This window comes from Burkholderia seminalis DSM 23518 (assembly GCF_902832885.1).
Taxonomy (GTDB): Bacteria; Pseudomonadota; Gammaproteobacteria; order Burkholderiales; family Burkholderiaceae; genus Burkholderia; species Burkholderia seminalis.
Window position 1 is genome coordinate 1 of record NZ_CADFDK010000005.1, and the last position, 111,335, is coordinate 111,335.

The 111,335-nt window shown below is 67.9% G+C and carries 107 protein-coding genes, 7 tRNA genes, 2 pseudogenes and 1 riboswitch (1 of these 117 running past the window's edge); of the genes and pseudogenes, 69 read left to right on the plus strand and 47 right to left on the minus strand.

Annotated features, from left to right (window positions below; all coding sequences use genetic code 11):
• Positions 1–139 precede the first annotated feature (139 nt).
• A complete protein-coding gene (locus tag HWX00_RS16995) occupies positions 140–1,981 on the plus strand; it encodes a tetratricopeptide repeat protein (RefSeq protein ID WP_175029322.1) in 1,842 nt (613 codons plus the stop codon).
• A gap of 84 nt (positions 1,982–2,065) precedes the next feature.
• Here HWX00_RS16995 and tcuC read toward each other — a convergent pair whose 3' ends face one another.
• Entirely contained in the window at positions 2,066–3,361 is a 1,296-nt protein-coding gene (tcuC, locus tag HWX00_RS17000; RefSeq protein WP_124669193.1) for an MFS transporter, read from the minus strand.
• 316 nt (positions 3,362–3,677) lie between these two features.
• On the opposite strand from tcuC, the gene HWX00_RS17005 reads away from it, so the two are divergent.
• Positions 3,678–4,619 (plus strand): RAD23 family protein, encoded by a 942-nt coding sequence (locus tag HWX00_RS17005; RefSeq protein WP_175029323.1) that lies wholly within the window; start codon positions 3,678–3,680, stop codon positions 4,617–4,619.
• A gap of 91 nt (positions 4,620–4,710) precedes the next feature.
• Here HWX00_RS17005 and HWX00_RS17010 read toward each other — a convergent pair whose 3' ends face one another.
• Positions 4,711–5,400, minus strand: coding sequence for a DUF2968 domain-containing protein (locus HWX00_RS17010; RefSeq protein WP_034187409.1), 690 nt, complete (start codon positions 5,398–5,400; stop codon positions 4,711–4,713).
• A gap of 115 nt (positions 5,401–5,515) precedes the next feature.
• Positions 5,516–6,688 (minus strand): gamma-glutamyl-gamma-aminobutyrate hydrolase family protein, encoded by a 1,173-nt coding sequence (locus HWX00_RS17015; protein ID WP_034187408.1) that lies wholly within the window; start codon positions 6,686–6,688, stop codon positions 5,516–5,518.
• 280 nt (positions 6,689–6,968) lie between these two features.
• Here HWX00_RS17015 and HWX00_RS17020 point away from each other — a divergent pair, with 280 nt between their 5' ends.
• The 7 genes from HWX00_RS17020 to HWX00_RS17050 all read left to right on the plus strand — a co-directional run bounded on the left by HWX00_RS17020 (position 6,969) and on the right by HWX00_RS17050 (position 14,955).
• Positions 6,969–7,649 carry a GntR family transcriptional regulator gene (locus HWX00_RS17020; RefSeq protein ID WP_034187407.1) on the plus strand — a complete coding sequence of 227 codons (681 nt, stop codon included), beginning with the start codon at positions 6,969–6,971 and terminating at the stop codon, positions 7,647–7,649.
• 7 nt (positions 7,650–7,656) lie between these two features.
• Positions 7,657–9,033 (plus strand): amidase, encoded by a 1,377-nt coding sequence (locus HWX00_RS17025; protein ID WP_034187406.1) that lies wholly within the window; start codon positions 7,657–7,659, stop codon positions 9,031–9,033.
• Between the two features lie 137 nt (positions 9,034–9,170).
• Positions 9,171–9,683, plus strand: a complete 513-nt coding sequence (locus HWX00_RS17030) for a disulfide bond formation protein B (RefSeq protein ID WP_034187405.1) — start codon at positions 9,171–9,173, stop codon at positions 9,681–9,683.
• Between the two features lie 601 nt (positions 9,684–10,284).
• The gene (xdhC, locus tag HWX00_RS17035) at positions 10,285–11,289 is read left to right on the plus strand and encodes a xanthine dehydrogenase accessory protein XdhC (protein ID WP_175029324.1); all 1,005 of its coding nucleotides are present in this window, start codon (positions 10,285–10,287) and stop codon (positions 11,287–11,289) included.
• 18 nt (positions 11,290–11,307) lie between these two features.
• Complete coding sequence (locus tag HWX00_RS17040; protein ID WP_034187403.1) at positions 11,308–12,333, plus strand: adenosine deaminase; 1,026 nt, start codon at positions 11,308–11,310, stop codon at positions 12,331–12,333.
• Between the two features lie 371 nt (positions 12,334–12,704).
• Positions 12,705–14,024, plus strand: a complete 1,320-nt coding sequence (gene guaD, locus HWX00_RS17045) for a guanine deaminase (protein ID WP_124669198.1) — start codon at positions 12,705–12,707, stop codon at positions 14,022–14,024.
• A gap of 142 nt (positions 14,025–14,166) precedes the next feature.
• Positions 14,167–14,288: riboswitch (yybP-ykoY riboswitch) on the plus strand.
• Positions 14,289–14,382: 94 nt separating this feature from the next.
• On the plus strand, positions 14,383–14,955 hold the full coding sequence (locus HWX00_RS17050; protein WP_049036560.1) for a TMEM165/GDT1 family protein: 573 nt from the start codon (positions 14,383–14,385) through the stop codon (positions 14,953–14,955).
• A gap of 52 nt (positions 14,956–15,007) precedes the next feature.
• Here the strand turns inward: HWX00_RS17050 and HWX00_RS17055 are convergent, their stop codons facing one another.
• A complete protein-coding gene (locus tag HWX00_RS17055) occupies positions 15,008–15,706 on the minus strand; it encodes a DUF4136 domain-containing protein (protein ID WP_049036562.1) in 699 nt (232 codons plus the stop codon).
• A 187-nt stretch (positions 15,707–15,893) separates the two neighbouring features.
• Here HWX00_RS17055 and pepN point away from each other — a divergent pair, with 187 nt between their 5' ends.
• The 7 genes from pepN to HWX00_RS17090 all read left to right on the plus strand — a co-directional run bounded on the left by pepN (position 15,894) and on the right by HWX00_RS17090 (position 23,746).
• Positions 15,894–18,587, plus strand: coding sequence for an aminopeptidase N (pepN, locus tag HWX00_RS17060; protein ID WP_175029303.1), 2,694 nt, complete (start codon positions 15,894–15,896; stop codon positions 18,585–18,587).
• Between the two features lie 279 nt (positions 18,588–18,866).
• Positions 18,867–19,880, plus strand: a complete 1,014-nt coding sequence (locus HWX00_RS17065; RefSeq protein WP_006485729.1) for a class 1 fructose-bisphosphatase — start codon at positions 18,867–18,869, stop codon at positions 19,878–19,880.
• Positions 19,881–20,086: 206 nt separating this feature from the next.
• Positions 20,087–20,162, plus strand: a tRNA-Thr gene (locus tag HWX00_RS17070).
• Positions 20,163–20,332: 170 nt separating this feature from the next.
• The gene (locus HWX00_RS17075; protein WP_175029302.1) at positions 20,333–21,142 is read left to right on the plus strand and encodes a helix-turn-helix transcriptional regulator; all 810 of its coding nucleotides are present in this window, start codon (positions 20,333–20,335) and stop codon (positions 21,140–21,142) included.
• A 155-nt stretch (positions 21,143–21,297) separates the two neighbouring features.
• Positions 21,298–23,037, plus strand: a complete 1,740-nt coding sequence (locus HWX00_RS17080) for an FAD-dependent oxidoreductase (protein WP_175029301.1) — start codon at positions 21,298–21,300, stop codon at positions 23,035–23,037.
• Positions 23,034–23,255, plus strand: a complete 222-nt coding sequence (locus HWX00_RS17085; protein ID WP_175029300.1) for a hypothetical protein — start codon at positions 23,034–23,036, stop codon at positions 23,253–23,255. The genes HWX00_RS17080 and HWX00_RS17085 overlap by 4 nt, the downstream gene beginning before the upstream one ends.
• Positions 23,256–23,491: 236 nt before the next feature.
• Positions 23,492–23,746 carry a GlsB/YeaQ/YmgE family stress response membrane protein gene (locus tag HWX00_RS17090; protein WP_034187394.1) on the plus strand — a complete coding sequence of 85 codons (255 nt, stop codon included), beginning with the start codon at positions 23,492–23,494 and terminating at the stop codon, positions 23,744–23,746.
• Positions 23,747–23,825: 79 nt separating this feature from the next.
• Here the strand turns inward: HWX00_RS17090 and HWX00_RS17095 are convergent.
• The 3 genes and pseudogenes from HWX00_RS17095 to HWX00_RS17105 form a co-directional block, all read right to left on the minus strand.
• Positions 23,826–24,085, minus strand: a pseudogene (locus tag HWX00_RS17095) (TlpA family protein disulfide reductase); the annotation flags it as partial.
• Between the two features lie 63 nt (positions 24,086–24,148).
• Complete coding sequence (locus HWX00_RS17100) at positions 24,149–26,488, minus strand: TonB-dependent receptor (protein WP_175868129.1); 2,340 nt, start codon at positions 26,486–26,488, stop codon at positions 24,149–24,151.
• Between the two features lie 124 nt (positions 26,489–26,612).
• A complete protein-coding gene (locus HWX00_RS17105) occupies positions 26,613–27,002 on the minus strand; it encodes a DUF2946 domain-containing protein (RefSeq protein ID WP_034187392.1) in 390 nt (129 codons plus the stop codon).
• Between the two features lie 240 nt (positions 27,003–27,242).
• On the opposite strand from HWX00_RS17105, the gene HWX00_RS17110 reads away from it, so the two are divergent.
• Together HWX00_RS17110 and HWX00_RS17115 are read left to right on the plus strand one after the other, a co-directional pair.
• Positions 27,243–27,347, plus strand: a complete 105-nt coding sequence (locus tag HWX00_RS17110; RefSeq protein ID WP_162484450.1) for a chorismate mutase — start codon at positions 27,243–27,245, stop codon at positions 27,345–27,347.
• A 223-nt stretch (positions 27,348–27,570) separates the two neighbouring features.
• Positions 27,571–28,164 (plus strand): chorismate mutase, encoded by a 594-nt coding sequence (locus HWX00_RS17115; RefSeq protein ID WP_034187391.1) that lies wholly within the window; start codon positions 27,571–27,573, stop codon positions 28,162–28,164.
• 25 nt (positions 28,165–28,189) lie between these two features.
• On the opposite strand, the gene HWX00_RS17120 is transcribed toward HWX00_RS17115, so the two are convergent.
• Positions 28,190–29,317: an exonuclease domain-containing protein gene (locus HWX00_RS17120; RefSeq protein WP_034187390.1), complete on the minus strand. Its 1,128-nt coding sequence runs from the start codon at positions 29,315–29,317 to the stop codon at positions 28,190–28,192.
• A 141-nt stretch (positions 29,318–29,458) separates the two neighbouring features.
• On the minus strand, positions 29,459–29,662 hold the full coding sequence (locus tag HWX00_RS17125; RefSeq protein ID WP_006476615.1) for a cold-shock protein: 204 nt from the start codon (positions 29,660–29,662) through the stop codon (positions 29,459–29,461).
• 393 nt (positions 29,663–30,055) lie between these two features.
• Between HWX00_RS17125 and HWX00_RS17130 the strand changes: the two genes are divergently transcribed.
• Together HWX00_RS17130 and HWX00_RS17135 are read left to right on the plus strand one after the other, a co-directional pair.
• The gene (locus tag HWX00_RS17130; RefSeq protein WP_034187389.1) at positions 30,056–30,322 is read left to right on the plus strand and encodes a hypothetical protein; all 267 of its coding nucleotides are present in this window, start codon (positions 30,056–30,058) and stop codon (positions 30,320–30,322) included.
• Between the two features lie 497 nt (positions 30,323–30,819).
• A complete protein-coding gene (locus HWX00_RS17135; protein ID WP_034187388.1) occupies positions 30,820–31,965 on the plus strand; it encodes a porin in 1,146 nt (381 codons plus the stop codon).
• An 82-nt stretch (positions 31,966–32,047) separates the two neighbouring features.
• Here HWX00_RS17135 and greB read toward each other — a convergent pair whose 3' ends face one another.
• On the minus strand, positions 32,048–32,611 hold the full coding sequence (gene greB, locus HWX00_RS17140) for a transcription elongation factor GreB (RefSeq protein ID WP_034187387.1): 564 nt from the start codon (positions 32,609–32,611) through the stop codon (positions 32,048–32,050).
• A 128-nt stretch (positions 32,612–32,739) separates the two neighbouring features.
• On the opposite strand from greB, the gene HWX00_RS17145 reads away from it, so the two are divergent.
• The 3 genes from HWX00_RS17145 to HWX00_RS17155 all read left to right on the plus strand — a co-directional run bounded on the left by HWX00_RS17145 (position 32,740) and on the right by HWX00_RS17155 (position 33,097).
• A tRNA-Arg gene (locus HWX00_RS17145) sits at positions 32,740–32,816 on the plus strand.
• Positions 32,817–32,882: 66 nt separating this feature from the next.
• Positions 32,883–32,959: transfer RNA gene (locus HWX00_RS17150), tRNA-Arg, on the plus strand.
• Between the two features lie 61 nt (positions 32,960–33,020).
• A tRNA-Arg gene (locus HWX00_RS17155) sits at positions 33,021–33,097 on the plus strand.
• 152 nt (positions 33,098–33,249) lie between these two features.
• Here the strand turns inward: HWX00_RS17155 and HWX00_RS17160 are convergent.
• The 4 genes from HWX00_RS17160 to HWX00_RS17175 form a co-directional block, all read right to left on the minus strand.
• On the minus strand, positions 33,250–35,616 hold the full coding sequence (locus HWX00_RS17160; RefSeq protein WP_049032098.1) for a RelA/SpoT family protein: 2,367 nt from the start codon (positions 35,614–35,616) through the stop codon (positions 33,250–33,252).
• A 63-nt stretch (positions 35,617–35,679) separates the two neighbouring features.
• Entirely contained in the window at positions 35,680–35,883 is a 204-nt protein-coding gene (gene rpoZ / locus HWX00_RS17165; protein ID WP_006025620.1) for a DNA-directed RNA polymerase subunit omega, read from the minus strand.
• A gap of 58 nt (positions 35,884–35,941) precedes the next feature.
• Complete coding sequence (gmk, locus tag HWX00_RS17170; RefSeq protein ID WP_034187385.1) at positions 35,942–36,616, minus strand: guanylate kinase; 675 nt, start codon at positions 36,614–36,616, stop codon at positions 35,942–35,944.
• A gap of 6 nt (positions 36,617–36,622) precedes the next feature.
• Entirely contained in the window at positions 36,623–37,546 is a 924-nt protein-coding gene (locus HWX00_RS17175; protein ID WP_034187384.1) for a YicC/YloC family endoribonuclease, read from the minus strand.
• Between the two features lie 173 nt (positions 37,547–37,719).
• On the opposite strand from HWX00_RS17175, the gene rph reads away from it, so the two are divergent.
• The 9 genes from rph to HWX00_RS17220 all read left to right on the plus strand — a co-directional run bounded on the left by rph (position 37,720) and on the right by HWX00_RS17220 (position 44,154).
• A complete protein-coding gene (rph, locus tag HWX00_RS17180) occupies positions 37,720–38,460 on the plus strand; it encodes a ribonuclease PH (protein ID WP_175027377.1) in 741 nt (246 codons plus the stop codon).
• On the plus strand, positions 38,435–39,079 hold the full coding sequence (gene rdgB / locus HWX00_RS17185) for an RdgB/HAM1 family non-canonical purine NTP pyrophosphatase (protein ID WP_175027376.1): 645 nt from the start codon (positions 38,435–38,437) through the stop codon (positions 39,077–39,079). Before rph ends, rdgB begins: the two co-directional genes overlap by 26 nt.
• A gap of 34 nt (positions 39,080–39,113) precedes the next feature.
• Positions 39,114–40,328, plus strand: coding sequence for a radical SAM family heme chaperone HemW (hemW, locus tag HWX00_RS17190; protein ID WP_034187382.1), 1,215 nt, complete (start codon positions 39,114–39,116; stop codon positions 40,326–40,328).
• Between the two features lie 44 nt (positions 40,329–40,372).
• Positions 40,373–40,460, plus strand: a tRNA-Ser gene (locus tag HWX00_RS17195).
• A 149-nt stretch (positions 40,461–40,609) separates the two neighbouring features.
• Positions 40,610–41,005: a hypothetical protein gene (locus tag HWX00_RS17200; RefSeq protein ID WP_175027375.1), complete on the plus strand. Its 396-nt coding sequence runs from the start codon at positions 40,610–40,612 to the stop codon at positions 41,003–41,005.
• A 173-nt stretch (positions 41,006–41,178) separates the two neighbouring features.
• Positions 41,179–41,472 carry a hypothetical protein gene (locus HWX00_RS17205; RefSeq protein WP_034187362.1) on the plus strand — a complete coding sequence of 98 codons (294 nt, stop codon included), beginning with the start codon at positions 41,179–41,181 and terminating at the stop codon, positions 41,470–41,472.
• A 317-nt stretch (positions 41,473–41,789) separates the two neighbouring features.
• The gene (locus HWX00_RS17210; RefSeq protein ID WP_175027378.1) at positions 41,790–42,248 is read left to right on the plus strand and encodes an energy transducer TonB family protein; all 459 of its coding nucleotides are present in this window, start codon (positions 41,790–41,792) and stop codon (positions 42,246–42,248) included.
• 311 nt (positions 42,249–42,559) lie between these two features.
• Entirely contained in the window at positions 42,560–43,870 is a 1,311-nt protein-coding gene (locus HWX00_RS17215; protein ID WP_059557142.1) for an MFS transporter, read from the plus strand.
• A 104-nt stretch (positions 43,871–43,974) separates the two neighbouring features.
• Positions 43,975–44,154, plus strand: coding sequence for a hypothetical protein (locus HWX00_RS17220; protein WP_034187359.1), 180 nt, complete (start codon positions 43,975–43,977; stop codon positions 44,152–44,154).
• Between the two features lie 20 nt (positions 44,155–44,174).
• On the opposite strand, the gene waaC is transcribed toward HWX00_RS17220, so the two are convergent.
• Positions 44,175–45,173, minus strand: coding sequence for a lipopolysaccharide heptosyltransferase I (gene waaC / locus HWX00_RS17225; RefSeq protein WP_034187358.1), 999 nt, complete (start codon positions 45,171–45,173; stop codon positions 44,175–44,177).
• Between the two features lie 170 nt (positions 45,174–45,343).
• Here waaC and HWX00_RS17230 point away from each other — a divergent pair, with 170 nt between their 5' ends.
• On the plus strand, positions 45,344–46,894 hold the full coding sequence (locus tag HWX00_RS17230; RefSeq protein WP_069706149.1) for a chloride channel protein: 1,551 nt from the start codon (positions 45,344–45,346) through the stop codon (positions 46,892–46,894).
• 116 nt (positions 46,895–47,010) lie between these two features.
• On the opposite strand, the gene HWX00_RS17235 is transcribed toward HWX00_RS17230, so the two are convergent.
• The 5 genes from HWX00_RS17235 to HWX00_RS17255 form a co-directional block, all read right to left on the minus strand.
• On the minus strand, positions 47,011–47,412 hold the full coding sequence (locus HWX00_RS17235) for a YXWGXW repeat-containing protein (RefSeq protein ID WP_034187356.1): 402 nt from the start codon (positions 47,410–47,412) through the stop codon (positions 47,011–47,013).
• Positions 47,413–47,572: 160 nt separating this feature from the next.
• The gene (minE, locus tag HWX00_RS17240) at positions 47,573–47,827 is read right to left on the minus strand and encodes a cell division topological specificity factor MinE (protein ID WP_006486661.1); all 255 of its coding nucleotides are present in this window, start codon (positions 47,825–47,827) and stop codon (positions 47,573–47,575) included.
• Positions 47,828–47,839: 12 nt separating this feature from the next.
• Complete coding sequence (minD, locus tag HWX00_RS17245) at positions 47,840–48,655, minus strand: septum site-determining protein MinD (protein WP_006486674.1); 816 nt, start codon at positions 48,653–48,655, stop codon at positions 47,840–47,842.
• Positions 48,656–48,715: 60 nt separating this feature from the next.
• The gene (minC, locus tag HWX00_RS17250) at positions 48,716–49,495 is read right to left on the minus strand and encodes a septum site-determining protein MinC (protein WP_175027374.1); all 780 of its coding nucleotides are present in this window, start codon (positions 49,493–49,495) and stop codon (positions 48,716–48,718) included.
• 169 nt (positions 49,496–49,664) lie between these two features.
• A complete protein-coding gene (locus HWX00_RS17255; RefSeq protein ID WP_226103946.1) occupies positions 49,665–50,300 on the minus strand; it encodes a GNAT family N-acetyltransferase in 636 nt (211 codons plus the stop codon).
• Between the two features lie 545 nt (positions 50,301–50,845).
• Here HWX00_RS17255 and HWX00_RS17260 point away from each other — a divergent pair.
• The gene (locus HWX00_RS17260) at positions 50,846–52,006 is read left to right on the plus strand and encodes an alkane 1-monooxygenase (protein ID WP_069706115.1); all 1,161 of its coding nucleotides are present in this window, start codon (positions 50,846–50,848) and stop codon (positions 52,004–52,006) included.
• Positions 52,007–52,101: 95 nt separating this feature from the next.
• Here HWX00_RS17260 and HWX00_RS17265 read toward each other — a convergent pair.
• Positions 52,102–52,192, minus strand: a tRNA-Ser gene (locus HWX00_RS17265).
• A gap of 117 nt (positions 52,193–52,309) precedes the next feature.
• Positions 52,310–53,611 (minus strand): serine--tRNA ligase, encoded by a 1,302-nt coding sequence (gene serS, locus HWX00_RS17270; RefSeq protein WP_175027373.1) that lies wholly within the window; start codon positions 53,609–53,611, stop codon positions 52,310–52,312.
• Between the two features lie 250 nt (positions 53,612–53,861).
• Here serS and HWX00_RS17275 point away from each other — a divergent pair, with 250 nt between their 5' ends.
• Positions 53,862–54,131: a DUF2164 domain-containing protein gene (locus tag HWX00_RS17275; protein ID WP_034187351.1), complete on the plus strand. Its 270-nt coding sequence runs from the start codon at positions 53,862–53,864 to the stop codon at positions 54,129–54,131.
• 42 nt (positions 54,132–54,173) lie between these two features.
• On the opposite strand, the gene HWX00_RS17280 is transcribed toward HWX00_RS17275, so the two are convergent.
• The 3 genes from HWX00_RS17280 to HWX00_RS17290 form a co-directional block, all read right to left on the minus strand.
• Positions 54,174–55,484 carry a replication-associated recombination protein A gene (locus tag HWX00_RS17280; protein WP_034187350.1) on the minus strand — a complete coding sequence of 437 codons (1,311 nt, stop codon included), beginning with the start codon at positions 55,482–55,484 and terminating at the stop codon, positions 54,174–54,176.
• Positions 55,485–55,660: 176 nt separating this feature from the next.
• Complete coding sequence (gene lolA / locus HWX00_RS17285; RefSeq protein WP_034187349.1) at positions 55,661–56,350, minus strand: outer membrane lipoprotein chaperone LolA; 690 nt, start codon at positions 56,348–56,350, stop codon at positions 55,661–55,663.
• Positions 56,351–56,396: 46 nt separating this feature from the next.
• Positions 56,397–58,706: a DNA translocase FtsK gene (locus tag HWX00_RS17290; RefSeq protein WP_034187348.1), complete on the minus strand. Its 2,310-nt coding sequence runs from the start codon at positions 58,704–58,706 to the stop codon at positions 56,397–56,399.
• Positions 58,707–59,044: 338 nt separating this feature from the next.
• Between HWX00_RS17290 and trxB the strand changes: the two genes are divergently transcribed.
• From trxB to HWX00_RS17305, 3 genes are all read left to right on the plus strand, one after another.
• Positions 59,045–60,007 carry a thioredoxin-disulfide reductase gene (gene trxB / locus HWX00_RS17295; RefSeq protein WP_034187347.1) on the plus strand — a complete coding sequence of 321 codons (963 nt, stop codon included), beginning with the start codon at positions 59,045–59,047 and terminating at the stop codon, positions 60,005–60,007.
• Between the two features lie 135 nt (positions 60,008–60,142).
• On the plus strand, positions 60,143–60,922 hold the full coding sequence (locus HWX00_RS17300) for a Smr/MutS family protein (RefSeq protein WP_049030588.1): 780 nt from the start codon (positions 60,143–60,145) through the stop codon (positions 60,920–60,922).
• The gene (locus HWX00_RS17305; RefSeq protein WP_049030589.1) at positions 60,882–61,532 is read left to right on the plus strand and encodes a trimeric intracellular cation channel family protein; all 651 of its coding nucleotides are present in this window, start codon (positions 60,882–60,884) and stop codon (positions 61,530–61,532) included. The genes HWX00_RS17300 and HWX00_RS17305 overlap by 41 nt, the downstream gene beginning before the upstream one ends.
• 93 nt (positions 61,533–61,625) lie before the next feature.
• Here HWX00_RS17305 and HWX00_RS17310 read toward each other — a convergent pair whose 3' ends face one another.
• The 4 genes from HWX00_RS17310 to HWX00_RS17325 form a co-directional block, all read right to left on the minus strand.
• Positions 61,626–62,744 (minus strand): ABC transporter ATP-binding protein, encoded by a 1,119-nt coding sequence (locus tag HWX00_RS17310; protein WP_034187345.1) that lies wholly within the window; start codon positions 62,742–62,744, stop codon positions 61,626–61,628.
• Between the two features lie 112 nt (positions 62,745–62,856).
• Entirely contained in the window at positions 62,857–63,714 is an 858-nt protein-coding gene (locus HWX00_RS17315) for a carbohydrate ABC transporter permease (protein ID WP_011544828.1), read from the minus strand.
• Positions 63,704–64,642, minus strand: coding sequence for a carbohydrate ABC transporter permease (locus HWX00_RS17320; protein WP_034187344.1), 939 nt, complete (start codon positions 64,640–64,642; stop codon positions 63,704–63,706). Before HWX00_RS17320 ends, HWX00_RS17315 begins: the two co-directional genes overlap by 11 nt.
• Before the next feature lie 138 nt (positions 64,643–64,780).
• Complete coding sequence (locus HWX00_RS17325) at positions 64,781–66,028, minus strand: ABC transporter substrate-binding protein (protein ID WP_175027372.1); 1,248 nt, start codon at positions 66,026–66,028, stop codon at positions 64,781–64,783.
• 431 nt (positions 66,029–66,459) lie between these two features.
• Between HWX00_RS17325 and zwf the strand changes: the two genes are divergently transcribed.
• The 3 genes from zwf to HWX00_RS17340 all read left to right on the plus strand — a co-directional run bounded on the left by zwf (position 66,460) and on the right by HWX00_RS17340 (position 70,602).
• Positions 66,460–67,929 carry a glucose-6-phosphate dehydrogenase gene (gene zwf / locus HWX00_RS17330; RefSeq protein WP_034187342.1) on the plus strand — a complete coding sequence of 490 codons (1,470 nt, stop codon included), beginning with the start codon at positions 66,460–66,462 and terminating at the stop codon, positions 67,927–67,929.
• An 86-nt stretch (positions 67,930–68,015) separates the two neighbouring features.
• Positions 68,016–68,696, plus strand: a complete 681-nt coding sequence (gene pgl, locus HWX00_RS17335; protein ID WP_175027371.1) for a 6-phosphogluconolactonase — start codon at positions 68,016–68,018, stop codon at positions 68,694–68,696.
• On the plus strand, positions 68,674–70,602 hold the full coding sequence (locus tag HWX00_RS17340; protein WP_034187340.1) for a bifunctional transcriptional regulator/glucokinase: 1,929 nt from the start codon (positions 68,674–68,676) through the stop codon (positions 70,600–70,602). The genes pgl and HWX00_RS17340 overlap by 23 nt, the downstream gene beginning before the upstream one ends.
• A gap of 99 nt (positions 70,603–70,701) precedes the next feature.
• On the opposite strand, the gene HWX00_RS17345 is transcribed toward HWX00_RS17340, so the two are convergent.
• Positions 70,702–71,919: a Bcr/CflA family multidrug efflux MFS transporter gene (locus HWX00_RS17345; RefSeq protein WP_175027370.1), complete on the minus strand. Its 1,218-nt coding sequence runs from the start codon at positions 71,917–71,919 to the stop codon at positions 70,702–70,704.
• Between the two features lie 202 nt (positions 71,920–72,121).
• On the opposite strand from HWX00_RS17345, the gene HWX00_RS17350 reads away from it, so the two are divergent.
• The 4 genes from HWX00_RS17350 (at position 72,122) to HWX00_RS17365 (ending at position 75,823) form a co-directional block, all read left to right on the plus strand.
• Entirely contained in the window at positions 72,122–72,574 is a 453-nt protein-coding gene (locus HWX00_RS17350; RefSeq protein WP_049034495.1) for a hypothetical protein, read from the plus strand.
• Positions 72,575–72,758: 184 nt separating this feature from the next.
• Positions 72,759–74,042 carry a glutamate-1-semialdehyde 2,1-aminomutase gene (hemL, locus tag HWX00_RS17355; protein ID WP_034187335.1) on the plus strand — a complete coding sequence of 428 codons (1,284 nt, stop codon included), beginning with the start codon at positions 72,759–72,761 and terminating at the stop codon, positions 74,040–74,042.
• 15 nt (positions 74,043–74,057) lie between these two features.
• Entirely contained in the window at positions 74,058–75,179 is a 1,122-nt protein-coding gene (gene ribD, locus HWX00_RS17360) for a bifunctional diaminohydroxyphosphoribosylaminopyrimidine deaminase/5-amino-6-(5-phosphoribosylamino)uracil reductase RibD (protein WP_175027369.1), read from the plus strand.
• A 14-nt stretch (positions 75,180–75,193) separates the two neighbouring features.
• On the plus strand, positions 75,194–75,823 hold the full coding sequence (locus HWX00_RS17365) for a riboflavin synthase (RefSeq protein WP_034187333.1): 630 nt from the start codon (positions 75,194–75,196) through the stop codon (positions 75,821–75,823).
• Between the two features lie 110 nt (positions 75,824–75,933).
• Here the strand turns inward: HWX00_RS17365 and HWX00_RS17370 are convergent, their stop codons facing one another.
• Positions 75,934–76,617 carry a GntR family transcriptional regulator gene (locus tag HWX00_RS17370; protein WP_124607799.1) on the minus strand — a complete coding sequence of 228 codons (684 nt, stop codon included), beginning with the start codon at positions 76,615–76,617 and terminating at the stop codon, positions 75,934–75,936.
• A complete protein-coding gene (locus HWX00_RS17375) occupies positions 76,614–77,216 on the minus strand; it encodes an O-methyltransferase (protein WP_175027368.1) in 603 nt (200 codons plus the stop codon). The genes HWX00_RS17370 and HWX00_RS17375 overlap by 4 nt, the downstream gene beginning before the upstream one ends.
• Before the next feature lie 272 nt (positions 77,217–77,488).
• Between HWX00_RS17375 and HWX00_RS17380 the strand changes: the two genes are divergently transcribed.
• The 5 genes from HWX00_RS17380 (at position 77,489) to HWX00_RS17400 (ending at position 81,612) form a co-directional block, all read left to right on the plus strand.
• Positions 77,489–78,007, plus strand: a complete 519-nt coding sequence (locus HWX00_RS17380) for a DUF1993 domain-containing protein (protein WP_034187331.1) — start codon at positions 77,489–77,491, stop codon at positions 78,005–78,007.
• A gap of 192 nt (positions 78,008–78,199) precedes the next feature.
• The gene (ribBA, locus tag HWX00_RS17385; protein WP_034187330.1) at positions 78,200–79,342 is read left to right on the plus strand and encodes a bifunctional 3,4-dihydroxy-2-butanone-4-phosphate synthase/GTP cyclohydrolase II; all 1,143 of its coding nucleotides are present in this window, start codon (positions 78,200–78,202) and stop codon (positions 79,340–79,342) included.
• A 53-nt stretch (positions 79,343–79,395) separates the two neighbouring features.
• A complete protein-coding gene (ribH, locus tag HWX00_RS17390) occupies positions 79,396–79,911 on the plus strand; it encodes a 6,7-dimethyl-8-ribityllumazine synthase (protein ID WP_006476661.1) in 516 nt (171 codons plus the stop codon).
• Complete coding sequence (gene nusB, locus HWX00_RS17395) at positions 79,908–80,345, plus strand: transcription antitermination factor NusB (protein ID WP_034187329.1); 438 nt, start codon at positions 79,908–79,910, stop codon at positions 80,343–80,345. The genes ribH and nusB overlap by 4 nt, the downstream gene beginning before the upstream one ends.
• 70 nt (positions 80,346–80,415) lie before the next feature.
• A complete protein-coding gene (locus HWX00_RS17400; protein WP_059557162.1) occupies positions 80,416–81,612 on the plus strand; it encodes a pyridoxal phosphate-dependent aminotransferase in 1,197 nt (398 codons plus the stop codon).
• A gap of 107 nt (positions 81,613–81,719) precedes the next feature.
• Here the strand turns inward: HWX00_RS17400 and HWX00_RS17405 are convergent, their stop codons facing one another.
• Positions 81,720–82,844: a lytic transglycosylase domain-containing protein gene (locus HWX00_RS17405; RefSeq protein ID WP_034187327.1), complete on the minus strand. Its 1,125-nt coding sequence runs from the start codon at positions 82,842–82,844 to the stop codon at positions 81,720–81,722.
• 597 nt (positions 82,845–83,441) lie between these two features.
• On the opposite strand from HWX00_RS17405, the gene HWX00_RS17410 reads away from it, so the two are divergent.
• Positions 83,442–84,998 (plus strand): UbiD family decarboxylase, encoded by a 1,557-nt coding sequence (locus HWX00_RS17410; RefSeq protein WP_034187326.1) that lies wholly within the window; start codon positions 83,442–83,444, stop codon positions 84,996–84,998.
• Between the two features lie 58 nt (positions 84,999–85,056).
• The gene (locus tag HWX00_RS17415; protein ID WP_059557164.1) at positions 85,057–85,725 is read left to right on the plus strand and encodes a LysE family translocator; all 669 of its coding nucleotides are present in this window, start codon (positions 85,057–85,059) and stop codon (positions 85,723–85,725) included.
• Between the two features lie 117 nt (positions 85,726–85,842).
• Here the strand turns inward: HWX00_RS17415 and HWX00_RS17420 are convergent, their stop codons facing one another.
• Positions 85,843–86,139, minus strand: coding sequence for a hypothetical protein (locus HWX00_RS17420; RefSeq protein ID WP_006488565.1), 297 nt, complete (start codon positions 86,137–86,139; stop codon positions 85,843–85,845).
• A 515-nt stretch (positions 86,140–86,654) separates the two neighbouring features.
• On the opposite strand from HWX00_RS17420, the pseudogene HWX00_RS17425 reads away from it, so the two are divergent.
• Positions 86,655–87,583 (plus strand): annotated as a pseudogene (locus HWX00_RS17425) (Rossmann-like and DUF2520 domain-containing protein).
• 75 nt (positions 87,584–87,658) lie between these two features.
• A complete protein-coding gene (locus HWX00_RS17430; protein ID WP_006488584.1) occupies positions 87,659–88,222 on the plus strand; it encodes a YggT family protein in 564 nt (187 codons plus the stop codon).
• 12 nt (positions 88,223–88,234) lie between these two features.
• On the opposite strand, the gene HWX00_RS17435 is transcribed toward HWX00_RS17430, so the two are convergent.
• Entirely contained in the window at positions 88,235–88,585 is a 351-nt protein-coding gene (locus HWX00_RS17435) for a DUF190 domain-containing protein (RefSeq protein WP_034187323.1), read from the minus strand.
• A 23-nt stretch (positions 88,586–88,608) separates the two neighbouring features.
• The gene (gene crcB, locus HWX00_RS17440) at positions 88,609–88,995 is read right to left on the minus strand and encodes a fluoride efflux transporter CrcB (protein ID WP_034187322.1); all 387 of its coding nucleotides are present in this window, start codon (positions 88,993–88,995) and stop codon (positions 88,609–88,611) included.
• A gap of 409 nt (positions 88,996–89,404) precedes the next feature.
• On the opposite strand from crcB, the gene HWX00_RS17445 reads away from it, so the two are divergent.
• Positions 89,405–90,616: a S53 family peptidase gene (locus HWX00_RS17445; protein ID WP_175027367.1), complete on the plus strand. Its 1,212-nt coding sequence runs from the start codon at positions 89,405–89,407 to the stop codon at positions 90,614–90,616.
• 37 nt (positions 90,617–90,653) lie between these two features.
• Here HWX00_RS17445 and HWX00_RS17450 read toward each other — a convergent pair whose 3' ends face one another.
• From HWX00_RS17450 to HWX00_RS17460, 3 genes are all read right to left on the minus strand, one after another.
• Entirely contained in the window at positions 90,654–91,514 is an 861-nt protein-coding gene (locus HWX00_RS17450) for an SIR2 family NAD-dependent protein deacylase (RefSeq protein ID WP_049031360.1), read from the minus strand.
• 183 nt (positions 91,515–91,697) lie between these two features.
• On the minus strand, positions 91,698–92,078 hold the full coding sequence (locus tag HWX00_RS17455; RefSeq protein WP_059557169.1) for a TIR domain-containing protein: 381 nt from the start codon (positions 92,076–92,078) through the stop codon (positions 91,698–91,700).
• Positions 92,075–92,674: an NUDIX domain-containing protein gene (locus HWX00_RS17460; RefSeq protein ID WP_175027366.1), complete on the minus strand. Its 600-nt coding sequence runs from the start codon at positions 92,672–92,674 to the stop codon at positions 92,075–92,077. The genes HWX00_RS17455 and HWX00_RS17460 overlap by 4 nt, the downstream gene beginning before the upstream one ends.
• An 81-nt stretch (positions 92,675–92,755) precedes the next feature.
• Here HWX00_RS17460 and HWX00_RS17465 point away from each other — a divergent pair, with 81 nt between their 5' ends.
• From HWX00_RS17465 to HWX00_RS17475, 3 genes are all read left to right on the plus strand, one after another.
• Positions 92,756–93,511 (plus strand): DeoR/GlpR family DNA-binding transcription regulator, encoded by a 756-nt coding sequence (locus HWX00_RS17465; protein WP_175027365.1) that lies wholly within the window; start codon positions 92,756–92,758, stop codon positions 93,509–93,511.
• A gap of 112 nt (positions 93,512–93,623) precedes the next feature.
• Complete coding sequence (locus HWX00_RS17470) at positions 93,624–94,241, plus strand: chromate transporter (protein WP_175027364.1); 618 nt, start codon at positions 93,624–93,626, stop codon at positions 94,239–94,241.
• On the plus strand, positions 94,238–94,780 hold the full coding sequence (locus HWX00_RS17475) for a chromate transporter (RefSeq protein ID WP_034187315.1): 543 nt from the start codon (positions 94,238–94,240) through the stop codon (positions 94,778–94,780). Before HWX00_RS17470 ends, HWX00_RS17475 begins: the two co-directional genes overlap by 4 nt.
• Before the next feature lie 28 nt (positions 94,781–94,808).
• Here the strand turns inward: HWX00_RS17475 and scpB are convergent, their stop codons facing one another.
• The 3 genes from scpB to HWX00_RS17490 all read right to left on the minus strand — a co-directional run bounded on the left by scpB (position 94,809) and on the right by HWX00_RS17490 (position 98,222).
• Positions 94,809–95,618: a methylmalonyl-CoA decarboxylase gene (gene scpB, locus HWX00_RS17480; RefSeq protein ID WP_034187314.1), complete on the minus strand. Its 810-nt coding sequence runs from the start codon at positions 95,616–95,618 to the stop codon at positions 94,809–94,811.
• Positions 95,615–96,838: a CaiB/BaiF CoA transferase family protein gene (locus HWX00_RS17485; RefSeq protein WP_059557175.1), complete on the minus strand. Its 1,224-nt coding sequence runs from the start codon at positions 96,836–96,838 to the stop codon at positions 95,615–95,617. The genes scpB and HWX00_RS17485 overlap by 4 nt, the downstream gene beginning before the upstream one ends.
• A 61-nt stretch (positions 96,839–96,899) precedes the next feature.
• The gene (locus tag HWX00_RS17490) at positions 96,900–98,222 is read right to left on the minus strand and encodes an MFS transporter (protein WP_124607808.1); all 1,323 of its coding nucleotides are present in this window, start codon (positions 98,220–98,222) and stop codon (positions 96,900–96,902) included.
• 170 nt (positions 98,223–98,392) lie between these two features.
• Between HWX00_RS17490 and HWX00_RS17495 the strand changes: the two genes are divergently transcribed.
• The 3 genes from HWX00_RS17495 (at position 98,393) to HWX00_RS17505 (ending at position 100,529) form a co-directional block, all read left to right on the plus strand.
• Positions 98,393–99,331 carry a LysR substrate-binding domain-containing protein gene (locus tag HWX00_RS17495; RefSeq protein ID WP_034187311.1) on the plus strand — a complete coding sequence of 313 codons (939 nt, stop codon included), beginning with the start codon at positions 98,393–98,395 and terminating at the stop codon, positions 99,329–99,331.
• Between the two features lie 271 nt (positions 99,332–99,602).
• Entirely contained in the window at positions 99,603–99,794 is a 192-nt protein-coding gene (locus HWX00_RS36840) for an SMR family transporter (RefSeq protein ID WP_244131177.1), read from the plus strand.
• A gap of 108 nt (positions 99,795–99,902) precedes the next feature.
• The gene (locus tag HWX00_RS17505) at positions 99,903–100,529 is read left to right on the plus strand and encodes a LysE/ArgO family amino acid transporter (RefSeq protein WP_034187310.1); all 627 of its coding nucleotides are present in this window, start codon (positions 99,903–99,905) and stop codon (positions 100,527–100,529) included.
• A 3-nt stretch (positions 100,530–100,532) separates the two neighbouring features.
• On the opposite strand, the gene HWX00_RS17510 is transcribed toward HWX00_RS17505, so the two are convergent.
• Together HWX00_RS17510 and HWX00_RS17515 are read right to left on the minus strand one after the other, a co-directional pair.
• Entirely contained in the window at positions 100,533–101,699 is a 1,167-nt protein-coding gene (locus HWX00_RS17510) for a mandelate racemase/muconate lactonizing enzyme family protein (RefSeq protein ID WP_175027363.1), read from the minus strand.
• Between the two features lie 341 nt (positions 101,700–102,040).
• Positions 102,041–102,385 (minus strand): cupin domain-containing protein, encoded by a 345-nt coding sequence (locus tag HWX00_RS17515; protein ID WP_034187308.1) that lies wholly within the window; start codon positions 102,383–102,385, stop codon positions 102,041–102,043.
• A gap of 296 nt (positions 102,386–102,681) precedes the next feature.
• On the opposite strand from HWX00_RS17515, the gene HWX00_RS17520 reads away from it, so the two are divergent.
• Both HWX00_RS17520 and trmB read left to right on the plus strand, forming a co-directional pair.
• Positions 102,682–102,756: transfer RNA gene (locus tag HWX00_RS17520), tRNA-Gly, on the plus strand.
• A gap of 134 nt (positions 102,757–102,890) precedes the next feature.
• A complete protein-coding gene (gene trmB / locus HWX00_RS17525; RefSeq protein ID WP_059557183.1) occupies positions 102,891–103,658 on the plus strand; it encodes a tRNA (guanosine(46)-N7)-methyltransferase TrmB in 768 nt (255 codons plus the stop codon).
• Between the two features lie 89 nt (positions 103,659–103,747).
• Here trmB and HWX00_RS17530 read toward each other — a convergent pair whose 3' ends face one another.
• The 3 genes from HWX00_RS17530 to HWX00_RS17540 form a co-directional block, all read right to left on the minus strand.
• Complete coding sequence (locus tag HWX00_RS17530) at positions 103,748–104,578, minus strand: undecaprenyl-diphosphate phosphatase (protein ID WP_034187306.1); 831 nt, start codon at positions 104,576–104,578, stop codon at positions 103,748–103,750.
• Between the two features lie 79 nt (positions 104,579–104,657).
• Positions 104,658–105,239: a DUF1439 domain-containing protein gene (locus HWX00_RS17535; protein ID WP_034187305.1), complete on the minus strand. Its 582-nt coding sequence runs from the start codon at positions 105,237–105,239 to the stop codon at positions 104,658–104,660.
• Positions 105,236–105,556: a YkgJ family cysteine cluster protein gene (locus HWX00_RS17540; protein WP_034187459.1), complete on the minus strand. Its 321-nt coding sequence runs from the start codon at positions 105,554–105,556 to the stop codon at positions 105,236–105,238. The genes HWX00_RS17535 and HWX00_RS17540 overlap by 4 nt, the downstream gene beginning before the upstream one ends.
• Positions 105,557–105,732: 176 nt before the next feature.
• Between HWX00_RS17540 and hemN the strand changes: the two genes are divergently transcribed.
• The 6 genes from hemN to urtB form a co-directional block, all read left to right on the plus strand.
• Positions 105,733–107,124, plus strand: a complete 1,392-nt coding sequence (gene hemN, locus HWX00_RS17545) for an oxygen-independent coproporphyrinogen III oxidase (RefSeq protein ID WP_175027362.1) — start codon at positions 105,733–105,735, stop codon at positions 107,122–107,124.
• 72 nt (positions 107,125–107,196) lie between these two features.
• On the plus strand, positions 107,197–107,454 hold the full coding sequence (locus HWX00_RS17550; RefSeq protein ID WP_006488573.1) for a hypothetical protein: 258 nt from the start codon (positions 107,197–107,199) through the stop codon (positions 107,452–107,454).
• A gap of 104 nt (positions 107,455–107,558) precedes the next feature.
• Complete coding sequence (locus HWX00_RS17555; RefSeq protein ID WP_175027361.1) at positions 107,559–108,215, plus strand: protein-L-isoaspartate O-methyltransferase family protein; 657 nt, start codon at positions 107,559–107,561, stop codon at positions 108,213–108,215.
• A gap of 14 nt (positions 108,216–108,229) precedes the next feature.
• Positions 108,230–108,553 (plus strand): rhodanese-like domain-containing protein, encoded by a 324-nt coding sequence (locus HWX00_RS17560; RefSeq protein ID WP_034187302.1) that lies wholly within the window; start codon positions 108,230–108,232, stop codon positions 108,551–108,553.
• 367 nt (positions 108,554–108,920) lie between these two features.
• Complete coding sequence (urtA, locus tag HWX00_RS17565; RefSeq protein WP_049033581.1) at positions 108,921–110,228, plus strand: urea ABC transporter substrate-binding protein; 1,308 nt, start codon at positions 108,921–108,923, stop codon at positions 110,226–110,228.
• A gap of 113 nt (positions 110,229–110,341) precedes the next feature.
• A protein-coding gene (gene urtB / locus HWX00_RS17570; RefSeq protein WP_034187300.1) for an urea ABC transporter permease subunit UrtB crosses the window boundary here: on the plus strand, positions 110,342–111,335 show its 5' portion. 626 nt of this gene lie beyond the right edge of the window; only the first 994 of its 1,620 coding nucleotides appear in the window; its start codon is at positions 110,342–110,344; the stop codon falls past the right edge of the window.

The following is a 111,335-nucleotide window of genomic DNA, read 5'->3' on the forward strand; positions in this document are numbered from 1 at the left end:
GCGACGTCCTGTTCGCCATGCTGCGCGACGGCACCATTTACCAACCCAAGTCAGCCCCTAACGCTTGACGAAACACATAGGGGCACCCCCCCCCCCGCGCGGTGTGGGAAAATACGCGCTTTCCGTCAGTTTTCGCGTCATGGATTCCGCATTCGACCGGGCGTACGCCGCACACCGCGCAGGCCGCCTCGCCGAGGCCGAGCACGGTTATCGCAACGCGCTCGCCTCCGACCCCGCCAACGCCGACGCGCTGCACCTGTTCGGCGTGCTGCGGCACCAGCAGGGCCAGCATGCCGAAGCGGCCGACCTCGTCGGCCGCGCGGTCGCGCTGCGCCCGGACGATGCCGCGCTGCAGCTCAATCTCGGCAACGCGCTGAAGGCGCTCGGCCGGCTCGACGAAGCGATCGACCGCTTTCGCAACGCGCTGACGCTCGCGCCCGAATTCCCGCTCGCGCACTACAACCTCGGCAATGCGTATGCGGCGCTGCAGCGTCACGACGACGCGATCGATGCGTTCGGCCGCGCGCTGCGGCTCACGCCCGACGACGCATCGATCCACAACAATCTCGGCAACGCGCTGAACGCGCTCGGCCGCCATGACGATGCGCTCGCCGCGTTCGGTCGCGCGCTCGAACTGCGGCCCGGGCATGCGGGCGCGCACAACAACCTCGCGATGGCGCTGAACGCGATGGGCCGCGCCGACGACGCGATCACGCACTTCCAGGCCGCGATCGCCGCGCAGCCGCGCTTCGTCGCCGCGCATTTCAATCTCGGCAACACGTTCGACGCGGTCGGCCGGCATGCGGAGGCGGCCGCCGCGTTCGAAGCGGCGCTCGCGCTGCACCCGCCGTTTCCGCTCGCGCTGTTCGGGCTCGCGAACGCCCTGTGCGCACAGGGGCGCCACCGCGACGCACTGCCCTACTACGAGCGCGCGGTCGGTCTCGATCCGTCGTTCGGCCTCGCGTGGCTGAACCTCGGCAACGCGCATCACGCGCTCCGCGCATACGAGATGGCACTGCGCGCGTTCGACCAGGCACTGCGCGTCGCGCCCGATCTCACGCTCGCGCGGCTGCACCGCGCGGTCACGCTGCTGACGCTCGGCGACTTCACGCGCGGGCTGCCGGCCTACGAAGCGCGCCACGAGACGCCCGGCGCGACGTCGCTCGGCACGCTGCCGCGCTGGCAAGGCGAGCCGATTGCGTCACGCACGCTGCTGATCCGTGCGGAACAGGGGTTCGGCGACACGCTGCAGTTCGTCCGCTTCGTGCCGCTTGCCCGCGCACGCTGCGCGCACCTCGTGCTCGAAGTCCAGCCGGAACTCGTGCCGCTGCTGGCGCCGGCCGCGTCGCGCTGGCGCGTGACGCTCGTCGCACCGGGTGCCGCCAGGCCGCCCGCGGCGGATGTTGCCTGCACGCTGATGAGCCTGCCGTTCCTGCTCGGGCTGCAGCCGGACGACATCGTCGGCGGCTCGCGCTACCTCGATGCGCCCGACAGTGCCCGTCGGCGCTTTCGCGGCTCGCTCGGCGGGCAGTCGAAGCGCAAGTTCGGGCTTGCCTGGTCGGGGCGCCGGCAGGCGCAGGAAAACCGCTCGATGCCGTTCGATGCGCTCGCGCCGCTGCTCGCGCTGCCGGACATCGACTGGATCGTGCTGCAACCCGCGCTCGACGACGACGAACGCGCGCGCGTCGACGCGCATCCGCGCGTGCATCGCTTCGACGGCCGGTTGAACGACTTCGCCGACACGGCTGCGCTGATCGAGCGGCTCGACGGCGTCGTCACGATCGACACGGCCGTCGCGCACCTCGCGGGCGCCCTCGGCAAGCCGCTGTGGGTCATGCTGCCGTTCGCGCCCGACTGGCGCTGGTTCACCGGCGACGACTGCCCGTGGTATCCGCAGGCCCGGATCGCCCGCCAGCCCGCGCCGGGCGAATGGCTCGACGTCGCGGCCACGGTTGCCGGCCAGTTGCGACGCGACGCCTGAACGCAGACGAAAAAAGGGAGCGCGGTGCGCTCCCTTTTTCAATGCGATCCACGCGGCCCGTGCCGCGCGACGGAATGGTGCCCGTCAGGCCGCCTTATACTGGTTGCGCGCTTCGGACGTGCGATACAGCACGAGCGTCGCGATCAGCCCGCAGATGGCCGCCACGCTCAGCCACAGTCCCGGCGCCGCCTTGTTGCCGGTCTGGTGGATCAGCAGCGTCGAGATCGCGGGCGTGAAGCCCCCGATCGTCGTCGCCAGGCTGTACGCGAGCGAGAAGCCGGCCGTGCGCACGTCGGCCGGCATCACTTCGGTCAGCGCGACGACCATCGCGCCGTTGTACGACCCGTACAGGAACGACAGCCACAGCTCGACCGCGAGCAGCCTCAGGAACGACGGATCGCCGACGAGCCACAGCACGGCCGGGTAAGCCGTCAGCAGCGTCAGCACGGTGAACGCGATCAGCACGGGGCGGCGGCCGACACGGTCGGACAGCGCGCCGGACAGCGGCAGCCACACGAGGTTCGAAACACCGACGCAGACGGTCACGACCAGCGCGTCGAGCGACGACAGGTGCAGCACTTCCTTGCCGAAGGTCGGCGTATACGCGGTGATCATGTAGAACGACACCGTCGTCATGATCACCATCCCCATGCCGGCGACCACGACGCCCCAGTTGTCGAGCATCGAGCGCATGATCTCGCCCATCGTCGGGCGATGACGCTTCGCGAGGAATTCGTCGGTCTCCTTCAGCGAACGGCGGATCAGGAACAGGAACGGCACGATCAGGCAGCCGATCAGGAACGGGATGCGCCAGCCCCACGCGGTCATCTCCTCGGCAGGCAGTACGCGATTCAGCAGCACGCCGACGAGCGCGGCGAACACCACCGCCACCTGCTGGCTGCCCGACTGCCACGACGTATAGAACCCCTTGTGGCCCTTCGTCGCGATCTCCGACAGGTACACCGACACGCCGCCGAGTTCGACGCCGGCCGAGAAACCCTGCAGCAGCCGGCCGAGCAGCACGAGCACCGGCGCGAGCACGCCGATCGTCGCATAGCCCGGTATCGCGGCCACCGCGAGCGTGCCGATCGCCATCAGCCCGAGCGTCAGGATCAGCCCCTTGCGGCGGCCGTGATGGTCGATGTATGCGCCGAGCACGATCGCGCCGACCGGCCGCATCAGGAAGCCGGCGCCGAACACCGACAGCGACAGCATCAACGACGCGAATGCGTTGCCGCTCGGGAAATAGGTTTTCGCGATGGCCGACGCGTAGTACCCGTAGACCATGAAGTCGTACATTTCCAGGAAGTTGCCGCTGACGACCCGGAACACGGTGCGGACTTTCGATTCCTGCGCGATGGCGTGTGACGCTGTGGACATGTTTTTCTCGCTCAGCTCGGATGGCGCGAATGCGCGCCGCATGGACCCGGCGATGCGCGCCGCGCCGGGCCGGCGCGCACGGGCATCGCTGCCCGCCGGTGGCGCATCGCACAACGACGCTTGCACCGGCATGGTTCGCGAATGATGCCACGCGAAGCCGACATTTGCCTTGGAGCGCCGCTGTCGTTGCCTTCGTGGCATTCGCCTCGTACGAGTCGCCCTGAAACGGGCAAAAGAATCAGATTGATCTGATCGACCGGCCTTCGCCGGCTGACCACAATGTCACGATTTGCGACGACATGTCCGCGCCGCCCTCATGACCCACTCGCCTCTTGTCCCCGTCGAAGGCGCGCTCGCCCGCCCTCGCGTCGCCCCGCTCGACCACGTGCCGCCGTTCGGCCGCGATTGGAAGTTTCGCGGCGCACCCGGTGCACGGCCCAGCAAGAACTGCCTCGCGACGCTGACGACGTCCTGCATCGACGTCGACCGGCCGCACCGCGAGTGCCGCTGGCAGCCGACGACGGCGGCCGGATCGCTTGCCGCGCCCGTCGTCGCCGGCCGGCGCGTCCCGCGTCCTTCAGGCAACCGCCGGGACCGGCGCGCGATATACGCAACCTGCTGGAGCATCGGCGCGTTCGGCATCATCGGCTGGCTGATCGCCGCGCATGAACCGTTCACGGGTTTCGGGCCTGCATACGCGCTTCAAGCGGCCGACGGTGCGCGCGGCCATGCAACGTTTTCGACCGGTACCGTACGGGTCGCGCCGGTTCAGCCGGACACGCCGGCGCACACTTCACCGCAGCACACGGCAGCAGCGCCAACGGCGAAAACTGCGGCGCCGCGATCGGCCGCGCATCGCGATACGCGTCGCCCGGCGCCGCTTCAACCGCAGGCAAGCTCCGGTGTCCAGCGCGCTGCGACGCCACCACCGGCGTCCCCGCATCGAACCGCCGGCTCGCGCACGGCAGCGGCGCCGGCCCGGACACCAGGCACCGCGCATGTGGCGGCGCGCCGTCCATCCGGCACCGAACCACCGCGCGCCCAAACACGCGATCGGCTCGCCCCGCCACCACATGCAACGGACACACGCGAAGCCGGCGCCACGCCGGACGATCCGCTCACGCTCATCGCGACGGCAAACGCGCTGCGCATCACCCAGCCTGAGCGTGCCATGCACGCCCCCGCCGCCGGGTTCGACTGGACGTCCCGGCTGTCCCACCGCCGACTGACCGATACGCCCGACGCGTTCGCACACTGACGACGCCCCATCCCGGGCCCGCCCAACAAAAAACCCGGCGAAGATCGCTTCGCCGGGTTTCGGTCGTTTTCGCCGTGCGTCCGACGAACCGTTACTTGTGCGCGGGCAGCCCCGATTCGGTCTGCTTCTCGAGTTGCCGCACCTGCTCCTGCAGATCGCGCAACTGCATCTGCGCGGCACGCTTCTCGACCTGCAGCGCCTGCGTCTGTTCCTGCGCCGACTTCTGGCGCTGCGCGACTTCGGCCTGCTGGCTGCGCGCGACGCTCAGGTCCGCCTGCAACTGCTGCGCGCGGTTCGCCTGCAGCGCGATCACGCGTTCGAGAAAGGCTTTCTGCGCCTGCAGTTCGGTACGGCGGATCTCGATATCGGCGAGTTGCACGGTCTGCTGGACGAAGTTTGCGTAGACCATCTCCGCGCGGTTCTTTTCCTGCGACCGGATCACGCGCCACAGATTCTTGTCCTGGAACAGCGCGACGTAGTACGTCATCTCGCGCGGATCGAACATCAGGCTCGCGCCGTAGCTGCCGTTGTACGTCGTGCGCATTTCGACGATCCGGCCGTCGTGCAGCATCCGCGTCAGCTCGGCGACGTTGCCTTGCGCGGTTGCGTCCGTCGCGGCCGGCGCCGGCGCCTCGGCACCGCTCAGGCTCGTGACTGCCGGGCGCGTTCCGGCGACGGGTGCGGTCGCGTCGGCCGACCAGGCCGCGCCCGCTTGCGCGCAGGCAGCCAGCGCAACGATCCACGCAGCGCATCGTGCAGGGGAAATATTTCGGAAAGCCAACGTCGGACTCCGGCGAACGAATCGGAACTCGCGATTATCGTTCAAAAAGAAACGGCCGCATCTCGAATTTATCGGGAAGCGGCCGGCCTTCGGACAACGCAGGAAATACGGCTGGCTACAGACGCGTTTCACGCGCCGCGCGCAGGAATGCATCGAGCAGCGGCGTGCAGTCGAGCAACTCCGCGCCGCCCGCACGATGGAACTCGGGGTGCCATTGCACGCCGACGACGAACGGCGAACGACGATGGCGGATGCCCTCGATGATCCCGTCGCCGGCCGACACGGCCTCGATGTTCAGGTCGCGGCCAAGATCGCGGATCGCCTGGTGGTGGATCGAGTTGACGATCGCTTCGCTGCGCCCGGGGAACATGCTCGCCAGCGTCGACGTGTCCGGGAAGCGGATCGCGTGACGATGCTGGTCGTAATGCTCGCTTACGTGCGCATTCGCGGTCGGCACATCGGTGGCGATGTCCTGGTACAGCGAGCCGCCGAACGCGACGTTGATCAGCTGGCAGCCGCGGCACACGCCGAGGACGGGTTTGCCGGACTCGACGAATTCATGCAGCAGCTCGAGTTCGTACATGTCGCGCACGCGATCGCCCGGCCATTCGGGGCGCACATCCGAGGCCGCGTAGGTTTGCGGCGACACGTCGGCCCCGCCTTGCAGCAGCAGGCCGTCGAGATGCTTCGCGTAGTCGCGCAGACGGATGTTGCTCGGGTGGATCATCCCCTGGTGGCCGACGGTCGGAATCATGAACACGAGCACGTCGCGCGACATCACCCAGTGGGCGATCGATTCCTCGAGATACTGCAGCGTCTTGCCGCGCAGCCCTTTCGCACCCGGTTCCGGATGGAAGATCCGCGCCGACACGCCGATGCGCAGCGTGCGTTGCGTGATGCGCTGGCCGGCGCGATCGAACAGCCGGCGCGCCCGCGCCGCGACGATCCGGCCGAACACCGACCATGGCGTATCGCTCTGCTTCAGGTAGGCCGGCGGCGCATTCTGCGCGCTCGCGGGCGGCGGCCGCGACGTTTCGAAATCCGGCGGCGCACCGAAGCCGGGAGGCGGCGCACCCGGCTTCGGCGGTGCGACCGCGCCATCGGGGGCGCCGGGCGCACCGGGCTCGGACGCGGTTGTGACCGGCGACGCGCCGTCCACGGCGACGTTCTGCGCGGCGGCTTGCGCGGCCGGCGCATCGGGCGTTTTCGCCGGCTCGGGACGGAGGGAATCGGAGGAAGCGGAAGAGGTGCCGGGCAGACCGGCCGGGGAAGGCGTGTGTTCGCTCATGACGATGGTCTGGTACGTCGCTCACGCGTATGGATAGACGAGGATTCATTATGCTTCAGTGCACGATCGCGCGGCAAACCTGCAACATCCTGTCGCCATTGTTGCAAGTGGTTGCCGGCGGCGCCGGGGCGTGTCCCCCGGCCGCGCGCCCGCACCGACGGCGTCTCGTCGCCCGCACTGGACATCAGTGATATATCACAATAATATCCAGACATCGTCCACGCCTCCCGATCGCCCGCGCCATGATCGCGCCCCGCCCGGCCGCCGCGCCGCTCCTCGCATGAATACCCTGACCGACGTCACCCGCGACCGGTTCGCCGCGCCGGCGGCCAGCCTCGCCGACCGTGCGTATGCGCTGATCCAGCGCGACATCATCACGATGCGCCTGAAGCCGGGCGCCGCGCTCAACGAAGCCGACCTCGTCGCGCGCACGGGGATCGGCCGCACGCCGGTGCACCAGGCCGTGCATCGGCTCGTGCTCGAGGGGCTGCTGTCGGTGATGCCGCGCAAGGGCTTGATGGTGCAGCCGCTGTCGCTCGACGACATCGTCGCGGTGATCGACGTGCGGCGCATCAATGAAGCGCACTGCGCCGAACTCGCCGCGCGCCACGCGACGCCGGACGATCTCGCGCGCCTGGCCGCGCTGCTCGACGACGGACAGGCCTGCGTCGACACGCATGACGTGGAGGGGATGATGGAACTCGACCGCGCGTTTCACCAGGCGATCGCCGCCGCCGCGCGCAACGCGGTCCTCGCCGAGATCCTGCGCGCGCTGCACGAGCGCTCGCTGCGCTTCTGGTTCGTCACGCTGTCCGAACCGCATCATCTCGCCGACGTCCAGCACGAACACCGCGCGTTGTTCGACCGGCTGTCCGCCCGCGACGCCGCCGGCGCGCGCGACGCCGTCGAGCGCCATATCGATTCGTTTCGCTCCACCCTTCTTCAACATCTTCGCCCCTGAGCCGCTCATGACCACGTTCACGCCGTTCCCCCCGCTCGCCCAGCTCGCCGCCGACCTCGCGGCCGGCCGCACCACGAGCCGCGCGCTCGTCGATACCGCGCTCGACCGGATCGCCGATCCGTCGGGCCAGGGCGCCGTCGTCTTCACCGAAGTCGACGCCGACAACGCGCGCGCGGCCGCCGACGCGCACGACCGGCTGCGCGCCGCGGGCACCGTGCTGTCGCCGCTCGCGGGCATCCCGGTGTCGGTGAAGGACCTGTTCGACGTCGCGGGCCAGGTGACGCGCGCGGGTTCGCGCGTGCTCGACGGCGCGCCGGCCGCGCGCACCGATGCAGTCGCCGTCGCGCGGCTCAAGCGTGCGGGCGCGGTGCTGGTCGGCCGCACCAACATGAGCGAATTCGCATTCTCGGGGCTCGGGCTGAATCCGCACTTCGGCAATCCGCGCTCGCCGTACCATCGCGACGTGCCGGGCGATGCGCGGATTTCCGGCGGTTCGTCGTCGGGCGCGGCCGCGTCCGTCGCCGACGGGATGGCCGCCGTCGCGCTCGGCACCGACACGGGCGGCTCGATCCGCATTCCGGCCGCGCTGTGCGGGCTGACGGGCTTCAAGCCGACCGCGAGCCGGATCCCGACGCAAGGCGGCGTGCCGCTGTCGACGACGCTCGACTCGTTCGGCCCGATCGGCCTGACGGTCGCGTGCTGCGCCCTCGTCGACCGGATGCTCGCGGGCCTCGAGCCGCACGTGCCGGCCGCCCGGCCGCTCGAAGGCGTGCGGCTCGGCGTGCTGACGAACTACGTGACGGATGGCGTCGACGCCGACGTCGCGGCCGCGCTCGACACCGCGCTCAAGCATCTCGAAGCCGCCGGCGCGATCGTCACCGACGTGCGCTTCGCCGCGCTCGACCGGCTGCCGGAGATCAACCGCTTCGGCTTCTCGCCGATCGAGGCGTACGCCTGGCATCGGCCGCTGCTCGCCCGACATCGCGACCAGTACGACCCGCGCGTGCTGACGCGGATCCTGAAGGGCGAACCCGCGAGCGCGGCCGACTATCTCGACCTGCTCGCCGCGCGCGCCGCGATGCTCGACGAAGCCGCGCACACGGTCTGGGCGCGCTTCGATGCGCTCGTCGCGCCGACGGTGCCGGTCGTGCCGCCGCGCATCGCCGACCTCGAAACGGACGACGACGCGTTCACGCGCACCAATGCGCTGATCCTGCGCAACCCGAGCGCATTCAACTTCCTCGATGCGTGCGGACTGTCGCTGCCGTGCCATCCGCGCGACGCGGCGCCGGTCGGCCTGATGCTCGCGGCGGCGCCGCATCGCGACGACGCGCTGCTCGCGATCGGCCAGGCAGTCGAGGCCGTGCTGAACACGATCCGCTGACCGCATCGCCGATCGCCGGCGGGCGATGCGCGCGGTGCGGCAGGTTGCCGCACGCGCGCTGTCAGTTTCGTGCCAGACCGTTCGCGCTAAAATCGCGCGATTGTTTTCCGGACCGACCGACGAGGAACCCCGCCGACATGAACGACTACACGCTTGCGCTACGCCGTGAACGCCGCCTGCTGATGCTGCTCGGATGGGCGTGCATCGCCCTGCTGGCCGGCGCGCTGTACCTGCAGTACGTGAAGAACGAAGATCCGTGCCCGCTGTGCATCATCCAGCGCTACTTCTTCTGCGCGATCGGGATCTTCGCGTTCCTGGCCGCCGGGATCCGCAACTGGCGCGGCATCTGGGTGCTCGAGCTGCTGATCGCGATCGCCGCGGCCGGCGGTGTCGGCACGGCCGCGCGGCACCTGTCGATCCAGATGAATCCGGGCTTCAGCTGCGGCTTCGACACGCTGCAGCCGATCGTCGACAGCCTGCCGCCCGCGCAGTGGTTCCCCGGCATGTTCAAGGTCGCCGGGCTGTGCGAGACCGTCTACCCGCCGATCCTCGGCATCCTGCTGCCCGGCTGGGCGCTGATCGGCTTCGCCGTGATCCTGGCCGCGGTCGTCGCGAGCCTCTGGCGTCATCGCCGCAAGCTCGCCCGCTGACCGGCCGCTGTTGCGGCCGCCGGCAAGTGCGGCCCGGCCGATCGGGCCGCACGCCGGCGACGCGAACCGCCGCTTCCGCCCGCCCTGTCCGGCCGGCCGCGCGTAAACCCCTACCCCGCCGCCGCCCGGATCGCCGGACGAACGCGCGTCGCGCAACCGACGCGCCCCCGCCCCGTCACGCGTGCGTTTCGGCCCGATGCGCACGCATCGGCGCCCCGATCCCGCGCGGCGGGCCTATGATCGACATGATCGCCTCCTGATAGCCCGGATCACTGCCCGGCCATGTTCGCGCCGCGCGGCGATGCTATCTTCGGGACTGGATGGCGATCTACGTGCGCGAGGCCAGGCGGTCTCACCACCCCTGCGTAACGCGCGCCCGATCCGCAATGTCGACTGGATTCCTCATGACAACGCAAACCATCCGCATCCGTCACCCTCATGGCGTCCGCGTGTCCGGCGGCGCCGTTCGCGCGCAGCGTCGGCGCGCTGCCGTCGTCCCGCATCAGCCGTGCGGCCGGCCGGCCCTGCTCCCGTCCGTCATCGCCACGCCCGCCGGCCCGCGCCGCGTGTCGTGCCGCGTCGTTCCGAACGGGGTGTGCTGATGGAAGCCTGGCTCGGCGATCTGCAGCAACTGCTCGCGCACGGCGAAGCGGCCGTGCTCGTGACGGTCGCGCATACCGACGGCTCCGCGCCGCGCGAGGCCGGCACCAAGATGCTCGTCACGCGCGACACGGCCCGCCATACGATCGGCGGCGGTCATCTGGAATGGAAGGCGATCGAGATCGCGCGACACCTGCTGAAGGATGGCGTGCACGTGCCGCACGCGCGCCGGCTCGAACGGCTCGCGCTCGGCCCGAGTCTCGGCCAGTGCTGCGGCGGCGCCGTGGTGCTCGCGTTCGAGCGGCTCGACGTCGGCGATCTCGGCTGGATCATGTCGCTCGCGAAGCGCGTCGCGGCCGGCGCCGCGACCGTGCGTAGCGTATCATTCGGCCCCTCGCCGGGCGCGCCGCTGTTGAGCGAGCCCGAACCGGAAGCCGCGCGGGCCGACTGCCTGCTGTGGGAAACCGGCGGCGTGTCGCTGATGACCGAGACGATCGCGCCGTTTGCGTTCCCCGTCGTGCTGTTCGGCGCCGGGCACATCGGCACCGCGCTCGTGAAGGTGCTGGCGACGCTGCCGTGCCACGTGCGCTGGATCGACGGGCCCGCTGCGGTGTTCCCGCCGGCCGACGCGCTCGCCGGCATCGGCAACCTCGCGATCGAAGCGGCCGCTGCCCCGGCCGACGCGGTCGACGCCGCGCCGCCGCAGTCCTACTTCGTCGTGATGACGCACGATCATGCACTCGATTTCGTGCTGGCCGAACGCATCCTGCGACGCGGCGACTATGCGTACTTCGGGATGACCGGCTCGCAGGCGAAACGCGTACAGTTCGATCATCGCCTCGCGGCGATCGGCATCGACCCGGCCCAGGTCGCGCGGATGCGCTGCCCGATCGGCGTCGAAGGCATCATCGACAAGGCGCCCGAAGTGATCGCGATCTCGGTGGCCGCGCAATTGCTGCAGGCCGTCGAGGCGAATGCGTCCGCGCAGGCTTCCCCTACCTACTGACCGACCAAGAACGACGCCATGACCCCGACATTCAAGGACAAGATTGCCCGCGCGCCGAAAGCGGAGCTGCACATCCACATCGAAGGCTCGCTCGAGCCCGAACTGATTTTCGCGCTCGCGCAGCGCAACGGCGTGAAGCTCGCGTACGACTCGATCGACGCGCTGCGCGCCGCGTACGCGTTCACCGACCTGCAGTCGTTCCTCGACATCTATTACGCCGGCGCGAGCGTGCTGCTGACCGAGCAGGATTTCTACGACATGACGGCCGCGTACTGCGAACGCGCGCTCGCCGACCACGTCGTCCATACCGAACTGTTCTTCGATCCGCAGACGCACACCGAGCGCGGCGTGCCGATCGAGACGGTCGTCGCGGGCATCGAGCGCGCACTCGCCGATGCCGAACGGCGCGGGCTGTCGAGCAGGCTGATCCTGTGCTTCCTGCGCCACCTGTCCGAAGAGGACGCGCTCGCGACGTTCGAATCCGCGTTGCCGCTGTTCGAGCGCTATCGCCACCGGCTGATCGGCGTGGGCCTCGATTCGTCCGAGCTCGGCCATCCGCCGGCCAAGTTCGCGCGCGTGTTCGAGAAGGCGCGTGCGCTCGGGCTGAAGCTCGTCGCGCATGCGGGCGAGGAAGGCCCGCCCGCCTACATCCACGAAGCGCTCGACGTGCTGAAGGTCGACCGGATCGACCACGGCGTGCGCAGCATCGAAGACGCGGCGCTCGTCGAGCGCCTCGCGAAAACGCGCACCGCGCTGACCGTCTGCCCGCTGTCGAACCTGAAGCTGTGCGTGTTCGACGACATGACGAAGCACACGCTGAAGGCGCTGCTCGATCGCGGCGTCGCGGTGACGATCAACTCCGACGATCCCGCCTATTTCGGCGGCTACGTCAACGAAAACTACTTCGCGACGGCCGAAGGGCTGCAGCTCACGGATGCCGAAGTCCATGCGGTGATCCGCAACGGCTTCGAGGCGTCGTTCATCGAACCGGCGCAGCGCGACGCACTGTACGCGCGCCTCGACGCGTACTGGCAGGCCGCGTGACGGCCCGCATCGAGGAACGCTAGACAGATGAGACACGGCAACGGCATCCGCTTCGCGCCCGCCGGTTCGGCCTTGCGCCGGGCCGGGCGCGAGCGTGCGCGCGCGGCGACGGCGCCGTCCGGCGTCGTGCGCCGTTGCCCGCCGTCGCGATGCGCCGTTGCGTTCGCCGCCGCATCGGTCGCGAGCGCGAGGGCCGCGAGGATCGCCGGCGACCACCGGCTGGCGGCTTCGGCCGCCACGTTCGCCCGCGCAATCGCCTCCGGTCGTGCCGCACGCAGCGTGCCGCCGCCGCTCGCGAAGCACCCGGCCGCCCCCGTGCGGCGCCGATCGTTTTCTTCTGTTCGCCTTACCTTGATGCAGGACCATTCGTCATGACGCAAACCGCTTTCCGTTCCCAGCTGCTGACCTTCAACGGCGACCCGGCGCAATCGAGCCAGGCCGCGAACCACGAGACCGACGGCCTCCTGATCGTCGCCGACGGCAAGGTCGTCGCGGCCGGCCCGTATGCGCCACTCGCGGCAACGCTCGCGCGCGACGCGGTCGTCCACGACCTGCGCGACAAGCTGATCGTGCCCGGCTTCATCGACACGCACATCCACTACCCGCAGACGGACATGATCGCGTCGCCGGCGCCCGGCCTGCTGCCGTGGCTCGACAAGTACACGTTCCCGACCGAGCGCCAGTTCGGCGATCCCGAGCATGCGCGCGAAGTCGCCGATTTCTTCGTCGACGAGTTGCTCGCGTGCGGCACGACGAGCGCGCTCGTCTACTGCACGGTGCACAAGCAGTCGGCCGATGCGCTGTTCGCGGCGAGCGACGCGCGCGACCTGCGGATGATCGCGGGCAAGGTGCTGATGGACCGCAACTGCCCCGAGTTCCTGCGCGACACCGCGCAGTCGGGATACGACGACAGCGCCGAGCTGATCGACCGCTGGCACGGCAAGGGCCGCCAGATGTACGCGCTCACGCCGCGCTTCGCGCCGACGTCGACCGAGGCGCAGCTCGAGGCGTGCGGCGAACTCGCGCGCCGCCATCCGGACATCTTCGTGCAGAGCCACGTCGCGGAAAACGTCGACGAGGTGAAATGGGTGGCCGAGCTGTTCCCCGGCCATCGCAGTTATCTCGACATCTACGACCGCTACGGGCTGCTGCGCCCGCGCGCGGTGTACGGCCACTGCATCCACCTCGACGACGAGGACCGCCGCCGGATGGCCGAGACGCGCACGGTCGTCGCGCACTGCCCGACGTCGAACTTCTTCCTCGGCAGCGGGCTGTTCGACTTCGACAAGGCCGGCGAATACGACGTACCCGTCACGCTCGCGACCGACGTCGGCGGCGGCACGTCGTTCTCGATGCTGCAGACGATGAACGAGGCCCACAAGGTCGCGCGGCTGTCGGGCCACCACCTGACCGCGACGCGGATGTTCTGGCTCGCGACGGCCGGCGCCGCGCAGGCGCTCGATCTCGCCGACACGGTCGGCACGCTCAAGCCGCGCACCGAGGCCGACTTCGTCGTGCTCGATCCGCAGGCCACGCCGCTGCTCGCGCGCCGCACCAAACGCGCGGATTCGCTCGAGGAACTGCTGTTCGCGTTCGCGCTGCTCGGCGACGACCGCGCGGTGTACCGCACCTACGCGGCCGGCGAACTCGTCCACGAACGCGGCGCCGCGCGCCGGCCGGCCACCGCGTAACGGTAACGCCGCGCCGGTACGCAGCCCCGACCGGCACGGCCCGATCGCGGCCGTACCGGCCGGGCAGCCAGGCGCGCCCTCGCCGACCGGGCTCCCACGCCCGGCCGGCCGCCTTCCCGCACGCAATGCGTCGTGCTAAAATTCGCCGCTCATTGGGGAGTAGCCGCTCCGCTCGATGTCCCGCGCCCCCGGCGCGCATCGTGACGGAGGCGTCCGTCAACAGACTTGGCCGTTCGGCCATGGCGGACGCAGCCACGCTGGCCTGGCGAGACCGATGGTTCACAGTGCGCCGCATCAGGGCCCGGCGCGCCGTGGATCGTCGCTCGCACGCACAACATCGGCCCGTGGAACCCCATACGTGTCCCAAGCCTTCCTGATCTCCACCGGCGCCGTCGCCCTCGCTGAAATCGGCGACAAGACCCAACTGCTTTCCCTCGTCCTGGCCGCGCGCTATCGCAAGCCGGTGCCGATCATTCTCGGCGTGCTCGTCGCGACGCTCGTGAACCACGGTTTCGCGGGCGCACTCGGCGAATGGCTCGGCGCGCTCGTCACGCCGTCGATCATGCGCTGGGCGCTCGCGTTCTCGTTCATCGCGATGGGATTGTGGATTCTCGTGCCCGACAAGCTCGACGCCGACGAAGCCAACGCCACCCGCTCGCGGCTCGGCGTATTCGGCGCGACGCTCGTCGCATTCTTCCTCGCGGAAATGGGCGACAAGACGCAGATCGCGACCGTCGCGCTGGCGGCGCGCTTCCAGGACTACATCGGCGTCGTGGCCGGCACGACGTTCGGGATGATGCTCGCGAACGTGCCGGCGATCCTGCTCGGCGACCGCTTCGCGCACCGCCTGCCAACCCGGCTCGTGCACGGGATCGCGGCCGTGCTGTTCGTCGTGCTCGGCGCGCTCGCGCTGCTGGGTGTCGGCGTCTGACGGAACAGGATGACCGGCGCGGCCGGGTAGCCGCGCCGGGATGGGCACCGCGTTACTTCGCGACGGCCGCGCCCGAAGCCGGCGCAGCCGGCACCGCGCGCTCGTTGGCGGCCGGCGTCGCCGGCCCGCCGCGCTTGTCGACCGGCAACCGGACCGAGCGGACCGCGCCGTTCGACAGCGGGAAATCGGCGAGCGCGCTGCGCGCGAGGAACGGCATCGCATACAGCAGCGTGCCGTTGTCGCCGGTCGTGCGCGCGGACACGTTGTACACCTCCTTGCCCGTCGCGCGCTCGGTGATGCGGATCCCGAGCGTGTAGTCGAACACCTGGTACGTCTGCGCGACATAGCCGGCCGGCATCGGCCCCCAGGGCCCCCACGGGCCCCACGGCCCGCGCCGCCAGTACGGCCCGGGCGCAAACCACGGGTCGTAGTAGACCGGCTGCGGCACCGTCACGAGATCGCTGCCCACCGCATAGGTCAGCCCGACGAGATAACGCGCCTGCGCCGGCGGCACCTGCCGGAACGCATACGCGGACAGTTCGTTGGCGACGATCGGCTCGTAGGTCGACTGCTCGATGCTGTTCTTCTGCGCCTCGGTGCGCGTGAACGCATAGGTGCGTGTCGCGTCGCTGCCGCTCCAGTCGGAGAAGGCCGTGACCTGGGTCGTCACATAGCTGGTGCAGCCCGTCAGCAGCGCCACGCACAGCGCCGCCGCCCAGCCCGCACCGCGAAAAATCCATTCGCGTTTCATGTTGATCCTCGTCGATCCGTCACCCGTTCGTCGCACCGCGCGAACCGCAACGGGATGCCGATAATACGCGGACTGTCGAAAGCGGTAAAAAGTTCGCCCGGCACGCAGCCGCAAGCCTTTGTACAATGGCCCGGTTCGCCCGGCCCGCGTAACGGGCCCGTTCCCCACCCCACCGATCTCGACGACCATGTCCGACAACGCCTCCTCCACCGTGATCCGCCGCGCCGACTACACGCCGCCGGCATTCCTCATCGATTCCGTCGCGCTCGAATTCGATCTCGCGCCGGCCCGCACGATCGTCAGGAACACGATGCGCGTGCGCCGCAATCCGGACGCCGCGCCCGCGCCGCACCTGGAGTTGATGGGCGAAGCGCTCGAATTCGTCGGCGCGTCGCTGGACGGCGCGCCGCATGGCGCCGTGCGCGCGCACGAGCACGGGCTGACGGTCGAGAACGTGCCCGACGCGTTCGAGCTGACGCTCGAAAGCGCGTGCGCCCCCGACCAGAATACGACGCTGTCGGGCCTCTACGTGTCGAGCGGCAATTTCTTCACGCAGTGCGAGGCGGAAGGCTTTCGCCGCATCACCTACTTCCTCGACCGCCCCGACGTGATGGCGTCGTACATCGTCACGCTGCGCGCCGACAAGACCGCGTACCCGGTGCTGCTGTCGAACGGCAACCTCGTCGATTCGGGCGACCTGCCCGACGGCCGCCACTTCGCGAAATGGGAAGACCCGTTCCGCAAGCCGAGCTACCTGTTCGCGCTGGTCGCCGGCAAGCTCGTCGCGATCGAGGAAAAGATCACGACCGGCTCCGGCAAGGAAAAGCTGCTGCAGGTGTGGGTCGAGCCGGCCGATCTCGACAAGACGCGTCACGCGATGGATTCGCTGATCCACTCGATCCGCTGGGACGAAAGACGCTTCGGCCTCGAGCTCGATCTCGACCGCTTCATGATCGTCGCGGTCGGCGACTTCAACATGGGGGCGATGGAAAACAAGGGGCTCAACATCTTCAACACGAAGTACGTGCTGGCGAACCCCGAGACCGCGACCGACACCGATTTCGCGAACATCGAATCGGTGGTCGGCCACGAGTACTTCCACAACTGGACCGGCAATCGCGTGACCTGCCGCGACTGGTTCCAGTTGAGCCTGAAGGAAGGCCTGACGGTGTTCCGCGACCAGGAATTCTCGGCCGACATGGCCGCGGGCGACGACGTCGAATCGGCGGCCCGCGCGGTCAAGCGCATCGAGGACGTGCGCGTGCTGCGCCAGCTGCAGTTCGCCGAGGATGCCGGCCCGATGGCACACCCGGTGCGCCCGGAAAGCTACGTCGAGATCAACAACTTCTACACGATGACGGTCTACGAGAAAGGCTCGGAAGTCGTGCGGATGTACCAGACGCTGTTCGGCCGCGACGGCTTCCGCAAGGGGATGGACCTGTACTTCAAGCGCCACGACGGCCACGCGGTGACCTGCGACGACTTCCGTCACGCGATGGCCGACGCGAACGGGCGCGACCTCGCGCAGTTCGAGCGCTGGTACAGCCAGGCCGGCACGCCGCGCGTGTCGGTGCGCACCGCGTACGACGCGGCCGCGCGCCGTTACACGGTCACGCTCGCGCAGGGCTACGGCGACGCGTCGCCGGCCGCGCGCGAAACGCAGCAGGGGCCGCTCCTGATTCCGTTCGCGATCGGCCTGATCGGCCGCGACGGCAGCGACCTGCCGCTGCGCCTGGACGGTGAAACGGCCGCTTCGGGCACGACGCGCGTGCTCGACTTCACCGACACCGAGCAGACCTTCACGTTCGTCGACGTGCCGGAAGCGCCGCTGCCGTCGCTGCTGCGCAACTTCTCGTCGCCGGTGATCGTCGAGTACGACTACAGCGACGACGATCTCGCATTCCTGCTCGCGCACGACAGCGATCCGTTCAACCGCTGGGAGGCCGGCCAGCGCCTCGCGACGCGCGCGCTGCTGACGCTCGCCGCGCGGGCGGCCGCGAACGAACCGCTCACGCTCGGCGAGAACTTCATTGCCGCGTTCCGGCGCGTGCTGACCGACGCGACGCTGTCGCCGGCGTTCCGCGAACTCGCGCTGACGCTGCCGTCGGAAACCTACCTCGCCGACCAGATGGCCGAGGCCGATCCGGCCGCCGTGCATCGCGCACGCCTGTTCGTGCGCCGCCAGCTCGCGACCGCGCTGCGCGCCGAATGGCTCGCCGCGTACGAGCAGCACCAGACGCCGGGCGCCTACGAGCCGACGCCGGAGGCCTCCGGCCGCCGCGCGCTGAAGAACCTCGCGCTCGCGTATCTCGCCGAACTCGAGGATCCGGCCGATGCGGTGCGCCTCGCGACCGCGCAGTACGACGCGGCGAACAACATGACCGATCGCGCGGCCGCCCTCGGCGCGCTGCTGTCCGCCGCCGCCGCGGGCGCGAACGAGCCGGCCGATCGCGCGCTCGACGACTTCTACCGCCGTTTCGAGAAGGAAGCACTCGTGATCGACAAGTGGTTCGCGATGCAGGCGGCGCAACGCGGCACGGCCGCGCAGCCGACGCTCGCGAAAGTGCGCAAGCTGCTCGCGCATCCGGCGTTCAACCTGAAGAATCCGAACCGCGCACGCTCGCTGATCTTCAGCTTCTGTGCAGCCAACCCCGCGCAATTCCACGCGGCGGACGGTTCGGGCTACGCGTTCTGGGCCGAACAGGTGCTCGCGCTCGACGCGATCAATCCGCAGGTCGCCGCACGCCTCGCGCGTTCGCTCGAACTGTGGCGCCGCTTCACGCCGGCGCTGCGCGACCGCATGCGCGGCGCGCTCGAGCAGGTCGCGGCCGGCGCGAAGTCGCGCGACGTGCGCGAGATCGTCGAGAAGGCGCTCGCCTGACGCCGTCGCCCGCGCCGCATTCGCGCGATGAAGCCGGCGCCGCCCGATGCGGCGCCGGCTTTTTTATTGCACGGGCGCGGCCGGCACCGAGCCGAATGACGGGGTCTGACCGCTCGGCCTGCCGCCGCGCCGGTACGCACCGCGCCCCCCTCTGCCGCCGAAAACCGGGCCGGCTCGGCCGCCCGGCGATGTAACCGGACGAAAAAAGCCGGCGGCGCGGGAAGCGCGACAGGTAAAATTGCGGCCATTCAAGGATTCTTTGGCCTTTCGGAGTCTGTCATGTCCATTGCCCGCCGCACCACGCTGTCGAAGTTCCTGATCGAACAGCAACGTGAGACCAACAACCTTCCCGCCGACCTGCGCCTGCTGATCGAAGTCGTCGCACGCGCGTGCAAGGCGATCAGCTACAACGTGTCGAAGGGCGCGCTCGGTGAAGCGCTCGGCACCGCCGGCAGCGAGAACGTCCAGGGTGAGGTGCAGAAAAAGCTCGACATCCTGTCGAACGAAATCCTGCTCGACGCAAACGAGTGGGGCGGCAACCTCGCCGCGATGGCATCGGAAGAAATGGAAACGTTCTTCCCGATCCCGGCGAACTACCCGCGCGGCGAATACCTGCTCGTGTTCGATCCGCTCGACGGCTCGTCGAACATCGACGTGAACGTGTCGATCGGCACGATCTTCTCGGTGCTGCGCTGCCCGGACGGCAAGCAGGCGACCGAAGAATCGTTCCTGCAACCCGGCACGCAGCAGGTTGCGGCCGGCTACGCCGTCTACGGCCCGCAGACGGTGTTCGTGCTGACGACCGGCAACGGCGTGAACTGCTTCACGCTCGACCGCGAAGTCGGCTCGTGGGTGCTCACGCAAAGCAACATGCAGATCCCGGCCGACACACGCGAATACGCGATCAACGCGTCGAACGCGCGCCACTGGTACGACCCGGTCAAGCGCTACGTCGACGAACTGAACGCCGGCAAGGACGGCCCGCGCGGCGACAACTTCAACATGCGCTGGATCGCCTCGATGGTTGCCGACGTGCACCGGATCCTGAACCGCGGCGGCATCTTCATGTACCCGGCGGACAAGCGCACGCCCGATCGTCCGGGCAAGCTGCGCCTGATGTACGAAGCGAACCCGATGTCGTTCATCGTCGAACAGGCGGGCGGCGCCGCGACGACCGGCACGCAGCGCATCATGGAAGTGCAGCCGACGGGCCTGCACCAGCGCGTGCCCGTGTTCCTCGGCTCGAAGAACGAAGTCGAGCGCGTCACCGGCTATCACGACGAAGCAAAATAATTGCACTGCAGCACTGGACGGAGGCGTGATGCGCAAGTACAATCTCGCCTCTTGATGTGGCCCTGACCGGTCGCATCACAGTGAAGTGAAAGCGGGCAGTCCGCCGGATCGAGGGTTTCGCGAAACAGCAGCAGCAAGCTGAAAAAAAGTTCGCAAAACCTATTGCCAAGATCTCGGATTTGACCATATAATTTCATTTCTCTGCTGCCGGTGTAGCTCAGTTGGTAGAGCAGCGCATTCGTAATGCGAAGGTCGTAGGTTCGACTCCTATCTCCGGCACCAAGACATAAAGGCCTGACAAGTATCGCTTGTCAGGCCTTTTCTCTTTTCCGGCGCCGAAATCGTGCGCCCATCCGGTATCCGTATCCGCCCCGCTTGCGGGCATCCCCCGACTCACGCACCGCGTGCCGCCGATTACAATCGCCGGACCACTCCGCCCTCTTCCCCGCCTCATGCGCACCTGGCGTCTCGAGCGACCGACTCTCAACGCGCAGCTGGATATCTCCCGCGCGACGCGTCTCGTCGCCGCGATCGGCGGCCACGAGGCGAACGCGTTCGCAGCCGAAGTCCTGAAGCTGTTCGACGCTGCGCTGTCGATCACGCAGTGCACGATCTTCGCGTACGAATTCGGCAATCGCCCGCGCACGATGTCGGTTGCCGATCATCGCGGCGGCCGCTACCTGCGCGACGTCGCCGACACCTACGCACGGCACTTCTACGCACTCGACGGCAACCAGCCGATCGTATCGGCCGCCCATCGCGGCACGCACCGCCACGACCTGCTGCTGCATCAGCAAGCGGGCGACGAGATCGCTCACGAAGCGTATCGCGCGGCATGCTATCGCGGCCCCGACGTATCCGACCGGCTGGCGCTGCTGGTGCAGCCCGACGATGCGACGTGGCTGTCGATCAACCTGTACCGCGCCCATCGCAGCGGCGCGTTCCAGCCGCGCGAGATCGCGGCGATCGAAACGCTCGCGCCGCTGATCGCGCAGGCGGCGAAGCATCACTACGCACTCGCCGGCGCGACGCAGGTCGGCATCCCGCAACGGATGCTCGCGCGATTGCGCCATGCGTGCCCCGACCTGTCCAAGCGCGAACTCGACGTGCTGCGCGGCATGCTCGAAGGCCAGACCGCGCGCGAGATCGGCGAGACGATCGGCGTGAAGGCATCGAGCGTCGTCACCTATCAGAAGCGCGCGTATCGGCGCCTCGGCATTTCGAGCCAGCGCGAACTGTTTGCGCTGTGCATGCAGCCCTGACCCGTTTCGGTTCGCGACGAACGTAGCGCCGCCACGCCCGCCGTACCCGAAATGGGGACAACGGCGACACGCCCGGCTTCCATACTGCATCGACCCGTTGCCCCATCGCATCGCCGATGCGCGCACGTCGAGTCAGACCACCGTGGAAGCCAACGATGATCATCGCGTTCAAACCCTATCCGTTCGTCGCCGCGCGCCATTCCACGCATCTGCCGGACTGCGTCGACGGCATCGATACGCACCGGCATCGCGTCGCGATCGTCGGCGGCGGCCCCGTGGGCCTCGCCGTCGCGCTCGGCCTCGCGAATCACGGCATTCGCAGCGTGTTGATCGAAGCCGACGATTCGGTCTGTCACGGCAGCCGCGCGATCTGCATTTCGCGCCGCAGCCTCGAGATCATCGAACGGCTCGGCGCGCTCGACGATTTCCTGCGCACCGGGCTGCCATGGACCGGCGGACGCAGTTTCCATCGCGACGACGAAGTGCTGCACTTCACGATGCCGCAAGACGAGAACCAGAAGCTGCCGCCGATGGTGAACCTCGCGCAGTATCACATCGAGCAGTTCCTGCTGGACGCCGCGCGACGCCGCGCCGATTTCATCGAGATCCGCTGGCAGACGAAGGTCACCGGCGTCACGCGACAACCGGACGGCGTACGCCTGGACGTCGACACGCCGCTCGGCGGCTACGCGCTCGACGCCGACTGGGTCGTCGCATGCGACGGCGGACGCAGCACGATGCGCGACGCGCTCGGTCTGTCGCTCCGCGGCACGCGCTACGAGGGCCGCTATGTGATCGTCGACATCGCGCTCGACAGCAACCGGCCGACCGAGCGCCTCGCGTACTTCGATCCGTCGTCGAACCCGGGCTCGACGGTGCTCGTCCACAAGCAGCCCGACAACGTGTGGCGGATCGACTACCAGTTGCGCGACGACGAGGATGCCGACGCGGCCGTGAAGCCCGAGCACGTGATCCCCCGCGTGCAGAACCTGCTCGACATGATGGGCGAGCGCGGCCCATGGTCGCCGATCTGGATCACGATCTACAAGGCGAACGCACTGACGCTCGAACGCTACCGGCACGACCGCGTGCTGTTCTGCGGCGACGCCGCGCACCTCGTGCCGATCTTCGGCGTGCGCGGCGCGAATTCGGGCATCGACGATGCCGACAACCTCGCGTGGAAACTCGCGTACGTGCTGCGCGGCATCGCGTCGGACGCACTGCTCGACAGTTACTCGGACGAACGCGTGTTCGCGACGCACGAGAATCTGCGTTACGGCACGAAGAGCACCGAGTTCATGGCGCCGCCGTCGTTTGCCTTCGAACTGATGCGAAAGGCCGTGCTGACGCTCGCGCGCCGGCATCCGGCACTGCGTTCGCTGATCAACCCGCGCCAGACATCGGCTATCGCGTATGCGAAGTCGCCGCTGAATGCCGCCGAGCGCGACACGTTCGCGGCCGGCCCGGCGCCCGGCACGGTACTCGTCGAATGTCCGCTGACGCTGTACGCGCCACTCGGCGGCGGCACGCGCAGCGGCCACCTGACCGATCTCGTCGCGCCGCGCTTCACCGCGTTCTGCTTCACGCGCGATGGCGTGCCCGATCCGTCGCTCGCCGAACTCGAGCGGCGCGTGCAGGACGCGCACGTGCCGTTCACGCTCGTCACGCTCGCACGCCAGGCGGGGCCGCGACACCCGGCCTGCGCCGGCCATGACGACGACGGCCGGCTGTTCGACCTGTACTGCGCACGCGACGGCACCGTCTATCTCGTGCGACCGGACGGGCACGTACTCGGCCGCTGGCACGACGCGCGCGCCGACGATCTCGCCGCCGCGCTCGAACGCGCGCTCCACCCGCCCACGTCAACCGAGACCGACCTTCAGGAGACCGCATGATCACGGATATCGAACGCGACACGCTCTACACCGACCTGTGCCGCACGATGACGCGGATCGGTGAAACCGACGCACCGCTTTTTCTCGCCCGCTTCGCACTCCTGTCGATTGAGACGATAGCCGATCCCGCGATCGTCGCACGACTGATCGCCGATGCTGGCGAAGGGCTGCCCGATGCAAACGTTCCGGTGGCGGCACGCGGACAGCGGGACGTCTGACCGGCCAGGTCCGTCCCCACCCATTTCTTACATATTCATTTCATGACGCGTCGCAGCCAGACGAATTCCCCTGGAAAATCCGCTTAAGGGTGCATAACATTACTTAACGATCCTGACCCGTCTATCGCGTTACATTGCGTGGGCGGCGCGGCGGGTCGCATGCCGCTTTCATCCAGCTTGCGGCACACGACAGCCGTTGCCCGGTCATTTCGACTCAACCCAAGGAGAGGACCACCATGACTCATGGCTTGATTATGTGGCTCATCATCGGCGCGATCGCCGGCTGGCTTGCCGGGCTGCTCGTGAAAGGCGGCGGCTTCGGACTGATCGTCGACATCATCGTCGGGATCGTCGGCGCGGTGATCGGCGGCTGGCTCGCCGGAGTACTCGGCATCAGCGTCGGCAGCGGCTTCATCGGCTCGGTGATCGTCGCGGTCGTCGGTGCGGTGATCCTGCTGTTCGTGATCCGGCTATTCAAACGAGCGGCCTGACGCTTCTCTCCACGCGCCTTCGGGCGCGTTTTCGCATCAGGCCGGCGCGCGGCCCGTTTGCCGCGCGCCGCCCGTTCGATCACCGCTTCGCGTGCTGCAACTCGCCGTCGAGCACGTCGGTCGTCAACACCCCGCTGCGCGCTTCGCGTGCACGATCGCGCCCGATCCACACGGTGCGCGGCATGTCCCCCGCCATCCCGCATCCAGTGCCGCGCGCAAACGCTCGGGCACCGGTTCCGCGTGTGCATGCCGCGCGAGCGCTTACGCGAGCGCCGCACCGTTGTCGTCGTACGCATCCATCACGACCATCGCGAGCTACCCGTCCGGATGAAGGCGCTGTCATGCGACCCGATGCGCGAATGGAACACGTCGCACCCGCCGGAGACAACGCCGCGAACGACTTCACAGCGACCATTTCAGTTCTCCGTAGAAGGTACGGCCCGGATACGGATGGAACACGTAGTAGCGGCGATCCGTCAGGTTGTCGATGCCGAGCGATGCGGTCCAGTGACGATCGAGGCGATAGCGCGCCTTCAGGTCGACGACCGTAAACGAGCTCGTGCCGCCGTACACGTCCGGATTCACATCGCTGTTGTCGAGCGTGTTGAACTGGCGGCCCGAGTAGCGCACGCCGACGCTCGCGAGCCAGTGCTCGTCGAAGCGATAGGACGCCAGCAGGTTCGCGCGCATGCGCGGAATGCGCGGGAAGCGCGAGCCGACGTAGGCAGGATTCGCGGCATCGGCGAGGATCTGCGCATTGCTGGCCGATACGTTCGCGTCGATCGCGAGCCCCCTCAGCCCGACGTTCTCGCCGCTGAACGCGAGCTCGACACCGCGTACGCGCACGCGGTCGACGTTCGAGACGTTGGTGACGGTCGTCGCGCCCGACACGGTCGTCTGGCTGTAGATCGAATCGCGCAGGTCGCTCTGGAACACGCTCGCACGCACGACGCCGACACCGACGTCGCGCTCGGCCGTGAAGTCCCAGTCGATCGCCTTTTCCGGCCGCAGGTTCGGGTTGTTGTTGACGATCGCATTGTTCGAGATCGTGCCCTGGAACAGCTCGCCGACGGTCGGGAACCGCGTGCCGGTCGCGAACGACAGCCGGAAGCGCCACACGTCCGTCGCGTCCCATTGCAGCGCAACCTTCGGCGACAGCGCGTTCGCGCTGCGATCCGCATAACCGAGCGTGCCGCCCGCGTTGCCGAGCGCGCCGCCGTAAGCATCCCAGCGCTCGTAGCGCAACCCGAGCGTCGCGAGCCAGCCCGGCGCGAAGCGCCACGCATCCTGCCCGAACAGCGCCTGCGTGCGCGTGTCGCCGCGATAGACGCTCGCGAGCGACGTGGTCGGCCCGGCGAGCCAGTCGGCCGTGTTGTACGTGACGTTGCGCAGGAAGTAGTTGTCGTAGTGGTAACCGAACGTGAACGTGTGGCCCTTCACTGCCGGCGCCTCGGCCTTCAGGTCGAGCGTGCGCCAGCCGGTGCCGTCGCCCTGGAACAGCGTGCCCGCCCCGCCCTGCACGGTCGAGGCCGCGCGCAGCACGTCGCGCGACACGTCGTACGCGGACACGACGCCCGACAGCCGCCAACCCGAATCGAGCCGGCCGTTCAGGCCCAGCGCGTACAGCCAGTTCTCCTGGTCGCCGCGTTGCGGCGCGAACGCGTTCGGCGCGACGGTCATGTTCCGCCCGCCGATCGACACGTTGCCGCCGTAGACCGGGTTGCCGGCCGCGTCGCGCAGGAAGGTTTCGCCGTGCTGCCGGTAATGGTTCTCCCAATGCCCGAGCGTGAGCGTCGCATCGACGCGGTCGGTGAACGCGTAGCCCATCCGGACCGTCTCGTTGAGCTGCTCGGTCCGCTCGATCGTCTGCGCGCCGACGATCGTCCGCGGCTTGCCGTTCGGCCCGATGTCGGTCGCGGCACCCGTGACGGGTACGGCGGTGCCCAGCTTCGGGGTGTAGGCCGAATTGGGACTCGCATACTGCATCGGCTGACCGTTGTTCTCGAGCCGGTCGAGCGACAGCGCGAACCAGAACCGGCCGACGCGGTCGGCGATCCGCGCGGTCTGATGATTGCCGCCGAAGCTGTTCGCGAATCCGTAGCCGTCGTGATAGCGCTGCGTGAAGAATTGCGTCGACAGCGACGCCTCGAGCTCGTCCGGCCGTCGCGTCGTGAGCAGCACCGTCGAGCCGATCGCGTTGCCGGGATACAGCGCGGAAAAGGGGCCGTAGAGCACGTCGACGCGCGCGATGTCGTCAGGCGGAATCAGCGACCAGCGCGGCGGGTACGCATAACTCGACCCGAGCAGGTTCGACAGCAGCACACCGTCCGCGTACACGAGCCCGCGCGCGCTCTGCAGCTCGTTGAAGTCGCGGCCCGCGAACACGCTGTTGCGGTCGCCGATATAGCGCTTGCGGACCATCAGGTTCGGCGCGTACTTCAGCGCGTCCTCGGTGGTGACGTTGGTATGCGACTCGATCTGCTCGCGCGTGATCGACGTGACGACGGCCGGCGTATCCGGATCGACCGGCTGCCGCTGGGCGGTCACGCTGACGGCGGTCAGCGTGCCGCCGGACGGTGCCGGCGGCACGGCGGCGCTGGCCGGGCGCTCGACACCGCCGGGGACCGCATCGGCGGGCGCATCGACCGCCGATGCGGCGTGCGCGGCGGGCCACGCAAAAGCGGCCGCGCATGCGAGCGCGAGCCGGCCGCGCGGCAACCGCGCGACGTGGGTAAACGACATGAAGTGAATTCCTGAAAACGTGATCGGACACCGCCGGGCACGCGCGCGCGCCGCGCACGCACGACGCGGCGCGCGGACCGGGCCGCGGACGGCACGCGCGCCGCCGGGGCGCGCACGACATCAATCAGATCGGGACGTTTTCAGGCGGGGCCCGCGGCTGCGCGAGACGAATGCGCTTGCGGGGAAAATCGGGAACGGCCGGCGCGGCCACGCGATACGCGAACGTCCGCACGAAGCCCGGCATGTCGGGCAGGCGCGTGCCGAGCGCGAGGTTCGCCGCGAAGCCCGGGCAGTACACGCAGTGCGGCACGCCGGCATGGTCGAACGACGACGTGTCGCGGTCGTCGCCCGCTTGGGCGAGCACGACCTGGCGCGCGCCCGCTGCACTGCACAACTCGAGCGTGAGCGCGCCCGACCCGCTCGACGCAAGACGCGCGTAGCCGACGACGGGCGACAGTACGTTCAGTACCAGCGCCAGCCATACGAGGCCGATCCATCGCGTCGTTCGTCTCATCGCGGTCCAGGAAAAAGTGCGCGCAAGTATAACAAGCGACCCGATTGTTGCTGAATGCGCAGGAGGCAATAGCGGCCATCACACCTCGCGCCGCAGCGCATGTGCCGTTAATACAACAGAGACAAAATCTAACGATTCGCCACTGGCATAAATCCAAGCACGAGGTTGATAATCATCGAACCTGCTGGAGAAATGACCATGGACGAAAGACCCACTCGCATGCCACCGCCCGAGCAAGTGATGAGCCCGGATCCGGAACCCGTCGGCGTGGAATTCCTCGCCGAATTGCCCGAGCACGTGCGGGCATTCTTCGACGAGCAGCACAAGCTGTACTCGCCGAAGTGAACGCCTGTCCGGTTCTGTAACCGCCACGTGTCGATCATCGCTATCGTGCGGTTCATCACTGCGCATCGCGCGCCATTCGCCTCGCACCCGGGCCGCAACAGCCTGACGGTGCCGGATCAGCTCGCCTGCTGATTCTTCTGTCGCGTCGCTACGCCGCGCGACTGTCTTCGTCTATCCTTCTGGTTTTCCACCTCCGGTCCGCCCGGCTCCTCCGATCATTCCGATGAAGCAAGCCATTCGTGCCAGCGTCGCTGTCGCCGCGCTCGGTGTCGCCCTCTTTTCGTCGCCTCACATTGCCCGCGCCGACGGCGACGACACCGCGCTCACCAACCTCGTCGCACTCGCGTCGCAACGCCTCGCGCTCGCCGAACCGGTCGCGCGGTGGAAGTGGGCGAATCAGAAGGCGATCGAGGACCCGCCGCGCGAAGCAGCCCTGCTTGCGTCGGTCGAAAAGCGCGCGACGCAAGCCGGCGTCGATCCGGCATTCGCACGGACGTTCTTCGAGGACCAGATCACCGCGAGCAAGGACGTGCAGAACGCACTGTTCGCGACCTGGCGCACGACGCGGCCGCCCGAGGGCACACCGCCCGACCTCGCGACCAGCACGCGCCCGGCGCTCGACCAGCTGACGCAGAAAATGCTCGCGGGCCTCGCGCAGGTCGCGCCGCTGCGCAATGCGCCCGATTGCCAGGCACGCCTCGCGCGCAGCATCACGAACTGGAAAACGCTGACGCGCTACGATTCGAAGCAGACACAGGCACTCGACACCGCGCTGTCGCACGTCTGCTCGGCCGGCGGCGCCAGCGCGATCGGCTGACGCGGCCGGCGCCGCGCGCCCCCCCTCAACCTGCCGGCGTGAGCGCGGCGAGCGGAATCAGTTGCAGCCCGCGCGCGAGATGCGTCTGCAGCAGGCGATGGGTAAAGGGTTCGAACGTGCCGTCCGCCGCCTCGGCGGCGAGCCGCGCGGCCGCATCGAGCGATTCGGCCGTGCCGAGGTAGCGCCAGCCGTCGATCACATGCAACAGGCGGCGCTCGCCGTTCGCCTCGAACGCAACGGCGCCGTCGAACGGCCAGTGCGCATTGCCGCCACGCACGCCATCGGCCGCGGGGCGCCGGTTGTACGACGGCCGCAGTTGGGCGATCCATTGCGCTTCCGCCAGCATCGCGCCCAGTTCGTTGCCGGTCTCGCGCCATTCGACGCGCCGCACCTGCTGGGCCAGCCGCATCTCCTTCGACGAACGGCGCTCGCCGGTCAGCAGCGCGCGCAGCCGCTGCCGCACCCTCACGCTTCGGCCCACATACAGCGGCGCGTCGCCCTCCCCGAACAACGCATAGGCGCCGCAGCCGGCAGGCGCGGTGTCGAGCCACGCCTCGGTCAGATCGCCGCCCAGGCGGAAGTGGCGCGTCGTGCGCGCGATCTGGTCGCGCAACCGCTCGAGCGGCACGATGTCGTGCAACTGGCGCCAGAACTGCCACAGCAGATCGGCATCCGCCAGCGCGCGGTGGCGCGCAGCCGGAACGAGACCGTGCCGCTCGATCAACGCGTCGAGCCCGTGCCGCGATTCGCGCGGGAACAGCGCGCGCGACAGCCGGACCGTACACAGCACATCGGGATTGAACGCCAAGCCGGCGCGCTCGAATTCGGCGCGCAGGAAACCGCGATCGAAACTCGCGTTGTGCGCGACGAACAGCTTGCCGTCGAGCCGCTCGAACAGCGCCGGCGCGAGCGACGCGAACGACGGCGCGTCGCGCACCATCGCATCCGAAATGCCCGTCAGTTGCTGGATGAACGGCGGAATCGCCTGCTCGGGATTGACGAGGCTCGTCCACGTCGACACGCCAAGCGGACCGATTTCGACCACGCCGATTTCGGTGATGCGGTGCTCGGCGGGCGAGCCGCCGGTGGTTTCGAGGTCGACGAAGACGAGCGGTTGTTCGCTGGCGGGATCGGACGGACGAGAATCAGACATGAAAAGACAGGAAAACGATGCTTCCGTGAGTATGCACCGGCAAGCATGGCCACGGCCAGCGCGGACCGAAGCGATTCGTCCCCGGAAAACAAAAAGCCCCCGCGATGCGGGGGCCGGACGTGATCGGCAATGCGTGGCGCGTCAGACCGCCTGGATATTCGCTGCCTGCTTGCCTTTCGGCCCGACTTTGACGTCGAACGAAACACGCTGGTTTTCCTTCAGCGTCTTGAAGCCGTCCATCCGGATTTCGGAAAAGTGCGCAAACAAATCTTCACCACCATTGTCCGACGTAATAAAACCAAAACCTTTAGCATCGTTAAACCATTTCACGATACCGGTATCCATGTCTTCGTTCCCCACTCGATTAGATCAAAAAAGCTATTTTTATAGCCGTTTCCCGAAATCCCGAAACATTGCGCCAGCACCCGCACCAGCACGCCGCCCGAGGACGGAGTGCTGACTTTATAAATTGGACAATCCGGGTGCGTCAAGAAGATTTTTGACGTTAGTTTTATCGAAAAAGCGCTAATACCACTGGAATCGGTACACCACCGCCTTTGATTAATTGATTCGCATCAAAAACCTGTCAATATTACCGGGAACGGATCGGCGGTAATCCCGACGATGAAATTCCTACCGGGGACAAATCAGCTCGGTAAATCCCTCGGGTTTTTTCCGGGTTGCGAAAATCCGGGGACGTTGAGATGCTGACACCACGCCGACAGGAAGGAGAGGGTCATGTGGCTGGACGGAATCAAGCGCTTCGCGAGCCGGCTCGGACGCGTACGCCGCAAGTCCCGCGCCCTGGCCGAGTCCGCGCGCGAAGCGCCGTGCGACACCGAATTCGATACGACCTGGCACGGCGACCACTGGCAGAACCTGCTCGCCTCGCCACTGGATGCCCGTCACTACGTGATGGAAGACTGGACCTATACACCGCCGCCGACCGATGCCGAGGAAGCCGCGCCTGCGCCCAAGCGCAAGCGGCGCTCGTACGCGCAGTAGCGCACGGACCGGCGGGGCAAAAAAAAAGCGCGACTGGGAAGTCGCGCCGACAAAGGTTTGGAGATCTTTTCCGTCAACGAAAAAGTCTGCTTCGGAAAGCAGAGATCGCAGTATAGCAAGAGAACAACCTTTCATTAGCCATGCTCCACACAAACCTCTATTGCCGATGTGTCAATAATCGCGCTACGGCCTCCCTCGCCGGCCGCTGACCAGGTGTCGCGATCGCGCAACGCCCGTTACGGAGTCCTGAACGCCATTTTTCTTCGCTGCACCGCCGCAAACCCTTGATGTGCAACCGTTTACGCGCATCCCACGATCTTTGCGGATTCCAAAATACATTATTGCTTAAAGCGTCACCCTCCTCCGCTTCACGCACTCCGCACACTGCAGATGGCTTTCTGACAAGCGCACCGCCGCTCTGCCGGTCACAGCGTCACGCACATCAGCCCGGTCCGGCAGCAGGTTCGATCGACATCATCCTGTTTGGAGACAGATCCATGAAAAAAACCCTGATCGTCACCGCGTTGTCGGGTGTATTCGTTACCGCCGCACACGCACAAAGCAGCGTGACGCTATACGGCCTGATCGACGCCGGCATCACCTACACGAACAATCAGGGCGGTCACAGCGCCTGGCAGGAAACGAGCGGCTCGGTCAACGGCAGCCGGTGGGGCTTGCGCGGCACCGAGGATCTCGGCGGCGGCCTGAAAGCGATCTTCACACTGGAAAACGGTTTCGGCATCAACAACGGCGCGCTGAAGCAGAACGGCCGCGAGTTCGGTCGGCAAGCGTTCGTCGGCCTCGCGCACGACAGCTACGGTTCGCTGACACTGGGCCGGCAATACGACAGCGTCGTCGACTACCTCGGGCCGCTGTCGCTGACCGGCACGCAATATGGCGGCACGCAGTTCGCGCACCCGTTCGACAACGACAACCTGAACAATTCGTTCCGGATCAACAATTCGGTCAAGTACCAGAGCGCGAACTACGGCGGCCTCAAGTTCGGCGCGTTGTACGGGTTCTCGAACTCGACGGCGTTCGCGAACAACCGCGCCTATAGCGGCGGCGTGTCGTACAGCTACCTGGGGTTCAACTTCGCCGCGGCCTACTTGCAGCTGAACAGCGACGTGAACGCGCTCGCGCAGGCCGCATCCGATCCGGGCGCGGTGACCGGCGACTGGACCTTCGCGTCGCGCGTGCAGCGCACCTGGGGGGCCGGCCTGAATTACGGCTTCGGCCCCGCCACGGTCGGCTTCGTGTTCACGCAGACGCGTCTGACCGGCATTCGCGCGATCAGCGCGGGGCAATCCGGCGTGTCCGGCGGCATCACGGGCCTCGGCGGCACCGCGCGCTTCAGCAACTATGAAGTCAACGGCCGTTACGCGTTGACGCCGGCCCTGTCGCTCGCCGGCTCGTACACGTACACGCAGGGGCGCCTGGCCGGCGACAAGCCGACCTGGCACCAGTTCAACCTGCAGGCCGACTATGCGCTGTCGAAGCGCACCGACGTCTATCTGCAGGGTGAGTTCCAGAAGGTCAACAACGACGGCCTCGACCTCGGTGCCAACATCAACGGGCTCGGCGCCGCCTCCTCGACCAACAAGCAGATCGCGGTCACGGCCGGCATGCGCCACCGCTTCTGAGCGAAACCCGCCCGCAAGCCGGATGACGAAGCGCCCCGCCGGGGCGCTTTTTCGTTGCCGCGCCGTGCGCGCGGGCCGTGGCTCAGGCGGTGCCCTGCGCCGGATAGCGGACGTCGAGTATGTCGATCGGCTGCGGGCCGGCCGGCGTCATCAGCGTGACGGTATCGCCGATCTTCGCCTTGATCAGCGCACGTGCGACCGGCGAGATCCAGCTGACGCAGCCATGGTCGAGATCGACCTCGTCGATCCCGACGATCGTGATCGTGTGATCCACGCCATCCGGCGTCTCGTAATCGACCGTTGCGCCGAAGAACACCTGGTCGACATTCTCCTGCCGGCTCGCGTCGACGACTTCGGCGAGGTCGAGCCGCTTCGTCAGGAAGCGAATGCGGCGATCGATCTCGCGCAGCCGCCGCTTGCCGTAGATGTAGTCGCCGTTCTCCGACCGGTCGCCGTTCGACGCGGCCCACGACACGAGCCGCACGACCTCGGGGCGCTCGACGTCGATCAGGTTCAGCAGCTCGTCCCTCAGCCGCTTGTGGCCGGCCGGCGTGATGTAGTTCTTCGCCCCCGCCGGAATCGCGGGTTGAGCCTGGTCGAGATCGTCGTCGTCACCGTCCGACTCTTTGACAAACGCCTTGTTCATGATGCGGGTTCAACGTGGATGACTGATGCTCCAAGGGTACACGAAGGGCCGCCGCGAAGGCCATGCCGCCTAATTCGCGAATAAGGCTTCCCTTTTTATACAACCCTGCTATAATTTCGCTTCTGCGTGCGGCTGTAGCTCAGTTGGATAGAGTACTTGGCTACGAACCAAGGGGTCGTGGGTTCGAATCCTGCCAGCCGCGCCACTTTTTCGAGGGCCTTCCCAACCGAAGGCCCTTTCAGTTCGAAGCAGTAGAAGTTTTGTTTTGCGTGCGGCTGTAGCTCAGTTGGATAGAGTACTTGGCTACGAACCAAGGGGTCGTGGGTTCGAATCCTGCCAGCCGCGCCACTTTTTTGGGGGCCTTCCCATCGCAGAAGGTTCCGACAGTTGAAGCAGTACCGTTTTGCGTGCGGCTGTAGCTCAGTTGGATAGAGTACTTGGCTACGAACCAAGGGGTCGTGGGTTCGAATCCTGCCAGCCGCGCCACCTTAAAAGGGCTTTCCTTCGGGAAAGCCCTTTTTTCTTTTCCGCCGCCCCTCTTCCCTCGCGCGCGTTGCCGCAGGTTCATACCGCTGCCGGCATGAAAACGGCGGCCATTGGCCGCCGTCCGTCGATCGATCGCCCGCACACCGAGCGCGTCAGTAATCCTGCCGCTCGCGCTCGATGCGCATGCCGCCGTCGTGGCGCGCATGCGCTCCGTCGTCGGTCGAACGCTCGCGCATGATCCGCATCACGTCCGGATTGGTGCGCACGCGCCGCATCACGTTCGCGAGGTGCACACGGTCGCTGACCTGGATCACGAAGCGCAGCACCGTCGATTCGTGCGTCAGATCCTCGTCCATCGCGATATGCACGATGTTCGCGTCGGCCGACGTGATGTCCGCCGCAACACGCGCGAAGATGCCCTTCGTGTTCTTCACGAGCGCCTTCACCGCGACATCGAACAGGCGGCCCGGCTGCGGCGCCCATTCGACATCGATCCAGCGGCCCGGATCGCGGCGATGGATACGCTGCGCGACACGGCAATCGGTCGTATGAATCGCCATCCCCAGGCCGATGCCGATGTAACCCATGATCGCGTCGCCCGGAATCGGCCGGCAGCAGGCCGACAACTGCACGGACATCCCCTCGGTGCCGGTGATCACGACCGGCGGCGCATGGTGCGCGGCATGCCGCTCGGACTTCGGCAGATCGTCGTCCGCGTCGCGGCCGCTCATCAGCACCTCGATGCGCTTGGCCATCACCGCGGCGACGCGGCGGCCCAGGCCGATGTCCGCGAAAATTTCCTGACGGCTCTTGTTGCCCGTCCACTGCACGAGCTTCTCCCACACTTCCGGCGCGACGTCGGCCAGTGCAAGACCATAACCCTTCAGGCTCTGGTCGACGAGCCGCTCGCCCAGCTGGACGGACTCGTTCAGGCGCATCGTCTTCAGGTAGTGGCGGATCGCCGAACGCGCCTTGCCGGTACGCACGAAACCGAGCCACGCGGGATTCGGCTTCGAATACGGCGCGGTGATCACCTCGACGATGTCGCCGCTCTTCAGCTCGGTGCGCAGCGGCAGCAGCTCGTTGTTGATCTTCACGGCCACGCACTGGTTGCCGAGATCGCTGTGGATCGAATACGCGAAATCGAGTGCCGTCGCGCCGCGCGGCAGCGCCATGATCTTCGACTTCGGGGTGAACACGTAGACCGCGTCGGGGAACAGGTCGATCTTCACGTGCTCGAGGAATTCGCTCGAATCGCCGGCTTCGCTCTGGATGTCGAGCAGCGACTTCAGCCACTGGTGCGCGCGCTTCTGCACGTCGCTGAGATCGGCGCTGCCGTTCTTGTACAGCCAGTGCGCGGCGACCCCGGCCTCGGCGATCTCGTGCATCTTGCGCGTGCGCACCTGGAACTCGATCGGCGCGCCGAACGGGCCGACGAGCGTCGTGTGCAGCGACTGATAGCCGTTGATCTTCGGGATCGCGATGTAGTCCTTGAACTTGCCGGGCACGGGCTTGTACAGCGCATGCAATGCGCCGATGCACGTGTAGCAGTCGAGCGGACTGTCGACGACCACGCGGAAACCGTACACGTCGAGCACCTGCGAGAACGACAGCTGCTTGTCGCGCATCTTGCGGTAGACGCTGTAGATGGTTTTCTCGCGGCCGGTGATCTCGGCGTCGATCTTCGCGTCGGCCATCGCGCGCTGCGCGGCCTCGAGGATCTTGCTGATCACTTCGCGGCGGTTGCCGCGCGCGGCCTTCACGGCTTTCTCGAGCGTCGCGTAGCGATGCGGGTTGAAGTTCGCGAAGCTCATGTCCTGCAGCTCGCGATACGTGTTGTTCAACCCGAGCCGATGGGCAATCGGCGCGTAGATGTCGAGCGTTTCGCGCGCGACGCGGCGGCGCTTTTCCATCGGCACCGCGCCGAGCGTGCGCATGTTGTGCAGGCGATCGGCGAGCTTGACGAGAATGACGCGCACGTCGCGCGCCATCGCGAGCAGCATCTTGCGGAAGTTTTCCGCCTGCGCTTCCTCGCGGCTGCGGAATTCCATCTTGTCGAGCTTCGACAGGCCGTCGACCAGCTCGGCGACCTTCGGACCGAACCGCTCGGCCAGCTCGTTCTTGGTCACGCCCTGGTCTTCCATCACGTCGTGCAGCAGCGCGGCCATCACGGCCTGCGCGTCGAGCTTCCAGCCGGCGCAGATTTCCGCGACGGCGACGGGATGGGTGATGTAGGGCTCGCCGCTCTGGCGATATTGACCGAGGTGGGCTTCGTCGCTGAAGTGGAACGCCGCCTTGACCTCTTTGATTTCGTCCGGGGCGAGATACTCGGCCAGCACGGTGGTCAGTTTCGCGATCGAAACGACACCGTGCTTGCGCGGCTGCTCCGGAGTGGCGGTCGGCCCGAACAGATGCCGGAAGGACTGTTCGAGGACCGCGTCGATGTACTGGCGCGCAGGCGACTGGGCCGTGGCTTCGGTGGTCGAATCCGCGGAGGCGGACGATGGGGTGGTGCTCATATTCGCCTCCAGGTCGAGTCGTTGCGCGCGTGGATTACATGGCTGGAACGGGCCGGATGCGCGTTACACCGGCACCTTCTTCAGCATCTCGACGCCGACCTGGCCGGCAGCGATTTCGCGCAGCGCGACGACGGTCGGCTTGTCGCGGCTTTCGATCTTCGGCGTATGGCCTTGCGCGAGCTGCCGCGCGCGGTAGGTGGCGGCGAGCGCCAGTTCGAAGCGGTTCGGGATTTGCTTCAGGCAGTCTTCGACGGTAATGCGAGCCATGTTGGTAATTCCTTCTGAATATAGTCCTTATTCTACCTTATGTCCCTCGTCCCCCGCGTCATTCCGCGTGGGGCAGATGGATGCCGAGCTCGATGAACAGCTCCGTGTGTCGCGCGTACTGCGAAGCAAAGCGCAGGCGCGTCGCGGCGACGATGCATTCGAGCTCCGCGAGCGCACGCTCGAAATTCTCGTTGATCACCACGTATTCCGCTTCCGACGCGTGCGCGATCTCGCTGCCGGCAGCCAGCAGGCGCCGCGTGATCACGTTCGGTTCGTCCTGGCCGCGCTTCTTCAGCCGCTCCTCGAGCGCATCGAGCGACGGCGGCAGGATGAAGATGCCGACCGCGTTGCGGAACTGCTTCTTCACCTGCAACGCGCCCTGCCAGTCGATCTCGAGCAGCACGTCGTGGCCGCTCTTCATCTGCTCTTCGATCCAGACGCGCGACGTGCCGTAATAGTTGCCGTGCACTTCCGCGCTCTCGAGGAATTCATGCGCCGCGTGACGCGCGCGGAAATCCTCGACGGTCGTGAAGTGGTAATGCTGGCCGTCCTGTTCGTTCGGGCGCGGCTTGCGCGTCGTGTACGAGATCGACAGGCAGATGTCGCGGTCCTTCGACAGCAGCGCATTCACGAGCGTCGACTTGCCGGCGCCCGACGGCGCAATGACCATGAACAGGTTGCCGGGGTAGACACCCGCGTGAAGCGTATGCGTGTCGTGAGTGGGGTGGATCATGTTGCGTTACTCCAGGTTTTGCACTTGCTCGCGCATCTGCTCGATCAACAGCTTGAGCGCCATCGACGCGTCGGCCAGTTCCTTCGCCGCCGCCTTCGAGCCGAGCGTGTTCGCTTCGCGATTCAGTTCCTGCATCATGAAGTCGAGGCGCTTGCCGACACGGCCGCCCTTCTCGATCACATGACGCGTTTCGTTCAGGTGCGCGGTAAGCCGCGACAGCTCTTCCGCGATGTCGATCCGGATCCCGTACATCGTCACTTCCTGACGGATGCGTTCCGCGGCTTCCTCGCGCGTGACGATCGTCGCGCCGCCTTCGGGCGCCGCGAGGCCGAGCGCTTCCTGCAGGCGCTCGACGATCTTCTGCTGATGCTTGGCGATCAGCTCCGGCACGAGCGGCGTGATGCGCGCGACGATCGCTTCCATCTCGGTGACGTTCGACAGCAGCATCGTCGCCAGTTGCGCGCCTTCGCGCGAACGCACGACGACGAGCTCGCCGATCGCTTCCTTGCCGCACGCGAGCACCGCGTCGCGAATCGCTTCCGCCGACACGCCGCTTTCGGCGAGCACGCCCGGCCAGCGCAGGATCTCGCCCGCGCGCAGGCGGCCGACGCCCGGGAACGAATCGAGCACCGCACGCTCGAGATCGGCAAGCTGGCCGAGCGCCGACTGGTTCAGCGCGCCCGCGCCGATGCTCTGTTCGCCGCGCTGCAGGTTGATGCGCACGTCGACCTTGCCGCGCGACAGCTTGTTCATCAGCATTTCGCGCAGCGCGGGCTCGCACGCGCGCACGTCGTCCGGCATCCGGAAATTGAGGTCGAGGAAGCGCGAGTTCACGGTGCGCAGTTCGACCGACACGCTGGTGCCGCCGTTGCCGGTGGCCGTCGCGAGTTCGCGCGTCGCGCTCGCGTAGCCCGTCATGCTGTAGATCATGGTTCGTCTCGCCGTCTGGGTGCCCTCGCGGGCGGGGATGTGTCGAAGCGCCCGGCGCATCGGAAAACGCGGGGCGGGAAGCGCGCATTATCCCATTTTTGCGGACCACCCCGCCGGGCAAGCCCGCCGTTCGGCGCTAAAATCGGGGTTTCCTCTCCTTCCGCGATTTCCCCATGACGTCTTCCGTTTCCCGCCCGAGCGGCCGCCGCGCCGACGCACTGCGCAAGGTCGCCCTCACGCGCCACTACACGAAACACGCCGAAGGCTCGGTGCTGGTCGAATTCGGCGACACCAAGGTGCTCTGCACCGCGAGCGTCTCCGAACGCGTGCCCGAGTTCCTGCGCGAGCGCGGGCAAGGCTGGCTGACCGCCGAATACGGGATGCTGCCGCGCGCGACGCACACGCGCAGCGACCGTGAAGCCGCGCGCGGCAAGCAGACCGGCCGCACGCAGGAAATTCAGCGCCTGATCGGCCGCGCGCTGCGCGCGGTGTTCGATCTCGAGGCGCTCGGCCCGCGCACGATCCACATCGACTGCGACGTGATCCAGGCCGACGGCGGCACGCGCACCGCGAGCATCACCGGCGCCTTCGTCGCCGCGCACGATGCCGTGTCGACGCTGATCGCGGCCGGCAAGCTCGCGCGCTCGCCGATCACCGACCACGTCGCCGCGATCTCGGTCGGCGTATACGAAGGCGCGCCGGTGCTCGACCTGGACTACGCGGAAGATTCGCAGTGCGACACCGACATGAACGTCGTGATGACGGGCGCCGGCGGCTTCGTCGAAGTCCAGGGCACGGCCGAGGGCATGCCGTTCTCGCGCGCCGAGATGAATGCGCTGCTCGACCTCGCGCAGGGCGGCATCGCCGAGCTCGTGCAGCTGCAGAAGGATGTCCTGGGCGCCGGCCATGCCTGACGATCGCACCCTCGCGCCGCTGTCGCGCATCGTCCTCGCGTCGAACAACCCGGGCAAGCTGCGCGAATTCACCGCGCTGTTCGCGACGGTCGGCATCGAGATCGTCCCGCAGGGCGATCTCGCCGTGCCCGAAGCGGAAGAGCCGTTCGGCACGTTCATCGAGAATGCGCTGACGAAGGCGCGTCACGCGTCGCGGCTCACCGGGCTGCCGGCGATCGCCGACGATTCGGGCCTGTGCGTGCGCGTGCTGCGCGGTGCGCCGGGCGTCTATTCGGCACGTTACGCGCAGCGTGCGGGCCGCGACAAGGGCGACGCGGCGAACAACGCGTATCTCGTCGAGCAGCTGCGCGGGGTCGACGACCGGCGCGCATACTATTGCTGCGTGCTCGCGCTCGTGCGCCACGCGGACGATCCCGAGCCGCTGTTCGCCGAAGGGCGCTGGGCCGGCGAGATCGTCGATACGCCGCGCGGCGAGCACGGATTCGGCTACGACCCGTATTTCTACCTGCCGGCGCTCGGCGCGACGGCCGCGGAACTCGATCCGGCCGTGAAGAACACGCACAGCCATCGCGCGCTGGCGCTGAAGGCGCTGCTGGCGCGGCTCGCGGAGGAAGCATGAGCATGCCCGTTACCCGTTCGCCGCAGGGGGTTGCATGAGCCAGGCCGCGCAAACCGGCGCGCGCGTCGTCGCGACCTTCACGTCGCCCGGCCAGGTGCGGCTCACGTCGCTGCCGCCGCTCGCGCTGTACGTGCATTTCCCGTGGTGCGTGCGCAAGTGCCCGTATTGCGATTTCAACTCGCACGAATGGAAAGGCGAACGATTCCCGGAAACCGAGTACCTCGATGCGCTGCGTGCCGATCTCGAGCAGGCGCTGCCGCTCGTGTGGGGGCGGCAGGTGCATACCGTGTTCATCGGCGGCGGCACGCCGAGCCTGCTGTCGGCGGCCGGCCTCGACCGGATGCTGTCCGACGTGCGCGCGCTGCTGCCGCTCGACGCCGATGCCGAGATCACGCTCGAGGCGAATCCGGGCACGTTCGAGGCCGCGAAGTTCGCGCAGTTCCGCGCGAGCGGCGTGAACCGCCTGTCGGTCGGCATCCAGAGCTTCAACGAAACGCACCTGAAGGCGCTCGGCCGGATTCACGATACCGCGCAGGCGCGCGCGGCCGTCGAGATCGCCGCGAAGAACTTCGACAACTTCAACCTCGACCTGATGTTCGCGCTGCCGAACCAGACGCTCGACGAATGCCGCACCGACATCGAGACCGCGCTGTCGTTCGCGCCGCCGCATCTGTCGCTGTATCACCTGACGCTCGAGCCGAACACGCTGTTCGCGAAGTTCCCGCCCGTCGTCCCCGACGACGACGCGTCGGCCGACATGCAGGAGTGGATCCACGCACGCACGGCCGAGGCCGGCTACGGACGCTATGAGGTGTCCGCGTATGCGAAGCCGAATCATCAGTGCAAGCACAACCTGAACTACTGGCGCTTCGGCGACTACCTCGGGATCGGCGCGGGCGCGCACACGAAGCTGTCGTTCCCGAACCGGATCCTGCGGCAGGCGCGCTACAAGCATCCGGCGACCTTCATCGAGCAGGCGAAGGCCGGCACGGCCGTGCAGGAAGAGCGCGAAGTCGGCGCCCGCGACCTGCCGTTCGAGTTCATGCTGAACACGCTGCGGCTCGTCGAGGGCTTCCCCGTGCACAGTTTCGCGGAGCGCACGGGCCTGCCGATGAGCACGATCGAGCCGGCGCTGCAGGAAGCGGAGCGACGCGGGCTGATCGCGCGCGATTTCGCGCAGATCGCGCCGACACCGCTCGGCCAGCGTTTTCTCAACGACCTGCAGGAATTGTTCCTGCGTGACGATTGACGGGATGAACGCGGCGGCATTTCGGTTACAATGCCGCCTCGTGTGGAAGCGTGGCCGAGCGGTTTAAGGCACCGGTCTTGAAAACCGGCGACGGGAAACTGTCCGTGAGTTCGAATCTCACCGCTTCCGCCAGGAAGTTCGCCCAACCCCGTCCATTCATCGAATGACGGGGTTTTTGTTTGGCGGTTTGCCCGTGCGTGCGTGCTCCTCACGTTCCGACGCGTCGCGCCGGATGCCGTTACAATCCCGCGCTCCGATTCGCGAAACGGGAAACCCACTTCATGAAGCCCCTCATCGTCTCGTCGCTCGTCGCCATGCTGGCCGCCGTCAGCACGCATGCGGCCGCCGACACCGCGTCCGGCAGCGGCGCGCAGGCATCGTGCGCGATCGCAACCGTCAGCGGCGTCGGCGGTTCGCCGCGCGGCCTGAGCGAATACCTCGCGAGCCCGGCACCGTACAACTACCTGAAGGACAACGATCTTCAGTGCAAGGTGTCGGACGACGGACGCACGTCCAATTGCACCGGCGTCACCTACCTGCGCAACGAACAGGTCAGCGTGTACGACGATTCCGATCCGACGACGCTCACCGTCGTCGCGCGCGTGGAACTCGACCACGGCCAGAAATACCCGGTGATCATCGTCGTGCAGCGCAAGGATGCGCGCTGCAAGCCATGACGCCGCCTCGCACGCGCCGCTTCCAATCGGGACGGAACGTGCCCGAATGCCGCGCCGGAAGCCTCCCGGCCCGCCCCGCGATCACCTAGAATTCGTTCAACACGGCGACACGACCGCCGCCGCGTACTCGATGCCGCACGCGCCACCCCTGCGCGCGGCACACGGAGATCGCCATGACCGAACTGTCGAGCGCGACGCAACCCGTCGATTACGAAGGCTTCGAGATCCATGTCGTGCCGGCCGCCGCGCCCGGCAGCGACACGCGCCATACCTACACCGGCTACGTGTGCCATCCGGGCGCGAACCCCGCGCTGCCCGGCCATGCCGTGGCGTTTCACGCGGATGGCGAGGAAAGCTTCGCGACCGTCGACGAGGCCGTCCATGAAGCCGTGCACATCGGCAAGAGCATCATCGACGGCACGCACCCCGACCTGTCGGTACTGTCGCTCGTCACGCACGGCTTCTGAACCCGGTGAAAGGCCTCGCGGGCGATCGCGCGGCCGGCTGGCCGCGGTGCGCACCGCCGGGCCGTCATGCCCGGCCGGACGATCGCGGCGTGCCGTGCCTTTCAACCTTGCGCCACGCACGCAGCCGCCACGCGTCGCGTTACATCGCGATGCGCGATGCGGCCGCCCGGCCGTCATCATCGGCGATCACAGTGTCCGGCCTCGCGCGCTATGCGTTTCTCCCCATATCGTCTCGCGCCGGGACGCCTATCATTTTTTTATAGTCCCTTCCGGCCGTCACCTCATGCGCCCCCCCTCTCCGTCCGCGCGTCGCCCGGCTGCGTGTTGCCGCGCTGACCGTCGCCGCCCTGCTTGCCGCGTGCACGATCACGCCCCCTTCGTCGCTACACTCGGTGCTGACGATTCCGTCGATCGTCCGCAGCGGCAACCTCGACCAGTATCGCGTCGAAGTCGCGCACCGCGTCGCCGAGCGCAATCCGTCCGGCATGCTGCGCGGCACGCCGCAGGCGATGCTCCGATCGCTCGTCGTCGTGTCCTTCACCGTCGACGGCAGTGGCCGTCTCGTCAACGCGTCCGTCTATCGCAGCAACGGCGACAGCGAGGCCGAAGCGCTCGCCCTCGCATCGCTGCGCCGCTCGACGCCGCTGCCGGCGCCGCCGTCGCGGCTGCTCGACGGCAACGGCCGGCTCGAACTGATGGAAGGCTGGCTCTTCAACGACGACGGCCACTTCCAGCTGCAAAGCACGGCGTCCGCGCAGGCGCAATCGATCGACTGACGCGCCGCCGCCGCGCGATTGCCGGCCTGCGGCGGCGCTGGCTATAATTTTCCGCACCCGCGCGGCCATCACGCCGCGCGCGCGTTCGCGCGCTCCACCCGGCACGCGAGCCGACCACGCCGGCACCGGGCGGCGGCGACCTACCCGTCTCCATCGTCGACCGGCGGGTGACGTCCGCGTCACGGCGCGCGTCCACGCCGCCCTCGCGTCATCCGCAGCACCCGCATCATCCGCTCGGCCGCACCCGGCAGGCGCCCGCCTGTCCGGCCGCACCCCCGGCCGACCGCCCCAACGACAAAACGGAGACATCCATGTCCGCATCCCCCCCGACCGTTGCTCACGCAACCGGTTCGGCCGGCGCCGTCAGCCACCGGCGCATCGTGTTCGCGAGCTTCATCGGCACCGCGATCGAGTTCTACGATTTCTATGTGTACGCAACGGCCGCCGCGCTCGTCATCGGCCCCGTATTCTTCCCGCATGGTTCCGCGACCGCACAGGCGCTGTCCGCGTTCGTCACGTTCGGCATCGCGTTCATTGCCCGCCCGATCGGCTCGTTCCTGTTCGGGCACTTCGGCGACCGCATCGGCCGCAAGTCGACGCTCGTCGCGTCGCTGCTCGTGATGGGCGTGTCGACCACCGCGATCGGCTTCGTGCCCGGCTACGACGCGATCGGCACGCTCGCGCCGGTGCTGCTGTGCGTGCTGCGCTTCGGCCAGGGCATCGGCCTCGGCGGCGAATGGGGCGGCGCGGCGCTGCTCGCGACCGAGCACGCGCCGCGGGGCAAGCGCGGCTGGTTCGGGATGTTCCCGCAACTCGGGCCGTCGGTCGGCTTCCTGATGTCGAACGGTCTGTTCTTCGCGCTCGCGCTGTCGCTGTCCGACGAGCAGTTCCGCAGCTGGGGCTGGCGCATTCCGTTCCTCGTCAGCGCGGTGCTCGTCGCGCTCGGCCTGTACGTGCGGCTGAAGATCACCGAGACGCCCGCGTTCCAGGCCGCGCTCGAGCGCAACGAACGCGTGCGCGTGCCGGTCGCGACGCTCGTCACGCAACACTGGCAGCCGACGCTGCTCGGCGCGCTCGCGATGGTCGTCTGCTATACGCTGTTCTATATCTCGACGGTGTTCTCGCTGTCGTACGGCGTGACGGCGTTGCATATTCCGCGTCAGAGCTTCCTCGGGCTGCTGTGCCTTGCCGTCGTGTTCATGGGGCTCGCGACGCCGCTGTCCGCCTGGGCGTCGGACCGCTTTGGCCGCAAGCCGGTGCTGATCGCCGGTGCGATCGCCGCGCTGCTGTCGGGTTTCGCGATGGAGCCGCTGCTCGGCAGCGGCTCGATGCCGCTCGTCGCGCTGTTCCTGACGATCGAACTGTTCCTGATGGGCGTGACGTTCGCACCGATGGGCGCGCTGCTGCCGGAGTTGTTCCCGACCAACGTCCGCTATACGGGCGCGGGCGTGGCATACAACCTCGGCGGGATCCTCGGTGCGTCGATCGCGCCATATATCGCGCAGCTGCTGGCGGCGCGCGGCGGGCTGTCGTGGGTTGGCGGCTACGTGTCGATCGCGGCGGCGATCAGCCTGATCGGCGTGCTGCTGATGCGCGAAACGCGCGACGCATCGCTCGTCTGAGCCTCCGGGGCGACCCGGGTTGCGCGGCGGCAGGCGCTGCCTATACTCGATCCTGGGCGCGCCGTTGCGCGCCCGGGGATCCCGCCCCGAAAGGAGCCGCCGCCATGACCATCCGCCTCGGCAATGCCGATCTCGTCCTGATCCTCGCACTCGCGCTGGGTGGCGCGCTGCTGCTGGCGCTGCGGTTCCGGCCGAAGACGTGGCGCGGCCTCGTGTTCGAGGCGCTGCTGGCGAATCTGGCGGCTGTCGCCGCCGTCATCACGGTCGAGGCGCTGCTGGCCTGAACCGGCCGGCGGCCCGGCTTTCAGGCGGTCAGTCGCGCGCGCTGCGCTCCATAGGCAGGGGCGACCGCATCGATCGCATCCAGCGCCTCGTCGACGGACGGCATCGCGCCGGGCTCGCCGATCGACAGCGCGTTCGGCGCACCGCCGATCCCGCAATGGTGGCGCGACGTCGCGACGAAAATCATCACGGTCGGCCGCCGCAGCGCGTGCGCCATATGGACGAACCCCGTATCGACCCCCACCACCAGCGCGGCCCGGCCGAGCGCCGCACCAAGTTCGCGCACCGTCATCGCCGGTAACACGATCGCGCCCGGCGCGCGCGCGGCGATGTCCTGCGCATCGTCACGCTCGGCGCTCGATCCCCACGGCAACAGCACCCGCACACCGCTCGCCATCATCTGCGTGGCCAGCGCGGCCCAATGGTCGGCCGGCCATTTCTTGTCGGGATTCGACGTCGCATGGAACAGCAGCATGAACGGTCCGCCGTCGGTCACGGCCGGCGGCAGGTTCGCGTCCTGCGGCGGAACGATGCCGTATGACGCGATGCCTTCGGGCCGGTAGCCGAGCGCCTCGCCGGCGCTCACGCGCATCCCGTGCCACGCGTCGCAATCCGGCCGCGGGCCGAAACGATGCGAATACGCGAAGCGCGCGCCCGCTTCGCCGAGATCCTGCGTCTGGTAGCCGACACGGCGCGCGGCGCGTGCCAGCGCCGAGATGATCGCGCTCTTGTAGACCCCGTGCAGATCGATGACCGCATCGTAGCGATGCGCGCGCAACGCGCCGATCGACGCCGAGATCGCCTTCAGGTCGCCGACGTTCCGCAGCTTCTTGAAGCGACGCAGCGGCGCGCACAGCACGGCGCTCACGCCCGGATGCCAGCGCACGACCTCGGCACACGATTCGTCCACGGCCCAGTCGACCGCCACACCGGGAAAGGCACGATGCAGGTCCGCGACGACAGGGAGCGTCTGGACGACGTCGCCGAGCGACGTCACTTTCACGATGAGGATGCGTTTCACGTTTGCGGGAAAGAGCCAGCCATTTGGGGATGCTAACGACGGATGCCCGTCGCGGACATTACTTCCTGATTACATTTGCAACGAAATGCTACAACCTTGCAAAACATTGTCACCCGACTGCGCGGCCCCGGTTCTTTCTATAATCGATCCTTTGCCTGATGGCCCCGCCGATGCCACGCCCCGCGCTTCCCGCCCTGTTTCCCGCCCTCACCCGCCGCTCGCTGCGAATCTGGCGCCAGTACGGCGTCTTCTGGCTCGGCGCGATCGTCGTCGGGCTGGCAGCCGTACTTTACGCGCGGCTGATCGACTGGGGCTACGAGTCCTTCCGCGCGATGCGCGAGCACGCCGCATGGTTGCCGCTGCTGTTGACGCCCGCGATCGCCGCCGCGTCGGTATGGCTCACGCGCCGGTTCTTCCGTGGCGCCGAAGGCAGCGGCATCCCGCAGGTGATCGCGACGCTGCATGCGCGCCCGAGCGCGTTCGGCGCCCGGCTGCTGACGCTGCGCATCCTGTTCGGCAAGGTGCTGATTTCGTTCCTGGGCATCCTGGGCGGCTTCACGATCGGCCGCGAGGGGCCGACCGTGCAGGTCGGCGCGGCGCTGATGTTCAACCTGCGGCGCTTCTACCCGCGCTCGAACGCGCAGATCGAACGTCAGCTCGTGCTGGCCGGCGCGGCAGCCGGGCTGTCGGCCGCGTTCAATACGCCGCTCGCCGGGATCGTGTTCGCGATCGAGGAGCTGACGCGCAGCTTCTCCGCGCGCGCCAGCGGCGTGCTGATCACCGCGATCATCCTCGCCGGCGTCGTCGCGCTCGGCCTGAACGGCAACTACACGTACTTCGGCACGATCGACACGGGCCTCCACTTTCCGAAGCTGCTGGCGGTCGCGGTGCTGGTCACCGCGATCGTCACGGGCATCGCCGGCGGCTTGTTCTGCTGGCTGCTGCTGAACACGGGGCGCTGGCTGCCCGCGCGGCTGCTGGGCCTGTATCGCGAGCGGCCGATCACGTTCGCCGCGCTGTGCGGCTTCGCGATCGCCGTCGTCGGCCTGGTGTCGGGCGGCACGACCTTCGGCAGCGGCTACGCCGAGGCGCGCGGCCTGCTCGACGGCAGCCAGCACCTGTCGGTGTTCTATCCGTTCCTGAAGATGATCTCGATGGTCGCGTCGTACCTGCCGGGCATCCCGGGCGGGATCTTCGCGCCGTCGCTGTCGATCGGCGCCGGGTTCGGCAACCTGCTGCACGTCGTGTTCAACAACATGAGCCTGCCGATGCTGATCGCGCTCGCGATGGTCGGCTATCTGGCGGCCGTCACGCAGTCGCCGATCACGTCGTTCGTGATCGTGATGGAAATGATCAACGGCCATGCGCTCGTGATTTCGCTGATGGCGACCGCGCTGGTGTCGAGCCGGGTCTCGCGCTTTTTCGCGCCGCCGCTCTACGAAACGCTCGCGCAGCGTTATCTCGCGCCGCCCGCGGCGGCCGCCGCACCCGCCGCGGCATCGGCGGCGAGCACGGCGGCTGCGACCGGCGTGACCGAGCCGCAGGACGCCGCTGCCGCGCCCGCCGATCCGCTCGACACGTTGCGCGACGAAGACGGCGACGAGGCTGTCGCTGCGACGCCGGGCGCCCCCACGGCGCACGCGCCGGCTCCGGATGGCACCGAACCGGCCGCGCCCGGCGCGAGTGGCCCCGCGCAGCCGGGCCCGCGCGACGCTCAGTAGATCACGACCGGTGCGGGCCGGTAGTAGACGGGCCGCGCCGGCACGACGACGCACCCGGCCAGCGTGATCGCGACGAGCGCGACGGCGATGACGGTTCTTCTCATCGCGCGCCTCCGTCACGCCCAGTGGCCACGGGTCCAGAACCAGTTCGGACCGCGCTGGTCCCAGTGGCCCGGCACCCATTGCATGCCGACGCGCTCGGCTTCCCAGTGGCCGCCGATCCACACGTAGCGGCCATGGTCCCAGTGCCAGTGCCCGCGCTCCCACACGTAGCCCACGCGCGCGGTCGGCACGACCTCGTAGCGCACGGGCGGCGGCGCATTCGGCGCAACGACGACGATCTCCTCGGTGCGCACGGCAACCGGCTCGGCGACGACCACACGGCCCTGCGGCGCGATCACGGGTGTGCCGACGAGAATCTCGTCCGCCTGCGCGGCAAACGGCGCGACGACGGCTGACAGGCCCGCGGCAAACAGCGCGAGCGAAACGATACGACGTTGAACAGATGAGACAGCCATCACAACCTCCTGGTTGAACAAATAACGCGAGCGTATTCGTTCAATGCGGCAGGGGCGATTACGGCCGACAGGCGCCGTGTTACGGCGTGCCCGAAAGTGCAACAGGGCGTAAGACGCGCACGACGGCGGGCGCCGCCGTGCGGAGGGACACCGGCAAGCGTCAGGCTTGCGGGATCTCGATCTTCACTTCGAGGACTTCGAGGTCGTCCTGGCGCTCGAGGCTCACGCGGATGTCATCGTTCGAAATATGGACGTACTTCGAGATGACGGCGACGAGTTCCTTCTGCAGCGCCGGCAGGTAATCGGCCGGCGGCCGGCCGCCGACCCGCTCGTGCGCGATGATGAGCTGCAAGCGCTCCTTCGCGACCGATGCGGACTTCTTCTTCTCGCCGAGGAGAAACGAAAGGATGGACATGGGCGGCCTCCGTTACTTGCTGCCGAAGAGGCGCTGCAGCAGGCCCGGCTTCTGGTAGTCGGTGAAGCGCAGCGGCTTGTCCTCGCCAAGGAAGCGAGAGACGACGTCCTTGTACGCTTCGGCGACGTCGGTGCCGTCGATATGCACCGCCGGCAGACCCTGGTTCGACGCGTGCAGCACGGCTTCCGACTCGGGCACCACGCCGATCAGCTTGATGCGCAGGATCTCGCTGATGTCCTCGAGCGACAGCATCTCGCCTTCGCTCACGCGCTTCGGGCTGTAGCGCGTGATCAGCAGGTGTTCCTTGATCGGCTCCTTGCCTTCGGTCGCGCGCTTCGTCTTCGACGACAGGATGCCCAGAATGCGGTCGGAGTCGCGCACCGACGACACTTCCGGGTTCGTGACGATCAGCGCCTCGTCCGCGAAGTACATCGCGTGCAGCGCGCCGGCCTCGATACCGGCCGGCGAATCGCAGACGATGTATTCGAAATCCATCGCGACGAGGTCGTTCAGCACCTTCTCGACGCCGTCGCGCGTCAGCGCATCCTTGTCGCGCGTCTGCGACGCCGGCAGGATGAACAGGTTCTCGCACTTCTTGTCCTTGATCAGCGCCTGGTTCAGGTTCGCTTCGCCCTGGATCACGTTCACGAGGTCATACACGACGCGACGCTCGCAGCCCATGATGAGATCGAGGTTGCGCAGGCCGACGTCGAAGTCGATCACGGCCGTCTTGTGGCCGCGCAGCGCGAGACCGGACGCAAAGCTCGCGCTCGTCGTCGTCTTGCCCACGCCGCCCTTGCCCGAGGTCACCACGATGATTTTTGCCATTTACCCAATACCCTGTGTTCGTCAATGAGAGCCGATCGATCCGGAGCGTGCCGCGTGAATTTACGTCAGGCGCAGCGGTTCGATCATCAGTTTTTCCTCTTCGAGCCGGATCTGCACCGATTTGCCCAGTACGTCGGCGGGCAGCGGGTTCTCGGTTGTTCGATAGATACCCGCGATCGAAATCAGTTCCGGTTCGAGACACGTGCAGAAAATGCGCGCGTCGTGATTGCCGTGCACGCCCGCGAGTGCGCGGCCGCGCAACGGCGCGTAGATGTGGATATTGCCTTCCGCGATGATCTCCGCGCCGTGACTGACCGGCGCGAGCACCACGAGGTCTCCTTTCGCGTAAATCTGCTGCCCCGAACGCAACGGCCGGTCGATCACGAGCGTCTGGCCGCCCGGCTGATTCGATGCCGGCGCCTGCTCCGACGCCGGTTCGGGCGTCGCCGCGGCGGCCGCGGCGACGACGGCCTCGGCGATCGGCGACGGTTCCGCGCCCTCGGCCGGCTTGGCGGCCGGCACGCGGCGATCGCGCGCCTCGAGCAGCGGCAGGCCGGCTTTCCCCGCCCAAGCCTGCGTGGCCAGTGCGACCACGCCCACCGGGCGCATCCGCACGTCGTTCAGCATCTGCCGGATGTCCGCGAGCGCGACGCGTTCGCCGTCAGCCAGGCGGCGGACGTCGATCGCGACGACATCGTCGGCGAAAAACTCGGGAGTCGCTTCGAAGCGCTTGACCAGTTCGGCACGCAACGCATCGAGATCGGTCGTCTTCACGGTGAACAGCAACGTATCGACCGATCCGCTGCGCAGCTCGAAGAATGGCGATTTTTTAAGCGACATGGACACTCTGCAAAAATTTTTTGCGTATTTTACAGGCGTCCACGCGTGCGGCCATTATTTTTGGGACTCGGGGTGGCGGCGGCCCGGGCGGGCAAGCGACCGGCAGGGTGACAGGCAAGCGGACGGCGGAGCCCTCATCGCGCCGCGCGGCCCGCGTTTCGACGGGGCGTCAGTGCTTCACCTGCGACACGAACAGCGATTTCATCGCGCCCGGCATCCGCGCGACCGGCGCATGTTCACCGGTGTTGCCGAAACCCGCGCGCTCGTAAAAACGAATCGCGTTGCGGTTCGCATCGGCGATCCATGCATAGACTTCGCTCGCGCCGCGCTCGGCGAGCCAGGCGGTAGCCGTCTCCAGCAGCAGCACGCCGCCGCGCAGGTGGCGCACCGCATGCGCGACCCACAGTTCGCTGACGAACGCGCGCCGATCGGGCGTGTTGTCGAAATACGCGCCGATCATGCCGGCCGGATGGCCTTCGGTGTACAGCAGGAAAGTCGTCGACTCGTCGGACACGGCGCGCAGCGCGGCAATCGCCGACGCCGCGTCCGTTTCGACAGTCAGCAATTCGGCCTCCGGCGCTTCGCCCGGCGCATAGGGCTCACGCAGCGATGCGGCGCGGAGTTCGCGATACACGCCGCCCTGGTCGGCAACGATACGACGAACGGTCAAGGTCGAACTCATGCAGGCACAGCCCCCTTCGGACAGCAAGCTATTAGCTTCAACCGAAAGCGGGGCATGAGTCAAATCGTTATTTTCAAATGACGGCGCGGATCGAAAGGCAACAGGTGTCACCCGCGGCGACATGAGCCGACCGGTGTGCAGGTGCAGCATCGGCATGCCGATGCGCATCGACGGACAACCGTCGACGCTTCGCCGCTCGACGTCTCGCCCGGTTCGCCTTGCAATGCGCGGCAGTCGCGTTTCGAAGTGCACCGCCCGTCATGTTCGCCACCGTAATGTTGCGTAATACGAGCAACCCAAAACGTGTTCCGACCTTGCCCGCGTCGCTTCGTTTATTGCGACGCAACATTTGTTGCAGGCGAGCAGGATCGATGTGCGCGCACGCCACACCTCCCGATTCGTCTGACCAGCGCGCGGGATGCGTCGGCCGATCCGGTCTCCACCGGATGTTTCAATCAGCGCGTGCCGGCCCTTTCGGGCGCGACTCGCGCGCGGCCCTCCGTTTGGAGTCGCACGCCTAGCGCCGGTGTTTGGCAAGCGCGCGCACGGGTCGTATAACAGGCAGAACCGGGCAACGATCCGGTGGCGCCGCGCGTGTCGCGGGCCGACGAGGATTCGAACAACCGTGCATGCGGCCGCCCATCGGGCCCGCTGACTGGAGGGAGACAATGGCAATGACCGACGGATCGGCCGCGAGCTGGTCGGATGGCAAGCGTTACCTGTGGCTGCTGGGCGCACTGACGATCACGCTGCCGATCCTCGCCGCGCAGCTCGCGCTGTCGACGGGCCTTCACGTGTTCTGGTGGTTCGGCCCGCTGTTCGCGTTCGGCGTGATTCCGGTCCTCGACACGCTGATCGGCGACGATCGCGACAACCCGCCCGAGGCCGTCGTGCCGCACCTCGAACGCGAGCGCTATTACCGGTTCATCGTCTATCTGGCGACTTGCGTCGAATACGTCGCGTTCTTCATGTGCGTATGGATCGTCGGCACGCACGCGCTCGCGTGGTACGACTACGTCGGCTTCGCGCTGTCGCTCGGCGCCGCGACGGGCATCTCGATCAATACCGCGCACGAGCTCGGGCACAAGACCGACCGCTTCGAGCGCTGGCTCGCGAAGATCACGCTCGCGCCGGTCGCGTACGGCCACTTCTATGTCGAGCACAACCGCGGCCACCACGTGCGCGTCGCGACGGCCGAGGATCCGGCAAGCGCGCGCTACGGAGAGTCGTTCTGGGCATTCCTGCCGCGCACCGTGACCGGCAGCATCCGCTCCGCATGGCGGCTCGAGAAGGCGCGCCTCGAACGGCTCGGGCGGTCGCCGTGGACCTGGCGCAACGAGGTGCTGCACGCGTGGGCGATGACGGTCGTCGTGTGGGGCATCGCGATCGCGATGGCCGGCAAGGTCGTGATCCCGTTCCTCGTGATCCAGGCCGTCTACGGCGCCTCGCTGCTCGAAGTCGTGAACTACGTCGAGCACTACGGGCTCGGCCGCCGCAAGCTGCCGAGCGGCCGCTACGAACGCTGCACGCCGCAGCATTCGTGGAACAGCAATCACGTCGTGACCAACCTGTTCCTGTACCAGTTGCAGCGGCACGCCGACCATCACGCGAACCCGACGCGCTCGTACCAGGCGCTGCGCCACTTCGACGATTCGCCGCAACTGCCGGCCGGCTACGCGACGATGATCCTGTTCGCGTACGTGCCGCCGCTCTGGTATCGCGTGATGAATCCGCGCGTCGTCGCGCACTACGGCGGCGACATGGCGCGATCGAACATCAAGCCGTCGATCCGCGACCGGGTGCTGGCGCAGTATCCGGCCGCGGCGTGATATCGGCCAGGGACGGTGCCGCGGCCGTCATTGCATGGCCGCGGACCCAAAACGAAAAACCCCTTGATCCTTCCGGATCAAGGGGCTTCGTATTTTGGCGGAGAGGGTGGGATTCGAACCCACGGTACGGGGAAACCGTACGCCTGATTTCGAGTCAGGTACATTCGACCACTCTGCCACCTCTCCTTCCTTACTGCATTTCGCGTTTGGTCATTTCCGCGAAAGAAAAGATTATAAAACGATCTCTTCTTGGCTGACAAGCCCTTTGTGCAAAATTTTTTGCGAGGGCTTCGCAGGCCTGCGTTACGACGCCTGTGCCGGCGCGTCGATGCGCGCCATGTCGCCCATGTACGGACGCAGCACGTCCGGTACCGTGACCGAACCGTCCGCGTTCTGGTAGTTCTCCAGTACCGCGACGAGCGTGCGGCCGACGGCGAGACCCGAACCGTTCAGCGTATGCACGAGCTCCGGCTTGCCCTGCGCGTTGCGGAAACGCGCCTGCATCCGGCGCGCCTGGAACGCCTCGGTGTTCGAGCAGCTCGAGATCTCGCGATAGGTGTTCTGCGCGGGCAGCCACACTTCGAGGTCGAACGTCTTCGCGGCCGAAAAGCCCATGTCGCCCGTGCACAGCGTGATCACACGGTACGGCAGGCCGAGTTTCTGCAGGATCGCTTCCGCGTGGCCGACCATCTCGTCGAGCGCCGCGTACGACGTTTCCGGCGCGACGACCTGCACCATCTCGACCTTGTCGAACTGGTGCTGGCGGATCATCCCGCGCGTGTCGCGGCCGTACGAACCGGCTTCCGAGCGGAAGCACGGCGAATGCGCGGTCAGCTTGATCGGCAGCGCGGACGCGTCGACGATCGACTCGCGCACGGTGTTCGTCAGCGAGATCTCCGACGTGGAGATCAGGTATTGCGTGACCGTGTTCTCGGCGCCGCCCTTCTCGACGCGGAACATGTCGTCCGCGAACTTCGGCAGCTGGCCCGTGCCGTAGAGGATCTCCGGGTTCACGATGTACGGCGTGTACGTCTCGGTATAACCGTGCTGCTGCGTGTGCGTGTCGATCATGAACTGCGCGAGCGCGCGGTGCAGGCGCGCGATCGGACCGCGCAGCATCGTGAAGCGCGCGCCGGCGAGCTTCGCGCCCGTCTCGAAATCGAGGCCGAGCGGCGTGCCGACATCGACGTGATCCTTCACCTCGAAATCGAACTGGCGCGGCGCGCCCCAGCGGCGCACCTCGACGTTATCGGCTTCGTCCTTGCCGACCGGCACGCTTTCGTGCGCGACGTTCGGCATGCCCAGCATCAGGTCGGACAGGCGCGCCTGGATGTCGCCGAGCCTGGCTTCCGACGCCTTCATGTCGTCGCCGATCCCGCCGACCTCGGCCATCACGGCCGACGTGTCCTCGCCCTTCCCCTTCATCGCGCCGATCTGCTTCGACAGGCTGTTGCGACGCGCCTGGAGCTCTTCGGTGTGGGTCTGGATCGCGCGGCGTTCCGCTTCGAGTGCGGAAAACGCGGCGACGTCGAGGGTGTAGCCGCGATCGGCGAGGCGCTTCGCGACGCCGTCGAGGTCTTTGCGCAGCAACTGGATGTCGAGCATGGGAGGACTTGGAAAATCGTTGTGTAAGACGGGAATTCTAACGCACCGCGCGGCCGCCACGGCACCGGCCGAACGGACAATGCGCCAAACGGGCGGCGGCCATGGCAACATGGCCTTGCCGCCCCGTAGGCCGGCGGCCGGCGAATCGCGGTATGCCCGACCGTTGCGGATCGCAAAACCGCGGCGCCGGCGGACGGCAACCGATCGGGCGAAGCACCCGGCTTCGCCTCACCGCACCCCAGGGGACCCGATGACCATCGAACTCGACAAGGATGTCCGCGACCGCGCAATCGCGTCGCTGCAACGCTATTTCACGGAAAACATGGACGAGCCGATCGGCAACATCCAGGCCGGCGCGCTGCTGCACTTCTTCGTCGAGGAAATCGCACCGGCGATCTACAACCTCGCGATCGCCGATGCGCAGGAACGCCTGCACGCGCGCGTCGCCGAGCTCGACATCGAATGCCACGAGGAGCCGTTCGAATACTGGAAGAAACAGCAGCCGGGCCGCAAGCGCTGACGCAACGGCGGCGACGACCGAACCGGCCCGCGCAACGCGCGGTCAGTCCTTCTTGCCGGCCTCGCGGTCGAGTTCGCGCAGCCACGCGAGCTTGTCGGCGATCTTCGATTCGAGCCCGCGCGGCACCGGCTGGTACCAGCGCGGCTCGCGCATCCCGTCCGGCAGGTAGGTCTCGCCGGCCGCATACGCATTCGGCTCGTCGTGCGCGTAACGGTACGCGTGGCCGTAGCCGAGTTCCTTCATCAGCTTGGTCGGCGCGTTGCGCAGATGCACGGGCACCTCGCGCGACTTGTCCTGCTTCACGAACGCCATCGCCTGGTTGAACGCGTTGTAGCCGGCGTTGCTCTTCGCCGCGCACGCGAGATAGATCACCGCCTGCCCGAGCGCGAGTTCGCCTTCCGGCGAGCCGAGCCGCTCGTAGGTTTCGGCCGCGTCGTTCGCTACCTGCAGCGCGCGCGGATCGGCGAGCCCGATGTCTTCCCATGCCATCCGCACGATGCGCCGCGCGAGATACTTCGGGTCGGCGCCGCCGTCGATCATCCGGCAGAACCAGTACAACGCGCCGTCCGGGCTCGACCCGCGCACCGACTTGTGCAGCGCCGAGATCTGGTCGTAGAAGTTGTCGCCGCCCTTGTCGAAGCGCCGTGCGTTCAGCGTCATCGCGCTGCTGACGAAATCGGCGTCGATCGTCGCGACACCGGCCGACGTCGCCGCCGTCTGCGCCTGTTCGAGCAGGTTCAGGAAGCGGCGCGCATCGCCGTCCGCATAACCGACCAGCGTATCGATCGCCTTGTCGTCGAACGCGAGGCCGTCGAGCGCGATTTCCTGCGCGCGCTTCAGCAACTGCCGCATCTCGTCGTCGTTCAGCGACTTCAGCACGTACACCTGCGCACGCGACAGCAATGCCGAGTTGACCTCGAAGCTCGGGTTCTCGGTGGTCGCGCCGATGAAGGTCACGAGACCCGACTCGACGAACGGCAGCAGCGCATCCTGCTGCCCCTTGTTGAAGCGGTGGATCTCGTCGACGAACAGGATCGTATGGCGGCCGGTGCGGTTCAGCGTGTCCTTCGCCTGCTCCATCGACTCGCGGATGTCCTTCACGCCGCCGAGCACGGCCGACAGCGCGATGAACTCGCAGTCGAACGCGAGCGCGGTGAGGCGCGCGAGCGTCGTCTTGCCGACGCCGGGCGGCCCCCACAGGATCATCGAATGCGGCTTGCCCGATTCGAACGCGAGCCGCAGCGGCTTGCCTTCGCCCAGCAAATGCGTCTGGCCGATCACCTCGGCGAGCGTCTTCGGCCGCAGCGCCTCGGCGAGCGGGCGGCGCGGCTCGACTTGAAACAGGTCGGACATGAACCCTCGCTCCACATCAAACGATGGCGGCCGAACCGGCCGCCGGACCCGACATTATGACAGCCGCGCGACGGCGCCGCCGCGCCCGGTGCCCACGCCCGATGCCCGCAGGCGGAAACGACACGGGCCCGCCGTCGCCGGCGGGCCCGTTGCGAAAACGCGGCGCGCGGCGCCGGTCAGCCGGTGATCACGTCGGCGCCCTTCGGCACCACGAACTTGAACGTATCGCCCTTCAGCGGCGGGTTCGTCTGGATGTTCGTAAACGTCAGCAGCGTGACGTTGCCGAACACGTCGTGCAGTTCCATCGCGGCGAGCGTGCCATTCCGGAAACCGATGCCGATCCGCTGGAACTGCGTGTCCTGCGCCTTCGGCAGCATCTCGAGCCACTCGATGCCGCCCTTCTCGCCGGCATCGCGCAGCGTGTAGTTCTTGTCGAGATCGTTGCTGCCGAACAGGATCGCGGCAGGGCTCGCGCCCAGCGCGCCGTTCAGCTTGCGCTCGGTGACCTGGTTCAGGTCGCGGTCGAACACGTACAGCTTGTCGCCGTCGGCCTGCAGCACCTGCTGGTACGGCTTCTGGTACGTCCAGATGAACTTGCCCGGCCGCGCGAACACGAACGTGCCGCTCGAATTGTCGGTGGGCTTCGGCGCGGCCTGCGCGGCGCTCGCGCCCTTGGCCGGCGCCTTGACGATCTGCTGCGTGAAATCGCCTTTCGCCGAACGCACCTGCGACACGAAGGCCTTCAGCTGCTCGGTGCCGCCCGCGAACGCGTGCGTCGCCGCGAGCATCAGCGATGCGCCGGCAAGCGCCGCGCCGAGCCAGCGCCGCGTCGAACGAAGGGACATTGCGAACGAAAGTTGCTGCATATTGCGGTTTTCTCCGTGGGTGGCCGGCGCGGCGGGCGCCGCGGACTCATTCCGCGTCGCGCGCCGGCACAAGAATTTCGCGGTTGCCGCTCGACGACATCGCCGACACGAGCCCCGATTGTTCCATCTGCTCGAGCAGGCGAGCCGCGCGGTTGTAGCCGATCCGCAGATGACGCTGCACGAGCGAGATCGACGCGCGGCGGTTCTTGATGACGATCTCGACCGCCTGGTCGTACAGCGGATCAGACTCGCCGCCGCCTTCGCCGGTTCCCGCGCCGGCCGAACCCTCGTCGCCGTCGGCGGTGCCGCCTTCGAGCAGGCCCTCGACGTAGTTCGGCTCGCCCTGCTCCTTGAGCTTCTCGACGACGCGATGCACTTCGTCGTCGGCGACGAACGCGCCGTGCACGCGCACCGGCAGCCCGCTGCCGGGCGGCAGGTACAGCATGTCGCCCATCCCGAGCAGCGATTCGGCGCCCATCTGGTCGAGAATCGTGCGCGAGTCGATCTTCGACGACACCTGGAACGCGATCCGCGTCGGCACGTTCGCCTTGATCAGGCCCGTGATCACGTCGACGGACGGACGCTGCGTCGCGAGGATCAGGTGGATGCCGGCCGCGCGCGCCTTCTGCGCGATCCGCGCGATCAGTTCCTCGACCTTCTTGCCGACCACCATCATCAGGTCGGCCAGCTCGTCGATCACGACGACGATGTTCGGCAGGCGGCCGAGCGGTTCGGGATCCTCGGGCGTCAGGCTGAACGGATTCGGGAGCTTCTCCTCGCGCTTCGCCGCCTCGTCGATCTTGTTGTTGTAGCCGGCGAGGTTGCGCACGCCGAGCTTGCTCATCAGCTTGTAGCGGCGCTCCATCTCCGCGACCGTCCAGTTCAGCGCGTGGCCGGCCTGGCGCATGTCGGTGACGACCGGACACAGCAGGTGCGGAATGCCTTCGTAGACGCTCATTTCGAGCATCTTCGGATCGATCAGGATCAGGCGCACCTGCTCGGCGGTGGCCTTGTACAGCAGCGACAGGATCATCGCGTTGATCCCGACCGACTTGCCCGAACCGGTCGTGCCGGCCACCAGCAGGTGCGGCATCTTCGCGAGATCCGCGCACACCGGCTTGCCGCCGATGTCCTTGCCGAGGCTCAGCGTCAGCGCCGACGGGGCGGCCGCATACACCTCGGAACCGATGATCTCGGACAGGTGCACGGTCTGGCGGCGCTGGTTCGGCAGCTCGAGCGCCATGTAGTTCTTGCCGGGAATCGTCTCGACGACGCGGATCGACACGAGCGACAGCGAGCGCGCGAGATCCTTCGCGAGATTGACGATCTGGCTGCCCTTTACGCCGGTGGCCGGCTCGATCTCGTAGCGCGTGACGACCGGGCCCGGATACGCGGCGACGACGCTCGCCTCGACGCCGAAATCCTTCAGCTTCTTCTCGATCAGGCGCGACGTGAATTCGAGCGTATCGGCGGAAATCGCTTCCTGCGTCTTCGGCGCGGGATCGAGCAGCGACACCGGCGGCAGCGTCGAGTCGCCCGGCAGGTCGGTGAACAGCGGCACCTGGCGCTCGCGCTCGACGCGCTCGGACTTCGCCGGCGTGACGACCGGCGGCACGATCGTCACCGGCTCGTGATCCTCGATGCGCACGCGCTCCTCTTCGACCTTGCCCTCGCGGCGCACGGCCGCGGCCTCGCCGAGCTTGCGGTCGCGTTCGGCCTCGCGGCGCAGCTTCGCGACGTTGACGGCGGACAGGATCGCGCCGCCGACGCGCTCGGCGACCGACAGCCACGAGAAGCGGAAATACAGCGACAGGCCGATCGCCAGCGCGATCAGCAGCAGCAGCGTGCCGCCGGTGAAGCCGAACGCGTGCGACATCGCACCCGCGACGGCTTCGCCGACGACACCGCCCGGCGCGCGCGGCAACTGCACCTTCAGCGACCACATGCGCAGCGCCTCGATGCCGTCGCACGCGAGCACGACCAGCACGAACGCAAAGATTTCGGTGAGCCAGCCGATCGGCCGCTCGGGTTCGTCGGGAATCGCCTCGTGGCGCGTGATGCGGCGGTAGTTGACGGCGATGCGCCGCCCGAGCGGCACGATCAGCCAGTAGGCGGACAGGCCGAACAGCAGCAGGATGATGTCGGCCGTCCACGCGCCGACGCGGCCGGCCCAGTTCGAGATGTGATCGACCTGGGCGGCGTGCGTCCAGCTCGGATCGCGCCGGCTGTAGCTCAGCAGGGCCATCACCAGAAAGGCGCAGAGCGCGACCTGGAGAATCCAGCGGATCTCCGTGAGGAGCTTCGACATCCGGTGCGGCAACGCCTGTGCCTGGGCGGAATAAGGAGCTTTTGCCATGAATCCGTATAAAGAGGACGGGCCGTGCGCCCGCCTGTCGTTCGATCCCGCTTATTGTAAACGCTGCACCGTGCCGCCAAGTGTAAATGACGGTTACATAACGGGGACGGGATGCCGAAGCGGCCGCCTCGGGCCCGCCGGACGCCCGTTGCCGCCGTGCCGGCACCGCCGGGCCGCCCCGACACGCTATCGCGACGATTGAAACTCTCGTTCGGCAACGCAGCAACGGGGCCTTTATAATGCGCGTCTGATACCCATCTATGACGGCATCCCGGTCAACCCGGATCGTACGGCGAGCCCTACCCCGCCCGCCGCGGCCGCCTTTTACGGATTCGCACATGTCCACGCCCAAACACGCCAAAGTCCTGATTCTCGGTTCCGGCCCCGCCGGCTACACGGCCGCCGTCTACGCGGCTCGCGCCAACCTGTCCCCGGTGCTGATCACCGGCATCGCGCAGGGCGGCCAGCTGATGACCACGACCGACGTCGAAAACTGGCCGGCCGACGCGAAAGGCGTGCAGGGTCCGGAGCTGATGGCGCGCTTCCTCGAGCACGCCGAGCGCTTCAACACCGAAATCGTCTTCGACCACATCCACACCGCGAAGCTGCACGAGCAGCCGATCCGCCTGATCGGCGACTCGGGCGAATACACGTGCGACTCGCTGATCATCGCGACCGGCGCGTCCGCCCAGTATCTCGGCCTGCCGTCCGAGGAATCGTTCATGGGCAAGGGCGTGTCGGCCTGCGCGACCTGCGACGGCTTCTTCTATCGCGGCCAGGAAGTCGCGGTGATCGGCGGCGGCAACACGGCCGTCGAGGAAGCGCTCTACCTGACGGGTATCGCGAAGAAGGTGACCGTGATCCACCGCCGCGACAAGTTCCGCGCGGAGCCGATCCTGATCGACCGTCTGCTGGAAAAGCAGAAGGAAGGCGTCGTCGACATCAAGTGGGATCACGTGCTCGACGAAGTGACGGGCGAGGATTCGGGCGTCACGGGCCTGCGCATCAAGAACGTGAAGACCGGCGCGACGGAAGACCTCGCCGTGCAGGGCGTGTTCGTCGCGATCGGCCACAAGCCGAACACCGACCTGTTCCAGGGTCAGCTCGAGATGAAGGACGGCTACATCCTGACGAAGAGCGGCCTGCACGGCAACGCGACGTCGACGAGCGTCCCCGGCGTGTTCGCCGCGGGCGACGTGCAGGACAACGTGTATCGCCAGGCGATCACGAGCGCGGGCACGGGCTGCATGGCCGCGCTCGACGCGCAGCGTTACCTCGAAAGCCTGCACGACAAGAAGTAAGCCGCGAGCCTTGCCGCGCCGGGCGCTACAATGGCGTCCGCTGCCGCGAAGCGGGCCCGACCGGAAAGCCGCTGCCGCCGTGCAGCGGCTTTTTTTTGCCCGCGCGCCCGAACGCGCCTGCCCTGTTACCGAATCATGGCGAAGAACCAGCCCCATCCGAGCGATCCCGCGAAGCGGAAGATCGCTGCCCGTCCCGCGAACCCCGCGCCGGCCGCCCCGCCGCCCGCGCCCGATCCGGCCGCGCTGCGCGGCCAGGGCCTCGCGGGCCTCGGCGCATTGCGCCAGTCGCTGCAAGGCGAAGCCGATCGCCGCGAACGCGCGCGCGTCGAAACCGCGAAGGCCGAGCGCAAGGCGGAAGCCGACGCGAACCTGTTCCGCAACGAAATCGGCGCGATCCGGCCGCTGAACGCGCCGCCGCGCGCGTCGTCGGGCCGCACGCCGCCCGACCCGGTGCCGAAGCAGACGCAGCGCGACGAGGAAGCCGTGCTGAACGCGACACTGTCCGACGAATTCGATCCCGAGACGCTGCTCGACAGCGACGACTCGCTGTATTACCACCGCCCCGGCATCAGCCGCGACGTCGTGCGCAAGCTGAGAAGCGGCGCGTGGATCGTGCAGGCGCAGATCGACCTGCACGGGATGCGGCGCGACGAGGCGCGCGACGCGCTCGCCGAATTCATCCGCGAAGCCGGCAAGAAGGGGCTGCGCTGCCTGCGCGTGATCCACGGCAAGGGGCTCGGCTCGATCGGCAAGGAACCCGTGCTGAAGGGCAAGGTGCGTGCGTGGCTCGTGCAGAAGGAAGAAGTGATCGCGTTCTGCGAGGCACGCGGCAACGACGGCGGCGCAGGCGCGGTGCTCGTGCTGCTGCAGCCGCATGCGGCGCCGGCCGAGCGGGGGCCGCGTGCCGCATCCTAGGCTGACGCTCGCGATCGCGGTACTGGAGGCGATCGCCACGCTGGCCTTCGCGATTTCGGGCTTCATCGAGGCGCGCAAGAACCGCCTCGACTCGGTCGGCACGTTCGTCGTCGCGCTCGCGACCGCGTTCGGCGGCGGCACGCTGCGCGACATCCTGCTCGAGCGCCGGCCGTTCTACTGGGTCGTGCACGACGACTACGTGATCGCGATCTTCGTGCTCGCGCTGTTCGCGCCGTTCGTGCTGCGGATGCTGTCGCGACTGTCGGCCGAACGGCTGCTGCTGATCGCCGACGCGATCGGGCTCGGCATCTTCAGCATCTCGGGCACGGCGATCGCGCTCGACGCCGAGATGCCGCGCTTCATCGCGGTGATGATGGGCGTGATCACCGGTGTGGTCGGCGGGATCGTGCGCGACGTGCTGTGCAACGACATCCCGCTGATCCTGCGCGATTCGCGGCCGTACGCGACCTGCGCGTTCGTCGGCTGCTGGTTCTACCTGCTGCTCGTGTGGCTGCAGTTCGACTCGGTGTACAGCGTGCTGCTCGCGACCGGCTTCATCCTCGTCGCGCGGCTCGCGACGTTCAAGTTCGACGTGCGGCTGCCGCACTGATCGCGCCGCCCGCGGCCGCGTCGGCCGCATCGTCCAGACAAAAGGGGCCGTTCGACACGGCCCCTTTCCCTTTCGCGCGGCACTGCCGCCGCGTCACGCGATCCGCTCTTCCGACGCCGGATCGAACAGCACGGCCTTCGACACGTCGAACAGCAGCGACTGCGTCTGCCCCGGCTGCGGGTTCGCGGCCGGATGCACGCGGCTCACGATCCGCTTGCCGTTCACCTGCGCGAACACGTGCGTGTCCGGCCCGGTCGGCTCGGTCACGTCGACGCGCACGTCGATCGGCTGCAGCGTCGACGCCTCGCCGTGGTGCGCGTTGCGCGCGTCGGTGATGCGCTCCGGACGCAGGCCGAGGATCACCTCGCGGCCGACGTGGCCGTTCATCCGCTTCGCATCGAACGGCAGGTTCAGCGCGCTGCGCGCGAGGCCCGTGTCGATCTCGAGCGCGATCCCGCTGCCCTGCTCGACCAGCTTGCCGTTGATGAAGTTCATCGGCGGCGCGCCGATGAAGCCGGCGACGAACAGGTTCGACGGCGAATCGTAGATCTCCTGCGGCGCGCCGAACTGCTGGACCACGCCGTCCTTCATCACCGCGATCCGGTCGCCGAGCGTCATCGCCTCGATCTGGTCGTGCGTCACGTAGACGATCGTCGTGCCGAGGCGCTGGTGCAGCAGCTTGATTTCCGCGCGCATCTCGATGCGCAGCTTCGCGTCGAGGTTCGACAGCGGCTCGTCGAACAGGAACAGCGACGGATCGCGCGCGAGCGCGCGGCCCATCGCGACGCGCTGGCGCTGGCCGCCCGACAGCTGGCCCGGCTTGCGGTCGAGCAGGTGCTGGATCTGCAGCATCTGCGACACGCGGTCGACGATCTGCTGCTGCTCGCTCTTCGGCACCTTGCGGATGTTCAGGCCGAACGAGATGTTCTCGCGCACCGTCATCGACGGATACAGCGCGTACGACTGGAACACCATCGCGATGTCGCGATCCTTCGGCGACAGGTCGTTGACGACCTTGCCGTCGATGCAGATCTCGCCGCTCGTGACGGTCTCGAGCCCGGCGATCATGTTGAGCAGCGTCGACTTCCCGCAGCCCGACCCGCCGACCAGGATCAGGAACTGACCGTCCTCGATCTCGATGTCGACACCCTTCAGGACCGGCACCCCGTTCGGGTAGGTCTTGTACACGTCACGGATGGAAAGGCTTGCCATGCTGTGAATCCTCTGTCTCGTCTCGCGCGGCGCCCTCGGGCGCCGCGTCGGGTTCGTTTCGATGCGCCGCGCGTCGTGCGCGGCCGGTTCGTCGTATCGGAAAAAGCCGCGCTTACCCCTTCACCGCGCCTGCCGTCAGCCCGCGCACGAAATAGCGGCCGGCGACGATGTAGACGAGCAGCGTCGGCAGCGCGGCGATGATCGCGCCGGCCATGTCGACGTTGTATTCCTTCACGCCCGTCGACGTGTTGACGAGGTTGTTCAGCGCCACCGTGATCGGCATCGAATCGACGCCGGAGAACACGATCCCGAACAGGAAGTCGTTCCAGATCTGCGTGAACTGCCAGATCAGGCACACCATGAAGATCGGCAGCGACACCGGCAGGAGGATCTTCGTGAAGATCGTGAAGAAGCCCGCGCCGTCGATGCGCGCGGCCTTCACGAGCTCGGCCGGCACGCTCACGTAGAAGTTGCGGAAGAACATCGTCGTGAACGCGATCCCGTACACGACGTGCACGAACACCAGGCCCGGAATCGTGTTGGCAAGACCGAGCATCCCCTGCAGGCGCGCCATCGGCAGCAGGATCACCTGGAACGGGATGAAGCAGCCGACCAGCATCATCGTGAACAGCGCGTCCGCGCCGCGAAAGCGCCAGTGCGTGAGCACGTAGCCGTTGAACGCGCCGATCAGCGACGAGATCAGCACGGCCGGAATCACCATCTGCAGCGAGTTCAGGAAGAACGGCTTCATGCCGTCGCAGCGCACGCCGGTGCACGCGCCGCTCCACGCCTTCACCCACGGGTCGACCGTCCACGTGGTGGGCGGCGTCAGCAGGTTGCCGGTGCGCAGCTGGTCGAGATCCTTGAACGACGTCGACAGCATCACGTAGATCGGGAACAGGAAATACAGCGCGAACAGGATCAGTGCCGCATAGATCACTGCCCGGCTGATCGTCATCTTAGGCTGCATTGCGGGTGCTCCTCGATTCCATATACATCAGCGGCACCAGCACCGCGACCACGGTCGCGAGCATCATCACCGAGGACGCCGCGCCGAGCCCGAGCTGGCCGCGGTTGAACGAAAACGTGTACATGAACATGGCCGGCAGCGACGACGACGTGCCCGGCCCGCCCGCCGTCAGCGCGACGACGAGGTCGAAGGTCTTGATCGTGATGTGGCAGAGGATCAGCAGCACCGAGAAGAATACCGGGCGCATGCTCGGGATCACGATCTTGCGGTAGATGGTCGGCAGCGTCGCGCCGTCCACCTGCGCGGCCTTGAAGATCTCGCTGTCGACGCCGCGCAGCCCCGCCAGGAACAGCGCCATCACGAAGCCGGTCGACTGCCACACGGCCGCGATCACCACGCAGAAGATCGCCTTGTCCGGATCGTCGAGCCAGCCGAACGAGAAGCTCGTCCAGCCCCAGTCGTGCATCACCTTCTCGAGGCCGAGGCCCGGGTTCAGGATCCACTGCCACGCGGTGCCGGTGACGATGAACGACAGCGCCATCGGGTACAGGAAGATCGCGCGCAGCGCGCCTTCGTTGCGGATGCGCTGGTCGAGCAGGATCGCGAGGAACAGCCCGAGCGCGACGCAGATCGCGATGAACGGAATCCCGAACCAGCCGAGGTTCGCGGCGGAGGTCCACCACACGTCGTTCTGGAACAGGTCCGAGTAACGGCCGAAGCCGTCGAATTCGTAGTTCGGCAACAGCCGCGAGCGGGTCAGCGACAGATAGCCGGTAATCAGGATGAAGCCGTAGATGAACACCACGGCGATCGCGACGCTCGGCGCAAGCACGAGCTTCGGAATCCAGCGATCGGCGAAGGCCGACATCGGCGACGTACGCCGCGCGGCGGCAGCGCCGGATCCGTTTCCGCTAAGAGGGGCAGCCACTTGATTCGACTCCTGGAACGAGGGCGACGCAGGCCGGGCCGGCGCCGGGTACGGCACGGGCCCGCGGGCGAGCCCGTTTGCTGCACTTGCAAAAACGCCCGGCCGACGAAGCGTTTCCGGCCGGGCGCCTGTCGCGCGTTACTTGACCTTCGCGGCCTTCGCGAGCGCGGCGACCGCGCTCTTCGAATCCTGCTGCGAGTTCATGAACTTCGTGACGACGTCGGTGATCGCGCCGGCGGTCGCGTCGCTTTGCGCCATGCCGTGCGCGAGCGACGGCACGAAGCCGCCCGACTTGATCGCGGTCTGCTCGTCGGCGTACGACTTCTTCGCGCAGTCGTCGAACTTGTCCATCTTCACGCCGAGGCGCACCAGCACCGAGCCCTTCAGCAGGCTGAACTGCTCCTGGAAGTCCGGCGTCATGATCGTCTTCGCGAGCGCGAGCTGGCCCGGCGTGGCGTTCTTCTCGCCCTTCTGCTGGAAGAACACGAACGAATCGACGTTGAACGTGTACGCGTTCGCCGTACCCGGCACCGCCGCGCAGATGTAGTCCTTGCCCGCCTTCTTGCCGGCGTTCTCGAACTCGCCCTTCGCCCAGTCGCCCATGAACTGCATGCCGGCCTTGCCGTTGATGACCATCGCGGTCGCGAGGTTCCAGTCGCGTCCGTTACGGCCCGTGTCGAAGTAGCCCTGGATCTTGCGCACCGTGTCGAACACGGACAGCATCTGCGGCGACGTCAGCGTCGCCTGGTCGAGGTCGACCAGCGCCTTCTTGTAAAACGCCGGGCCCTGCGACAGCACGACGTCTTCCCACAGCGTCAGGTCCTGCCACGGCTGGCCGCCCATCGCGACCGGCTGGATGCCCGCGGCCTTCAGCTTGTCGGCCACCGCGAAGAATTCGGGCCAGGTGGTCGGCACCTTCGCGCCGACCTTGTCGAGCGCGGCCTTGTTGATGTACAGCCAGTTCACGCGGTGCACCGAGAACGGCGCGGCGACGGTATGGCCCTTGTACTTGATGATCTTGTCGATTTCCGGCGGCAGGTTCTGCTTCCAGTCGCCGGCGGCGGAATCGATGTTGACGAGCACGCCCTGGTCGGCCCAGTCCTGGATCAGCGGGCCCTTGATCTGCGCGGCCGACGGTGCGTCGCCGCTGATCACCTTGGTCTTCAGCGCGGTCATCGCCGCGGCGCCGGCGCCGCCCGCGACCGCGAAGTCCTTCCACACGTAGCCCTGCTTCTGCAAGTCGTCCTTCAGCACGCCGACGGCCTTCGACTCGCCGCCCGAGGTCCACCAGTGCAGCACGGTTACATTCTCGGCTGCCTGCGCCGCCACGGCGCCAGCCATCAGACCCGCGGCGCAGAGCGCGCCCATGATCGAGCGAACTTTCATTACTTATCTCCTCCAGACTGAATCAACTCGTGAGGTTCCCTGACCGGGAACCGGCTTCTTGATAAACGACGGGGAAATCGAGCCGCGGGACGCATGCAGCGTACGGGCCGATGACCGGCCGGGCTCTTACAGAAAGCGTGAATCGAGATTCAACGGCGTGTCTCCTCTTTGTGTTTCTGGCCCGCCGCGATGATGCGACGCGAGCCCGGGGCCGACGGCGCGCGGACGATGCGCGTCGCCAATGTCCGATAACATTCGGCACAAGGCGCTCCCGAAGGCGAAGCTCGCGCAGTTCATCGACCGCACATCTTTTTTTCTTCACCCAGGTGCTACCCCTTGCGGCGGATTGTAGTTAAACTACAATTCAGTGTCAAAAATATTTTTATCGCACTACGGATCGCTTCCCAGCACCCCCAACACGGCGGAGACACATGCATACCGATTCCAGCTTTACCTTCGTCCTTTTCGGCGGCACCGGCGATCTGTCGATGCGCAAGATCCTGCCCGCGCTGTTCGAAGCGCACCGCGCGAACATGCTCGCGGAGAGCGGCCGGATCGTGGCCGTGGCGCGACACGAATCGGATCGGGCGGCCTATCTCGAATGGGTCGATACGCACGTGAAGCCGCATGCGGCAAAGGCCGCCGGCAACGCGCTCGACGAAGCCGCATGGAAGTCCTTCCTCGACCGCATCGAATACGTGAAGCTCGACCTCGGCCGCGCGGAAGACTACGTCGTGCTGCGCGACGCGATCTCGTCGCTGCCGGGCATCCGCGTGTTCTATCTCGCGACGGGCCCGTCGCTGTTCGTGCCGATCTGCAAGGCGCTCGCGTCGGTCGGCCTGAACGAAGGCGCACGCATCGTGCTCGAGAAACCGCTCGGCTACGACCTGAAATCGTCGAACGCGATCAACGACGCGGTCGGCGAGATCTTCGCGGAAGGCCAGATCTACCGGATCGACCACTACCTCGGCAAGGAGCCGGTGCAGAACCTGCTCGCGCTGCGTTTCGGCAATGCGCTGTTCGAGCCGCTGTGGCGCCGCGAATGGGTCGAGAGCATCCAGATCACGATCGCCGAGGAGCTCGGCGTCGAGGCGCGCGGCGATTTCTACGACAATACCGGCGCGCTGCGCGACATGGTGCAGAACCACCTGCTGCAACTGCTGTCGATCGTCGCGATGGAGCCGCCGCATTCGATGGATTCCGACTCGGTGCGCGACGAGAAGCTGCGCGTGCTGCGCGCGCTCAAGCCGGTCGATCCGCGCGACATCGGCAAGGTGGCCGTGCGCGGCCAGTATCATGCGGGCGTGATCAAGGGCGCGCAGGTGCCGGCCTACGCGACCGAGCCGGGCGTGAAACCCGACAGCCAGACCGAAACCTTCGTCGCGCTGAAGGTCGAGATCGAGAACTGGCGCTGGGCCGGCGTGCCGTTCTTCCTGCGCACCGGGAAGCGTCTGGCCGACCGCGTCGCGGAGATCGTCGTCAACTTCCGCCCGGTGCCGCACTCGGCGCTGGGCCCGACCGCGCTGCGTCCCGGCTCGAACCGCCTCGTGATCCGGCTGCAGCCGAACGAGACGATCCGCCTGTACTGCCTCGCGAAGCAGCCCGGCGAAGGGATGAACCTCGCGAGCGTGCACCTCGACCTCGCGTTCGACCAGTTCTTCAAGGAAGGGCAGATGGAGGCGTACCAGCGCCTGCTGCTCGACGTGATCAACGGCCGGCTCGCCCTGTTCGTGCGGCGCGACGAACAGGAGGCCGCATGGCGCTGGGTCGAGCCTATCCTGAACGAATGGGCGCGCTCCCTGAAGCCGCCGAAGCCGTACGCGGCGGGTACGTGGGGGCCGGCCGCGTCGAGCGCGATGCTCGCGCAGCACGACACCTGCTGGCTCGAAGAAGAGAACTGATGCAAACCGTTGCCGGGCACGATCGTGCCCGGCAACGTGCCCCACGATTCGTACGATTTGAACAGACAAAGCAGTCCGGAGGAGATGTGATCGAGATCCACGCTTTCGACACCCAGGAAGCGCAAAGCGAAGCGCTCGCGCGCGCCGTCGGCGATGCGCTGCGCGCGGCGCTCGCCGGCGCCGCGCGCCCGACGCTCGCGGTGTCCGGCGGCACGAGCCCGCGCCCGTTCCTGCACACGCTGTCGCACGCGGCGCTCGACTGGGCCGGCGTCGACGTCACGCTGGTCGACGACCGCTGGGTGCCGGAGGACGACGCGGCCAGCAACGCGCAGCTCGTGCGCGACACGCTGCTGCAGCACGCGGCCGCCCCTGCCCGCTTCCTGCCGCTCGTCGACACGCGCAGCACGCTCGACGCGCACGTCGCCGCGCTGAACGCGAACGCCGACTACCGCGTACCGACCGTCGCCGTGCTCGGCATGGGCGAGGACGGCCACACCGCGTCGATCTTCGCCGACGCGCCCGAATGGGACCACGCGATCACGACGCCCGAGCGTTTCGTCGCCGTGCACCCCGGCGCCGCCCCGCATGCGCGCGTGAGCTATTCGCTCGATGCGCTCAAGCGCGTCGAGCGCCTGTTCCTGCTGATCGCGGGCGAGCGCAAGCGCGCCGTGCTCGACGCCGCCGCCGCGTCGCTGCAGAAGAACGCGATTTCCCAACTGGCCAACGACAAGGGGACCCAGCTCGATGTCTACTGGTGCGCAAAGTAAGGTGGTCGTCGCGGGTCAGCATGCCGACGGTCCGCGCCTGCTCGCGGACGTCGGCGGCACCAACGCGCGCTTCGCGCTGGAAACCGGCCCGGGCGAAATCACGCAGATCCGCGTCTATCCCGGCGCCGATTACCCGACGATCACCGACGCGATCCGCAAGTATCTGAAGGACGTGAAGATCAGCCGCGTGAACCACGCGGCGATCGCGATCGCGAACCCGGTCGACGGCGACCAGGTCACGATGACCAATCACGACTGGAGCTTCTCGATCGAGGCGACGCGCCGCGCGCTCGGCTTCGACACGCTGCTCGTCGTCAACGACTTCACCGCGCTCGCGATGGCGCTGCCGGGCCTGACCGATGCGCAGCGCGTGCAGGTCGGCGGCGGCGCGCGCCGCCAGAACAGCGTGATCGGGCTGCTCGGGCCCGGTACCGGGCTCGGCGTGTCGGGCCTGATTCCGGCCGACGACCGCTGGATCGCGCTCGGCAGCGAGGGCGGCCACGCGTCGTTCGCGCCGCAGGACGAGCGCGAGGACCTGGTGCTGCAGTACGCGCGCAAGAAGTTTCCGCACGTGTCGTTCGAACGCGTGTGCGCCGGCCCCGGCATGGAGATCATCTATCGCGCGCTCGCCGCGCGCGACAAGAAGCGCGTCGCCGCGAGCGTCGACACGGTCGAGATCGTCGAGCGCGCGCATGCGGGCGACGCCCTCGCGCTCGAGACGGTCGAATGCTTCTGCGGGATTCTCGGCGCGTTCGCGGGCAGCGTCGCGCTGACGCTCGGCGCGCTCGGCGGCGTGTACATCGGCGGCGGCGTCGCGCTGAAGCTCGGCGAGCTGTTCACACGCTCGTCGTTCCGCGCGCGCTTCGAGGCGAAGGGCCGCTTCACGCACTATCTGCAGAACATCCCGACCTACCTGATCACCGCCGAATACCCGGCGTTCCTCGGCGTGTCGGCGATTCTCGCCGAGCAGCTGTCGAACCGCTCGGGCGGCGCGTCGTCGGCCGTGTTCGAGCGGATCCGCCAGATGCGCGACGCGCTGACGCCGGCCGAGCGCCGCGTGGCCGATCTCGCGCTGAACCATCCGCGCTCGATCATCAACGATCCGATCGTCGACATCGCGCGCAAGGCCGACGTGAGCCAGCCGACCGTGATCCGCTTCTGCCGCTCGCTCGGCTGCCAGGGGCTGTCGGACTTCAAGCTGAAGCTCGCGACCGGCCTCACCGGCACAATCCCGATGAGCCACAGCCAGGTGCATCTCGGCGATACGGCCACCGACTTCGGCGCGAAGGTGCTCGACAACACGGTGTCCGCGATCCTGCAGTTGCGCGAGCACCTGAATTTCGAGCACGTCGAGAACGCGATCGAGATCCTGAACGGCGCACGGCGCATCGAGTTCTACGGTCTCGGCAACTCGAACATCGTCGCGCAGGACGCGCACTACAAGTTCTTCCGCTTCGGCATTCCGACGATTGCGTACGGCGACCTGTACATGCAGGCTGCGTCGGCCGCGCTGCTCGGCAAGGGCGACGTGATCGTCGCGGTGTCGAAGTCCGGCCGCGCGCCCGAGCTGCTGCGCGTGCTCGACGTCGCGATGCAGGCCGGCGCGAAGGTGATCGCGATCACGTCGAGCAACACGCCGCTCGCGAAGCGCGCGACCGTCGCGCTCGAAACCGACCACATCGAGATGCGCGAGTCGCAGCTGTCGATGATCTCGCGGATCCTGCATCTGCTGATGATCGACATTCTCGCGGTCGGCGTCGCGATCCGTCGCGCGTCGACGAACGGCGAGCTGCCCGACGCCGTCGCGCAGGCGAAGGCGCGCGCGAGCGACGACGAAACGGCCGACGTGCTCGACTGGCTGAGCCACGGCGCGTCGCCGGCGGCGAAGGACGTCGCGCGGGACTGACGCGCGGTGCGGCGGCAGCCGCTTCCTGCGTCCCAACGAAAAACGCCACCGGCGCATCGCGCGCGGTGGCGTTTTTCATTCCGCGGCCCGGCTAGCGGTTCAGGCACCCGCCTTCACCGGCCGACCGTGCCAGCGCAGCACCAGATAACGCCCGACGAAGCACAGCACGCCCGACACGCCGATCGTCATGCCCATCGCGAACGGCGTGCCGTCCGCGAGTGCGCCGATCGCGACGCTCGCGAGCGCGCCGAGCGCGAGCTGCATCGCGCCGAACACCGCCGCCGACGCGCCCGCGTTGTGCGGATAGCGGTGCATCAGGTCGGTCGTGCAGTTCGCGGACAGGATCCCGACCACGCCGACCACGAAGAACAGGCACACGACGATCGACCACAGCCCGCCCCACCCGGTCAGCGCGACGAGCGCGACCGCGAGCGACGCGACGGCGCTCACCAGCGACGCGGCCGCGATGATGCGCAGCGAGCCGATGCGGCCGACGAGGCGCGTGTTCGCGAAGTTGCCGATCATGATCCCGACGACGTTCAGGCCGAACAGCAGCCCGTAGTGTTGCGGCGATACGTGGAAATACTCGATGTACACGAACGGCGTCGCGGTAATGTACGAGAACATCGCCGCGAACGCCATCCCGCCGCACAGCATGTGCCCCCACGCGACCGGGTCGGACAGGATGCGCCCGTACGACGCGAACGACGCGAGCACGGCCGTGCTCTTGCGCCGCTCCTTCGGCCAGGTTTCGGGCACGCGCAGGTAGGCGGTCGCCGCGCATACCGCGCCGAACACGGCCAGCACCACGAACACGCCGCGCCAGCCGGAAAAACGCAGGATCTGGCCGCCGATCAGCGGCGCGAGCAGCGGCCCGACCGCGGTGACGATCGCGACCATCGACAGCACCTTCGCCGCATCGCTCGGCTCGTGCGCATCGCGGGCGATCGCCCGCGCGAGCACCGACGCGGCGCCGGCACCGAGCGCCTGCAGGAAGCGCACGACGATCAGCATGTCGATCGAGCCCGACACGAAACAGCCGATGCTCGCGAGCGTGAACAGCGCGATGCCGCCGAGCAGCACGGGACGGCGCCCCCACGTATCGGACAGCGGACCGTACAGCAGCATGCCGACCGAGAAGCCGGCCATGAAGCTCGTCAGCGTGCGCTGCGCGGCGCCGGCGCTGACGGAAAAGCCGTCGGCGATCGACGGCAGGCTCGGCAGGTACATGTCGGTGGCGATCGGACCGCAGGCGGCGAGCGCACCGAGCAACAGGATCAGCCGGGCATCGGGCCGGCGCCGGACGACGTGAGACATGGGTATCCGGAATGGAGCCCGCGCGCATCGCGGCGCGCGTGGCGGTGAAGACGGGAGGCCGCGCCACGGATGGCGCGTTCAGGCCCATGATTGTACGCGCAACTTTTTTGCGCGCCTCCGGCCGCGTACGATGGCGGGCGCGCAAGCGGATTCGATTAAGCTTGCCGCTCTCGTCCGATCATTTGAATGCCCGACCGAACCGATGACCGCTTTCCTGCTGATCTGGAGCCCCAAGAAATGGCCGTGGCCCGAGCTGCCCGACGTCGCCGCGCGCGTGAAGGCCGGCGAGGCCGTGCATGATGTGTGGGGCTGCGGCTTCGCACGCGGCATCCTGCCGGGCGACCGCGTGTTCCTGCACCGCGTCGCGAAGGAGCCGAAGGGCGTGTTCGGCTCCGGCTACGTGACGCGCGCGCCGTACGAGGTGCCCGATTCGTCGACGAAGCGCGGCTACCGGCTGTGCATCGACTTCGTCTACGACTGGCTGGTCGATGCACACCAGGACGTCGTGATCGCGCGCGACGCGCTGCGCGTCCACCCGTATTCGGTGCAGACCTGGGACGCGCAGTCGTCCGGCACGTCGATCAAGCCGATGGTCGAAGGTCCGCTCGAGAAACGCTGGGCCGAACTGACCGGCAAGCGCAAGCCGCCGCGCTAGCCGGGGCGGGTGCCGGAACGAATCGGGCCCCCGTTTCCGGCCCAGGCCGGCCCCCGCGCGCCGAAAGGCCGCACAAGCGCCGGCGGGCCTGCCGCGCGCGTCTCCGGTACAATCAGACGATCGTTCCGCCCAGGCGCCGCGGCCCGTGCACAGCCCCCGCGCCCTTCTCTCGCAGGTTTCGCTCATGTCCAACAATCAGATCCTCTTCGAACGCGCCCAGAAGACCATTCCCGGCGGCGTCAACTCGCCGGTGCGCGCCTTCCGTTCGGTCGGCGGCACGCCGCGCTTCGTCGCGCGCGCGCAAGGCCCGTATTTCTGGGATGCCGACGGCAAGCAGTACATCGACTACATCGGCTCGTGGGGCCCGATGATCGTCGGCCACGTCCATCCGGAAGTGCTGTCGGCCGTGCAGAACGTGCTCGCCGACGGCTTCTCGTTCGGCGCGCCGACCGAAGCCGAGATCGAGATCGCCGAGGAAATCTGCAAGCTCGTGCCGTCGATCGAGCAGGTGCGGATGGTGTCGAGCGGCACCGAGGCCACGATGAGCGCGCTGCGTCTCGCACGCGGCTTCACGGGCCGCAGCCGCATCGTCAAGTTCGAGGGCTGCTACCACGGCCACGCGGACAGCCTGCTGGTCAAGGCCGGCTCGGGCCTGCTGACGTTCGGCAACCCGACGTCGGCCGGCGTGCCCGCCGACATCGCGAAGCACACGACCGTCCTCGAATACAACAACGTCGCCGCGCTCGAGGAAGCCTTCGGCGCGTTCGGCGACGAGATCGCCGCGGTGATCGTCGAGCCCGTCGCGGGCAACATGAACCTGGTGCGCGGCACGCCCGAATTCCTGACCGCGCTGCGCGCGCTGTGCACGAAGCACGGCGCCGTGCTGATCTTCGACGAGGTGATGTGCGGTTTCCGCGTCGCGCTCGGCGGCGCGCAGGCGTACTACGGGATCACGGCCGACCTCACCTGCCTCGGCAAGGTGATCGGCGGCGGGATGCCGGCCGCCGCGTTCGGCGGCCGCCGCGACATCATGGCTCACCTCGCGCCGCTCGGCGGCGTCTACCAGGCCGGCACGCTGTCGGGCAACCCGATCGCGGTCGCCGCGGGCCTGAAGACGCTGCAGCTGATCCAGGCGCCGGGCTTCTACGACGCGCTCACTGCGCAGACGAAGCGGCTCGCCGACGGCCTCGCGGCGGAAGCGCGCGCGGCCGGCGTGCCGTTCGCGGCCGACTCGATCGGCGCGATGTTCGGCCTCTACTTCGCGGAGCGCGTGCCGACGAGCTTCGCGGAAGTCACGAAGAGCGACACCGGGCGCTTCAACCGCTTCTTCCACCTGATGCTCGACGAGGGCGTGTACTTCGCGCCGTCGGCCTACGAGGCCGGCTTCGTGTCGAGCACGCACGACGACGCGGTGATCGACGCGACGCTCGCGGCCGCGCGCCGTGCGTTCGCGGCACTCGCTGCCTGACCCGGGGCCGCGCGCATGTTCTCGGATATCGATTTCGCCCACATGCAGCGCGCGCTCGCGCTCGCCGCGCGCGGCATGTATACGACGGCGCCGAACCCGCGCGTCGGCTGCGTGATCGTCAAGGACGGCGACGTGATCGGCGAAGGCTTCACGCAGCCGGCCGGCCAGGATCACGCGGAAGTGCAGGCGCTGAAGGATGCACGCGCACGCGGATACGACGTCGCGGGTTCGACCGTCTACGTGACGCTCGAACCGTGCAGCCATTTCGGCCGCACGCCGCCGTGCGCGAACGCGCTGATCGAGGCGCGCGTCGCGAAGGTCGTCGCCGCGATGGAAGACCCGAACCCGCAGGTGTCGGGGCGCGGCCTCGGCATGCTGCGCGACGCGGGCATCGACGTGCGCTGCGGATTGCTCGCGCATGAAGCCGGCGAGCTGAACATCGGTTTCGTGTCGCGGATGACGCGCGGCCGCCCGTGGGTGCGGATGAAGGCCGCCGCGTCGCTCGACGGCCGCACCGCGCTGCCGTCCGGCGAAAGCCAGTGGATCACCGGCGAGGCCGCGCGCCTCGACGGGCACGCCTGGCGTGCGCGCGCCTGCGCGATCCTGACCGGCATCGGCACCGTGCGCGAGGACAATCCGCTGCTGACCGTGCGCGGCATCGACACGCCGCGCCAGCCGCAACGCATCCTCGTGGACAGCCGCCTCGACCTGCCGCTCGACGCGCGGCTGCTCGAGGGCGCCCCGCTGCTGATCTTCTGCGGACGGCTCGACGCCGGCGGCGAAATGCGCGCGAACGTGCTGAAGTCGCGCGGCGCCGAAATCGTGCCGCTCGCGAACGCGCACGGCAAGGTCGACCTGCCGGCGATGCTGGCGGCGCTCGGCGCGCGCGGCGTCAACGAATTGCATGTCGAGGCCGGCCACAAGCTGAACGGCTCGCTGCTGCGCGAACAGTGCGTCGACGAATTGCTCGTCTATCTCGCACCGAGCCTGCTGGGCACCGACGCGGCCGGCATGTTCGACCTCGCCGCGCCGGCGCATCTCGATGCGCGCACGCGACTGTCGTTCCACGGCGTCGAGCGGATCGGCGACGACCTGCGGATCCTCGCGCGTGTCGCGCCGCCCGACACGCGTCACTGAACGAAACCGTCACGATGTTCACCGGAATTGTCGCGGCCGTCGGCCGCATCGAATCGATCCGTCCGCTCGGCACGTCCGCCGACGCCGGCGTGCGCCTGACCGTGCAGGCCGGCGGGCTCGATCTCGCCGATGTCGCGCTCGGCGACAGCATCGCGATCCAGGGTGCCTGCATGACGGTGATCGAGAAGACCGACACCGCGTTCGACGTCGACGTGTCGCGCGAAAGCCTGAACCGCACGGTCGGACTCGCCCAGCCCGGCGAAGTGAACCTCGAGAAGGCGCTGCGTGCGCACGACCGCCTCGGCGGGCACATCGTGTCGGGCCACGTCGACGGCCTCGGCACCGTGTCGCGCTTCGCGCCGGTCGGCGAATCGCACGAACTGCGCATCGTCGCGCCGCGCGAGCTCGGCCGCTATCTCGCGTACAAGGGGTCGATCACGGTCAACGGCGTGAGCCTGACCGTCAACACGATCGACGATCGCGCGGACGGCTGCGAGTTCTCGATCAACCTGATTCCGCATACGGTCGAGGTCACGACGCTGCGCCATGTGAAGGCCGGCGACAAGGTGAACCTCGAAGTCGACATGATCGCGCGCTATGTCGAGCGGATGCTGTCATCGTCGCAGGGCGCGCATCAGGACTGATCGCAGCGGCCACCGTCGAAGCGGCGGCTGACGGCCCGACATCCGGATATCGGCAGTCACCGTTTTTCGACATCCTGCACGGCCCTCATCCGCCGGCATTCCGCCGGCGCTCACGTATCCGCGCCGCCTCCGCCCGCCCGCACCAGAATCGTGTCGAGCAGTTGCCGGACATGCGCCCGTGCCGCGCGCTCGGCGCCATCCGCATCGCGCTTCGCGATCATGTCGAACACCTGCCGGTGTTCGGCGACGTTCCCGCCCAGCCGCTCCCAGTCGTCCATCGGGCTCGCACCGCCCGCACACATCGTCTGCACCTGCGCGTACAGCGCCCTGAGCGACGTCGCGATCGTCGTATTGCGCGCGGCGGCGAGCAGCCCGTGGTGGAAATCGAGGTTGGCGACGCGGTATGCGCCGCCGTCGCGGCGGTCGACCGCGCGGGCCTGCCGCACCAGCGCTTCGTCCAGCGCTGCGCGCTCGTCGGGTGTCATGCGCTGCGCCGCCAGGCGCGCGGCCATGCCTTCGAGCGCTTCTCGCGCCTCGAAGATGGCCACGACCCGCGCGCGGTCGAACGCGATCACGAACACACCCTGGCGCGGCACGACCTGCAGCAGCCCCTCGGCCTCCAGACGCGAGACCGCCGCCCACACGGGCGAGCGGCTGATGCCGAGATCGCGCGACAGCGCTTCGATGCTGATCTTCTCGCCCGCCGCGAAGCGCGCTTCGTCGACCAGCATCTCCCGGATCGCCCCGTAGGCGTCGCGCCCCAGGGTCGTGCGCTCGAGTGCGGCGCGCGTCATGCCGGCCGCCGGCGACGTGCGATGTGGAGCCCCTTGCCGACCGGCACGATCGTCGTGTCGAACTCGCGCGTCGCGTCGACCGCGGCGAGATAAGCGGCGATTTCATCCGGATGGGACAGTGCGTTGTCGGCGACGAGCAGCGCATCGGCCGTCAGCTTCGGCAACAGGTGCGCCAGTTGACGCGGCGCGCTCACGCGGTCGGCATCGAAGAATACGCAATCGAACGGGCCCGTCACGGCCGCGCAGACCTGCGTCGCCTCGCCTTCGATCACCTGCGCCCAGTCCTGCAGCGACGCCGCGCGCAGGTTGGTCCTCGCCTGCCCGGCCTTCTCCGGCGAACACTCGACGGTGACGAGCGGCTGCCCGTCCGTTTCGCGCAGCGCATGCGCGAGCCAGATCGCGCTGTAGCCGTTGGACGTGCCGATTTCGAGCATGCGCCGGCGCCGCGCGCCGGTGACGAGCAGGTACAGCAGCTCGGCCGTAGGCAGTTCGAGGTTGAGCATCTTGCGGCTGCGGTCGGCCATCCGCGCGTCGTTTTCCTGGCCGAAGGACGCCAGCCGGGCAAGGACGGCCGACGCGGCACTGTCGAGTTCGATCATGCAGGTCTCCGTTGCTTCATATTTCGTGTTTCGTGTTTCATGATACGACAATTTCCGGATCGCGGCGCGATACCCGCGAGGGCCGCGATTCCGGCGTGCCTGAAACCGCGCCAGCGGGACCGGCGGCCATTCGGTTTGAGGACTCCCGGCCGAATGGCCAACGACGCGCACGGGCCGTGCCGTCGCGCTAAGATGCGTCGACAGCGGTTTCAACGCCGCCACGCACGACGCGCCGCACACCGGCCGCCCCTCTTCCCACAGGAGTCGTTCCCATGTCCATCTCGATGTACCAGGCCTCGCTGCCCGTCCTGATCCGCGGCCTGACCAACCTGCAGCACATCCTCGGCAAGGCGCAGGCGCACGCAGCCGAGAAGCAGATCGATCCGTCGGTGTTCACCGGCGCACGCCTCTACCCGGACATGCTGCCGCTCGTCCGCCAGGTCTATATCGCGACCGATACGGCGAAGGGCTGCGCCGCACGGCTCGCCGGCACCGAGATCCCGAGCTTTCCCGACGTCGAGCAGACCTTCGACGAACTGCACGCGCGCATCCAGAAGACGATCGACTACCTGAAAGGCTTCGACGCCGCGCAGATCGACGGCAGCGAGACGCGCCAGATCGTGCTGAAGATGCGCGTCGGCCCGATCGAGTTCACCGGCCAGTCGTACCTGCTGAGCTTCGTGCTGCCCAATTTCTTCTTCCACGTGACGACCGCCTACGACATCCTGCGCCACAGCGGCGTCGAGCTCGGCAAGCTCGACTACCTCGGCGGACGCGACCAGCACGCGTGACGCGCGGCCGGGATCCGCCCGGCCCGCCACCGTCCGCACCCGCGCGCCGGTCACGCGCGGCGGCCCGCCGGGCCCGCCGCACAGGCCGCCCGCGACACGTTCCGGGGCCCTTGCCCGACGCGCGCGGCCCATGCCAGCCGAAACGCCGTCCGGCTGGCGTAAAATACGCACTTTCCTCTTTCTCGCCCCCTTATGACGCTCGCCTCCACGCTCGACATCATCGCCGAGCTGAAAGCCGGCCGGATGGTGATCCTGGTCGACGAAGAAGACCGCGAAAACGAGGGCGACCTCGTGATCGCCGCCGAATTCGTCACGCCGGAAGCGATCAACTTCATGGCCAGGTACGGCCGTGGCCTGGTTTGTCTGACGTTGACGCAGGAACGCTGCAAGCAGCTGCACCTGCCGCTGATGACCTACCGCAACGGCACGCAGTACGGCACCGCGTTCACGGTCAGCATCGAAGCGGCCGAAGGCGTGACGACCGGCATCTCGGCCGCCGACCGTGCGCACACGATCGCCACGGCGGTCGCGCACGACGTGCGCCCCGAGCACATCGTGCAGCCGGGCCACGTATTCCCGATCATGGCGCAGCCGGGCGGCGTGCTCGTGCGTGCGGGCCACACCGAGGCCGGCTGCGACTTCACCGCGCTCGCGGGCCTCACGCCGGCCGCGGTGATCTGCGAGATCATCAAGGACGACGGCACGATGGCGCGCCTGCCGGACCTGATCGAGTTCGCGAAGGAACACAACCTGAAGATCGGCACGATCGCCGACCTGATCCAGTACCGCAGCCGCACGGAATCGATCATCGAGCGGATCGCCGAGCGCACGATGCAGACCGCGCACGGCACGTTCCGCACGGTGCTGTACCGCGACCAGCCGAGCGGCTCGCCGCACATCGCGCTGGTGCGCGGCACGCCGTCGCCCGACGTCGATACGCCGGTGCGCGTGCACGAGCCGCTGTCGGTGCTCGACCTGCTCGAGACGGGCGTGTCGACGCACTCGTGGACGCTCGACGCCGCCATGCGCGACATCGCGGAACGCGACCTCGGCGTGATCGTGCTGCTCAACTGCGGCGACACCAAGGAACACCTGATCGACGTCTTCAAGGCGTTCGACGAGGAAGAAAAGGCGGCCGCGCTCAAGCGCCGGCCGGTCGATTTCAAGACGTTCGGCATCGGCGCGCAGATCCTGCGCGATGTCGGCGTCGGCAAGATGCAGGTGCTGTCGAATCCGCGCAAGCTGGGCAGCATGTCCGGCTACGGCCTCGAAGTCACGGGCTTCATTCCGATGCCCGGCGGCGAAGCCAAGTCCTGCCCGGCGTCCAACGCGTAACCCGCCACGGCGCTTTCGCCCTATAACCGTTCATCCACACCACGGACAAGATCATGGAAATCGGACAATACCAACCGAATCTCGAAGGCGACGGCCTGCGTATCGGCATCGTGCAATCGCGCTTCAACGAGCCGGTGTGCAACGGCCTCGCCGACGCATGCGTCGAGGAACTGGAACGCCTCGGCGTCACCGGTGAAGACGTGCTGCTCGTGTCGGTGCCCGGCGCGCTGGAAATCCCGCTCGCGCTGCAGAAGCTCGCCGAAAGCGGCCAGTTCGACGCGCTGATCGCGCTCGGCGCGGTGATCCGCGGCGAGACCTACCACTTCGAACTCGTGTCGAACGAGAGCGGCGCGGGCATCACCCGCATCGGCCTCGACTTCAACCTGCCGATCGCGAACGCGGTCCTGACGACCGAAAACGACGAGCAGGCCGTCGCGCGCATGACCGAAAAGGGTCGTGACGCCGCACGCGTCGCCGTCGAGATGGCCAACCTGACGATGGCCCTCGACCAGCTCGGCGACGACGAGGACGAAGAGGAAGACGAAGACGACGAAGAGGAGCGCGCATGAAGAAGAGCGCCCGCCGACAATCGCGCGAGCTGGCGACGCAAGGCCTCTACCAGTGGCTGCTGTCGAACGCGTCCTCCGGCGAGATCGACGCGCAACTGCGCGGCGCGCTCGGTTACGACAAGGCTGACAAGGAGCTGCTCGACGCGATCCTGCACGGCGTGATCCGCGAGCACGCCACGCTCGTCGACGCGCTGACGCCGTCGCTGGACCGTCCGATCGACCAGCTTTCGCCGGTCGAACGCGCGGTGCTGCTGATCGCGACGTTCGAGCTCACGCACCACGTCGAAACACCGTACCGCGTGATCATCAACGAAGCGGTCGAACTCGCGAAGACGTTCGGCGGCTCCGACGGCTACAAGTACGTGAACGGCGTGCTCGACAAGCTCGCCGCGAAGCTGCGCCCTGCAGAAACGCAGGCACGCCGCAACGGCTGACACCGTTGGTCTGTTCACGGGCGCGCAAGCGCCCGTTTTTCATTCTTTCTCCCCTCCGCCCTGCCCGCCGATGAATACCACCGCCGATTCGCTCGTCACGCTCGCCGCACGCGTCGACGCGATCCAGCCCTTCCATGTGATGGAACTGATGAAGGAGGCACAGCGGCTCGAGTCCCTTGGACGCGATGTTATCCACATGGGCATCGGCGAGCCCGATTTCACCGCGCCGGAGCCCGTCGTCGAAGCGGCCGCGGCCGCGCTGCGCCGCGGGGTCACGCAGTACACGAGCGCGCTCGGCATTGCGCCGCTGCGCGAGGCGATCGCCGCCCACTATGCGCGCGCGTACGGCCTCGCGATCAGCCCGGAGCGGATCGTCGTGACGGCCGGCGCATCGGCCGCGCTGCTGCTCGCGTGCCTCGCACTCGTGGGCCGTGACGACGAAGTGCTGATGCCCGACCCGTCGTATCCCTGCAACCGGCATTTCGTCGCGGCGGCCGAAGGCCGCGCGGTGCTCGTGCCGAGCGGCCCGGACGCGCGCTTCCAGCTCACCGAGAACGATGTCCGCACGCGCTGGGGCGACCGCACCCGCGGTGTGCTGCTCGCGTCGCCGTCGAACCCGACCGGCACGTCGCTCGAACCGGACGAACTGAAGCGGATCGTCGAGGCCGTGCGCGCCCGCGGCGGTTTCACGATCGTCGACGAGATCTACCAGGGGCTCAGCTACGACGCGGCGCCCGTGTCGGCACTGTCGTTCGGCGACGACGTGATCACCGTGAACAGCTTCTCGAAGTATTTCAGCATGACGGGCTGGCGGCTCGGCTGGCTCGTCGTGCCGCCCGCACTGGTCGGCACCTTCGAGAAGCTGTCGCAGAACCTGTTCATCTGCCCGTCCGCGCTCGCGCAGCATGCAGCGCTCGCGTGCTTCGAACCGGCCACGCTCGACCTTTATGAAGCGCGCCGCCTCGAATTCAAGCGCCGCCGCGATTTCATCGTGCCGGCGCTCGAAAGGCTCGGCTTCACGGTCCCCGTGATGCCCGACGGTGCGTTCTACGTGTATGCGCATTGCGGCGGCGTCGCCCATCCGGCAGCCGGCGACAGCGCCGCACTCACGCAGGCGATGCTGCACGACGCCGGCGTCGTGCTGGTTCCCGGCATGGACTTCGGCGTCCATGCGCCGCGCGACTATATCCGCCTGTCGTATGCGACGGCCTACCCGCGGCTCGAAGAGGCGGTCGACCGGCTCGCGACGCTGTTCGGACAGCACTGACGCCGCGGCCCGCACACGGGCGTTTCCCCCGCCGCAAAAAGAAAAGGCACCCGGATCGGGTGCCTTTTTCATGGCCTGCCGGCCGGAACCGCGCGAAACGCGTGACGTTACGCGCCGAGCTCCGAATGATCGCCGTGCGACTGCTTCGCGGTGTCGACGCTCGCGTCGTCCTGCGGCGACGCTTCCTTCGGCGCGGCCTTCACCGACGTCGCGCTGTCGAGCGTCGCGTGCACGCGCTTTGCGCCGCCTGCCGCCGCCGTCACGGCGGCCGTGACGATCGGCTTCGCCGGCTGGGCCGGTGCCTGCGGTGCATTGATCGGCACGCTGCGGCCGCGCGCGACGTCGCGCAGGCGGCCGCGCTCGGCCATCACCTTCGAACCGTAGCCGTTGTCGTCGGGGTTCGTCGAACCGTTGTACATGCGCAAGCCGTTCGCGAGCGAGCCGCCGCGTGCGATGCAGTCCTTCAGCACGAGCGCGCCGACCTGCAGGTTCGCGAGCGGCTGCAGCGCCGTATCGGTGCCGCCGAAATATTCGAACTTGTCGGAATGGACCTTCGACATGACCTGCATCAGGCCCTTCGCGCCGACGCCGCTTTCGGCATACGGGTTGAAGCCCGACTCGATCGCCATCACGGACAGCAGCAGCAGCGGATCGAGGCCGACGTCGCGGCCGGTCTGGAACGCCGCCTTGACGAGCTGGCCGAGCGGCTCCTGCGCGACGCGGTAACGGCGCGACAGGTAGGTCGCGACGAGCGCCTGTTCGCGGTTCGACGCCAGCGCACGATCGTCGCGCGCATCGGCAGCAACCCGCTGGGCGGGAATCAGCTTGGCCAGCGCGACCGGCGACGGGCCGTTGCGGGCCGGATCGGATGCATCGGCCTGGGCGCCCGGTGCGGCGGCTTCCGGTGCGACGTCGAGGCCGACCGCGAGCGCGTCCGCTTCAGGCGCATCTTCCTGCTGCGGCTGCGCGCCGGCAGGCGCGAAGTTCGGCAGCGGATGGCCGGACAGCAAACGGGCGGGCCCGGCCTGCACGGCCGCGGATACGACCGGCATCAGCTTCGCGGCGAGCGTGCCGCGGACGGTTGGCAGCAGCCACAGTGCAAGCGCAACCGCGACAGCGAAACAGCCGACAACGCTGAATAGATGGTGACTGACACGCGTCCCGCGACGCAGCATGTTGCGCACGATCTGCGCATGCTGCTCATTGGGACGCCACGATAACCAAGCGTTCATTCAGATCATCTCCCATGAACATGACTCGTGCGGCTCGCTCAGCTCGATGGCGAGACAGAAAACGCGCCGCGGAATCACGACGCCGCACGCCTTGGTTGGGACGTGCAGGCATCGGGGAAACGGTATAAGTACCGTTCGAGGCCACGGTGTAAGAGGGCCGGCACCTTCGCACAATGGGCGAGGCGGGCATACGCGGTGGCACCCACGCAAAAAACCAGCGTCTGGTAGCGCTGGCTGGGACTACGACTAAGGCCGTCGGATACGCCGTGCAGGATTCGGCGGACGGTGACGCGCTGCGTCAAAGATCGGTGATTGGCGGCTCGAAGCCTTTTACCCTGCAGCCAATGTGAGCGGATTCTAGCAGGGTTTTATAGATCGTCAACACTATAAAAACTCAAATCTATAACAAAAAGTAATTTGAGACGGGCCTTCAGATCGCAAATCCCGTGCCGTAGGGGGTTTGCGCGCGATCGACTTTTTTCTCTGCCGGGCGGCCGCGCGGCGGCGCGGGGTAAAATCGTCGGTCGATTCGGGGCCGCAGCCGGCCGCTGCGCCCGCCCATCGCCGCCCGTCATGCGGGCGGCCCGGACCTTCTTCATGAAATACAAAGACTTACGCGATTTCATCCAGCGCCTCGAGGCGCTCGGCGAACTGCGGCGCGTCACGCAACCCGTGTCGCCCGTACTCGAAATGACCGAGCTGTGCGACCGCGTGCTGCGCGCCGGCGGCCCGGCGCTGCTGTTCAACGCACCGACCGGCCATGCGTTTCCCGTGCTCGGCAACCTGTTCGGCACGCCGCGCCGCGTCGCGCTCGGGATGGGCGTCGATGCGGGCGACGACGCCGCGCTCGATTCGCTGCGCGATCTCGGGCGCCTGCTCTCCGCGCTGAAGGAACCCGATCCGCCGAAGAGCCTGAAGGATGCCGGCAAGCTGCTGTCGCTCGCGAAGGCCGTGTGGGACATGGCGCCGAAGTCGGTATCGTCGCCGCCGTGCCAGGAGATCGTCTGGGAAGGCAACGACGTCGACCTGAACAAGCTGCCGATCCAGACCTGCTGGCCCGGCGATGCGGGGCCGCTCGTCACGTGGGGCCTGACGGTCACGCGCGGGCCGAACAAGTCGCGCCAGAATCTCGGCATCTACCGCCAGCAGCTGATCGGCCGCAACAAGCTGATCATGCGCTGGCTCGCCCATCGCGGCGGCGCACTCGACTTCCGCGAGTTCGCGCTGCGGAACCCCGGCAAGCCGTACCCGGTCGCGGTCGTGCTCGGCGCCGATCCGGCCACGACGCTCGGCGCGGTGACGCCCGTGCCCGATTCGCTGTCCGAGTACCAGTTCGCCGGCCTGCTGCGCGGCAGCCGCACGGAGCTCGCGAAGTGCCTGACGCCCGGCGTCGACACGCTGCAGGTGCCCGCGCGCGCGGAAATCGTGCTCGAAGGCTTCATCCATCCGCAGGAAGGCGCCCCTGCGCCCGCGCCTGCCGGCGCACCGCCGCGCCCGGCCGGCAACGCGTCGGCCGCGTACGAGCACGCGCTCGAAGGCCCGTACGGCGATCACACCGGCTATTACAACGAGCAGGAGTGGTTCCCGGTGTTCACCGTCGAGCGCATCACGATGCGCCGCGACGCGATCTACCACTCGACCTACACGGGCAAGCCGCCCGACGAGCCCGCCGTGCTCGGCGTCGCGCTCAACGAAGTGTTCGTGCCGCTGCTGCAGAAGCAGTTCTCCGAGATCACCGACTTCTACCTGCCGCCCGAAGGCTGCAGCTACCGGATGGCCATCGTCCAGATGAAGAAGAGCTACGCGGGCCACGCGAAGCGCGTGATGTTCGGCGTGTGGAGCTTCCTGCGGCAGTTCATGTATACGAAGTTCATCGTGGTCGTCGACGAGGACGTGAACATCCGCGACTGGAAGGAAGTGATCTGGGCGATCACGACGCGCGTCGACCCCGTGCGCGACACGGTGATGGTCGACAGCACGCCGATCGACTATCTCGACTTCGCGTCGCCGGTGGCCGGTCTCGGCTCGAAGATGGGGCTCGACGCGACCAACAAGTGGCCCGGCGAGACGAATCGCGAATGGGGCCGCCCGATCGAGATGGACGCGGCCGTGAAGGCGCGCGTCGACCGGCTCTGGCAGGAGATCGGCCTCTGACGCCATGCGGCCGGCGCGCGCCGGCCCGTGCCTCGCCATCGCCACAAGAACGACGAAGATGAGTTTTCCACCCGCCTCCATGCTGTCCGACGGTTTCTTCCTGTCGCTGTCGCTCTGTCTCGACATCGGCCTCGTGAACGTCGCGATGCTGTCGCTGACGCTGTCGCACGGCTTCCGGCCGGGTTTCTGGCTCGGCCTCGGCTCGTGCGTCGGCGATCTCGTCTATGCGGCGCTCGCGCTCGCGGGAATGGCCGTGCTGCTGCAGTTCGAGCCCGTGCGCTGGATCGTGTGGATCGGTGGCGGCGCGATCCTGCTGTTTCTCACGTGGAAGATGGCGCGCGAAGCACTGGCGCCGGCCAGTGCGGCCGACGACGACGCGGACGACGCCCCGCAGCCGCGGGCGAGCGCGCGGCGCAGCTTCCTGCGCGGGATGCTGCTCGCGATGTCGTCGCCGAGCGCGATCCTGTGGTTCGCGGCGGTCGGCGGCGCACTGATCGCAAAGGCCGGCGCGACCACGCCGGCCACCGCGTCGGTGTTCCTGTCGGGCTTCTTCCTCGGCGGCCTCGCGTGGACGCTCTTCATGTGCACGCTCGCGAGCCAGGGCCGCAAGCGCGCGGGCGCCGGGCTGATGCGCGCGTGCCATATCGCGTCGGCGCTGCTGTTCGCGTATTTCTCGTACAGCGTGATCGTCGGCGGCTACCGCGACCTGATCGTGCACGCGGTGTAGGCGACGACGGCCCGCACGGGCCGCCCGTCAAGCGGCCGCCGCAAAGAAAAACGGCGCAGCGCCCCTGGCGGGACGCTGCGCCGTTTTGCCACGCGCGGTCAGGCCGCGCGGGACGAATCAGCGACGCCAGTAGCCGTGGTGGCCCCAGCCGCCGTACCCGTGACGCCAGTACGGGCGACCGTAGTAGCCGCCGACGACCACGGCGGGCGGCGGCGCATAGTAGGCCGGTGCAGGCGCGTAATAGACGGGCGGAGGCGGCGGCGCGTAGTACACGGGCGGCGGCGGTGCATAAACGGGGTACGCAGGCGCGACCGGGATACCGATGCCGACCCCGATCGACACGTGGGCCTGCGCGGCGCTTGCGGCACCCAGGCCCAGCGCGGCGGCGGCGATGAACGGAATGAGCTTTTTCACTTCGATTCTCCTGCTGGAGCGGTATTTTGTGCGCTCCTGTCGGCAACGGCGGGCATGCACGTCGCATGGAAGCAATGTAGCGAAAACCCGCCCCTCGCGTATCGCGCATTTGTTGCAAATTGCAATTGCACGCAGCGGGAGATGCCCTGCGGCATGGCGTCCTGAGCGGGCGGCGACCCTTGCGGAACGCGCGATTCCGTCCGACAACTCGGGTCGCGACACACGGGCCGGTCAGTCTTACCGGATACGGCACGCGCAGCGGGTACACGCACGTAATGAACGATTACAAATTTGAGACAAGATGCCGACATTTCAAGCGACGCGGGCACGCGCCATGTTTCGGGGTCGGATTCTCCGGTCGTCATTCGGCCGTGACGCCGGGCATCGGTACGCAGGGAGACCGGGCCGCACACCGGTCATGAATACCTGCCATGGCACGGCAGCCGCCCTTGCGCAGCGCCACCGACATTCCTGCGATACTGGCGGTTGCTTCGTTTTTGCTTACGTCCGCCGCCATGCCGCTTCCCGACATCCCCCGCCTCGGCTTCATCGGTGCCGGCCGCCTCGCGCGCTGCGTCGCGCAGCGCTTCGCGCAAGCCGGCTTCCCCGTCGTCGCGATCGCGAGCCGCACGCCCGCGTCGGCGGCCGACCTCGCCGCGCGCATCGACGGGTGCCGGGCAGTCGATACGCCGCAGCAGGTTGCCGATGCCGCCGACCTGATCTTCGTGACGGTGCCCGACGACCATCTCGCACCGACCGCCGCGGCGCTGCGCTTCGACGCGTCGCGCGCCGCCGGCCAGGCAGTCGTCCACTGCAGCGGCGCGTCGGCGGTTGCGCTGCTCGATCCGGCGAAGCAGCAAGGCGTGGCCACCGGCGGCTTTCATCCGCTCTACCTGTTCGGCGGCACCGATGCCGACCTCGCGCGCATCGACGGCTGCTCGGTCACGATCGAAGCCGACGGCGCGCTGCATGCGACGCTGCTGCGGCTTGCTGCCGCACTCGGCTGCCATCCGCTGTCGATTCCGGCCGGCGGCCGGATGCTCTACCACGCGGCCGCGCACTACGCGGCGAGCTTCGCGCTGTGCGGGCTGTCGGAAGCGGTCGAGCTGTGGCGCGGCCTCGGCTTCGACGAGGATGCCGCGCTGCGCGCGCTGCTGCCGATGCTCGCCGGCACGATCGAGACCGCCCGCGACAAGGGGCTCGCCAACGCGCTGGCCGGCCCGGTGTCGCGCGGCGATACGGGTATCGTCGAACGCCAGCTCGCGCTGCTCGAGGCGCGCGGCGGCGATCACGCGGCGCTGTATGCGCTGCTGACGCGCCGCGCGGTCGCGCTCGCGGCGAAGCGTGCCGCCCCGCCGGCGTCGCTGCCGGCGCTGGCCGAAGCCGTCGAAACGTCGCTCGCGCGCACGGCCGCGCCCCCTCCCCGTCGCGCGACGAGGCGTGATAAGGTGTCGGCCGATGCGCCGCCAACCGGCGTTGGCGGCCGCACGCTACTGACTGTATAAAAAGGATGCCAACGATGTTCGGCGAGATCGCCCGTTTTCTGCTCAATACCGTCTTCACGCTGTTCGGCGCCGCGCTGATCCTGCGCGTCTGGATGCAGGCCGTCCGCGTGCCGCCGTACAACCCCGTCACGCAGGCCGTGCTGCAGGCGACCAACTGGCTCGTACTGCCGCTGCGCCGCGTGATCGCCGGCGTGCGCGGCATCGACTGGGCCAGCGTCGTCGCCGCGCTGCTCACCGCGCTCGTCTACGTCGTGCTGATGGTCGTGATGGCCGGCTTCGATCCGGCCGCGGTGATCGCGACGCTCGTCGTGGTCGCGCTGCTCACCGTCGTGAAGTGGGCGCTCAATCTCGTGATCTGGATGACGATCCTGATGGCGCTGCTGTCGTGGCTCAACCCGCGCTCGCCGGCGATGCCGATCCTCTACCAGCTCACCGCGCCGTTCCTGAACCCGCTGCGCCGCGTGATCCCGAACCTCGGCGGCATCGACCTGTCGCCGATCCTGTTGTTCGTGATCGTGCAGGTGCTGCTGATGATCGTCACGCGCGCCGCCGTGTCGCTGACGATGTTCGGTATCTGAGTCGACGCCACCCTACGCCGCCGGCCCCTGCGCCGGCGGTGCGCCGAGCGTGTCGATCACGCCGAAGCGCGCCGGCATCATCGCGTAGCACACGCGTACTTTCTCGTGCGACAGCCGCTCGAGCAACCGCTGCGCCTCGTCCTCGGTGACGATGAATTCGACCTCGATCGCGAGCGAACCTTGCAGTTCGAAGAAGCGGTCCTCGTGCAGCACGCGATGCTGGCCGAAGCCGGCCATCGCGCGAAACGCGGACCCGCCCGCGACGCCCATCCGGTTCGCCTCCTCCAGCAGCCATTCCCACAGCGGTTTCCAGTGCAGCCGGTGCTGCTCGTGCACGTAAAAGCGCAAGAAGACGCGGTCCATCGCACCCTCCGATGGCGGCCGGCTCAGGCCGCCGCAAGCCACGCGCGCGCGGTCCACATGCCGAGCGCCGTCAGCGCGAACGATCCAGTCAAGTGTAGGGCAGCCACCGCCAATGCCCATCCGAATTCGCCCTCGAGCGCATGCGTCATCACTTCGACCGAATAGGTCGAGAACGTCGTGAGGCCGCCGAGGAAACCCGTGATCACGAACAGCCGCCACTCGGGCGGCAGCCCGACGCGCGCCGTGAACACGACGGCGGCCACGCCGATCACGTAGCCGCCGATCAGGTTCGACGCGAGCGTGCCGAGCGGCACGGCCGGAAAGAGTGCGTTGAGCGCGAGGCTCAGGAACCAGCGCAGCAGCGCGCCGAGCCCGGCGCCGACGAAGATCGCGACGATCGAATAGAACAAGGCCACTCCTCACTGACGACGCCGCGCGGCGGACACGGCCCACGCTGAACTGTATGCGGAATCGCGCGACGGCGGCAATGCCGGCAGGCGGGCCGGTACGCGCCCGATCGTGTCGCGGCTGTTCGAGGCCTTCCGTTATTTTCGCCAGCGCGACGTAATCGATATTTCCGAACAATTCAATCCGTCATGACAAATTCGTTTTAATACGATGATTATTTATCGGATTTTTAAAAGACAAAAAGACAATTCATTTCCCCCGTCGACCCGGCAAATGTCTGCTTATACGGGCATTCCACGGATTTACCCTCATCAGGCATTCCCGCATCCGGCCGATATTCGATTCAATTGATTCCGTCGATTTCGTAAAATTGTTTCGCCACGCCACTCCATCGACATGGAGACTCGAGAAATGAACAAGATCCGCCTGTCATCCATGTTGATTCCGGCGCTGTGCGCGTCGCTGCTCGCATCGGGCGGCGTGCTCGCCGACGGCAACGGGCCGCAGTCCTACGTCGAAGGCAACCGCGCGCCGAAAGGATTCGCGCGGCCGCCGTTCCACACGAAGCAGCGCGCGAGCACGGCCACGATCGCGGGCCTCACGCCCGCGCTCACGCGGCACGCATACGGGTTCGACTCGATCGCGAACCAGGGCGACGGGATGGTCGTCGCGATCGTCGACGCATACGACGATCCGAAGATCGAGTCGGACCTCGGCGTGTTCAGCAACGCGTTCTCGCTGCCGGCCTGCACGTCGTCGAACGGCTGTTTCACCAAGGTGTACGCGCATGGCGCACGGCCGAAGACCGATTCGGGCTGGGCGCTCGAGATCTCGCTCGACGTCGAATGGGTGCATGCGATCGCGCCGAAGGCGAAGATCATGCTCGTCGAGGCCGCGTCGGCCAGCTTCAGCGACCTCCTGGCCGCGGTCGACGTGGCCGTCAAGCGCGGAGCGTCGGTCGTATCGATGAGTTTCGGCGGCAACGAGTTCAGCAGCGAGACCGGCTTCGACGGCCACTTCAGCGTCGCGGGCGTCACGTTCGTCGCGTCGTCCGGCGACAGCGGCACCGGGACCGAATACCCGGCCGCGTCGCCGTACGTGGTGTCGGTCGGCGGCACGACGCTGTCGTCCGACAGCGCCGGCAACTACGTCGGCGAAGCGGCGTGGAGCGGCAGCGGCGGCGGCGTGAGCACCACCGAGGCCGAGCCGGCCGGCCAGACGGCATGGCCGATTCCGGTGGCCGGCAAGCGCGGCGTGCCCGACGTCAGCTACGACGCGAATCCGTCCAGCGGCTTCGCGGTGTACGACTCGGTCGCCTATCAGGGGCAGGCCGGCTGGTTCCAGGTCGGCGGCACGAGCGCGGGCGCACCGCAATGGTCGGCGCTCGTCGCGATCGCGAATTCGCTGCGTGCGGCGGCCGGCAAGCGGTCGTTGAGCGGCACCTACGATGCGCTTTATGCGGTCGGCAAGAACGCGTACGGCAGCGCCTTTCACGACGTGACGACCGGGTCCAACGGCACTTGCGGCAGCGTCTGCAGCGCGGCCGGCGGCTACGACTACGTCACCGGCCTCGGTTCGCCCGTCGCGCCGGCCCTCGTGCAGGCGCTCGTCGCCCGGCCGTAACGGCGCGATCGGCGCCGCTCGGCCCGTGGCGAGGTGCTCAGCCGCCGCGCCACGCGCGATCGAGCGTGGTCAACGTCGCAAGCGCACCGCCTTCCAGCCCGATCACGTCGGAACGGCGCGCCTGCGCTTCGCGCGCGTTGATGCGGATCACGTCCGCACCGAGCCGTTCGCTCAGCAGCCGCACGGTCGGAATCGCGGTGCCCGCGCCGATCTCGACCACGGCGACGCGCCCGGCCTGCGCGATCCAGTCTTCCAGCGCGCGTTCCTGCGCGTCGTAGCGCGCACCGAGCCAGCCGGTATCGCCGAACATCAGGATGTTCGGCCGCGCGAGGCCGCCGCAATGCGGACAGCCCGGCATGTCGCCGATCAGGCGGCACGTGGCCTCGTCGACATCCGGCACGAACGGCGCCGCCTCCCACGTATCGTCCGTGCACGGCCGCAGGCACTGCATCGCGTGAATCGACCCGTGAATCTCGACGATGCGCGCCGGATCGAAGCCGGCTTTCTGGAACTGGCCGTCGACGTTGCTCGTCAGCACGAAGCCGCCGTTCGGCATCGCATCGATCCAGCGGCGCAGGATCGCGAAGCCCGCATGCGGCACCGTCGCGCGATAGAGCGCGAGACGGTGCCCGTAGAATCCCCACGCGAGCGGCGCACGCGCGCGAAATGCGTGCGGCGACGCAATCTCGTGGAATTCGAGACGCGCGTGACGCAGCGCCGGATACGCGCGCCAGAAGCCGTCCGTGCCACGAAAATCGGGCAGCCCCGAATCGACGCCGATACCCGCGCCGGCCGTCACGAGCAACGCGTCGGCGCGTGCGAGCGCATCGACGGCGGCGGCGACGAGATCGGCGGGCAGTTGCGCGGCGGCGGAATCAACGGAATCGGAGAACGGCATGATGGGGAGGCGGTAACGTCGAACGTTGCGCGGGTGGCGACGCGATCATACGCCCGTTCGAGCGTCGCGACGCCAGCGCGATACAGCGGCGCGATGCCACGCTCGTCCGGCCGCCCCCATGCGGACAGCAGCCGCTACGGCGAGGCCGCCCGCGAACCGTCGGCCCGGCGCCGCGCTGCCCGCTTAGCGATCCGAATCGTCCTGCGCGACCGGAATCGCGTCGGCCGAGAAATAGACCGGCTTGCCGAGCTGCCGTGCAAGGCCGACATCCATGTCCGCTCCGCGCGATGCGCCGTCGATCCGCAGCACCGCATCGCAACGTCGCAACAGCCGGTGCGCGGCCGGATACAGGAACGTCTCGCTGATCGCGTCGCCGACCTGCCGCGACCCGGCCGCGACCGCGAGCGGCAGCGATACCCACTCGCCGATCATCGGCACATGCCCGCGGCGATACACGGCGAGCGCCGCCGTCTCCAGCCGGTGCAGGTTCGCGGCGATGCGCGCGGGGTCGCCGTCGGTGCCGCTGCGGTAGGGGCCGGCGACCAGCACGAGCCGCGGCGTCATGCGGCGCGCGCGCCGGCGGTTTCCCGCAGCGCGACGTACTGCAGCAGCATGATCGTCTTCGCGTCGACGATCTCGCCGCGCTCGACCGCGTCCAGCGCCGCCTGCAGCGGCATCTCGACGACTTCGAGATCCTCGCCCTCCTCCGCGACGCCGCCGCCGTCGCCGGTGCGCAGCGACGCATCGTATTCGCCGACGAAGAAATGCAGCTTCTCCGTCACGGAGCCGGGGCTCATGAACGCCTCGAACACCTTGCGCACGCCGCGCACGCGATAGCCGGTCTCCTCCTCGGCCTCCGCGCGGATGCGTGCTTCGGGTGTTTCGTCGTCGAGCAGGCCGGCCGCCGCTTCGAGCAGCATGCCGTCGTGGCCCCTCACGAACGCCGGCATCCGGAACTGCCGCGTCAGCAGCACGTCGCCCGTGCCGGCATGGCGCAGCAGGATCGTCGCGCCGTTGCCGCGATCGTAGGTCTCGCGGCTCAGGCGCTGCCACGTTCCGTCGCGGCGCCGGAAATCGAAGGTCACCTTCCTGAGCACATACCAGTCATCGGACAGCACCGTCGTATCGACGATGCGCACCCGGTCATGCGTTGCAGCCATTGCAGCCTCCCGTTCGACAAAAGACAGCGCCCATGGTAACGTGCAGTTTCGTGCAATTTCAAGAATTTTCGTGCAACCACGATGCTGACGACCCAACGCAAGAAGGCGATCCTCGATGCGCTCGCGCGCGACGGCCAGGTGCTGGCCGTCGAGCTGAGCGCGCAATTCGGCGTGTCCGAAGACACGGTGCGCCGCGACCTGCGCGAGCTCGCGGCCGAAGGCCTGCTGCAGCGCGTGCATGGCGGCGCGCTGCCGGCGTCGCCGGCCGTCGCGCCGTTCGCGCAGCGCGAGGCGCTCGAGACGGCGGAAAAGCGGCGCATCGCGCGGCGGGCCGCGGAGATGATCGCGCCCGGCCAGGTCGCGATCATCGACGGCGGCACGACCTCCGCGCTGCTCGTCGGCCAGTTGCCGGCCGACCTGCGCGCGACGATCGTCACGCACAGCCCGAGCGTCGCGGTCGCGCTGGCCGCGCATCCGTCGATCGACGTGATCCTGATCGGCGGGCGGCTCTACAAGCATTCGATCGTCGCGGTCGGCGCGGCGGCGATGGAAGGCATCGCACGCATCCACGCGGACCTGTACTTCATGGGCGTCACGGGCGTTCATCCGGTCGCGGGGCTGAGCACCGGCGATTTCGAGGAAGCGGCGATCAAGCGCGCGCTGGCGGAACGCGCGGCCGAGACCGTCGTGCTCGCGTCGCAGTCGAAATTGCGCGCGGCGTCGCAGTTCGTGATCGGCGAGATCACGCTGGCGCAGACGGTCGTCGTCGAGCAAGAAACCGACACCGCGCTGACGAAACCGATCGAGGCGGCTGGCGTGACGGTCGTGCGCGCGTAGCGCGTCGGATCGTTGCGGATGCCGTCGCACCGGCGCCGGCCCCATGTCAGCCTGCTGACAGGCGCCGCTTGTAACATGGGCGATCGTCCGATCGCCACGCGCTACCCGCCCGATGCCCCCGTCCACCGCCACGACTTCCCCGGCGCCGCCCGCAGGCGACGCACCGCCGCCCGGCCTCCTCGCGCTGTTCGTCGCGTTCACGCAGATCGGCCTGACCAGCTTCGGCGGCGGACTGAGCGGGCGGATGATGCGCGACTTCGTCCACGAGCGGCGCTGGCTCGACGAAGAGGCGTTCCTCAACGGCCTCGCGCTGTCGCAGGCGTTGCCGGGCGTCAACGTGAAGAACCTCGCGATCTGGATCGGCTACCGCCTCGCCGGATGGCGCGGCGCGGTGGCCGGCTTCACCGGCATCATCGCGCCGCCGGCCGTGCTGATCGTGCTGTTCGGCGTCGCGTTCTCGACCCTCACGCGCTTCCCGCTCACGCATGTCGCGCTCGCGGGCGCCGCAGCCGCGGCGATCGGACTGTCGATCTCGATGGCCGTCACCGCCGTGCGGCGGCTGCCGCGTCGCGCACTGCCGTTCGCGGTAACGGCGCTCACGTTCGTGTCGGTTGCGGTGCTGCACTGGCCGCTCGTGTGGACCGTGCTGATCGGCGGCACGCTGAGCGTCGCGCTCGAATACCGCCGCGCGGCCGCGGCACCGGCACCGGCCGGGAGCGATACACGATGACCGTGTCGCCCCGTTATGCGGCCCTGTTCGGCGTATTCGCGCCGTTGTCGATCGCGACGATCGGCGGCGGGCAGGCGATCATCGCCGACATCCAGCGGCAGGTCGTCGACGTGCATCACTGGATGACCGCCACGCAATTCGTGAACGACTTCGCGATCGCGCGGATGGCGCCGGGCCCCGGCTCGCTGCTGGCGACGCTGATCGGCTGGCAGGTCGCGGGCTTCTGGGGCGCGGTGATCGCGACGCTTGCGCTGTTCGGCCCGACCGCGTTCCTGATCTACGGCGTCGCGCATCTGTGGCGGCGGCACCAGGGCAAGCGCTGGCAGATCGCGCTCGAAGCCGGCCTGCGCCCGGTCGCGGCCGGCATGATCCTCGCATCGGTCTGGGTGCTGCTGCAGGCGCTCGACGGCGGCTGGGCCGCGCGCGCGATCGCGGTGGCGTCGACGCTGTGCGTGATCTACACGCGCATTCACGCCCTGCTGCTGATCGCGCTCGGCGCGTTGCTGCTCGTCGGCGTGCACGCGCTCGGCGGCATGTAGCGCACCGCCGCAGCGCGACCGAACCCGCCTAGACGCCGCGAAACCGCGGCGCTCGGCGCTCGCCAAACGCACGCAGCCCTTCGTCGAAGTCGGCGCCTTCGCACGCTTGCCGGCGCAACTCGGCAATCCGTTCGAATGCGTCGGCAGGCAGCGGCCGCGCGTCCTGCAGCACGCGCAACTGCTCCTTCACCGCATGCACGGCAAGCGGCGCCTTCGCGGCAATCGTGCGCGCGACGTCGAGCGCCGCGTCGTCGACACCACCGGCTTCGGCCAGCCGGTTCACGAGCCCGTGATGCGCGGCGCGCGCCGCATCGAGCGGCTGCGCGCAGAAGAACATTTCCTTCAGCACGTGAATCGGCAGGTTGTCGTAAAAACGCAGCAGGCCGCTCGTCGAGTACGGCAGGCCGAGGTTCGCCGGCGTCATCGCGAAACGCGCGTCGCGCGCCGCGACGACGAGGTCGCAGCTCATCACGAGATCGACGGCCCCGCCCCACGCCGACCCGGCGACCGCCGCGACCACCGCGCCCGGATAGGTCCGCACGCGCCGCAGCGCGCGTTCGAGCGGCTTGCCGTAGGCGAGCGGATCGCGATCGTCGGCCAGTTCGCGCAGGTCGTGCCCCGCGCTCCACACGTCGCCGCTGCCGTCGTTCGACAGGATCACGACGGGCGGCGGACGATGCCCGGCCAGCGCATCGAGGTGCGCGACCAGCGCATCGAGCAACGGTGCGTCGAGCGCATGCCGCCGCGCCGGATTCGCGAACCGCACGCGCGCGATCCGCTCGCCGACCATGTCGACCGTCACGGTCGACGCGCTGTCGTGTTTCGTCATGGCGGTCATTGCACGGCCTCCGCCACGGCTTCCGCCTGGAAGATCGCACGCCCGGCCAGCAGTTGGTCGATCGCGTCGTCGCCGTAGCCCGCTTCGCGCAGCACGTCGACCGTATGCTCGCCGAGCAGCGGCGGCGCGTGGCGCGTGCGCGGCGCGGGCAGGTCGTCGCCCATCCCGCCGAGCGGCGTGACGACCTGGCGCAGCGTGCCGAGCGTCGGATGCGCAACCGGCTCGACCAGCCCGCAATGCGCGAGCTGCGGATCGTCGAACACTTCGTCGAGCGTGTTGATCGGCCCGGCCGGCAACCCGGCTTCGACGAAACGCCGCGTCCATTCGCGCTTGCCGCGCGTGCGCAGCCGGCTTTCGAGCAACACCTTGAGTTCGTCGCGATGCGCGACGCGTGCATCGTTGGTCGCGAAGCGCGGATCGTCCGACAGCTCGGGCAGCTCCAGCAACTGGCACAGCCGCAGCCACATGTCGGTCGTGATCGGCGCGAGGTTGAGCGGCCCGTCGGCGGTCTCGAACACGCCGTACGGCGCGATCACCGCATGCGCATTGCCGGTGCGGCGCGGCACGTCGCCGAGACTCAGGTAGCGTTGCCCGTGCACGCTCAGCAGCGCAACGAGGCTTTCGAGCAGCGACGTGCCGACATGCTGGCCGCGACCGGTGCGCTCGCGCTCGAACAGTGCGGCCATCACGCCGGTCGCGACCCACATTCCCGAGCTGAGATCGCCGATCGCGGTACCCGTGCGGGTCGGTTCGCCGTCCGCGAACCCGGTGAGGCTCATCAGCCCGGCATAACCCTGCGCGATCTGGTCGAAGCCCGGCCAGTCGCGCAGCGGGCCGCGCGGGCCGAACGCGGTGACGCTGCCCATCACGAGCCGCGGATCATGCGCGCTCAGCGCCGCGTAGCCGAGCCCCATCGCATCCATCGTGCCGGCCTTGAAATTCTCGATCACGACGTCGGCCTGCGCGATCAGCCGCCGCACGACGTCGAGGCCCGCCGGCTGCCGGAAGTCCACGCAGATACCGCGCTTGTTGCGGTTGCAGGACAGGTAGTACGTGCTCACGCCGCGATCGAACGGCCCCCATGCGCGGCTCATGTCGCCGTGCGGCCCCGACTCGACCTTGATCACGTCGGCGCCGAGATCGGCGAGCACCATCGAGCAGAACGGCCCTGACAGCGCGCGACTCAGATCGACGACCTTGATTCCCTTCAATGCCTGCATTCCGGACTCCTGATATTGATGACTGGGTGTGGCGTGGAAGCGAACGACGCGCGTGTGGCGCTCATTCGGGCAGCGTCTGATGCCGCGTTTCGACCGCGAACGGCAGGATCAGGATGCCGAGTCCGAACGCGGCCGCCGTCCACGCGACGGGCACGCCGAGCGACCCGTAGCCGTGAATCGCGGCGCCGAGCAGGAAGTTCACGCCCGCGCCGATGAAGCGGCCAACCGACGCGTTGAACGCGAACGCGGTGGCGCGCACGCGCGTCGGGTACTGCTCGGGCAGCCACAACGAGAAGATCGCGAAATTGCCGCCGAAGAAGCCGAGGAACGCGAGCGACACCATGAACGCCGCCAGCCCGTTCGGCTGGTAGAACGCCCAGCCGAACGCGAACACGATCGAGGCCGCCATTCCCGCGAAATACACGCCGAGCGCGGTGCGTCGGCCGAGCCGTTCCGACAGCCACGGTGCGACCAGGCAGCCGGCGATCGTCGCGCACGACAGGATCGCCGCACCGACGGACGCGAGCCGCAGCGCGCCGACGTGATCGATGCCCGCGCGCGCCGCCAGCGTGCTGACCGCGCTCGCCTCGTAGACGGAACCGGCCCACAGCCCGACGATCGCGACGCCGACGAGGCTCGCGCTCGTCAGCGTGCGGCGCAGGAACGCCGGCGCGAAGATCTCGCGCAGCGGGTGCGCGCGCCGCGCGTCGGCCACGTCGCCGTCGCGCGCGTCGTGCCGACGCCACTGCCCGGGCTCCTTCACGCGCATCACCGTGAACACCGCGAGCAGCGCGGGCGCCAGACCGCACAGGAACATCGCGCGCCAGCCGTAGGTCGCGCCGATCGTGTAGTTCAGGCAGGCGGCGATGAAGAAGCCGAAGTAGTAGCCCGTCTGCAGGTAACCGGCGCCCATCTTGCGGCGGTCTTCCGGCCAACTCTCGGCCACGTAGGTGCCCGCGAGCGCCCACTCGCCGCCGACGCCGATCCCGGCGATCAGCCGGCACGCGGCCAGCGCCCATACGTCGTGCACGAACGCGGCCGCGCCGGTGAACACCGAGTAGATCAGGATGCTCGCGGCGAGCGTGCGCACGCGGCCGAAGCGGTCGGCGAGCGGCCCCCAGACGAACGACAGCCCCCAGCCGATCAGGAACAGCGCGAACAGGATCGACCCGTACATCCCCAGATTCGCGGGCGTCGCCGCGATGCCGGACGCCGGCAGCAGTTCGGTCAGCGCGGGAATCAGCACGAGCGCGTAGATCACCGAATCCACGCCGTCGAGCACCCAGCCCGCGTAGACGGCCCAGAAGCCCTTCACCTGCTCGCGCGTGAGCGGCGTGCGCCGCGGCTTCGCGCCGGCCGCCGGCGCGTCGATCGCCTTGAACATCTTCGTCTCCTTGCCGGCAGGGCCGGCACGTTCGCCGCGTCCGGTCCGGAATGGCCGGCAGTCGGGCTCTTTTGTGAGACGAGTATAGAAACCCGATCGATCGCGGAAAAATATGATATTCATCTTGCTCGATCGGATTGGCTTATGACTCGAATCGGGAGACGGCGGCGATGGACTTGAGACAGTTGCGCTATTTCGTGAAGGTCGTCGAATGTGGCAACGTCACGCATGCGAGCGAGGCGCTGCACGTCGCACAGCCGGCGGTGAGCCAGCAGATGCGCAATCTCGAACAGGATCTCGGGATGCAACTGCTCGAGCGGAGCGTGCGCGGCGTCGCGCCGACCGCCGCCGGCCGCACGCTGTATCAGCACGCGCTCGACCTGCTGCGCCAGGCCGACGGCACGCGCGAGCTGCTGCGCCGCGACGCCGACACGCCGCAAGGCCGCGTGACGGTCGGCATGCCGTCGAGCACCGCGCGCGTGCTGGCCATTCCGCTCGCCCGCGCGGTGCGCGACCGCTACCCGGGCATCATGCTGGAGCTGATCGAGGCGCCGAGCGCCGATCTCGACACGCTGCTCGAACGCGCGCGGCTCGATCTCGCGATCGTCGTCGATGCGGTCGACACGCGCGGCATCGCGGTCCACCGGCTGCTGACGGAGACGCTGTACCTGATCACGTGGCCCGAATTCCAGGTGCCGGACGATCCGGTGCCGCTCGACGCGATCGCGCGGATGCCGCTCGTGCTGCCGAGCGCGCCGAACACGATCCGCAACCGCGTCGACTGGGCAATGCGCGAGGCCGGGCTGTCGTACGAGATCAGCTTCGAGGCGAGTTCGACCGGGCTGCTGTTCGCGGCCGTGATGGCGCAGCTCGGCGTGACGATCCTGCCGTGGACGGCCGCGCACGTCGAGATCGAGGAACGCAAGCTCAAGCTGTCGACGGTCGCGCACCGGCTGTTCGCGCGCGACCTGTCGCTGTGCTGGCACGATACGGCGCTCGTCAGCAACGCGGTGCAGAAGGTCAAGGGCGAGATCGTCCGGCTGTTCGACACGCTCGGGCAGCGGCCGGAGTGGGCGGCCGGCAATAACGATCGCAGCGATCGCACGTGACCCGTGCCGCGCTTGCTTAGTGCGGCCCCACCGCACGTACCAAGCTCCTTTCATGGGCGGACCGCTGACACCTCCGCTTCTCCTCGCCGCTCGGTATAAGCGTCGGGGGAAGGAGGCCGTTCGTGTCCCCGTCCCAGTCTGCCTGGTTTCTGCTGGGCGTCAGTGTTCTCACCGAAGTGCTCGGCTCCGTCGGCCTGAAATTCTCGGCCGTTTTTCCCGCCCGCTGCCGTCTGCGCTCACGATCGCCTGCTATGCCTGCGCCGTATGGCTGATGGCGCTCGCGACGAAGCGGCTCGAACTGGGGCTCGCGTACGCGAGCTGGGCCGCCGCCAGCACCGCGGCCACCGCCGTGATCGGCATCGTCTGCGTCGACGAGTGGGTGTCGTCGCTGAAGCTCGCCGGCCTCGCGCTGACCGTCTGCGCGCTCGTCGCGCTCAACCTCGGCGATGCAGCGGCGCGGTGATCGGCGCGCAGGCGCCCGGCGCGGCATTGACAACGCCCCCCGGCACCCCTTAACGTTGCTCACATCGTAACCATCACCGGTTCAGCTTAAGAGGTTGTCGGCCCGCTCGTGCTCGACACCTCTGCCTTCCTCGAAGGCCTGCTGCTTGGCGCCGGCCTGTTCACGTCGGTCGGCCCCAAGGACGCCTTCGTCATCAAGCGCTCGCTCTCGAGCCCTCACCTGCTCTCCATCGCCCTCGTCTGCGCAGGCAGCGACGCGTTGCTGATCGCGCTCGGCGCGCGCGGGTTGTCTTCGTTGCTGTCGCGCCATCCCGGCGTCGTGTCGGCCGCGCTGTGGGCCGGCATCGCGTATCTGGCCGGTTACGGCCTGCTCGCGTTGCGCTCGGCGATCCGGCGACGACAGCCGGAACACGTCACGGGTCCACGCTCGGCCACCGAACCCACGCGGTCGAGCACGGTGCTCGCCACCGCCGCCGTTTCGCTGCTCAATCCGTATGCGTGGATCGATACCGTGCTGCTGCTCGGCACCGTGATCGTGAGTCATGCGCCGTCCGCACGCGCGCCGTTCGCAATCGGTGCGATGACCGCTTCGCTCGTCTGGTTCCTGATGCTTGCCTATGGCGCACGCGCGTGCCGTGCCTGGTTCGCTCGCACGCTCGCGTGGCGTGTGCTCGACGGCTTCGTCGCGGTGATGATGCTCGGCTTCGCGATTCGGTTCGCGATCGATGCGCTTTAGGTTTCAGCGACCGGATACCGGGATCGCGCGGAATGTATCGTGCGCGTTGACATGCAGTTCGAAACCGATACCGGGCACCTGCGGCACGCGTGCGTATCCGGCGTCGACGGTTTCGCCGTCGGCCAATCCGCTGAACGGATGGAACGCGAACGGGCTGACTTCCGCGCCGCCGAGACCGAGCGCCGCGACGACGTGCAGCGAGAACAGATGGCCGCCGTGCGGCCAGAACGCATCGCGCCGCCAGCCGCGCGACACGAAGTGATCGACGATCTGCAGATAGCCCGGCAGCCCGTAGCCGTGCACGGGATCGAACACGAGCACGTCGCGATCGCGGCGCAAACCGCCATAGCGCTCGAGCAGCTTCGCTTCCGCGAGCGAGAACAGCGTTTCGCCGGCCGCGATCGGCGGGGCGTATCGTGCGGCGAGGTCCGCCTGAAGCGGCAGGTCGAGCGGGTCGCACACGTCCTCGAACCACCAGAGATCGAACGGTGCGAGCATCTCGGCGGCCGCGCCGACCGTCGTGGCGTCATACGTATTCATCGCGTCGACCGCGAGATGCGAACTGTCCACGAGGTGCGCCGCGGCGACCTCGATGCGGCGTCGATCCTGGTCGAGATCCGCGCCGCCGATCTTGATCTTCGCACGCGTGTAGCCGAGATCGGCGAAACGACGCATCTCGTCCGACAGGCGCGCGAGATCGTCATGCGGATAGCGGTAGCCGCCGCCGGCATACACGCGCACGCGGGTTGCCGCCGTGCGTTCGAGCCGGTCGGCGAGAAAACGACTGAGCGGCAGGTCGGCAATTTTCGCGGCGGCGTCCCAGATCGCCATGTCGAGCGTGCCGACCGCGACGCAACGTTCGCCGTGGCCGCCGGGCTTTTCGCCGGCCATCATCGCGCGCCATGCACGGAACGGGTCGAGGTTCGTGCCGGTATCGTCGGCGAGGGTATCGGCGGCGGCCAGCAGGCGCCGCGCGAACCGTTCGCGGATCAAACCGCCCTGCGCGAAGCGGCCGATCGATGCGTAGCCGTAGCCCGTCACCGGGCGGCCGTCGCGCACGACGTCGGTCACGACCGCGACGGCGCTCGTCGTCAGGCCACCGGACGGAATCGCGGGATCGGCATAACGCGACACGGGAATCGCGCGCTCGTGGATGGCGGTGATGCGCATGGTCGGGCTCCGGAGAGGCGTCCGGCGCAGGCGGATGGTTCATGCGCTGCAGCGGAATCGATGGGCGGATCGCTGCATCTTAGGGGTTTGCGTAACAGCGTGCGGGACCGGCGGCGACCGTCGTCGCGTTATCGCCGGACAACCGCGCGTCGCATTCGTCACGGGTTGCAGCCGAATAGCAGAGCGCGCCGAGCCTTTTGCCACGCTCGGCGCGCTATTTCCGGACCGGATCGGCATTCATTGATTGAGCCGGAGTCCTCGTTTGCTCCTCGCGGCTTGGTGAGCCGCGAGGATGCAGGGCGATGACGGTATGCGTGGGCCGGGTCGAATCGACCGCCCGCTCAGGCGAAGACGAAGTACTTGCGCACCGTCTCCACCACTTCCCACGTCCCTTTCATGCCGGGTTCGATCACGAACACGTCGCCGGCCTTCAGGTGCACCGACTCCTCCCCTTCCGGCGTGATGATGCAGTACCCATCGAGGAAGTGGCAGTACTCCCACTTCTCGTAGTTCACCTCGAACTTGCCCGGCGTGCAGATCCAGGTGCCCATGATCTTGCTGCCGTCCTTCGAGACGTACGCGTTGAGGTTCACGGTGTGCGGATCGCCGCCGATGCGCTTCCACTTGGTCGCATCAAGGACAGGCGTCGGGCAGGTTTTGCGCAGAACGGTGATGAAATCGGACATGTCGGCTCCAGACTGACGATCGTGTAAGAGACCTGTCACGTTAGTTCGAAAGCCTTGCCCGGGCTTGTATGCGTCCGACACCGACTCGTCCATTTTCGACATCGGCTGGTAGAGGCACGCCGCCGGCGGGTTTCGTCCGGTCTGGGTGCCACGGAACCGCCTCACTTAATGGCTGATCTGCCGCGTGGACGGTGCATCGAGATAGGTGTCCGTCGCGGTACACAAAGTCGTTTGCCAGCCGCCCAAACAACCTCACTTGCCACGTCGTCGCCAAACCTTGTAGAATTACGCGTTCTGCGGGCGTCGTATAATGGCCATTACCTCAGCTTCCCAAGCTGATGACGTGGGTTCGATTCCCATCGCCCGCTCCAGTTTTCGGCTGCATCGCAGCCTGCGCAAAAGCCGCCTCGTCGAAGGCGGCTTTTTTGTACCATGTGCCGGATCGCCCGGCGCACTGCCGCGCACAACGGGCCCTCGCCCGCAACCGAGCCTTTCTCTGTCACCGATGATGCACGACGATCCGAACGAAGCCGGCCTGCCGCCGCACGACGACGCCATTTCCGACGAAGCCGCCGAAGGCGCCGACGACGTCAATCCGCTGCACCGCCGCCGCATCCGCAGCTTCGTGACGCGCGCCGGCCGCGTGTCGACCGGCCAGCGCCGAGCGCTCGACGAGTTCGGCCCGCGCTTCGTCGTGCCGTATGCGCCGGAACTGCCCGACTGGAACGCGATCTTCGGCCGCAACGCGCCGCGCATCCTCGAGATCGGTTTCGGGATGGGCGCGTCGACCGCGGAAATCGCCGCGCACCGCCCGGGCGACGACTTCCTCGGCGTCGAAGTCCATGAGCCGGGCGTCGGCGCGCTGCTGAAGCTGATCGGCGAGCAGGACCTGCCGAACATCCGCATCATCCAGCACGACGCGGTCGAAGTGCTCGAGCACATGATCGCGCCGGAAAGCCTCGACGGCGTGCACATCTTCTTTCCCGATCCGTGGCACAAGGCGCGCCACCACAAGCGCCGGCTGATCCAGCCGCCGCTCGTCGCGCATCTCGCGTCGCGCCTGAAGCCCGGCGCCTACATTCACTGCGCGACCGACTGGCAGAACTACGCGGAGCAAATGCTCGAAGTACTCGGCGCGGAGCCGACGCTCGAGAACACGGCCGCCGACTACGCACCGCGCCCCGACTACCGCCCGGTGACGAAGTTCGAACGGCGCGGGCTGCGGCTCGGCCACGGCGTGTGGGACCTGGTGTTCCGCAAGCGCGCCGGTTAAGCCCCCGCTCCGCCCAGAAAAAACGGCCCGACCGGCATTGCCGATCGGGCCGTTTTTTCATGCCCGCACGCCGGATTCCGGCGCGCGCCTCACGCCCAGTTCAGCCAGCCGCTGTAACCGACCAGCAGCACGAACAACCCGAACGCGATCCGGTACCACGCGAACACCGTGAAATCGTGCGTCGCGACATAACGCAGCAGCCAGCGCACGCACACGAACGCGCTGACGAACGCCGCGACGAGCCCGAGCGCGAACAGGCCGAGCGAATCGACGGTGAACGCCTGCCAGTCCTTGACGGTTTCGTAGAGCGTCGCGCCGAAGATGATCGGAATCGCGAGGAAGAACGAGAACTCGGTGGCCACGCGCCGGTCGAGGCCGAACAGCATCCCGCCGATGATCGTCGAGCCCGAGCGCGACATGCCGGGCACCAGCGCGAAGCATTGCGCGATGCCGACCTTGAACGCATCGAGCGGCGTCAGCGCATCGACCGACATCACGCGCGGCGGCTCGCTGCGTTCGCGCTGCCGCGCCTCGGCCCACAGGATGATCGCGCCGCCCACGACGAGTGCGAACGCGACGGGCACCGGCGAAAACAGCACGGCCTTGATCTTCTTCTCGAACAGGAGGCCGAGCGCGATCGCGGGAATCGTCGCGATCACGACGTTCAGCGTGAAGCGCCGCGCGTCGGGCCGGCTCGGCAGCCCGGACACGATGGATGCGATCCGCTGCCGGTATTCCCAGCAGACCGCGAGAATCGCGCCGAACTGGATCACGACGTCGAACGTCTTCGCGTGCGAATCGTTGAAATTCAGGAAGCTGCCCGCGACGATCAGGTGGCCGGTGCTCGACACCGGCAGGAATTCCGTCAGCCCCTCGACGACGCCGAGGATCAATGCCTTGCAGATCAGGATCCAGTCCATCCGTGGCCCAACTCCGAAAAGGTCGAAAGAAAGGGCCACTCTTCCACGCGCGGCCCGCCCGGCCGCGCGCGGTCCGTCGTCACTTTTCGACGATCGCCACGCGTATGCCGTTTGTAAGGATCGTAATTGTACCGGGTTCGTAGTTCACCCCGGCAAATTGCAGTTGCTCGGGCTTGAACGTGTAGATCGGGTAATTGGTCAGCAACTGCGTCGCGAGCAGGCCGGCGGCCGCCCCGACCTGCTGCGCGTACATCTGCGCGTCGCCGTCGAGCACGAGGCTGTCGACGGCCGGTGCCTTCAGCACGACCGAGCGGCTCGGCGCGTCGTACGCGAGCTGGCCCGACACGGTGAACTTGCCGCTGACGGGCGCGCGCAGGAACGGGCTCGCGAAATGCGCGTCGAGCTGCACCGCGACGCGGTTCTGGTCCGGCAGCAGGTTGACGTTCGGGTTCGCGAGCGACACGTCGACCACCTGCGCAACCGTCTTCTGGTACGGGAACTTGCGCCCGACGGCTTTCTGCACGTCGCCGCGCGAGAACGTGTAGTGATCGGGGATGAACGGGAACGTCGACGCGCACGCGGCGAGCGATACGCACACGCCGACGGCGCCGAGGGAGGCGGCAAGGAAACGGCGCCGGCCGGGCGCGCGAGGTACGGTCATGCTGAACGCTCTCCTGTAGGCGCCGACGGCCGCGTCGCGGCCTCGAGGCGCGTGAGCCACACGAGCGCGTCGTCGCGCGACGCGCCGCACATGTCGGCGGACGGCTGCAGCCCGGAACAGCACGCGGGCCGCTCGGGCCGGCCGAAGATCATGCAGCGCAGGTCGTCGCCGAGCTGCGCGCAGCGCACGCCGGCCGGCTTGCCGCCGGGCATGCCCGGGATCGGGCTGGAAATCGACGGCGCGATGCAGCACGCGCCGCAGCCCTCGCGGCACGCATGCGGCGGCGGGACGTCGGCGGGCGCCGGGCGGACAGGCAATTCGACGGACACTCGGCTCTCTCGACACGACAGACAACGAAAACGGCGCGGCAACCGGACGCGGTGCCCGGTTGCCCCACCCCGCATTGTGCCATCGTCGGCTGCGACGTTATTACACAATGCAGCCGAATCGCGTGTTTATATACTCGAAAGCATCTAAAAAGCGCGAGACCGTCATGAGTTCTGGTTCTGCCGACACAATATTCCGTCCCGATTTGCTCGCGAAATACGGCGCGAACGGGCCGCGCTATACGTCGTACCCCACCGCGCTGCAGTTCCGCGACGATTTCGACCCGGCCGACTACGTACGCGCGGCCAGCGACCCCGGCGCGTCGTCGAGCGAGCTGTCGCTGTACGTCCACATCCCGTTCTGCAACACCGCGTGCTTCTACTGCGGCTGCAACAAGATCGCGACCAACAACCGCCGCCGCGCCCGCCCGTATCTCGACCAGCTCAAGCGCGAGATGGCGCTGCAGGCCGCGCTGTTCGATCCGTCCCGCCCCGTCACGCAGCTGCACTGGGGCGGCGGCACGCCGACCTTCCTGTCCGACGACGAAACGGCCGAACTGATGGCGGCCACCCGCGAGCACTTCGCGCTCGCGCCGGACGCCGATGCCGAGTTCTCGATCGAGATCGACCCGCGCACGGTCACGCCCGCGACGCTCGTGCATCTGCGCACGATCGGCTTCAACCGGCTGAGCCTCGGCGTGCAGGATTTCGACCCGGCCGTCCAGCAGGCAATCAACCGCGTCCAGCCGCGCGCGATGACGGCCGACCTGCTCGCCGCCGCGCGCGCGACGGGCTTTCATTCGGTGAGCGTCGACCTGATCTACGGGCTGCCGCACCAGACCGTCGCCGTGTTCGCGCGCACGCTGGAGACGATCATCGAGCTCGCGCCCGATCGCCTGTCGGTGTTCGGCTACGCGCACATGCCGCACCTGTTCAAGATGCAGCGGCAGATCGACGACGCGGCGCTGCCGCCGCCGGAAGCGCGCATCGCGCTGCTCGGCCTCGCGATCGACATGCTGACGTCGGCCGGCTACGTGTACATCGGGATGGACCACTTCGCGCGGCCGTCGGACGAACTCGTGCGCGCGCAGCGCAACGGCACGCTGCAGCGCAATTTCCAGGGCTACAGCACGCGCGCGGACACCGATCTCGTCGGCTTCGGCGTGTCGTCGATCGGCAAGGTCGGCGACGTCTACGCGCAAAACGCGAAGGACCTGCCTGCGTACGGCGCCGCGCTCGACGCGGGCCGGCTGCCGATCGCGCGCGGCGTGCGACTCACGCCCGACGACCGGCTGCGCCGCGACGTGATCACGCAACTGATGTGCAACCTCGCGCTGCCGTTCTCGCATGTCGAGGCCGCGCACGGCATCCGCTTCACCGATCATTTCGCGCGCGAACTCGACGCGCTGCGCCCGTTCGAGCGCGACGGGCTGCTGACGATCGCGCGCGACCGCCTGACGATCCATCCGGCCGGCCGGATGGTCGTGCGCAATATCGCGATGGCGTTCGACGCATACCTGGGCCAGATGCCGCGGCAGCGCTACTCGCGCACCGTTTGACACCCGCGCCGGCCGCACGCGGGCGGCCGGTTTGATACAGTGTGGGGCTTACGCTCCGCCAGAACCCGCACGATGCGCACCACCAAAGCGACCCACGCGGTCGAACGCCTGAAGACCCGCTCCGGCAACCCGCAATTCGCGGCCGTCGCGATGGCGGGCGGCCTGTTCTATCTCGTCGACCGTTCCGGCGGCACCGCCGAAAAGCGCTGCGAGCCGCTGCCGCTCGACGAGTTCGTCAAGTTCGTCGACGAATTCGGCCCCAAAAAGCCGCGCAAGGCGAGCAAGCTCGACCTCGCATTCGAGGCGCAGATCAAGAAGAGCAAGGGGTAAAGGTCTGTTGCAGGCCGCCTGAAGGCTTCGCGGCCGCCCCGTTTGGTACAATCACGAAGTTTCTCTATCCCCGCTGATGGCCGACCAGGCTGCGTGACCACACCATGAATATCGAAAACGCGCGTTTCAACATGATCGAACAGCAGATCCGTCCGTGGGACGTGCTGGATCTGGACGTCCTGGGCCTGCTGTCGATCGTCAAGCGTGAAAACTACGTTCCGGCCGAATACCGCGATCTCGCGTTCGCCGACCTCGAACTGCCGCTGCCCGGCGGCACCAGCAAGATGCTGTTCCCGCGCGTCGAGGCGCGCGTGCTGCAGGAGCTGACCGTCAAGAAACACGAAAACGTGCTCGTGATCGGTGCGGGCTCCGGTTACCTGGCCGCGCTGTTCGCGCATCGCGCGCAGCACGTGACGGCCGTCGAAATCGATCCGGCGATCGCGAAATTCGCGGAAGACAATCTGCGCAACGACGGCGTGACCAACGCGGAAGTCGTGCTCGGCGACGGTTCGCGCGGCTGGGCGGCCAAGGCGCCGTACGACGTGATCTGCGTCGCGGGCGGCCTGCCGGTCGTGCCGCAGGAAATGCTCGAGCAGCTGAAGATCGGCGGCCGCCTGTCGGCATTCGTCGGCGGCCGTCCGGTGATGAAGGCACAGATCATCACGCGCATCGACGACAAGCAGTATCGTGTCGCCGACGTGTTCGAAACGTACATCGACCACCTCGTCAACGCGATCGAGCCGTCGCGCTTCAAGTTCTGAGCGGCGGAGCCTCCATGCAGATCCTGACGCCCGCGATGCTCGCGGAATGGCTCGGCGATTCGGCACGCCCCGCGCCGGTCGTGCTCGACGTGCGCGAGCCGTGGGAAATCGCGACCGCGCAGATCGCCGGCAGCGTGTCGATCCCGATGCAGCAGATCCCCGCGCGCAGCGAGGAGCTCGACGACGAAGCGGAAATCGTCTGCGTGTGCCATCACGGGATGCGCAGCGCGCAGGTCGCGATGTTCCTCGAATCGCGCGGCTTCACGAAGCTGTACAACCTGCAAGGCGGGATCGACGCGTGGTCGCGCGACGTCGATCCGTCCGTGCCGCGTTACTGACCTGTCCGGCGGCGCATCATGCGCCGCCCCGCCGGCCGGCCCGCTGCCGCCGGCCGCACTGATCCGCCGAACGGGCACGCATCGCGTGCCCGTTTCTGTTTTCCGCTCCGCTTCGTTCCCTTCCACATGCGCCGCCGGCGGGCAAAGGCACCGCGCCCCGGCCGACCGTGCACCATTTGCGCCCACGCGTCTGCACCGCAACGGACCGCACCTGCTGCGCGACGCATCATCCGCACCATCCCGACGCCCGGTAACGCCCCGCACAGGCACGCCCGGCGTGCATCCGTGCGACTGGCACATGCCTTGCGTTACAGGAAGGCCGGCGCCGCCACGGCGCACGCACAACCAACACGACAAGGGGATACCGATGAAACGTCGCAGTCTGTTGAAGTTCGGTTCGATGGCCGGCGCGCTCGCGCTGGCGGGCAAGAGCCCGTTCGCGCACGCGGCCGATGCCGGCACCGGTCCGATCAAGGTCGGCATCCTGCATTCGCTGTCGGGCACGATGGCGATCTCGGAGACGTCGCTGAAGGACACCGCGCTGATGACGATCGCCGACATCAACAAGAGCGGCGGCGTGATGGGCCGCAAGGTCGAACCGGTGGTGGTCGATCCCGCGTCGAACTGGCCGCTGTTCGCCGAGAAGGCGCGCCAGCTGCTCACGCAGGACAAGGTCGCGTGCGTGTTCGGGTGCTGGACGTCGGTGTCGCGCAAGTCCGTGCTGCCGGTGTTCGAGGAACTGAACGGGCTGCTCTACTATCCGGTGCAGTATGAAGGCGAGGAAATGTCGCGCAACGTGTTCTACACGGGCGCCGCGCCGAACCAGCAGGCGATTCCGGCCGTCGAGTACCTGATGAGCGCGGAGGGCGGCGGCGCGAAACGCTTCTTCCTGCTCGGCACCGACTATGTGTATCCGCGCACGACCAACAAGATCCTGCGCGCATTCCTGAAATCGAAAGGCGTGAAGGACGCCGATATTCAGGAGGTCTACACGCCGTTCGGCCACAGCGACTACCAGACCATCGTCGCGAACATCAAGAACTTCTCGCAGGGCGGGAAGACGACCGTGATCTCGACGATCAACGGCGACTCGAACGTGCCGTTCTACAAGGAACTCGGCAACCAGGGCATCAAGGCGACCGACGTGCCGGTCGTCGCGTTCTCGGTCGGCGAGGAAGAGCTGCGCGGGATCGACACGAAACCGCTCGTCGGCCATCTCGCCGCATGGAACTACTTCATGTCGGTCAAGAACCCGACCAACACGAAATTCAAGGACCAGTTCGCCGCCTGGGTGAAGGCGAACAACCTGCCGGGCGGCGCGAAGCGCGTGACCAATGACCCGATGGAGGCGACCTACGTCGGCATCCACATGTGGAAGCAGGCGGTCGAGAAGGCGAAGAGCACCGACGTCGACAAGGTGCGCGTCGCGATGATCGGCCAGACGGTTGCCGCGCCGTCGGGCTTCACGCTCACGATGGACGGCAACCATCACCTGCACAAGCCGGTGATGATCGGCGAGATCCGCGGCGACGGGCAGTTCAACGTCGTGTGGAAGACGAAGACGGCGGTGCGCGCGCAACCGTGGAGCCCGTTCATCGCCGGCAACCAGGGCAAGCCCGACGTCGTCAGCTCGATCCCGGCGTTCCTGCGCCGGCAGCGCACGGCGCTGGCCTGACGCGATGCAGGGGCACGCACACCGACGCGCTGCCCCGCTCGCACGCATGCACCGATGCGCCGGCCGGCCCATCGGTGCGTGAATCCGCCTCCCTACGCCGACAGGATCTCCCGATGCCTACACGCTTTCGCCGAGCCGCCGTCGCGATCGTCGCGTGCGCCGCCCTCGCGGGCATGCTGCCGCGCGCCGCGTTCGCGCTGACGGCGGCCGATACCGCCGCGCTCGCCGGCGACGACTTCGACGCGAAGACGGCCGCGATCGAGCGCCTCGCCGCCGACACGGATCCGCGCGCGGTTACGGTACTCAACGCACTGTCGAGCGGCGACGCGCTCGCGACCGGCGACGGCCGCCTGCTGATCCAGACCGGCGACACCGCGCACGATGCGCTCACGCAGGCCGCGACGCCGGCCGGCGATGCGCAGCCCGTGATGCTGAACAACCTGCTGCGCACGAAGATCGCGGGCGCGCTGTCGGGCCTCGCGCTCGCATCGCCCGACGTCGCCGCGCGACGCGACGCGATCGATGCGCTGCTGAAATCGCCCGATCCGGCGCTCAAGCCGATGATCGACCGTGCCCGCGCGAAGGAAACCGATCCCGCACTGAAGCGCCGCCTCGACGCGCTGTGGGCGATCTCCGCGCTGCACGACGCCGATCCGGCGAAGCGCCTCGAAGCCGTGCAGGTGGTGGCCGCGCGCCGCGATCTCGACATGATCGAACAGCTCCGCCCGCTCGTCGCGAAGAATGCCGACGGCAGCTACACGGAACCCGACGCCCGCGTGCGCGACGCCGCGCAGCAAGGGCTCGACGCATTGCACTCGCTGCAGCGCCGCGGCGAGATCGTCGGCACGCTGTTCGCGGGCCTGTCGCTCGGCAGCGTGCTGCTGCTCGCCGCGCTCGGCCTCGCGATCACGTACGGGCTGATCGGCGTGATCAACATGGCGCACGGCGAGTTCCTGATGATCGGTGCGTACGCAACCTATGTCGTGCAGACGCTGGTTCAGCGCTACGCGCCCGGCGCGTTCGACTGGTATCCGCTCGTCGCCGTGCCCGCGTCGTTCGTCGCGGCCGCGCTCGTCGGCATCGTGCTGGAGCGGCTCGTGCTGCGGC

Excerpts from the sequence above, each read along its gene's own strand:
- gmk (WP_034187385.1), bottom strand. The coding sequence starts at position 36,616 with ATGATCCACCCCACTCACGACACGCATACGCTTCACGCGGGTGTCTAC.
- HWX00_RS17215 (WP_059557142.1), top strand. The coding sequence starts at position 42,560 with ATGTCCGCATCCCCCCCGACCGTTGCTCACGCAACCGGTTCGGCCGGC.
- zwf (WP_034187342.1), top strand. The coding sequence starts at position 66,460 with ATGCATACCGATTCCAGCTTTACCTTCGTCCTTTTCGGCGGCACCGGC.
- scpB (WP_034187314.1), bottom strand. The coding sequence starts at position 95,618 with ATGACCGCCATGACGAAACACGACAGCGCGTCGACCGTGACGGTCGAC.
- HWX00_RS17030 (WP_034187405.1), top strand. The coding sequence starts at position 9,171 with ATGAACGACTACACGCTTGCGCTACGCCGTGAACGCCGCCTGCTGATG.
- rdgB (WP_175027376.1), top strand. The coding sequence starts at position 38,435 with ATGTCCTGGGCGCCGGCCATGCCTGACGATCGCACCCTCGCGCCGCTG.
- HWX00_RS36840 (WP_244131177.1), top strand. The coding sequence starts at position 99,603 with ATGGCGCTCGCGACGAAGCGGCTCGAACTGGGGCTCGCGTACGCGAGC.
- ribH (WP_006476661.1), top strand. The coding sequence starts at position 79,396 with ATGGAAATCGGACAATACCAACCGAATCTCGAAGGCGACGGCCTGCGT.
- greB (WP_034187387.1), bottom strand. The coding sequence starts at position 32,611 with ATGAACAAGGCGTTTGTCAAAGAGTCGGACGGTGACGACGACGATCTC.
- minC (WP_175027374.1), bottom strand. The coding sequence starts at position 49,495 with ATGTCGCTTAAAAAATCGCCATTCTTCGAGCTGCGCAGCGGATCGGTC.
- hemL (WP_034187335.1), top strand. The coding sequence starts at position 72,759 with ATGTCCAACAATCAGATCCTCTTCGAACGCGCCCAGAAGACCATTCCC.
- HWX00_RS17120 (WP_034187390.1), bottom strand. The coding sequence starts at position 29,317 with ATGTCTGATTCTCGTCCGTCCGATCCCGCCAGCGAACAACCGCTCGTC.
- HWX00_RS17275 (WP_034187351.1), top strand. The coding sequence starts at position 53,862 with ATGACCATCGAACTCGACAAGGATGTCCGCGACCGCGCAATCGCGTCG.
- xdhC (WP_175029324.1), top strand. The coding sequence starts at position 10,285 with ATGGAAGCCTGGCTCGGCGATCTGCAGCAACTGCTCGCGCACGGCGAA.
- HWX00_RS17530 (WP_034187306.1), bottom strand. The coding sequence starts at position 104,578 with ATGGACTGGATCCTGATCTGCAAGGCATTGATCCTCGGCGTCGTCGAG.
- HWX00_RS17325 (WP_175027372.1), bottom strand. The coding sequence starts at position 66,028 with ATGAAAGTTCGCTCGATCATGGGCGCGCTCTGCGCCGCGGGTCTGATG.
- HWX00_RS17340 (WP_034187340.1), top strand. The coding sequence starts at position 68,674 with ATGTCTACTGGTGCGCAAAGTAAGGTGGTCGTCGCGGGTCAGCATGCC.
- HWX00_RS17305 (WP_049030589.1), top strand. The coding sequence starts at position 60,882 with ATGCGGCGCCGGCCGAGCGGGGGCCGCGTGCCGCATCCTAGGCTGACG.
- HWX00_RS17040 (WP_034187403.1), top strand. The coding sequence starts at position 11,308 with ATGACCCCGACATTCAAGGACAAGATTGCCCGCGCGCCGAAAGCGGAG.
- HWX00_RS17110 (WP_162484450.1), top strand. The coding sequence starts at position 27,243 with ATGAGCCCGGATCCGGAACCCGTCGGCGTGGAATTCCTCGCCGAATTG.
- HWX00_RS17255 (WP_226103946.1), bottom strand. The coding sequence starts at position 50,300 with ATGTCGCCGCGGGTGACACCTGTTGCCTTTCGATCCGCGCCGTCATTT.
- HWX00_RS17235 (WP_034187356.1), bottom strand. The coding sequence starts at position 47,412 with ATGGCTGTCTCATCTGTTCAACGTCGTATCGTTTCGCTCGCGCTGTTT.
- HWX00_RS17075 (WP_175029302.1), top strand. The coding sequence starts at position 20,333 with ATGCGCACCTGGCGTCTCGAGCGACCGACTCTCAACGCGCAGCTGGAT.
- HWX00_RS17435 (WP_034187323.1), bottom strand. The coding sequence starts at position 88,585 with ATGGACCGCGTCTTCTTGCGCTTTTACGTGCACGAGCAGCACCGGCTG.
- HWX00_RS17445 (WP_175027367.1), top strand. The coding sequence starts at position 89,405 with ATGAACAAGATCCGCCTGTCATCCATGTTGATTCCGGCGCTGTGCGCG.
- HWX00_RS17015 (WP_034187408.1), bottom strand. The coding sequence starts at position 6,688 with ATGAGCGAACACACGCCTTCCCCGGCCGGTCTGCCCGGCACCTCTTCC.
- HWX00_RS17470 (WP_175027364.1), top strand. The coding sequence starts at position 93,624 with ATGCCCCCGTCCACCGCCACGACTTCCCCGGCGCCGCCCGCAGGCGAC.
- trmB (WP_059557183.1), top strand. The coding sequence starts at position 102,891 with ATGATGCACGACGATCCGAACGAAGCCGGCCTGCCGCCGCACGACGAC.
- HWX00_RS17130 (WP_034187389.1), top strand. The coding sequence starts at position 30,056 with ATGTGGCTGGACGGAATCAAGCGCTTCGCGAGCCGGCTCGGACGCGTA.
- HWX00_RS17455 (WP_059557169.1), bottom strand. The coding sequence starts at position 92,078 with ATGACGCCGCGGCTCGTGCTGGTCGCCGGCCCCTACCGCAGCGGCACC.
- HWX00_RS17125 (WP_006476615.1), bottom strand. The coding sequence starts at position 29,662 with ATGGATACCGGTATCGTGAAATGGTTTAACGATGCTAAAGGTTTTGGT.
- pepN (WP_175029303.1), top strand. The coding sequence starts at position 15,894 with ATGTCCGACAACGCCTCCTCCACCGTGATCCGCCGCGCCGACTACACG.
- ribD (WP_175027369.1), top strand. The coding sequence starts at position 74,058 with ATGTTCTCGGATATCGATTTCGCCCACATGCAGCGCGCGCTCGCGCTC.
- HWX00_RS17090 (WP_034187394.1), top strand. The coding sequence starts at position 23,492 with ATGACTCATGGCTTGATTATGTGGCTCATCATCGGCGCGATCGCCGGC.
- HWX00_RS17405 (WP_034187327.1), bottom strand. The coding sequence starts at position 82,844 with ATGAACGCTTGGTTATCGTGGCGTCCCAATGAGCAGCATGCGCAGATC.
- HWX00_RS17105 (WP_034187392.1), bottom strand. The coding sequence starts at position 27,002 with ATGAGACGAACGACGCGATGGATCGGCCTCGTATGGCTGGCGCTGGTA.
- HWX00_RS17410 (WP_034187326.1), top strand. The coding sequence starts at position 83,442 with ATGAAATACAAAGACTTACGCGATTTCATCCAGCGCCTCGAGGCGCTC.
- HWX00_RS17205 (WP_034187362.1), top strand. The coding sequence starts at position 41,179 with ATGACCGAACTGTCGAGCGCGACGCAACCCGTCGATTACGAAGGCTTC.
- HWX00_RS17290 (WP_034187348.1), bottom strand. The coding sequence starts at position 58,706 with ATGGCAAAAGCTCCTTATTCCGCCCAGGCACAGGCGTTGCCGCACCGG.
- HWX00_RS17160 (WP_049032098.1), bottom strand. The coding sequence starts at position 35,616 with ATGAGCACCACCCCATCGTCCGCCTCCGCGGATTCGACCACCGAAGCC.
- HWX00_RS17535 (WP_034187305.1), bottom strand. The coding sequence starts at position 105,239 with ATGACCGTACCTCGCGCGCCCGGCCGGCGCCGTTTCCTTGCCGCCTCC.
- HWX00_RS17100 (WP_175868129.1), bottom strand. The coding sequence starts at position 26,488 with ATGTCGTTTACCCACGTCGCGCGGTTGCCGCGCGGCCGGCTCGCGCTC.
- HWX00_RS17135 (WP_034187388.1), top strand. The coding sequence starts at position 30,820 with ATGAAAAAAACCCTGATCGTCACCGCGTTGTCGGGTGTATTCGTTACC.
- HWX00_RS17080 (WP_175029301.1), top strand. The coding sequence starts at position 21,298 with ATGATCATCGCGTTCAAACCCTATCCGTTCGTCGCCGCGCGCCATTCC.
- HWX00_RS17375 (WP_175027368.1), bottom strand. The coding sequence starts at position 77,216 with ATGATCGAACTCGACAGTGCCGCGTCGGCCGTCCTTGCCCGGCTGGCG.
- HWX00_RS17025 (WP_034187406.1), top strand. The coding sequence starts at position 7,657 with ATGACCACGTTCACGCCGTTCCCCCCGCTCGCCCAGCTCGCCGCCGAC.
- HWX00_RS17115 (WP_034187391.1), top strand. The coding sequence starts at position 27,571 with ATGAAGCAAGCCATTCGTGCCAGCGTCGCTGTCGCCGCGCTCGGTGTC.
- HWX00_RS17450 (WP_049031360.1), bottom strand. The coding sequence starts at position 91,514 with ATGCCGTTCTCCGATTCCGTTGATTCCGCCGCCGCGCAACTGCCCGCC.
- HWX00_RS17475 (WP_034187315.1), top strand. The coding sequence starts at position 94,238 with ATGACCGTGTCGCCCCGTTATGCGGCCCTGTTCGGCGTATTCGCGCCG.
- HWX00_RS17465 (WP_175027365.1), top strand. The coding sequence starts at position 92,756 with ATGCTGACGACCCAACGCAAGAAGGCGATCCTCGATGCGCTCGCGCGC.
- HWX00_RS17490 (WP_124607808.1), bottom strand. The coding sequence starts at position 98,222 with ATGTTCAAGGCGATCGACGCGCCGGCGGCCGGCGCGAAGCCGCGGCGC.
- HWX00_RS17175 (WP_034187384.1), bottom strand. The coding sequence starts at position 37,546 with ATGATCTACAGCATGACGGGCTACGCGAGCGCGACGCGCGAACTCGCG.
- trxB (WP_034187347.1), top strand. The coding sequence starts at position 59,045 with ATGTCCACGCCCAAACACGCCAAAGTCCTGATTCTCGGTTCCGGCCCC.
- rpoZ (WP_006025620.1), bottom strand. The coding sequence starts at position 35,883 with ATGGCTCGCATTACCGTCGAAGACTGCCTGAAGCAAATCCCGAACCGC.
- HWX00_RS17515 (WP_034187308.1), bottom strand. The coding sequence starts at position 102,385 with ATGTCCGATTTCATCACCGTTCTGCGCAAAACCTGCCCGACGCCTGTC.
- HWX00_RS17365 (WP_034187333.1), top strand. The coding sequence starts at position 75,194 with ATGTTCACCGGAATTGTCGCGGCCGTCGGCCGCATCGAATCGATCCGT.
- HWX00_RS17495 (WP_034187311.1), top strand. The coding sequence starts at position 98,393 with ATGGACTTGAGACAGTTGCGCTATTTCGTGAAGGTCGTCGAATGTGGC.
- HWX00_RS17400 (WP_059557162.1), top strand. The coding sequence starts at position 80,416 with ATGAATACCACCGCCGATTCGCTCGTCACGCTCGCCGCACGCGTCGAC.
- HWX00_RS17065 (WP_006485729.1), top strand. The coding sequence starts at position 18,867 with ATGTCCATTGCCCGCCGCACCACGCTGTCGAAGTTCCTGATCGAACAG.
- nusB (WP_034187329.1), top strand. The coding sequence starts at position 79,908 with ATGAAGAAGAGCGCCCGCCGACAATCGCGCGAGCTGGCGACGCAAGGC.
- HWX00_RS17280 (WP_034187350.1), bottom strand. The coding sequence starts at position 55,484 with ATGTCCGACCTGTTTCAAGTCGAGCCGCGCCGCCCGCTCGCCGAGGCG.
- HWX00_RS17485 (WP_059557175.1), bottom strand. The coding sequence starts at position 96,838 with ATGCAGGCATTGAAGGGAATCAAGGTCGTCGATCTGAGTCGCGCGCTG.
- ribBA (WP_034187330.1), top strand. The coding sequence starts at position 78,200 with ATGACGCTCGCCTCCACGCTCGACATCATCGCCGAGCTGAAAGCCGGC.
- lolA (WP_034187349.1), bottom strand. The coding sequence starts at position 56,350 with ATGCAGCAACTTTCGTTCGCAATGTCCCTTCGTTCGACGCGGCGCTGG.
- HWX00_RS17380 (WP_034187331.1), top strand. The coding sequence starts at position 77,489 with ATGTCCATCTCGATGTACCAGGCCTCGCTGCCCGTCCTGATCCGCGGC.
- HWX00_RS17430 (WP_006488584.1), top strand. The coding sequence starts at position 87,659 with ATGTTCGGCGAGATCGCCCGTTTTCTGCTCAATACCGTCTTCACGCTG.
- urtA (WP_049033581.1), top strand. The coding sequence starts at position 108,921 with ATGAAACGTCGCAGTCTGTTGAAGTTCGGTTCGATGGCCGGCGCGCTC.
- hemW (WP_034187382.1), top strand. The coding sequence starts at position 39,114 with ATGAGCCAGGCCGCGCAAACCGGCGCGCGCGTCGTCGCGACCTTCACG.
- HWX00_RS17230 (WP_069706149.1), top strand. The coding sequence starts at position 45,344 with ATGCCACGCCCCGCGCTTCCCGCCCTGTTTCCCGCCCTCACCCGCCGC.
- tcuC (WP_124669193.1), bottom strand. The coding sequence starts at position 3,361 with ATGTCCACAGCGTCACACGCCATCGCGCAGGAATCGAAAGTCCGCACC.
- HWX00_RS17260 (WP_069706115.1), top strand. The coding sequence starts at position 50,846 with ATGGCAATGACCGACGGATCGGCCGCGAGCTGGTCGGATGGCAAGCGT.
- HWX00_RS17005 (WP_175029323.1), top strand. The coding sequence starts at position 3,678 with ATGACCCACTCGCCTCTTGTCCCCGTCGAAGGCGCGCTCGCCCGCCCT.
- HWX00_RS17310 (WP_034187345.1), bottom strand. The coding sequence starts at position 62,744 with ATGGCAAGCCTTTCCATCCGTGACGTGTACAAGACCTACCCGAACGGG.
- serS (WP_175027373.1), bottom strand. The coding sequence starts at position 53,611 with ATGCTCGACATCCAGTTGCTGCGCAAAGACCTCGACGGCGTCGCGAAG.
- HWX00_RS17550 (WP_006488573.1), top strand. The coding sequence starts at position 107,197 with ATGCGCACCACCAAAGCGACCCACGCGGTCGAACGCCTGAAGACCCGC.
- HWX00_RS17415 (WP_059557164.1), top strand. The coding sequence starts at position 85,057 with ATGAGTTTTCCACCCGCCTCCATGCTGTCCGACGGTTTCTTCCTGTCG.
- HWX00_RS16995 (WP_175029322.1), top strand. The coding sequence starts at position 140 with ATGGATTCCGCATTCGACCGGGCGTACGCCGCACACCGCGCAGGCCGC.
- HWX00_RS17085 (WP_175029300.1), top strand. The coding sequence starts at position 23,034 with ATGATCACGGATATCGAACGCGACACGCTCTACACCGACCTGTGCCGC.
- rph (WP_175027377.1), top strand. The coding sequence starts at position 37,720 with ATGACGTCTTCCGTTTCCCGCCCGAGCGGCCGCCGCGCCGACGCACTG.
- minD (WP_006486674.1), bottom strand. The coding sequence starts at position 48,655 with ATGGCAAAAATCATCGTGGTGACCTCGGGCAAGGGCGGCGTGGGCAAG.
- HWX00_RS17345 (WP_175027370.1), bottom strand. The coding sequence starts at position 71,919 with ATGTCTCACGTCGTCCGGCGCCGGCCCGATGCCCGGCTGATCCTGTTG.
- HWX00_RS17555 (WP_175027361.1), top strand. The coding sequence starts at position 107,559 with ATGAATATCGAAAACGCGCGTTTCAACATGATCGAACAGCAGATCCGT.
- HWX00_RS17370 (WP_124607799.1), bottom strand. The coding sequence starts at position 76,617 with ATGACGCGCGCCGCACTCGAGCGCACGACCCTGGGGCGCGACGCCTAC.
- HWX00_RS17300 (WP_049030588.1), top strand. The coding sequence starts at position 60,143 with ATGGCGAAGAACCAGCCCCATCCGAGCGATCCCGCGAAGCGGAAGATC.
- guaD (WP_124669198.1), top strand. The coding sequence starts at position 12,705 with ATGACGCAAACCGCTTTCCGTTCCCAGCTGCTGACCTTCAACGGCGAC.
- HWX00_RS17510 (WP_175027363.1), bottom strand. The coding sequence starts at position 101,699 with ATGCGCATCACCGCCATCCACGAGCGCGCGATTCCCGTGTCGCGTTAT.
- HWX00_RS17560 (WP_034187302.1), top strand. The coding sequence starts at position 108,230 with ATGCAGATCCTGACGCCCGCGATGCTCGCGGAATGGCTCGGCGATTCG.
- HWX00_RS17350 (WP_049034495.1), top strand. The coding sequence starts at position 72,122 with ATGACCGCTTTCCTGCTGATCTGGAGCCCCAAGAAATGGCCGTGGCCC.
- hemN (WP_175027362.1), top strand. The coding sequence starts at position 105,733 with ATGAGTTCTGGTTCTGCCGACACAATATTCCGTCCCGATTTGCTCGCG.
- HWX00_RS17460 (WP_175027366.1), bottom strand. The coding sequence starts at position 92,674 with ATGGCTGCAACGCATGACCGGGTGCGCATCGTCGATACGACGGTGCTG.
- HWX00_RS17020 (WP_034187407.1), top strand. The coding sequence starts at position 6,969 with ATGAATACCCTGACCGACGTCACCCGCGACCGGTTCGCCGCGCCGGCG.
- HWX00_RS17055 (WP_049036562.1), bottom strand. The coding sequence starts at position 15,706 with ATGAAACGCGAATGGATTTTTCGCGGTGCGGGCTGGGCGGCGGCGCTG.
- HWX00_RS17200 (WP_175027375.1), top strand. The coding sequence starts at position 40,610 with ATGAAGCCCCTCATCGTCTCGTCGCTCGTCGCCATGCTGGCCGCCGTC.
- minE (WP_006486661.1), bottom strand. The coding sequence starts at position 47,827 with ATGTCCATCCTTTCGTTTCTCCTCGGCGAGAAGAAGAAGTCCGCATCG.
- HWX00_RS17220 (WP_034187359.1), top strand. The coding sequence starts at position 43,975 with ATGACCATCCGCCTCGGCAATGCCGATCTCGTCCTGATCCTCGCACTC.
- HWX00_RS17315 (WP_011544828.1), bottom strand. The coding sequence starts at position 63,714 with ATGCAGCCTAAGATGACGATCAGCCGGGCAGTGATCTATGCGGCACTG.